Origin of the sequence: Paraburkholderia ginsengisoli NBRC 100965 (assembly GCF_000739735.1) — a bacterium.
Lineage (GTDB): Bacteria > Pseudomonadota > Gammaproteobacteria > Burkholderiales > Burkholderiaceae > Paraburkholderia > Paraburkholderia ginsengisoli.
In genome coordinates, this window is the sequence record NZ_BBJF01000008.1 from 1 (window position 1) to 113,409 (window position 113,409).

Annotated in this window: 110 protein-coding genes and 2 pseudogenes; 64 read left to right on the forward strand and 48 right to left on the reverse strand. The window is 59.2% G+C overall.

The genetic code is table 11. The annotated features are described in order from the left end of the window. Nucleotides 1-167 precede the first annotated feature (167 nt). Together BGI01S_RS15915 and BGI01S_RS15920 are read right to left on the reverse strand one after the other, a co-directional pair. Complete coding sequence (locus BGI01S_RS15915; protein ID WP_042326908.1) at nt 168-1,445, reverse strand: SGNH/GDSL hydrolase family protein; 1,278 nt, start codon at nt 1,443-1,445, stop codon at nt 168-170. 87 nt (nt 1,446-1,532) lie between these two features. After that, the gene (locus BGI01S_RS15920) at nt 1,533-3,155 is read right to left on the reverse strand and encodes an NAD(P)/FAD-dependent oxidoreductase (RefSeq protein WP_042326909.1); all 1,623 of its coding nucleotides are present in this window, start codon (nt 3,153-3,155) and stop codon (nt 1,533-1,535) included. 215 nt (nt 3,156-3,370) lie between these two features. On the opposite strand from BGI01S_RS15920, the gene paaA reads away from it, so the two are divergent. The 8 genes from paaA (at nt 3,371) to BGI01S_RS15960 (ending at nt 9,755) form a co-directional block, all read left to right on the forward strand. Then, complete coding sequence (gene paaA, locus BGI01S_RS15925; protein WP_042326912.1) at nt 3,371-4,369, forward strand: 1,2-phenylacetyl-CoA epoxidase subunit PaaA; 999 nt, start codon at nt 3,371-3,373, stop codon at nt 4,367-4,369. A 148-nt stretch (nt 4,370-4,517) separates the two neighbouring features. Further along, the gene (gene paaB / locus BGI01S_RS15930; RefSeq protein ID WP_007179854.1) at nt 4,518-4,802 is read left to right on the forward strand and encodes a 1,2-phenylacetyl-CoA epoxidase subunit PaaB; all 285 of its coding nucleotides are present in this window, start codon (nt 4,518-4,520) and stop codon (nt 4,800-4,802) included. Between the two features lie 8 nt (nt 4,803-4,810). After that, a complete protein-coding gene (gene paaC, locus BGI01S_RS15935) occupies nt 4,811-5,614 on the forward strand; it encodes a 1,2-phenylacetyl-CoA epoxidase subunit PaaC (protein WP_042326914.1) in 804 nt (267 codons plus the stop codon). A gap of 7 nt (nt 5,615-5,621) precedes the next feature. After that, nucleotides 5,622-6,164, forward strand: a complete 543-nt coding sequence (gene paaD / locus BGI01S_RS15940; protein WP_042326916.1) for a 1,2-phenylacetyl-CoA epoxidase subunit PaaD — start codon at nt 5,622-5,624, stop codon at nt 6,162-6,164. Nucleotide 6,165: 1 nt separating this feature from the next. Then, on the forward strand, nt 6,166-7,254 hold the full coding sequence (gene paaE, locus BGI01S_RS15945; protein ID WP_042326918.1) for a 1,2-phenylacetyl-CoA epoxidase subunit PaaE: 1,089 nt from the start codon (nt 6,166-6,168) through the stop codon (nt 7,252-7,254). 155 nt (nt 7,255-7,409) lie between these two features. Next, nucleotides 7,410-8,222: a DUF1835 domain-containing protein gene (locus tag BGI01S_RS15950; protein ID WP_042326920.1), complete on the forward strand. Its 813-nt coding sequence runs from the start codon at nt 7,410-7,412 to the stop codon at nt 8,220-8,222. 13 nt (nt 8,223-8,235) lie between these two features. Then, nucleotides 8,236-8,847: a TetR/AcrR family transcriptional regulator gene (locus BGI01S_RS15955; RefSeq protein WP_042326921.1), complete on the forward strand. Its 612-nt coding sequence runs from the start codon at nt 8,236-8,238 to the stop codon at nt 8,845-8,847. Nucleotides 8,848-9,086: 239 nt separating this feature from the next. Next, nucleotides 9,087-9,755: a GNAT family N-acetyltransferase gene (locus BGI01S_RS15960; protein WP_042326923.1), complete on the forward strand. Its 669-nt coding sequence runs from the start codon at nt 9,087-9,089 to the stop codon at nt 9,753-9,755. A gap of 101 nt (nt 9,756-9,856) precedes the next feature. Here the strand turns inward: BGI01S_RS15960 and BGI01S_RS15965 are convergent, their stop codons facing one another. After that, nucleotides 9,857-10,354 (reverse strand): Lrp/AsnC family transcriptional regulator, encoded by a 498-nt coding sequence (locus tag BGI01S_RS15965; protein ID WP_042326925.1) that lies wholly within the window; start codon nt 10,352-10,354, stop codon nt 9,857-9,859. 227 nt (nt 10,355-10,581) lie between these two features. On the opposite strand from BGI01S_RS15965, the gene hppD reads away from it, so the two are divergent. Continuing rightward, entirely contained in the window at nt 10,582-11,679 is a 1,098-nt protein-coding gene (gene hppD, locus BGI01S_RS15970) for a 4-hydroxyphenylpyruvate dioxygenase (RefSeq protein WP_042326926.1), read from the forward strand. Between the two features lie 150 nt (nt 11,680-11,829). Here hppD and BGI01S_RS31085 read toward each other — a convergent pair whose 3' ends face one another. Beyond that, on the reverse strand, nt 11,830-12,030 hold the full coding sequence (locus BGI01S_RS31085) for a hypothetical protein (RefSeq protein ID WP_084585387.1): 201 nt from the start codon (nt 12,028-12,030) through the stop codon (nt 11,830-11,832). Nucleotides 12,031-12,399: 369 nt separating this feature from the next. Between BGI01S_RS31085 and BGI01S_RS15975 the strand changes: the two genes are divergently transcribed. Next, entirely contained in the window at nt 12,400-15,999 is a 3,600-nt protein-coding gene (locus BGI01S_RS15975; protein WP_042326929.1) for an indolepyruvate ferredoxin oxidoreductase family protein, read from the forward strand. Between the two features lie 214 nt (nt 16,000-16,213). Here BGI01S_RS15975 and BGI01S_RS15980 read toward each other — a convergent pair whose 3' ends face one another. After that, nucleotides 16,214-18,496: an NADP-dependent malic enzyme gene (locus tag BGI01S_RS15980; RefSeq protein ID WP_042326931.1), complete on the reverse strand. Its 2,283-nt coding sequence runs from the start codon at nt 18,494-18,496 to the stop codon at nt 16,214-16,216. Between the two features lie 335 nt (nt 18,497-18,831). Continuing rightward, entirely contained in the window at nt 18,832-20,064 is a 1,233-nt protein-coding gene (locus BGI01S_RS15985; RefSeq protein ID WP_042326933.1) for an MFS transporter, read from the reverse strand. Nucleotides 20,065-20,461: 397 nt separating this feature from the next. Between BGI01S_RS15985 and BGI01S_RS15990 the strand changes: the two genes are divergently transcribed. Then, nucleotides 20,462-21,148, forward strand: coding sequence for an orotate phosphoribosyltransferase (locus BGI01S_RS15990; RefSeq protein WP_042326936.1), 687 nt, complete (start codon nt 20,462-20,464; stop codon nt 21,146-21,148). 85 nt (nt 21,149-21,233) lie between these two features. Here BGI01S_RS15990 and BGI01S_RS15995 read toward each other — a convergent pair whose 3' ends face one another. Continuing rightward, nucleotides 21,234-21,923: a response regulator transcription factor gene (locus tag BGI01S_RS15995; protein WP_042326937.1), complete on the reverse strand. Its 690-nt coding sequence runs from the start codon at nt 21,921-21,923 to the stop codon at nt 21,234-21,236. A gap of 264 nt (nt 21,924-22,187) precedes the next feature. Between BGI01S_RS15995 and BGI01S_RS16000 the strand changes: the two genes are divergently transcribed. The 6 genes from BGI01S_RS16000 to BGI01S_RS16025 all read left to right on the forward strand — a co-directional run bounded on the left by BGI01S_RS16000 (nt 22,188) and on the right by BGI01S_RS16025 (nt 29,018). Continuing rightward, a complete protein-coding gene (locus BGI01S_RS16000) occupies nt 22,188-22,790 on the forward strand; it encodes a YbhB/YbcL family Raf kinase inhibitor-like protein (protein WP_042326938.1) in 603 nt (200 codons plus the stop codon). Nucleotides 22,791-23,049: 259 nt separating this feature from the next. Continuing rightward, nucleotides 23,050-23,622, forward strand: a complete 573-nt coding sequence (locus tag BGI01S_RS16005; RefSeq protein WP_042326940.1) for a flavodoxin family protein — start codon at nt 23,050-23,052, stop codon at nt 23,620-23,622. A gap of 192 nt (nt 23,623-23,814) precedes the next feature. Further along, nucleotides 23,815-24,762, forward strand: coding sequence for an N-acetyl-gamma-glutamyl-phosphate reductase (gene argC / locus BGI01S_RS16010; RefSeq protein WP_042326943.1), 948 nt, complete (start codon nt 23,815-23,817; stop codon nt 24,760-24,762). 486 nt (nt 24,763-25,248) lie between these two features. Beyond that, entirely contained in the window at nt 25,249-26,670 is a 1,422-nt protein-coding gene (locus tag BGI01S_RS16015) for a DUF2957 domain-containing protein (protein WP_042326944.1), read from the forward strand. Nucleotides 26,671-26,775: 105 nt separating this feature from the next. Continuing rightward, complete coding sequence (locus tag BGI01S_RS16020; protein WP_042326945.1) at nt 26,776-28,020, forward strand: DUF2957 domain-containing protein; 1,245 nt, start codon at nt 26,776-26,778, stop codon at nt 28,018-28,020. Nucleotides 28,021-28,193: 173 nt separating this feature from the next. Next, entirely contained in the window at nt 28,194-29,018 is an 825-nt protein-coding gene (locus tag BGI01S_RS16025) for an OmpW/AlkL family protein (RefSeq protein WP_042327062.1), read from the forward strand. A 299-nt stretch (nt 29,019-29,317) separates the two neighbouring features. On the opposite strand, the gene BGI01S_RS16030 is transcribed toward BGI01S_RS16025, so the two are convergent. Then, a complete protein-coding gene (locus BGI01S_RS16030) occupies nt 29,318-29,953 on the reverse strand; it encodes a LysE family translocator (protein ID WP_042326946.1) in 636 nt (211 codons plus the stop codon). 150 nt (nt 29,954-30,103) lie between these two features. Continuing rightward, nucleotides 30,104-30,973: an NAD(P)-dependent oxidoreductase gene (locus BGI01S_RS16035; RefSeq protein WP_042326947.1), complete on the reverse strand. Its 870-nt coding sequence runs from the start codon at nt 30,971-30,973 to the stop codon at nt 30,104-30,106. 94 nt (nt 30,974-31,067) lie between these two features. Between BGI01S_RS16035 and BGI01S_RS16040 the strand changes: the two genes are divergently transcribed. After that, nucleotides 31,068-31,823: a Mut7-C RNAse domain-containing protein gene (locus BGI01S_RS16040; protein ID WP_042326948.1), complete on the forward strand. Its 756-nt coding sequence runs from the start codon at nt 31,068-31,070 to the stop codon at nt 31,821-31,823. A gap of 189 nt (nt 31,824-32,012) precedes the next feature. Then, the gene (locus BGI01S_RS16045; protein WP_042326949.1) at nt 32,013-32,291 is read left to right on the forward strand and encodes a hypothetical protein; all 279 of its coding nucleotides are present in this window, start codon (nt 32,013-32,015) and stop codon (nt 32,289-32,291) included. 165 nt (nt 32,292-32,456) lie between these two features. Here the strand turns inward: BGI01S_RS16045 and BGI01S_RS16050 are convergent, their stop codons facing one another. Continuing rightward, entirely contained in the window at nt 32,457-32,669 is a 213-nt protein-coding gene (locus tag BGI01S_RS16050) for a hypothetical protein (RefSeq protein ID WP_042326951.1), read from the reverse strand. A 224-nt stretch (nt 32,670-32,893) separates the two neighbouring features. Next, the gene (locus BGI01S_RS16055; RefSeq protein WP_042326954.1) at nt 32,894-33,646 is read right to left on the reverse strand and encodes an IclR family transcriptional regulator domain-containing protein; all 753 of its coding nucleotides are present in this window, start codon (nt 33,644-33,646) and stop codon (nt 32,894-32,896) included. Nucleotides 33,647-33,972: 326 nt separating this feature from the next. Here BGI01S_RS16055 and BGI01S_RS16060 point away from each other — a divergent pair, with 326 nt between their 5' ends. Further along, nucleotides 33,973-34,902 (forward strand): DMT family transporter, encoded by a 930-nt coding sequence (locus BGI01S_RS16060; RefSeq protein WP_042326955.1) that lies wholly within the window; start codon nt 33,973-33,975, stop codon nt 34,900-34,902. 102 nt (nt 34,903-35,004) lie between these two features. Here BGI01S_RS16060 and BGI01S_RS16065 read toward each other — a convergent pair whose 3' ends face one another. The 4 genes from BGI01S_RS16065 to BGI01S_RS16075 all read right to left on the reverse strand — a co-directional run bounded on the left by BGI01S_RS16065 (nt 35,005) and on the right by BGI01S_RS16075 (nt 37,541). Continuing rightward, complete coding sequence (locus BGI01S_RS16065; RefSeq protein WP_042326956.1) at nt 35,005-35,256, reverse strand: hypothetical protein; 252 nt, start codon at nt 35,254-35,256, stop codon at nt 35,005-35,007. Beyond that, nucleotides 35,253-35,708, reverse strand: a complete 456-nt coding sequence (locus BGI01S_RS31090; protein ID WP_232624331.1) for a hypothetical protein — start codon at nt 35,706-35,708, stop codon at nt 35,253-35,255. Before BGI01S_RS31090 ends, BGI01S_RS16065 begins: the two co-directional genes overlap by 4 nt. 326 nt (nt 35,709-36,034) lie before the next feature. Then, nucleotides 36,035-36,721, reverse strand: a complete 687-nt coding sequence (locus tag BGI01S_RS16070; protein ID WP_042326957.1) for a DUF2242 domain-containing protein — start codon at nt 36,719-36,721, stop codon at nt 36,035-36,037. A gap of 184 nt (nt 36,722-36,905) precedes the next feature. Further along, nucleotides 36,906-37,541, reverse strand: coding sequence for a lytic transglycosylase domain-containing protein (locus BGI01S_RS16075; protein WP_042326958.1), 636 nt, complete (start codon nt 37,539-37,541; stop codon nt 36,906-36,908). Between the two features lie 526 nt (nt 37,542-38,067). Here BGI01S_RS16075 and BGI01S_RS16080 point away from each other — a divergent pair. After that, entirely contained in the window at nt 38,068-38,328 is a 261-nt protein-coding gene (locus tag BGI01S_RS16080; protein ID WP_042326959.1) for a DUF6723 family protein, read from the forward strand. 58 nt (nt 38,329-38,386) lie between these two features. Further along, on the forward strand, nt 38,387-38,998 hold the full coding sequence (locus BGI01S_RS16085; RefSeq protein WP_042326960.1) for a hypothetical protein: 612 nt from the start codon (nt 38,387-38,389) through the stop codon (nt 38,996-38,998). A gap of 66 nt (nt 38,999-39,064) precedes the next feature. Here the strand turns inward: BGI01S_RS16085 and BGI01S_RS16090 are convergent, their stop codons facing one another. From BGI01S_RS16090 to BGI01S_RS16105, 4 genes are all read right to left on the reverse strand, one after another. After that, a complete protein-coding gene (locus BGI01S_RS16090) occupies nt 39,065-39,604 on the reverse strand; it encodes an acyl-CoA thioesterase (protein ID WP_042326961.1) in 540 nt (179 codons plus the stop codon). A 149-nt stretch (nt 39,605-39,753) separates the two neighbouring features. After that, entirely contained in the window at nt 39,754-39,954 is a 201-nt protein-coding gene (locus BGI01S_RS16095) for a hypothetical protein (protein WP_042326962.1), read from the reverse strand. A 236-nt stretch (nt 39,955-40,190) separates the two neighbouring features. Further along, nucleotides 40,191-41,084 (reverse strand): DUF72 domain-containing protein, encoded by an 894-nt coding sequence (locus BGI01S_RS16100; RefSeq protein WP_042326963.1) that lies wholly within the window; start codon nt 41,082-41,084, stop codon nt 40,191-40,193. A gap of 63 nt (nt 41,085-41,147) precedes the next feature. Then, nucleotides 41,148-41,768, reverse strand: coding sequence for a rhomboid family intramembrane serine protease (locus tag BGI01S_RS16105; RefSeq protein WP_042326964.1), 621 nt, complete (start codon nt 41,766-41,768; stop codon nt 41,148-41,150). A 44-nt stretch (nt 41,769-41,812) separates the two neighbouring features. Here BGI01S_RS16105 and BGI01S_RS30230 point away from each other — a divergent pair, with 44 nt between their 5' ends. Beyond that, nucleotides 41,813-42,148: a hypothetical protein gene (locus tag BGI01S_RS30230; RefSeq protein WP_157004192.1), complete on the forward strand. Its 336-nt coding sequence runs from the start codon at nt 41,813-41,815 to the stop codon at nt 42,146-42,148. Nucleotides 42,149-42,393: 245 nt separating this feature from the next. On the opposite strand, the gene BGI01S_RS16110 is transcribed toward BGI01S_RS30230, so the two are convergent. The 4 genes from BGI01S_RS16110 to BGI01S_RS16135 form a co-directional block, all read right to left on the reverse strand. Next, nucleotides 42,394-44,418 carry a hypothetical protein gene (locus BGI01S_RS16110; protein ID WP_157004193.1) on the reverse strand — a complete coding sequence of 675 codons (2,025 nt, stop codon included), beginning with the start codon at nt 44,416-44,418 and terminating at the stop codon, nt 42,394-42,396. Between the two features lie 342 nt (nt 44,419-44,760). Continuing rightward, on the reverse strand, nt 44,761-45,723 hold the full coding sequence (locus BGI01S_RS16120) for a TnsA endonuclease N-terminal domain-containing protein (RefSeq protein WP_042326967.1): 963 nt from the start codon (nt 45,721-45,723) through the stop codon (nt 44,761-44,763). Nucleotides 45,724-45,772: 49 nt separating this feature from the next. Further along, entirely contained in the window at nt 45,773-47,086 is a 1,314-nt protein-coding gene (locus BGI01S_RS16125) for a TniQ family protein (RefSeq protein WP_157004194.1), read from the reverse strand. Between the two features lie 1,581 nt (nt 47,087-48,667). After that, complete coding sequence (locus BGI01S_RS16135; protein WP_157004195.1) at nt 48,668-50,002, reverse strand: hypothetical protein; 1,335 nt, start codon at nt 50,000-50,002, stop codon at nt 48,668-48,670. Between the two features lie 866 nt (nt 50,003-50,868). Between BGI01S_RS16135 and BGI01S_RS16140 the strand changes: the two genes are divergently transcribed. The 10 genes from BGI01S_RS16140 (at nt 50,869) to BGI01S_RS29610 (ending at nt 57,914) form a co-directional block, all read left to right on the forward strand. After that, on the forward strand, nt 50,869-51,384 hold the full coding sequence (locus tag BGI01S_RS16140; protein ID WP_157004196.1) for a DUF6471 domain-containing protein: 516 nt from the start codon (nt 50,869-50,871) through the stop codon (nt 51,382-51,384). 335 nt (nt 51,385-51,719) lie between these two features. Next, complete coding sequence (locus tag BGI01S_RS31295; RefSeq protein WP_084585388.1) at nt 51,720-51,986, forward strand: BPSL0761 family protein; 267 nt, start codon at nt 51,720-51,722, stop codon at nt 51,984-51,986. A gap of 16 nt (nt 51,987-52,002) precedes the next feature. Further along, on the forward strand, nt 52,003-52,626 hold the full coding sequence (locus BGI01S_RS16145) for a hypothetical protein (protein WP_157004197.1): 624 nt from the start codon (nt 52,003-52,005) through the stop codon (nt 52,624-52,626). Nucleotides 52,627-52,669: 43 nt separating this feature from the next. Beyond that, entirely contained in the window at nt 52,670-53,047 is a 378-nt protein-coding gene (locus BGI01S_RS31095) for a hypothetical protein (RefSeq protein ID WP_232624330.1), read from the forward strand. 32 nt (nt 53,048-53,079) lie between these two features. Beyond that, nucleotides 53,080-53,505, forward strand: a complete 426-nt coding sequence (locus BGI01S_RS29005; RefSeq protein ID WP_167335656.1) for a putative phosphothreonine lyase domain-containing protein — start codon at nt 53,080-53,082, stop codon at nt 53,503-53,505. A 31-nt stretch (nt 53,506-53,536) separates the two neighbouring features. After that, nucleotides 53,537-53,782 carry a hypothetical protein gene (locus BGI01S_RS16160; RefSeq protein ID WP_042326973.1) on the forward strand — a complete coding sequence of 82 codons (246 nt, stop codon included), beginning with the start codon at nt 53,537-53,539 and terminating at the stop codon, nt 53,780-53,782. A gap of 75 nt (nt 53,783-53,857) precedes the next feature. After that, the gene (locus tag BGI01S_RS16165; RefSeq protein WP_042326974.1) at nt 53,858-54,487 is read left to right on the forward strand and encodes an RNA 2'-phosphotransferase; all 630 of its coding nucleotides are present in this window, start codon (nt 53,858-53,860) and stop codon (nt 54,485-54,487) included. A gap of 219 nt (nt 54,488-54,706) precedes the next feature. Then, on the forward strand, nt 54,707-54,937 hold the full coding sequence (locus BGI01S_RS16170) for a type II toxin-antitoxin system PrlF family antitoxin (protein WP_042326975.1): 231 nt from the start codon (nt 54,707-54,709) through the stop codon (nt 54,935-54,937). 234 nt (nt 54,938-55,171) lie between these two features. After that, the gene (locus BGI01S_RS16175) at nt 55,172-55,909 is read left to right on the forward strand and encodes an SIR2 family NAD-dependent protein deacylase (protein WP_232624385.1); all 738 of its coding nucleotides are present in this window, start codon (nt 55,172-55,174) and stop codon (nt 55,907-55,909) included. Between the two features lie 910 nt (nt 55,910-56,819). Beyond that, on the forward strand, nt 56,820-57,914 hold the full coding sequence (locus tag BGI01S_RS29610; protein WP_232624329.1) for a hypothetical protein: 1,095 nt from the start codon (nt 56,820-56,822) through the stop codon (nt 57,912-57,914). Nucleotides 57,915-57,927: 13 nt separating this feature from the next. Here the strand turns inward: BGI01S_RS29610 and BGI01S_RS16185 are convergent, their stop codons facing one another. The 3 genes from BGI01S_RS16185 to BGI01S_RS16195 are packed head-to-tail and all read right to left on the reverse strand — an operon-like array spanning nt 57,928 to nt 60,094. Next, entirely contained in the window at nt 57,928-58,407 is a 480-nt protein-coding gene (locus BGI01S_RS16185) for a hypothetical protein (protein WP_042326977.1), read from the reverse strand. Then, nucleotides 58,404-59,522, reverse strand: a complete 1,119-nt coding sequence (locus tag BGI01S_RS16190) for an ImmA/IrrE family metallo-endopeptidase (RefSeq protein WP_042326978.1) — start codon at nt 59,520-59,522, stop codon at nt 58,404-58,406. Before BGI01S_RS16190 ends, BGI01S_RS16185 begins: the two co-directional genes overlap by 4 nt. Then, a complete protein-coding gene (locus BGI01S_RS16195) occupies nt 59,519-60,094 on the reverse strand; it encodes a hypothetical protein (RefSeq protein WP_157004198.1) in 576 nt (191 codons plus the stop codon). Before BGI01S_RS16195 ends, BGI01S_RS16190 begins: the two co-directional genes overlap by 4 nt. 669 nt (nt 60,095-60,763) lie before the next feature. On the opposite strand from BGI01S_RS16195, the pseudogene BGI01S_RS31460 reads away from it, so the two are divergent. Further along, nucleotides 60,764-60,940 (forward strand): annotated as a pseudogene (locus tag BGI01S_RS31460) (SOS response-associated peptidase family protein); the annotation flags it as partial. Nucleotides 60,941-61,007: 67 nt separating this feature from the next. Further along, nucleotides 61,008-62,141, forward strand: coding sequence for a PIN domain-containing protein (locus tag BGI01S_RS16200; RefSeq protein ID WP_167335657.1), 1,134 nt, complete (start codon nt 61,008-61,010; stop codon nt 62,139-62,141). A gap of 43 nt (nt 62,142-62,184) precedes the next feature. Here the strand turns inward: BGI01S_RS16200 and BGI01S_RS16205 are convergent, their stop codons facing one another. Beyond that, nucleotides 62,185-63,630 (reverse strand): AbiJ-related protein, encoded by a 1,446-nt coding sequence (locus BGI01S_RS16205; protein WP_042326981.1) that lies wholly within the window; start codon nt 63,628-63,630, stop codon nt 62,185-62,187. A gap of 185 nt (nt 63,631-63,815) precedes the next feature. Between BGI01S_RS16205 and BGI01S_RS16210 the strand changes: the two genes are divergently transcribed. Together BGI01S_RS16210 and BGI01S_RS31110 are read left to right on the forward strand one after the other, a co-directional pair. Further along, the gene (locus BGI01S_RS16210) at nt 63,816-64,094 is read left to right on the forward strand and encodes a hypothetical protein (protein ID WP_052400486.1); all 279 of its coding nucleotides are present in this window, start codon (nt 63,816-63,818) and stop codon (nt 64,092-64,094) included. A gap of 34 nt (nt 64,095-64,128) precedes the next feature. Then, nucleotides 64,129-64,347: a hypothetical protein gene (locus BGI01S_RS31110; protein WP_042326982.1), complete on the forward strand. Its 219-nt coding sequence runs from the start codon at nt 64,129-64,131 to the stop codon at nt 64,345-64,347. A gap of 68 nt (nt 64,348-64,415) precedes the next feature. Here BGI01S_RS31110 and BGI01S_RS16220 read toward each other — a convergent pair whose 3' ends face one another. From BGI01S_RS16220 to BGI01S_RS16240, 5 genes are all read right to left on the reverse strand, one after another. Next, complete coding sequence (locus BGI01S_RS16220) at nt 64,416-65,531, reverse strand: hypothetical protein (RefSeq protein WP_052400487.1); 1,116 nt, start codon at nt 65,529-65,531, stop codon at nt 64,416-64,418. A gap of 125 nt (nt 65,532-65,656) precedes the next feature. Further along, the gene (locus BGI01S_RS16225; protein ID WP_042326983.1) at nt 65,657-67,717 is read right to left on the reverse strand and encodes an AAA family ATPase; all 2,061 of its coding nucleotides are present in this window, start codon (nt 67,715-67,717) and stop codon (nt 65,657-65,659) included. A 1-nt stretch (nt 67,718) separates the two neighbouring features. After that, on the reverse strand, nt 67,719-68,159 hold the full coding sequence (locus BGI01S_RS16230; RefSeq protein WP_042326984.1) for a hypothetical protein: 441 nt from the start codon (nt 68,157-68,159) through the stop codon (nt 67,719-67,721). Beyond that, nucleotides 68,159-69,091: a hypothetical protein gene (locus BGI01S_RS16235; protein ID WP_042326985.1), complete on the reverse strand. Its 933-nt coding sequence runs from the start codon at nt 69,089-69,091 to the stop codon at nt 68,159-68,161. The genes BGI01S_RS16230 and BGI01S_RS16235 overlap by 1 nt, the downstream gene beginning before the upstream one ends. Nucleotides 69,092-69,712: 621 nt before the next feature. Continuing rightward, nucleotides 69,713-70,033 carry a hypothetical protein gene (locus BGI01S_RS16240; protein ID WP_042326986.1) on the reverse strand — a complete coding sequence of 107 codons (321 nt, stop codon included), beginning with the start codon at nt 70,031-70,033 and terminating at the stop codon, nt 69,713-69,715. 361 nt (nt 70,034-70,394) lie between these two features. Between BGI01S_RS16240 and BGI01S_RS16245 the strand changes: the two genes are divergently transcribed. From BGI01S_RS16245 to BGI01S_RS16260, 5 genes are all read left to right on the forward strand, one after another. Beyond that, nucleotides 70,395-71,159, forward strand: coding sequence for a hypothetical protein (locus tag BGI01S_RS16245; protein WP_042326987.1), 765 nt, complete (start codon nt 70,395-70,397; stop codon nt 71,157-71,159). Nucleotides 71,160-71,204: 45 nt separating this feature from the next. After that, complete coding sequence (locus BGI01S_RS16250) at nt 71,205-71,996, forward strand: HNH endonuclease (RefSeq protein WP_232624328.1); 792 nt, start codon at nt 71,205-71,207, stop codon at nt 71,994-71,996. 138 nt (nt 71,997-72,134) lie between these two features. After that, nucleotides 72,135-72,362, forward strand: coding sequence for a hypothetical protein (locus BGI01S_RS30235; RefSeq protein ID WP_157004199.1), 228 nt, complete (start codon nt 72,135-72,137; stop codon nt 72,360-72,362). Nucleotides 72,363-72,925: 563 nt separating this feature from the next. Further along, entirely contained in the window at nt 72,926-73,660 is a 735-nt protein-coding gene (locus BGI01S_RS29620; protein ID WP_084585392.1) for a TnsA endonuclease N-terminal domain-containing protein, read from the forward strand. Further along, nucleotides 73,657-75,801, forward strand: a complete 2,145-nt coding sequence (locus BGI01S_RS16260; RefSeq protein ID WP_157004201.1) for a hypothetical protein — start codon at nt 73,657-73,659, stop codon at nt 75,799-75,801. The genes BGI01S_RS29620 and BGI01S_RS16260 overlap by 4 nt, the downstream gene beginning before the upstream one ends. 104 nt (nt 75,802-75,905) lie before the next feature. Here the strand turns inward: BGI01S_RS16260 and BGI01S_RS31115 are convergent, their stop codons facing one another. From BGI01S_RS31115 to BGI01S_RS16270, 4 genes and pseudogenes are all read right to left on the reverse strand, one after another. Continuing rightward, nucleotides 75,906-76,544 carry a hypothetical protein gene (locus tag BGI01S_RS31115; RefSeq protein WP_042326990.1) on the reverse strand — a complete coding sequence of 213 codons (639 nt, stop codon included), beginning with the start codon at nt 76,542-76,544 and terminating at the stop codon, nt 75,906-75,908. Between the two features lie 288 nt (nt 76,545-76,832). After that, nucleotides 76,833-77,330: pseudogene (locus BGI01S_RS31405) on the reverse strand (TniQ family protein); the annotation flags it as partial. Next, nucleotides 77,323-79,080 (reverse strand): TniQ family protein, encoded by a 1,758-nt coding sequence (locus tag BGI01S_RS30240; protein ID WP_157004202.1) that lies wholly within the window; start codon nt 79,078-79,080, stop codon nt 77,323-77,325. The pseudogene BGI01S_RS31405 and the gene BGI01S_RS30240, both read right to left, overlap by 8 nt. Beyond that, the gene (locus BGI01S_RS16270) at nt 79,077-80,693 is read right to left on the reverse strand and encodes an ATP-binding protein (RefSeq protein ID WP_042326991.1); all 1,617 of its coding nucleotides are present in this window, start codon (nt 80,691-80,693) and stop codon (nt 79,077-79,079) included. Before BGI01S_RS16270 ends, BGI01S_RS30240 begins: the two co-directional genes overlap by 4 nt. A gap of 98 nt (nt 80,694-80,791) precedes the next feature. On the opposite strand from BGI01S_RS16270, the gene BGI01S_RS30245 reads away from it, so the two are divergent. Further along, a complete protein-coding gene (locus tag BGI01S_RS30245) occupies nt 80,792-80,947 on the forward strand; it encodes a hypothetical protein (RefSeq protein WP_157004203.1) in 156 nt (51 codons plus the stop codon). A 256-nt stretch (nt 80,948-81,203) separates the two neighbouring features. After that, nucleotides 81,204-81,998 carry a hypothetical protein gene (locus tag BGI01S_RS16275; protein WP_042326992.1) on the forward strand — a complete coding sequence of 265 codons (795 nt, stop codon included), beginning with the start codon at nt 81,204-81,206 and terminating at the stop codon, nt 81,996-81,998. Here the strand turns inward: BGI01S_RS16275 and BGI01S_RS16280 are convergent. Next, entirely contained in the window at nt 81,988-82,284 is a 297-nt protein-coding gene (locus tag BGI01S_RS16280; protein ID WP_042326993.1) for a hypothetical protein, read from the reverse strand. The genes BGI01S_RS16275 and BGI01S_RS16280 overlap by 11 nt on opposite strands. Before the next feature lie 246 nt (nt 82,285-82,530). Here BGI01S_RS16280 and BGI01S_RS16285 point away from each other — a divergent pair, with 246 nt between their 5' ends. The 4 genes from BGI01S_RS16285 to BGI01S_RS31120 are packed head-to-tail and all read left to right on the forward strand — an operon-like array spanning nt 82,531 to nt 85,685. Further along, on the forward strand, nt 82,531-82,701 hold the full coding sequence (locus tag BGI01S_RS16285) for a hypothetical protein (RefSeq protein ID WP_408638595.1): 171 nt from the start codon (nt 82,531-82,533) through the stop codon (nt 82,699-82,701). Nucleotides 82,702-82,706: 5 nt separating this feature from the next. Continuing rightward, entirely contained in the window at nt 82,707-83,285 is a 579-nt protein-coding gene (locus BGI01S_RS16290) for an ABC-three component system protein (RefSeq protein WP_042326995.1), read from the forward strand. Further along, entirely contained in the window at nt 83,279-83,779 is a 501-nt protein-coding gene (locus tag BGI01S_RS16295) for an ABC-three component system middle component 5 (protein WP_042326996.1), read from the forward strand. The genes BGI01S_RS16290 and BGI01S_RS16295 overlap by 7 nt, the downstream gene beginning before the upstream one ends. After that, the gene (locus BGI01S_RS31120; protein ID WP_042326997.1) at nt 83,766-85,685 is read left to right on the forward strand and encodes an ATPase AAA; all 1,920 of its coding nucleotides are present in this window, start codon (nt 83,766-83,768) and stop codon (nt 85,683-85,685) included. Before BGI01S_RS16295 ends, BGI01S_RS31120 begins: the two co-directional genes overlap by 14 nt. A gap of 132 nt (nt 85,686-85,817) precedes the next feature. Here BGI01S_RS31120 and BGI01S_RS16305 read toward each other — a convergent pair whose 3' ends face one another. After that, a complete protein-coding gene (locus BGI01S_RS16305) occupies nt 85,818-86,294 on the reverse strand; it encodes a surface-adhesin E family protein (RefSeq protein WP_042326998.1) in 477 nt (158 codons plus the stop codon). 250 nt (nt 86,295-86,544) lie between these two features. On the opposite strand from BGI01S_RS16305, the gene BGI01S_RS16310 reads away from it, so the two are divergent. Together BGI01S_RS16310 and BGI01S_RS16315 are read left to right on the forward strand one after the other, a co-directional pair. Continuing rightward, nucleotides 86,545-86,868, forward strand: coding sequence for a hypothetical protein (locus tag BGI01S_RS16310; protein ID WP_042326999.1), 324 nt, complete (start codon nt 86,545-86,547; stop codon nt 86,866-86,868). Nucleotides 86,869-86,971: 103 nt separating this feature from the next. After that, complete coding sequence (locus BGI01S_RS16315; RefSeq protein ID WP_042327000.1) at nt 86,972-87,283, forward strand: hypothetical protein; 312 nt, start codon at nt 86,972-86,974, stop codon at nt 87,281-87,283. Between the two features lie 111 nt (nt 87,284-87,394). On the opposite strand, the gene BGI01S_RS16320 is transcribed toward BGI01S_RS16315, so the two are convergent. Together BGI01S_RS16320 and BGI01S_RS16325 are read right to left on the reverse strand one after the other, a co-directional pair. Next, nucleotides 87,395-88,813, reverse strand: a complete 1,419-nt coding sequence (locus BGI01S_RS16320; protein ID WP_042327001.1) for a UvrD-helicase domain-containing protein — start codon at nt 88,811-88,813, stop codon at nt 87,395-87,397. Further along, nucleotides 88,806-90,473, reverse strand: coding sequence for an ATP-dependent nuclease (locus tag BGI01S_RS16325; protein ID WP_052400489.1), 1,668 nt, complete (start codon nt 90,471-90,473; stop codon nt 88,806-88,808). The genes BGI01S_RS16320 and BGI01S_RS16325 overlap by 8 nt, the downstream gene beginning before the upstream one ends. A gap of 553 nt (nt 90,474-91,026) precedes the next feature. On the opposite strand from BGI01S_RS16325, the gene BGI01S_RS16330 reads away from it, so the two are divergent. Together BGI01S_RS16330 and arsC are read left to right on the forward strand one after the other, a co-directional pair. Continuing rightward, the gene (locus tag BGI01S_RS16330) at nt 91,027-92,121 is read left to right on the forward strand and encodes an ArsO family NAD(P)H-dependent flavin-containing monooxygenase (protein ID WP_042327002.1); all 1,095 of its coding nucleotides are present in this window, start codon (nt 91,027-91,029) and stop codon (nt 92,119-92,121) included. After that, complete coding sequence (gene arsC / locus BGI01S_RS16335; RefSeq protein ID WP_042327003.1) at nt 92,118-92,540, forward strand: arsenate reductase (glutaredoxin); 423 nt, start codon at nt 92,118-92,120, stop codon at nt 92,538-92,540. Before BGI01S_RS16330 ends, arsC begins: the two co-directional genes overlap by 4 nt. Nucleotides 92,541-92,714: 174 nt before the next feature. On the opposite strand, the gene BGI01S_RS31125 is transcribed toward arsC, so the two are convergent. The 4 genes from BGI01S_RS31125 to BGI01S_RS16355 form a co-directional block, all read right to left on the reverse strand. Beyond that, nucleotides 92,715-92,903 carry a DNA-binding protein gene (locus tag BGI01S_RS31125; protein ID WP_232624327.1) on the reverse strand — a complete coding sequence of 63 codons (189 nt, stop codon included), beginning with the start codon at nt 92,901-92,903 and terminating at the stop codon, nt 92,715-92,717. 411 nt (nt 92,904-93,314) lie between these two features. After that, a complete protein-coding gene (moaA, locus tag BGI01S_RS16345) occupies nt 93,315-94,442 on the reverse strand; it encodes a GTP 3',8-cyclase MoaA (protein WP_042327004.1) in 1,128 nt (375 codons plus the stop codon). 75 nt (nt 94,443-94,517) lie between these two features. Beyond that, nucleotides 94,518-96,995, reverse strand: coding sequence for an arsenate reductase (azurin) large subunit (locus tag BGI01S_RS16350; protein WP_042327005.1), 2,478 nt, complete (start codon nt 96,993-96,995; stop codon nt 94,518-94,520). Nucleotides 96,996-97,011: 16 nt separating this feature from the next. Then, a complete protein-coding gene (locus BGI01S_RS16355) occupies nt 97,012-97,536 on the reverse strand; it encodes an arsenate reductase (azurin) small subunit (protein WP_042327006.1) in 525 nt (174 codons plus the stop codon). 176 nt (nt 97,537-97,712) lie between these two features. Here BGI01S_RS16355 and BGI01S_RS16360 point away from each other — a divergent pair, with 176 nt between their 5' ends. From BGI01S_RS16360 to BGI01S_RS16375, 4 genes are read left to right on the forward strand one after another with little or no spacing between them, the layout of a single operon-like run. Continuing rightward, nucleotides 97,713-98,591 (forward strand): substrate-binding domain-containing protein, encoded by an 879-nt coding sequence (locus BGI01S_RS16360; RefSeq protein WP_042327007.1) that lies wholly within the window; start codon nt 97,713-97,715, stop codon nt 98,589-98,591. Between the two features lie 10 nt (nt 98,592-98,601). Then, entirely contained in the window at nt 98,602-100,059 is a 1,458-nt protein-coding gene (locus BGI01S_RS16365; protein WP_042327008.1) for a HAMP domain-containing sensor histidine kinase, read from the forward strand. A 14-nt stretch (nt 100,060-100,073) separates the two neighbouring features. Next, nucleotides 100,074-101,411 carry a sigma-54-dependent transcriptional regulator gene (locus BGI01S_RS16370; RefSeq protein WP_042327009.1) on the forward strand — a complete coding sequence of 446 codons (1,338 nt, stop codon included), beginning with the start codon at nt 100,074-100,076 and terminating at the stop codon, nt 101,409-101,411. Nucleotides 101,412-101,453: 42 nt separating this feature from the next. Further along, complete coding sequence (locus BGI01S_RS16375; protein WP_042327010.1) at nt 101,454-101,762, forward strand: acylphosphatase; 309 nt, start codon at nt 101,454-101,456, stop codon at nt 101,760-101,762. Nucleotides 101,763-101,994: 232 nt separating this feature from the next. Here BGI01S_RS16375 and BGI01S_RS16380 read toward each other — a convergent pair whose 3' ends face one another. Beyond that, nucleotides 101,995-103,278, reverse strand: coding sequence for an arsenic transporter (locus BGI01S_RS16380; RefSeq protein ID WP_042327011.1), 1,284 nt, complete (start codon nt 103,276-103,278; stop codon nt 101,995-101,997). A gap of 157 nt (nt 103,279-103,435) precedes the next feature. Beyond that, nucleotides 103,436-103,951, reverse strand: coding sequence for an arsenate reductase ArsC (locus BGI01S_RS16385; protein WP_042327071.1), 516 nt, complete (start codon nt 103,949-103,951; stop codon nt 103,436-103,438). 252 nt (nt 103,952-104,203) lie between these two features. Here BGI01S_RS16385 and pstS (BGI01S_RS16390) point away from each other — a divergent pair, with 252 nt between their 5' ends. After that, nucleotides 104,204-105,223 carry a phosphate ABC transporter substrate-binding protein PstS gene (pstS, locus tag BGI01S_RS16390; protein WP_042327072.1) on the forward strand — a complete coding sequence of 340 codons (1,020 nt, stop codon included), beginning with the start codon at nt 104,204-104,206 and terminating at the stop codon, nt 105,221-105,223. Between the two features lie 269 nt (nt 105,224-105,492). Here the strand turns inward: pstS (BGI01S_RS16390) and arsB are convergent, their stop codons facing one another. Both arsB and BGI01S_RS16400 read right to left on the reverse strand, forming a co-directional pair. Then, entirely contained in the window at nt 105,493-106,566 is a 1,074-nt protein-coding gene (gene arsB / locus BGI01S_RS16395) for an ACR3 family arsenite efflux transporter (protein ID WP_042327012.1), read from the reverse strand. A gap of 2 nt (nt 106,567-106,568) precedes the next feature. Next, nucleotides 106,569-107,084: an arsenate reductase ArsC gene (locus BGI01S_RS16400; RefSeq protein ID WP_042327073.1), complete on the reverse strand. Its 516-nt coding sequence runs from the start codon at nt 107,082-107,084 to the stop codon at nt 106,569-106,571. A 253-nt stretch (nt 107,085-107,337) separates the two neighbouring features. On the opposite strand from BGI01S_RS16400, the gene pstS (BGI01S_RS16405) reads away from it, so the two are divergent. The 7 genes from pstS (BGI01S_RS16405) (at nt 107,338) to BGI01S_RS16440 (ending at nt 113,389) form a co-directional block, all read left to right on the forward strand. Then, the gene (gene pstS / locus BGI01S_RS16405) at nt 107,338-108,357 is read left to right on the forward strand and encodes a phosphate ABC transporter substrate-binding protein PstS (protein WP_042327074.1); all 1,020 of its coding nucleotides are present in this window, start codon (nt 107,338-107,340) and stop codon (nt 108,355-108,357) included. Between the two features lie 62 nt (nt 108,358-108,419). Beyond that, nucleotides 108,420-109,451 carry a phosphate ABC transporter permease subunit PstC gene (gene pstC / locus BGI01S_RS16410; protein WP_084585395.1) on the forward strand — a complete coding sequence of 344 codons (1,032 nt, stop codon included), beginning with the start codon at nt 108,420-108,422 and terminating at the stop codon, nt 109,449-109,451. Continuing rightward, on the forward strand, nt 109,451-110,308 hold the full coding sequence (pstA, locus tag BGI01S_RS16415; RefSeq protein WP_042327013.1) for a phosphate ABC transporter permease PstA: 858 nt from the start codon (nt 109,451-109,453) through the stop codon (nt 110,306-110,308). The genes pstC and pstA overlap by 1 nt, the downstream gene beginning before the upstream one ends. Then, the gene (gene pstB, locus BGI01S_RS16420; RefSeq protein ID WP_084585396.1) at nt 110,295-111,083 is read left to right on the forward strand and encodes a phosphate ABC transporter ATP-binding protein PstB; all 789 of its coding nucleotides are present in this window, start codon (nt 110,295-110,297) and stop codon (nt 111,081-111,083) included. The genes pstA and pstB overlap by 14 nt, the downstream gene beginning before the upstream one ends. 9 nt (nt 111,084-111,092) lie before the next feature. Next, nucleotides 111,093-111,806 (forward strand): phosphate signaling complex protein PhoU, encoded by a 714-nt coding sequence (gene phoU / locus BGI01S_RS16425; protein WP_042327015.1) that lies wholly within the window; start codon nt 111,093-111,095, stop codon nt 111,804-111,806. 10 nt (nt 111,807-111,816) lie between these two features. Further along, nucleotides 111,817-112,545: a phosphate regulon transcriptional regulator PhoB gene (phoB, locus tag BGI01S_RS16430; RefSeq protein ID WP_042327016.1), complete on the forward strand. Its 729-nt coding sequence runs from the start codon at nt 111,817-111,819 to the stop codon at nt 112,543-112,545. A gap of 502 nt (nt 112,546-113,047) precedes the next feature. Continuing rightward, the gene (locus BGI01S_RS16440; RefSeq protein ID WP_042327018.1) at nt 113,048-113,389 is read left to right on the forward strand and encodes an ArsR/SmtB family transcription factor; all 342 of its coding nucleotides are present in this window, start codon (nt 113,048-113,050) and stop codon (nt 113,387-113,389) included. Nucleotides 113,390-113,409 lie beyond the last annotated feature (20 nt).

Sequence of the window (113,409 nt, forward strand, 5' to 3'; positions counted from 1 at the left end):
GAAGGCTCTTTTTCGTTTCGTCAACAACATTTTTTCGCTTCCGCTTAAAACCTTGTTGGCGTCACAACCGCTGGTTTCCGCCGCGGCCCTCGTTCGCAAACGAGGACGCGAATAATAGGCGAACGGCCGCGCTCCGACAAGGGTTTGACGAAATTTTTTCTGGTGACTTACTTCCGCGCCGAGTTCACAACTGCGTCCACGGGAATCGCCGCCGCCATGGCGGCATAGCCGGCATCGCTGGGATGGATGTGATCACCACTGTCGAAATCGCGTTGCAGACGATCCGGCTGCGCCCGGTCTCGCAGCGCCGCGTCGAAGTCGACGACGCCGTCGAAAGCGTGGCTGGTGCGAATCCACTGGTTGACGGCGAGGCGGATGCTTTCCCGCTCCGCTGGCAGCGACGCCGGCGTCAACGTTGCGCCGAACACCTTCAGGCCAGCGTGCCGCGCGGCGGCGATCACCCGCTGATATCCGGCAATGAGGTCCGCAGCCGTCACCGCGGTATGCGGAGAATCGCAGTCGAGCCCGCTACGCGCCGGCATCGCGGCGAAGTTGATGTCGTTGATGCCAATCAGCAGGATCGCCGTCCTGACGCCCGGACGCCGGAGAATGTCGCGCTCGAAACGGCTCGCCAGTGCATCGCCGTAGCAAGGCGAGTCGCTCAGAAGCCGATTCCCGCTGATCCCGAGATTGACGACCGCGATCGAAGGATCGCCGGTGCCGTCCAGGCGGCGAGCCAACGCATCTGGCCAGCGACGATTCTGATTCAGGCTGGAGCGCATGCCGTCGGTGATCGAATCGCCGATCGCGGCGACCGCTGCCGACGACGCCGCCGCTTCGACCGACAATCCGGTCACCCACATATAGTGCGTAAACCGGCCGCGAAATGCTTCGGCCGAAGCGTCCGCCGCATGATTTCCCGGCGCGGAGACATAGTTCACCTGATTCGATACGCGGTGCCACGCCACCACCCCCTGTTGGGGCCCCATGAATGCGCTGATGGCATACGGCGCGCCCTCGGCGATATCCATAGCGACTGGATCGCTGTCCAACTCCGCGCCGGCCGGAATACTGACGGCGCCGCGTCCGCCGAACATCACACGCTTCGCGTCGCCACCGACAGTAGCCGCGCCGCCCGCCGAACGCGCGATGCGCAGCTCGTCGATGACAAGCGGTGTCTTGCCGTACTCGTTACTAAGATGGATTCGCGCCGACTTTCCCGACAGCGTCGGATACACAATTTGACGGACGGTGCGTCCCGCGACCTCGGGCGCGCGGTACAACGGCGGCAAGTCCGCCCGCTGCGGAATGGGTTGCAACGCGGTCGCCCATGCGGCGACCCAGTGGACTGGCGCCGGGGCGTCGACGGCAAAGACAGTGGAGGACACGGCGAACTGCGCAAGCAGCGCCGCGCCGCATGCGGCAGCCAAGGTGCGAATGGTCATTCGGGTGGTGGGTTCGAGGCCAAACGAGCATTGTGCCCGATCGCCACGGCAATCGCGGGCGGCCGCGAACGCGCGCCGCCCCCCAGCTCAGACCTTCTGGGCGCCGGTCATTTTCAACGCGAGCGCTTCGGCGACTTCTATTCCGTCGATCGCCGCCGAATAAATCCCGCCGGCATACCCCGCGCCCTCGCCCGCCGGATACAACCCCTCGACATTCATACTCTGATAGTCATCCCGTCGACGCACGCGAATCGGCGACGACGTTCGCGTCTCGACGCCCGTCAACACGGCGTCATGCATCGCAAAGCCCGCGATCTTCTTGTCCATCTGTGGCAGCGCTTCGCGAATTGCCTCGATCACGTAGTCGGGCAGCGCGGTGCTGAGATCGGTCGGATGCACGCCCGGTTTGTACGATGGCATTACCGAACCCAGCGACGTGGACGGCCGGCCGGCGATAAAGTCACCGACCAGCTGACCCGGCGCCATATAGTTGCCGCCGCCGAGCTCGAACGCCCGCTCTTCCCATTTGCGCTGGAAGGCAATGCCCGCGAGCGGGCCGCCCGGGTAATCGTCCGGCGTAATGCCGACCACAATCCCGGCATTGGCATTCCGCTCCGCCCGCGAGTACTGGCTCATGCCATTGGTGACAACGCGCCCGGGCTCCGAAGTCGCCGCCACCACCGTGCCGCCCGGGCACATGCAGAAACTGTAGACCGCGCGTCCGTTGCTGCAGTGATGCACCACCTTGTAGTCGGCCGCGCCCAGCTGTTTGTGACCGGCAAACTTGCCAAAACGGCTGCGATCGATCAAACCTTGCGGATGTTCAATCCGGAAGCCGAGCGAAAACGGCTTCGCCTCGATATAGACGCCGCGGTCGTGCAGCATCTCGAAGGTGTCGCGCGCGCTGTGGCCCACCGCCAGCACCACGTGATCGCAGCGCAGCGTGTCGCCGGACGACAGCTTCAAGCCGCGCACCTTGCCGTCGTCGATGTCGATATCGTCGACGCGCGTTTCGAAGCGCACCTCGCCGCCCAGCTCATGGATGGTCGCGCGCATCTTTTCGACCATGCTGACGAGGCGGAACGTCCCGATATGGGGCCGGCTCAGATACAGAATATCTTCCGGTGCGCCGGCCCGGACGAATTCGTCGAGCACCTTGCGACCATAGTGCTTCGGATCCTTGATCTGGCTGTACAGCTTGCCGTCCGAGAACGTGCCCGCACCGCCTTCGCCGAACTGCACGTTCGACTCGGGATTGAGCACCGACTTCCGCCACAGCCCGAAGGTGTCTTTCGTGCGCTCGCGCACAGCCTTGCCGCGCTCAAGGATGATCGGCCGGAAGCCCATCTGCGCGAGGATCAATCCGGCAAAGAGCCCGCACGGGCCCATGCCGATCACGACCGGGCGCGGCGTCGTCAATTGCGCGGGGGCCTTGGCGACAAACCGGTACGTCATATCGGGCGTCACGCCGCAGTGCGGCACGTCGGCGAGCCGCTTCAGCGCGGCCGCTTCATCCGTGACCTCGACATCGACGATATAGGTAAGCTTGATGTCGGCGCGTTTGCGCGCGTCGTGCGCGCGACGAAACACGGTGTACCGGATGAGCCCGTCCTCTGTCACACCGAGCTCCGCGAGGCGTGCACGGACGGCCGCTTCAAGAGCGCTCTCGGGGTGATCGAGCGGGAGTTTGATTTCGCTTAGACGTAACATGAGTACCGGGGATGCGGGAGGACCGCAAATCGCGGCCAATTCGCAATTTTATAGGTTAAGTGTCGGCACGGGGCAGTGGCGCTGACGAAACGCCGCGACCGCCGACCCAAACCGACCCTATCAGCGGCACTGACCATCGTCAAAAAATTTATTAACCGACCGGTCGGTTGGCTTATACTGTGCGAACTCAGACAACTTCCGCAGAGAGCGTCCCCATGTACACGCAATCCCTGGATATTCCCGGCAATGTTGCCCCGCTGGATGCGGGCGCAAATTCGCCCGAGCAGGCGCAATTCGATGCAGTCATGGCCGCCGACGGCAAGGTCGAGCCGCAGGACTGGATGCCCGACGCGTACCGCAAAACACTGGTGCGGCAAATTTCGCAACACGCGCATTCGGAAATCGTCGGCATGCTCCCGGAGGGCAACTGGATCACGCGCGCCCCGAGTCTGAAGCGCAAGGCAATTCTGCTCGCCAAAGTGCAGGATGAAGCCGGTCACGGTCTTTATCTCTACAGTGCGGCTGAAACGCTCGGCGTGTCGCGTGATCAGCTGATCGCCGCACTACATTCGGGCAAGGCCAAATATTCGAGCATCTTCAATTACCCGACGCCCACGTGGGCCGATGTCGGCGTGATTGGCTGGCTGGTCGACGGCGCGGCGATCATGAACCAGATCCCTCTGTGCCGCTGCACGTACGGTCCGTACGCCCGCGCGATGATCCGCATCTGCAAGGAAGAGTCGTTTCACCAGCGCCAGGGTTTCGACGCGCTGATGTCGATGATGTCCGGCACCGACGCGCAACGCGAATTGGTCCAGCAGGCGGTGAATCGCTGGTGGTGGCCGGTGCTGATGATGTTCGGCCCGAGCGACAAGGATTCGATCCACAGCAATCAGTCGTCCAAATGGGGCATCAAGCGCATTTCCAACGACGACCTACGGCAGAAATTCGTCGACGCCACCGTCGACCAAGCCAAGGTGCTGGGCGTCACGCTACCCGACCCGGATCTGAAATGGAACGAGGCGCGCGGCCATTACGACTACGGCGACATCGACTGGGAAGAATTCTGGCGCGTCGTGAACGGCGATGGCCCGTGCAACCGTGAACGCCTGGTCACCCGCGTCAAAGCCCATGACGACGGCGCGTGGGTGCGCGAAGCCGCCCTCGCGCACGCCGAAAAACAGCGCCAGCGCGCGCAACAGCACGCCGCTTGACGAGCGCGGCGCGTCGGGAAGAAACGATAACCATGTTTCAGAAGACCGGGGTTAGCGCCAAAGCGCTAACCCCGATCGACCGCAACGGATTGCATGGGACCGGAGTAAGCGCTCAACGCCAACTCCGGTCGACAAAGGAGATAGAGCAATGAACAAAGAATGGCCGATCTGGGAAGTCTTCGTGCGCAGCAAGCAGGGACTCGACCACAAACACTGCGGCAGCCTGCACGCCGCCGACGCGCCGATGGCGCTGCGCATGGCGCGCGACGTCTACACGCGCCGCCAGGAAGGCGTAAGCATCTGGGTGGTGCCGTCGTCGGCGATCACGGCGTCCGCGCCGGAAGACAAGGCGGAACTGTTCGAACCGGCTGGCGACAAGATCTACCGCCACCCGACGTTCTACACGCTCCCCGACGAAGTCAACCACATGTAAGCGCGGCCATGAACATCACGCCCCAACATCTCCAATACGTGCTGCGCCTCGCGGATACCGCGCTGATTCTCGGTCAGCGTAATACCGAATGGTGCGGTCACGGGCCGATCCTCGAAGAGGACATCGCGCTGTCGAACATGAGTCTCGATCTGATCGGCCAGGCGCGCCTGCTGTACACGCACGCCGCCGCGCTCGAGCAGCAGCTCACCGGCAAGAGCCGCACGGAAGACGACTACGCGTACTTCCGCGCCGAACGCGAATTCGCCAACTACACGCTCGCCGAGTTGCCGCATTACGGCCCGCTGTGCGGCACCGCGCAGGCCGAGAAGGACTATGCGGTCACGATCGTGCGCAACTTCCTTTACTCGACGTTGATGGCGCATCTGTGGACCGCGCTGACGAACTCCACCGACGAGCAACTCGCAGCGATCGCGTCGAAGTCGATCAAGGAAACCAGCTATCACGTGCACCACGCGAGCGAGTGGCTGATCCGTTTCGGCGACGGCACCGACGAATCGCATCGCCGCGCACAAGCCGCGCTGGACTACCTGCTGCCGTACACGCGCGAATTTTTCAGCGCGGACGCGGTGGAAGAAACGATCGCCGCAGCCGGCATCGGCCTGCGGACCTCGGAACTCGAAGCCGCGTGGCTCGACGACGTGCGCGCCACGCTCGACGCAGCCACGCTGACGCTGCCCGAAGCGGTCAAGCACATCACAACCGGCAAGCACGGCGAACACTCGGAGCACATGGGCTTCGTGCTGGCCGAAATGCAGAGCCTCGCGCGCCAGCATCCCGGCGCCACCTGGTAATCCGACGATGACGACCTCGACTGCCGCCACCACGAGCGACGCCGCGCTCCAACGCGCTTGGGCTGTACTTGAAACGGTGCCCGACCCGGAGATTCCGGTCGTGTCGATTCGCGAACTCGGCATTCTGCGCGATGTGCGCCGCGACGCCGACGGCACGCTCGAAGTCGTGATCACGCCGACGTACTCCGGTTGTCCTGCGATGTCGCAGATTGCCGAGGACGTCGCCCACGCGCTCGACGTCGCGGAACTCAAACCGTACCGCGTCGCCACGGTGCTCGCGCCGGCCTGGACCACCGACTGGATGACCGCCGACGCCCGCGAAAAGCTGCGCGCGTACGGCATTGCGCCGCCCACGGGCAACTGCGGGTCGGCCGCACCATCGCAGGAAAAAGTGATGCGCTTCGTGCCGCGGGCGCTGCCGGCGCCGTCCTGTCCGCGTTGCGGCTCGGCGCACACCGAACGTATCGCGCAATTCGGCTCTACTGCCTGCAAGGCCTTGTACCGCTGCCTCGACTGCCGCGAACCCTTCGACTACTTCAAACCATACTGATATGGCCACTCCGCAATTTCATCCGCTGCGTATCCGCGAAGTGCGGCCTGAAACCGCCGACGCGGTCTCGGTCGCCTTCGAAGTCCCGGTCGAGCTGCGCGACCTGTATCGCTTCACGCAAGGCCAGTTCGTCACGCTGAAGACGCATATCGACGGTGAGGAAACGCGCCGCTCGTATTCGATCTGCGTCGGCGTCACCGATTACGATCGCGACGGCGAACTGCGCATCGGCATCAAGCGCGTGCGCGGCGGGCGTTTCTCGAACTTCGCGTTCGACACGCTGCAGCCCGGCCACACGATCGACGTGATGACCCCCGACGGCCGCTTCTTCACCCATCTGAACGCCGATCAGGGTCAGCAGTACCTCGCGTTTTCAGGCGGCTCGGGCATCACGCCGGTGCTGGCGATCATCAAGACGACGCTCGAAATCGAGCCGCGCAGCACCTTCACGCTCGTGTACGGCAACCGCAGCGTCGATCAGATCATGTTCGCGGAAGAGCTCGAAGATCTGAAGAACCGCTTCATGAATCGCTTCGTGCTGTATCACGTGCTGTCGGACGATCTGCAGGACGTGGAGCTGTTCAACGGCGTGCTCGACCAGCAGAAGTGCGCGGCGTTCATCGAGAATCTGCTGCCGGCCGATGCAATCGACGAAGCGTTCATCTGCGGCCCCGGCCCCATGATGGATGCCGCCGAGGCGGCGCTGAAAGCCGCCGGCGTGCCGCCCGCGAAAGTGCACGTGGAGCGTTTCGGCTCGCCGCTGCCGCAAGCGGGCGTGCCGCCGGTCGAGATCACCGAAAACACGCCGGCCGCCGACCTCGAAATTGTGCTCGACGGTAAGCGCCGCAAGCTGCGTCTTCCATATCAAGGCGTGAGCGTACTGGATGTGGGTCTGCGCGCCGGCCTCGCCCTACCGTACGCGTGCAAGGGCGGCGTTTGCTGCACCTGCCGCGCGAAGGTGCTGGAAGGCGAAGTGAAAATGGAAAAGAACTACACGCTCGAAGAACACGAAATCCGCGACGGGTTCGTGCTGACGTGCCAATGCCATCCGGTCAGCGACCGCGTGGTGGTGAGCTACGACGAACGCTGAGCCTGCGCGCCGCCAAAAGCCTCGCGGTGACACCCGCAGCGCTTTCGGCGGCCTCGCGATCCGCTTACACTAGGGGCCGCTCGCGATCGGACATCTGTTCCGGTCGACGAGCGGCCCCTTTGTTATTGCTTTATTGCCTCAACCAGCCACCGCTCATGAGCACGATTCACCTCACCAATGGCGACGTCGCCGCCGAGTCACTGCGCGCCGCGCTCCGCGAAGCGGCCCGCGACGATCTCGTGCACGCACTGCGGGACGATCTGGCAGTCGGCCCACTACGCGGTATCGACGACGCGCCGAACGTGCGTGCCGACTTCTGGGATCGCGTCAGCGCCGACACCCGGCGCGACTTCCTGCGCGAATTTCGCGAGCAGGCCGCGGCGCTGGACAACATCGCGCGCGGCGAAGCGAATCTGGTGGTGTGGCACGGCGAAAGCGCCGCGGATCAACTGATGCTGCGCCGCGTGTGCTATCACCTGCGCAATAGCCCGCAACGCCTGAACGAGGTGCGTCTGTCGATTCGCGACCTCACCGATCCGGGCGCATGGGCGCACACCCGCAAGGATCGCGCGACGTCGGTCGGCATGTTTGCGCCTGCCGTGCTGCAGGCGCGTCTGCCGGACGCCGCGCCGATTTCCGTGCTGCGCATCAGCCGGCTCGCGCTCGAATGGCAGGAGGTGAAGCACGCGAACGGCGAGACGCGGCGCTGGCGCGACAACACGTTCACGAGCGGCAGTTTCGCCGATCTGGACGCGCTGATTCTCGATCGCATCGGCGAAGACTGGCAGCCCGCCGCGCGCGTCGCCGCCCAGCTGATGGCTGCCGAACTCTGGTTTCTGGTGAGCGACAGCGTCGTGCTGTGGCGCCTGCGCGAACTGGCCTCGACACGACGCATCAAGTTGCGCGGCGACGCCAACGCCTGGCGCACGCTTGACGTGTGCGCGGCGTTCGCTCCCTGCCCAAACTAATAAATAGACCACTATGGCCCGCACCCGAGCTCCCGACCACGAAACCCAACGCGAGCAGATTCTCGAACTGGCCGCGGCAAAATTCGCCCAAACCAGCTACCCCAGTACCTCGATGGCCGATCTGGCCGCCGCGAGCGGCACGTCGAAAGCGCGTCTGTACCACTACTACGCGAGCAAGGAGGCAATCCTGTTCGACCTGCTGGATCGCTACACGAAACGGCTGATGCTGATCATTGCCGAGGTGGAAGGTGCCAGCCAGCGGCGCGGACTCACCGAACGGGAAACCTTCGCCGAGCTTATCCGGGCGTTTCTGTCCGAGTATGAAACGTCGCATAGCCGGCACGTCGCGCTGTTGAATGACGTGAAGTATCTGGTCGACACGCAGCGCGAAGTAGTCCTGAACCGCCAGCGCGACGTAGTCGCGGCCTTTGCGCGGCAACTGGCGCGCGCGTATCCGGAGCGCGCCACCCGCGAAAACCAGACCGCGCTCACCATGATGGTGTTCGGCATGATCAATTGGACGTTCACGTGGCTGAAGCCGGACGGCCGCATGGGCTACCGCGAGTTCGCCGAGCAGGTGGTCGCGATGGTGGATCACGGTTTGAGCACGCCTCAGACAAAATGACGCAGGGCAGCAATACCCAAGCCCACACGTGCAAGCGAAGAGAGCGTGCGACACGCTCGCCACGAACGCTCGTTCAGTTTATTTTTTCTTTTTAAATCAATTAATTAAAAATAGGGCGCAAAGCTTTTAGACAGGTTCCTCAGGATCAAATACGGGTTTTCCCTAGTGATGGACCGTGGTTTCCGCTAGAATCCGTTTTGCGGTGCACCAAGCCGCTCGATCAAAAGGAGAACCCGACCATGAACATGATGCCCCCTCGCGCCGCAGAGCCGATCGTCCCGCACGATCACGCGTCGTTGCCAGCCGGTCGCGCACCTGCTCTGGTCCGTGAACTCACCGCTGTCGACCGCGAACGGCTGCTGGCCCACTTTTTGGCACTCGACGAAGACGACCGCCTCTTGCGTTTCGGCCAGATCGTGCCGAACCACGTCATCGAAAACTACGTGCGCGCGATCGACTTTACGCGCGACACCGTTTTCGGCGTGTTCAACAGCAAGCTGGAGCTCACCGGCGTCGGCCACCTCGCCTATCTGCCTGCCGAAGGCGACAAGCGCACCGCTGAATTTGGCGTGTCGGTACTCGAAAGCGTCCGTGGACAAGGTATCGGCTCGAAGCTTTTCGAGCGCGCCGCCATCCGCAGCCGCAACACGCACGTCACGATGCTCTATATGCACTGCCTGTCGCGCAACTCAACGATGATGCACATCGCGAAGAAGGCCGGCATGAAGATCGAATACGCGTATGGCGAAGCAGACGCCTATCTGACGCTTCCGCCGGCAGATCAAACGAGCATCATCGCCGAGATGTTGCAGGAGCAGGCCGCCGTGTTCGACTACGCGCTCAAGCGCCAGGCGCGCCAGGCGTCCAGGCTGTTCGAATCCTTCCTGCCGACGGCCGCCGCAGCCTGAAAGCTGGGGATTCGGCGAAATGACCAAGGGCAGCCTCCCGGCTGCCCTTTTTGTTTGCTTCCACCTTCCGCTCGCGCCACCTCAGCGCGGAAGCTTCGCGCTCACAAGATCGGCAGTGCCGTTGTCTCCTTGAATTTCTCCAGCGAGAAGCTCGTTTTCACGTCGATCACCGAAGGATGGTGCAGCAACTGCTCCTGCACAAAGCGCGAAAAGTGCGCCATGTCTTCCACCTGGACGCGTAGCAGATAATCCATGTCGCCGGTCATCGCGTGGCATCCAACCACCTCCGGCCACGCCTGGACCGCGGCGCGAAACAGATCCGCATGTGTGGCGTCGCCGCGCGGACTGGGCGCCGAACCGCCACGTTTCTCCAGCCGCACGTTCACGTAGGCGAGCAAACCGAGACCGAGGCGCTCCGCATCCAGCAACGCGACATAGCCGCGAATGATGCCGCTCTCTTCCAGCCGACGAATACGTCTCAAGCACGGACTGGGCGAGAGATTGATGCGCTCGGCAATCTCCTGATTCGACAGGCGACCATTCTCCTGAAGGATCGCCAGAATGCGTCTGTCGATTGCGTCGATTTCCACGTTGGCCATTTTCTGCCGTCCTATCGAACAACTGCGCTAGAAAATGGCTCAAGCGTACCGACGTGCGATTTAATTCGCAAGTTTCCGTCTCGGGCCGGACTTTACACTTGCGTCATTCGGTCGCATTCAATCGCCGATCCCGATTCGCGCAATCCGCCAGCGCACGTCAGCAACCATTTTGAATGGCACCAGAGTCAGGCGCGCAAACGCCGACTCCGGTCGACAGGAGACAGACAATGCAGGTTTCAACCTGGGACAACCCGGTCGGTACCGACGGCTTCGAATTCATCGAGTACACCGCCCCGGATCCGAAGGCGCTAGGCAGGCTGTTCGAGCAGATGGGCTTCACGGCGGTCGCGCGGCATCGTCATAAAGACGTGACGCTGTATCGCCAGGGCGACATCAACTTCATCGTCAACGGCGAGCAGGATTCGTTCGCGCAACGCTTCGCGCGGCAGCACGGCCCGTCGATCTGCGCGATCGCGTTCCGCGTGCAGGACGCGGCCAAGGCCTATAAGCAGGCACTGGAAAAAGGCGCATGGGGCTTCGATAACAAGACCGGTCCGATGGAGCTGAACATCCCCGCGATCAAGGGTATCGGCGACTCGCTGATCTACTTCGTCGACCGCTGGCGCGGCAAGAACGGCGCGCAGCCGAACAGCATCGGCAATATCGACATTTACGACGTCGACTTCGAACCCATTGCCGGCGCGAACCCGAATCCGGTCGGCCACGGCCTGACCTATATCGATCACCTGACGCACAACGTGCATCGCGGCCGCATGCAGGAGTGGGCGGAGTTTTACGAGCGCCTGTTCAACTTCCGCGAAGTGCGTTACTTCGATATCGAAGGCAAGGTCACGGGAGTGAAGTCGAAGGCAATGACTTCGCCGTGCGGCAAGATCCGGATTCCGATCAACGAAGAAGGATCGGAAACGGCCGGCCAGATCCAGGAATATCTCGACGCGTATCACGGCGAAGGCATTCAGCACATCGCGCTTGGAAGCAACGACATCTACCGTACGGTGGACGGCTTGCGCGGAGCGAACATTTCGTTGCTCGACACGATCGACACGTATTACGAGCTGGTCGATCGCCGAGTACCGAATCATGGCGAGCCGCTCGACGAACTGAAGAAGCGCAAAATCCTGATCGACGGCGCGCCGGAAGATCTGCTCTTGCAGATCTTCACCGAAACCCAGATTGGCCCGATCTTCTTCGAGATCATTCAGCGCAAGGGCAACCAAGGCTTCGGCGAGGGCAACTTCAAGGCGCTGTTCGAATCGATCGAACTCGATCAGATTCGCCGCGGCGTGGTGCAGGACAAGGCCTGACGATCGCGCGAAAGAGTCGCCAGATAGCCAGGCAAATGAAAAGGGCGAGGATCGCAAGATCCTCGCCCTTTTCATTTGCGTCGTTGCCTCGAGTGAAACTCAGACGAGACAACAGCCGGTTATCAACAGACGTACCGCTTCAACGGCACATCACGAATTCTGATTTTCCTCGTCTGCCTTCGAGGATCGCGTGACGCGGTTCATGGCGATACGTGCGGGCGCAACTTGCGCCGTCCGGCTCACCGCATTCGAGAGCGCCCCTGCGCTACCCGGATTCGAGCGCACGGGTGCGCTCATTGCGAAAAATGCCGCTGAGACCATCAGGAAGGTCTGAATGTTTCTAGTGTTCATGCGTACTCCTTTTCTAACTGCCCTGTTGTCCTGAAGCTCCACCGAATGCGGAGCGTTACGTAGACATTGCTCACAGGTGGGGGTTAGACAGGGATTTGATCTGCGGTTCCGTGAATTTGTAGCTTTTACAGCTTGTTACAGCTCACCTCACGGCACGGCTCGATATAAATACAGAACGCATGGAAGGCGCCGACGCCTCCGCGCGAAACCCGTGGCAGCACGGGTTTTTGGCAAGCTGCGGCGGGTTTCCACCAGTGCTACCATCGCTTAAAAGACGTCAATATGACGGCCCCGGCCCTTCGCATTCACAAGATGCCACGGCCCAAAAAAAGTTTTGGTGATCCCAAACTGAGTGGAGGAGTACACATAATGAATGCCCCGCTAGACGCAGGCCAGCGAGCCTCGCTTGAAGCTGCGTTGTCTTCCGTCACGCTCGACGACAAATACACCCTCGAACGCGGCCGCGCGTATATGAGCGGCATCCAGGCGCTGGTGCGTCTGCCGATGCTGCAACAGGAACGCGACAAGGCTGCCGGGCTCAATACGGCCGGCTTCATCTCCGGCTACCGTGGATCGCCACTCGGCGGACTCGATCAATCCCTGTGGAAGGCGAAACAGCATCTCGCCGCGCATCAGGTCGTGTTCCAGCCCGGCGTCAACGAAGACCTCGCGGCGACCGCCGTCTGGGGTTCGCAGCAAGTCAACCTGTACCCGAGCGCCAAATACGACGGCGTGTTCTCGATGTGGTACGGCAAAGGCCCCGGCGTCGACCGCAGCGGTGACGTCTTCAAGCACGGCAACTCGGCCGGCTCGTCGCGGCATGGCGGCGTACTCGTGCTCGCCGGCGATGACCACGCGGCCAAATCGTCGACACTCGCGCATCAGTCCGAACACATCTTCAAGGCGTGCGGCCTGCCGGTGCTGTTTCCGTCGAACGTGCAGGAATATCTCGACTTCGGTCTGCACGGCTGGGCGATGAGCCGCTACTCCGGCCTCTGGGTTGCGATGAAGTGCGTGACCGACGTGGTCGAGTCGTCCGCTTCGGTGGATATCGATCCGCACCGCACGAAGATCATTCTGCCGGAAGACTTCGCGATGCCCGAGGGCGGCCTGAATATCCGCTGGCCCGATCCGCCGCTGGTGCAGGAAGCGCGTCTGCTCGACTACAAGTGGTACGCCGCGCTCGCCTACGTGCGCGCGAACAAGCTGGATCGCGTCGAAATCGATTCGCCGCATGCGCGCTTCGGCATCATGACCGGCGGCAAGGCCTATCTCGACGTGCGCCAGGCACTGACCGACCTCGGTCTCGATGACGAAACCTGTGCGCGCATCGGCATCCGGCTCTACAAGGTCGGCTGCGTATGGCCGCTCGAGGCGCAAGGCGCGCATAGCTTTGCGAAGGGTCTCGACGAGATCCTGGTGGTCGAAGAGAAACGCCAGATTCTCGAATACGCGATCAAGGAAGAGCTGTATAACTGGCCCGATGCGCAGCGCCCGCGCGTGTTCGGCAAGTTCGACGAGAAAGACGGCGCGGGCGGCGAATGGTCCGTGCCGATGGGCAACTGGCTGCTGCCCGCGCACTACGAGCTATCGCCGGCGATCATCGCGAAGGCGATCGCGACGCGGCTCGACAAGTTCGATCTGCCGTCGGACGTGCGCGCGCGCATCGCGACACGCATCGCCGTGATCGAAGCGAAGGAAAAGGCGCTCGCGCGTCCGCGCGTCGAAGCCGAGCGCAAGCCGTGGTTCTGCTCGGGCTGCCCGCACAACACGTCGACGAATGTGCCGGAAGGTTCGCGCGCGATGGCCGGCATCGGCTGCCACTACATGACCGTGTGGATGGACCGCAGCACCAGCACGTTCAGCCAGATGGGCGGCGAAGGCGTCGCGTGGATCGGCCAGGCGCCGTTCACCAACGACAAGCACGTGTTCGCCAATCTCGGCGACGGCACTTACTTCCACTCGGGCCTGCTGGCGATTCGCGCGGCGATCGCGTCGAAAGCGAACATCACCTACAAGCTGCTGTACAACGACGCGGTCGCGATGACGGGCGGCCAGCCGGTCGACGGCGTGCTCACCGTGCCGCAGATCACGCATCAGCTCGCCGCCGAAGGCGCGACGAAAATCGTGATCGTCACTGACGAGCCGGAGAAGTACTCGGGCAACGTCGGCCTCGCGCCGGGCATCGACATCCACCATCGCGACAAGCTCGACGAAGTGCAGCGTCAGCTGCGCGAATTGCCTGGCACCACGATCCTGATCTACGACCAGACCTGCGCGACCGAGAAGCGTCGTCGCAGGAAACGCGGCACGTATCCGGACCCGGCGCGGCGCGTCGTGATCAACGAAGCGGTGTGCGAAGGCTGCGGCGATTGCTCGGTGAAGTCGAACTGTCTGTCGGTCGAGCCGCTCGACACCGAGTACGGCACCAAGCGCCAGATCAACCAGTCAACCTGCAACAAGGACTTCTCGTGCGTGAACGGCTTCTGCCCGAGCTTCGTCTCCGTTGAAGGCGGTCAGTTGCGCAAGCCAAAGGCTGCTTCGGGCGTCGCCGGCGACGCGATGCCGCCAGTGCCGGAACCGGAACTGCCGTCGATCGACCGTCCTTACGGCGTGCTGGTCACGGGCGTCGGCGGCACGGGCGTGGTGACGATCGGCGCGCTGCTCGGCATGGCCGCGCATCTGGAGAACAAGGGCGTCACCGTGCTCGACGTCACCGGCCTCGCGCAAAAAGGCGGCGCCGTGATGAGCCACGTGCAGATCGCGACGAACCCGGCCGACATCCACGCGACGCGTATCGCAATGGGCGAAGCGAGCCTCGTGATCGGCTGCGATGCGATCGTCACCGCGAGCGACGAATGCGTGTCGCGGATGCAGGCGGGCCACACGCGCGTGGTGCTGAACAGCGCGCACACGCCGACCGCCGAACTCATCAAGAATCCGAACTGGCGTTTCCCGGGCAGCAGCACGGAAGCCGACGTGCGGGCCGGCGCGGGCGACGACGGTGTCGATACGGTCGACGCGAATCACTTCGCGGTCGCGTTGCTCGGCGATGCGATCTACACGAACCCGTTCGTGCTCGGCTACGCGTGGCAGCGCGGCTGGGTGCCGCTGACGTATCAATCGCTGATGCGTGCGATCGAGTTGAACAACGTGCAGATCGAGAAGAATCGCGCGGCCTTCGAATGGGGCCGCCGCGCCGCGCATGATCTCGCCGCGCTGCGCAAGCTCGTGCAAGCGCAGGGACGCGGCGCCGCTGCGGAAACGGCGAGCAGCAAGATCATCGCGCTGCATACGCCGAAGGCGCTCGACACGCTGATCGACAAGCGCGCCGACTACCTCGCCGCCTGGCAAAACCGCGCGTATGCCGAGCGTTATCGCGCGCTGGTGTCGGAAGTGCGGAACGCGGAAGCCGCGCTCGATTCGATCGACAGCCAGTTGCCGCTGACCGAAGCGGTCGCGAAGAATCTGCACAAGCTGATGGCGTACAAGGATGAGTACGAAGTCGCGCGTCTGTACAGCGATCCGGCGTTCATCGAAAAGCTGAAGGCAAGTTTCGAGGGCGACTGGAAGCTGCACATTCACCTTGCGCCGCCGACGTTTTCGAAGAAGGATGCTCAGGGTCATCTGGTGAAAAAGAAGTACGGCCCGTGGGTTTTCAGCGCGATGCATGTGCTCGCCAAATTCAAGTTCCTGCGCGGCACCGCGCTCGACGTGTTCGGCAAGACGGAGGAGCGTCGTACCGAACGCGCGTTGATCGGCGAATACGAGGCGCTGGTGCGTGAACTGATCGGCGGACTGAGCACGCAGAACCGCGAGTTGGCGATTGAGCTGGCGAATCTGCCGGACGGCATCCGCGGTTATGGCCACGTGAAGGAAAACAACCTGAAGGGCGTGCGGATCAAGTGGAACGAGTTGTTGACGCGCTGGCGCTCGCCCGAGGCGGGCAAGACGCAACACGCGGCGTGAGCGTTCCAGCGTGAGCCTGATGGCTTGACCGGTTCATCGGTTCATCAGCGCTCGGGGCATAAGTGACAAAGGCGGCGGTCCTCGCGGACTGCCGCCTTTTTTGCGTGCTATAAAAAATGCCACGAAATCACTTCCGTGGCATTTCTCTCTTCGGCCGGCGGCGTCGCATGCATTGCGTGCAAGCGACGCCGCTCGCATCATCAAGCCATTCGCATTACTTCGCGTTCACCGGCTTGCGTGCGTTGGCCGACGCGACCGCCGTCATGTTGATGATCCGGCGCACGGTCGCAGCCGGCGTCAGAACGTGCACCGGCTTTTCCGCGCCGAGCAGGAACGGACCCACCGTCACGCCTTCGCCGCCGACCATCTTCAGCAGGTTGTACGCGATGTTTGCCGCTTCGACGTTCGGCATGATCAGCAGGTTCGCTTCGCCGCTCAGCGTCGTGCCGGGGAACGCGGCCTTGCGGACCACTTCAGACAACGCCGCGTCGCCGTGCATCTCGCCGTCGATCTCGAGCGTCGGTGCTCGTTCGGCAATCAGCTTGCGAGCCGCGGCCATACGTTGCGACGACGACGACGGCGCACTGCCGAAGTTCGAGTTCGACAGCAACGCGACCTTCGGCGTGATACCGAACTTCTCGATTTCACCTGCGGCCAGCATCGTCATGTCGGCGAGCTGTTCGGCGGTCGGCGTTTCGTTCACGTACGTGTCGCAGATGAACAGATTGCGGCCCGGCAGCATCAGCAGATTCATCGCGGCGAAGTTCTGCACGTTGTCCGCCTTGCCCAGCACCTGCTCGATAAACTTCAGGTGCGTGTGGTACTGGCCGATCATCCCGCAGATCATGCCGTCGGCTTCGCCGAGGCGCACGAGGATCGCGCCGATCAGCGTGTTGAACTTGCGCATCGCGGCCTTCGCGACGTCCGGCGTCACGCCTTCGCGCGCGCCGAGTTCGTGATACGCCTGCCAGCATTTCTGATAGCGCGGATCGTCTTCCGGATCGACGATCTCGACGTCTTCGCCGCACTTCAACTTCGAGCCCATCTTCTTCAGACGCATCTCGATCACCGACGGACGACCCACCAGAATCGGCTTGGCGATCTTTTCCAGCAGCACGAATTGCGCGGCGCGCAGCACGCGCTCGTCTTCACCTTCGGCGAACACGATGCGCGCCGGCTCCGACTTCGCCGCCGCGAACACCGGACGCATCACCATGCCCGTGCGATAGACGGTCGTGCCGAGTTCTTCGCGGTACGCGTCCATATCTTTGATCGGACGGGTCGCGACGCCCGAATCCATCGCCGCTTGCGCGACGGCCGGCGCGATCTTGATGATCAGGCGCGGATCGAACGGCTTCGGAATCAGGTATTCCGGGCCGAATTCGAGCGAGTGGCCTTCGTACGCCTTCGCGACTTCATCGCCCTGATCGGTTTCTTCGGCGAGTTCGGCAATCGCGCGCACGCACGCGAGCTTCATTTCTTCCGTGATCGTGGTCGCGCCGACATCGAGCGCGCCGCGGAAGATGAACGGGAAGCACAGCACGTTGTTGACCTGGTTCGGATAGTCCGAACGGCCGGTCGCGATGATGCAGTCCGGGCGAACCTTCTTCGCGTCTTCCGGGCGGATTTCCGGCTCCGGATTCGCGAGCGCGAGAATCAGCGGCTGGGTGCCCATTTCGGCGACCATCTCCGGCTTCAGCACGCCTGCGCTCGAGCAGCCGAGGAACACGTCGGCGCCGCGGATCGCGTCGGCGAGCGTGCGCGCTTCGGTGTTCGCCGCGTAACGTTCCTTCGACGGATCGAGGTTGCCGCGACCTTCGTAGATCACGCCCTTGGAGTCGGTGACGAGAATGTTCTTCTTCGACAGACCCAGGTTCACCAGCAGATCCAGACACGCGATAGCCGCCGCGCCCGCGCCCGAACACACCAGCTTCACTTCGTCGAGCTTCTTGCCGACCACTTTCAGGCCGTTCAGGATTGCCGCCGATGCGATGATCGCGGTGCCGTGCTGATCGTCGTGGAAGACCGGAATCTTCATGCGCTCGCGCAGCTTCTTCTCGATGTAGAAGCACTCGGGCGCCTTGATGTCTTCGAGGTTGATGCCGCCGAGCGTCGGCTCGAGCATCGCGATCGCTTCGACCAGCTTGTCCGGATCGGATTCGTTCAGTTCGATGTCGAACACGTCGATGCCCGCGAACTTCTTGAACAGACAACCCTTGCCTTCCATCACCGGCTTCGCGGCGAGCGGGCCGATGTTGCCGAGGCCGAGCACGGCCGTGCCGTTCGTGATCACGCCGACGAGGTTGCCGCGCGACGTGTACTTCTGCGCGTCGAGCGGTTCGTCGTAGATCGCCATGCAGGCTGCGGCGACACCCGGCGAATACGCGAGCGACAGATCGAGCTGGTTCGACAGGGGCTTGGTGGGCGTAACCGAAATCTTGCCGGGTTTCGGATTCTGGTGGTATGCGAGAGCGCTTTGCTTAAGTTGTTCGTCCATTTTTTGGCCTGCGAGACGTAAGAAATTGGGCCGGGCACACCGCACCGCCGGTATCGCCTGCATGTGTCGGATCGAGCACCGACCGAGGCGGTTTTGCGCATGCGCCGGGTAGGCGTGGCGTTGAACCGCGACGACGAACAGGACATTCCATGGACAGCGCGGAGTGCTTCGCGGGCCGGTTAGTGTACACCCCGCATGCGTCGATGCACTGAGTGGTTAACAGGACTCGCCATCGGCGAAACACACGCCGGCAATGCTGCGACGCCGCATCGCGCGGCCGTCGTGCCGAGCGTGATGCGCCGGTTTGCGCGTAGGCCTGCGCAGGCCGTTCCCGCTTATTCGAGCTCGGCGCCGCGCCGCTCGGGAATCAGAAAAAGCGTCGCGAAGATGTCGAGCAGATAGATCGACGCGAGCAGCGCGAGCGCCGCGCCGAACGAGTAGCGTGCGGCCAATGCGCCCACCACAACGGGCCCGAAACCGCCGACCGCGCGCCCGACGTTGAACAGCACGTTCTGCGCGGTGGCGCGCGCATCGGTCGGATAGAGTTCGGAAATCAGCGCGCCGTAGCCGCCGATCATGCCGTTGACGAACACGCCCATCGCCGCGCCGCCGATCAGCAGCGCCATCGGCGTGCTCAGGTGCGCGTAGATGAACACCATCACCACGGCGCCCGCCTGGTAGAACAGAAAAGTCGGCTTGCGGCCGAAGCGATCCGCCGCGATGCCGAACAGCCAGATGCCGCTCGCCATGCCGAGAATCGTCACCGCCGTCCACACGCCGGACTTGGTCAGCGAATAGCCGAAGGTCTGCGACAGATAGGTCGGCAGCCAGATCATCAGGCCGTAGTAGCCGAAGTTCTGCACCGAGCAGAGAATCGCGACGCCGATGCTCGCGCGCGTGGTGCGGCCGTCGGCGATCAGCAGTTTGAACGGCAGCTTGCGCATGCCGCGCGCCACGCGCTCGTTGAACAACGCGGGCTCCTCGACCCGGCGGCGCACGAAGAACGACACGACCGCGGGCAACAGTCCGAGCGCGAACATGCCGCGCCAGCCGATCACCGGCAACAGCAGCGGTGTCAGCAACGCGGCCGCCAGCACACCGAGCTGCCAGCCGAGCCCGACATACGACGACGCGCGCGCCCGCTGCGACGCCGGCCATGCTTCCGCGACCAGCGCCATGCCGATGCCGAACTCGCCGCCCAGTCCAATGCCCGCGATAGTCCGATAGATCAGCAGGTCCGTATAGCCCTGCGCCAGCGCGCACAAGCCGGTGAAGATAGCGAAGATCAGGATCGTCCACGTCAGCATTCGCACGCGGCCCAAGTAGTCGCTCAGCACGCCGAAGATCAGACCGCCCGCGACCGCGCCGATCAGTGTCCACGTGACGAGCGACCCGGCCTGGGTCGAGGTGAGATGCAGATCGGCGGCGATCACCGGCAGCATGAAGCCGAGGATCAGCAGATCGAAGCCGTCCATTGCATAGCCGAGCACCGAGGCGAGCAGTGCGCGGCCCGCATAGCCATTTTTCTCGGGCGCACGGGTGTCGGTGGCGGAGGAGGCGGCAGTCATTGAAAGCATTCCGTAGGTCAGATGGACGCAACACGAAGCGGCGCCCGAGAAATTCGCGTGAGTGTAAAGGCGCCCCCGGTCGCTCACAAGCGAGTCCAAAATGCAGCGGCCGCGCGGCGGGACAGAACCGGCGGCCGGCTTCCTGCGCGGCCGGCGACACCTGCCAGGCGCGGCCGTCATGACCATGCTTCGCGCCGCCACCGCACGACGCCCCCCTCGGAAGAGACCATTTCGGGTAAAATGTCGGCCTACGCGCGCAGCAAAAACCGGCCTTTGTCCACTAAACGGCGCCACTGACCGGCAGCGTATTCCGCCCAGCATGGCGCGGCATACCTCGCTTGCTGCGCCACCGGGCCCTGCGCCCGCTTCTCCTCGCTCACACCCAAGGATCCCGCCCATGACAGGCTTCGATCGCCAGACGATCTCCGACACGACCGCAAAAATGCTGCTGGAAGTTCAGGCAGTGCACTTCAACGCGGAGAAACCGTACATTTTCACGTCCGGCTGGGCGAGCCCGGTTTATATCGACTGCCGCAAGCTGATTTCGTATCCGCGCGTGCGGCGTGGCCTGATGGAAATGGCCGAAGCCACCATCTTGCGCGACGTCGGCTACGAGCAGATCGACGCGGTGGCCGGTGGCGAAACCGCCGGCATCCCGTTCGCGGCATGGCTGTCCGACCGCCTGATGGTGCCGATGCAATACGTGCGCAAGAAGCCGAAGGGTTTCGGCCGTAACGCGCAGATCGAAGGCCTGCTGACCGAAGGTCAGCGCGTGCTGCTGGTCGAAGACCTGACCACCGACAGCCGCAGCAAGATCAACTTCATCAACGCGCTGCGCACCGCCGGCGCGACGGTGAATCATTGCTTCGTGCTGTTCCACTACAACATCTTCAAGGAAAGCGTGTCGGTGCTGAAAGACATCGACGTCGATCTGCACGCGCTGGCCACGTGGTGGGACGTGTTGCGTGTCGCCAAAGAAAACAAGTACTTCGACACGAAGACGCTCGACGAAGTGGAAAAATTCCTGCACGCACCGGCTGAATGGTCGGCAGCGCATGGCGGTGCAAACGCAACGCCGCAGTAAGCGCAGCTGCTTTACTCAGTTCGAATAGAAAAAGCCGCCTGTCTCACGACAGGCGGCTTTTTTGTTCTGTACCTCACGCGCGGCGTTAGGACGCGTCGCCCAAATCGTCCGGCGCATGCGACGACAGGTTCAGCAAGCCGTTGCTCTGCGCGTACTGGAACAATTCGGAATCTCGATCGATGCCGAGCTTGCGCATTGCCGTGTTCTTCTGCGTGCTGATCGTCTTGATGCTGCGGTTGAGTTGCTCCGAGATTTCCTTGATCGTCATGCCCGAGACGAACAGACGCACGACTTCCAGTTCGCGTTTGGACAGCATGACTTCGTCGGTCTTGCCGCCGGAATTCATGCGCAGCGCATCGAGCGATGCCTTCACCGACGGACTCATGTATTCGAGGTTGCGGCTGACGTGCTGCACCGCGAGCCCAATGTGGCTCAGATCGTCCGATTTATTGACGACCGACGTCACGCCCAGTTCGCTCAGCCGCTTGAGCAATGCGGTGTTCTCGAGCATGGTGAGCACGACGATGGGAAGGTTCGGGAAATTGCGGCGCAAATAGCCGATCAACTGCAGGCCGTCGCCATATTGGCCGCCCGGCATTGCCAGATCCGTGACGAGCACGTCGCAAGCGGCGGTTTGCAGCATCTTGACCAGCTCGGTTGACTGCCGCGCGCGTCCGACGATCTCCAGCCCGGGAAACTTGAGCAGCGCGTGTTCCGCGCCGAACAGAATGACCGGGTGATCGTCGGCGACCACAACCCTGAGTGGATCTTGCATCGCCCTCCTCTCGATTGATAAACCACTCTCCACAACTTCTACCATGTCTTTCTATGCTGGCTACTCACACGAAGGGAAACGCGGGCCGGGATCGCGCCGGTAATTCCTCCGACTATAGCCGATTTCCTATCCGCAAATCCTGAAGCACGGCAACAATGATGTATCGCAGAGCTAATGTTAGACTTGATTCGACCTTGGGGCACAGTTAAGGACAATAACCATCGCGAGAACAACCGTCTCGCGCCCTGACAGGAGAACCGGCACATGCGCTCGCGTTGCCTGGTTGTTTCGCTGGCTTCACCGCTTCACCGTACGCCGTTCTTCACCTGCGCGATGCTAGGTCTTGCACTATCCGTAGCGCATAGTCCGCGCGCGCTCGCCGAAGGAACTTTCACGTTGACGAGCGGCAGTTTCCGCAGCGGCGGCAAGGTCGAAGCCGCCCAGGTTTTCAATGAGGCCCACTGCAAAGGCGGCAACCGTTCACCGCAATTGACGTGGCGCGATGCACCGGCCGGCACGCGCAGTTTCGCGATCACCATGTTCGACCAGGATGCACCCGGGCGCGGCTGGTGGCATTGGGCCGTCGCCGGTATTCCGGCGAAGGTCGACAGTTTGCCCGAAAACGCGAGCGCCTCCGGTTTCCTCACGAAGCTCGGCGCGGTCGAAGCGCGCAACGACTTCGATACCGACGGCTACGGCGGCCCGTGTCCGCCGCCGGGCAAACCGCATCGTTACGTCATCACCGTTTATGCATTGAGCACGGCCGACCTGCGCCTCGCACAAGGGCGTCCCGCGCTGATGTTCGATCACGAGATTGGCACCGCGTCGCTCGGCAGTGCGCGGATGGCGGTCAGCTACGGACGGTAGCTTCGTCCAACGAGTTCGATTCGATCCCTCCAATCGAAACGCATCGACCTGGCGTTGTGCCTGGCGCACGGCTTGCATTGACTTCCCGCCCGCGCGGAATCTCTGTCATCCGCGCATGCCGAGTTACGAGCCGGCGGTGCGCGCGCCGGCTGCTGCAGCGAGCGCCGCTGCCTATGCGCACGATCCGCACCGCTTGCACTAACCGCACCATTGCCATGCCTGATCGCCCCATCCTGTTTCACTTTTGCCGGAGAGTGTCATGTCGAAAATCGTCATCGTTTATCACAGCGGTTACGGCCACACGAAGAAGGTCGCCGAAGCCGTGTTCACAGGCATCGTCGAAACCGGCGCGCAGGCGCGGCTCCTGCCCGTCGGCGAAATCGACGAGGCGGCCTGGTCCGAGCTGGCCGCGGCCGACGCCATCATCTTCGGCGCGCCGACTTACATGGGCGGCCCCTCGGCCGACTTCAAGAAGTTCGCCGACGCAAGCTCGAAACCCTGGTTCGGCCAGACGTGGAAAGACAAGATCGCGGCCGGCTTCACCAACTCAGCGACCATGAACGGCGACAAGTTCTCGACGATCCAGTACTTCGTCACGCTCGCGATGCAACACGGCATGATCTGGGCAGGCACCGGCATGATGCCGTCGAACACCAAGGCGGCGACCCGCAACGATCTGAACTACGTGGGCGGCTCGACCGGACTGCTTACGCAATCGCCGGCCGATGCGTCGCCGGAGGAAGCGCCGCCGCACGGCGACCTTGAGACGGCGCGCCTGTTCGGCGCCCGCGTCGCCGGCGTCACCACACGCTGGATCGCCGCGCGCGGCTGAACGCGCTGGGTTCTCTGTAGCGAACCGGGCCGCATCGGCCGGCATCTACCGCGCAACGGGTCACGACGATGTCACTTTCAGCGCGCATCGTCGTTTTTTCACCCTGTTTTGCACGCCCGCCGCGATGAGGTCTTAAAATAGCGTTCCGGCGCGGCGTCGCGCCCCCGTTTCCAGCAAGCGAGTGAGATCGAGATGAGCACGAAAGTTTTTGTCGACGGACAGGAAGGCACGACCGGCCTGAAGATTTTTGAATACCTGTCGCAACGCGCCGACGTGGAGATCCTGCGTATCGAAGAAGCGAAGCGCAAAGACCTCGAAGAGCGCCGCCGTCTCATCAATGCGTCGGACGTCACGTTCCTGTGCCTGCCGGATGTCGCGTCGCGCGAATCCGCCTCGCTGGTCGCCAACGACCGCACCGTGCTGATCGACGCGAGCACCGCGTTCCGCACTTCCGCCGACTGGGCGTACGGCCTGCCCGAGCTGGCTCGCCCGCAGCGCGAGCGTCTGCGCACGGCCAAACGCATCGCCGTGCCGGGCTGCCACGCATCGGCCTTCGTGCTGGCCATGCGTCCGCTCGTCGAAGCCGGCGTGGTGGCGCCCGAGTTCGCCGCGCACGCTTATTCGATCACCGGCTACAGCGGCGGCGGCAAAAAGATGATTGCCGACTATGAAGCCGCCGGCAACGACAAGCTCAAGAGCCCGCGTCCGTACGCGCTCGGCCTCACGCACAAGCATCTGCCGGAAATGGCGGCCCACACCGGTCTGAAGTCGGCGCCGATCTTCACGCCGATCGTCGGCGACTTCTACAAGGGCCTTGCGGTCACTACGTTCTTCTCGCCGAACCAGTTGGCGAAGAAGGCCACGCCGCAAGACGTACAGGCACTGTTCGCCGAGTACTACGCGGGCGAAGCGTTCGTGCGCGTCGCGCCGTTCGATGCCGACGCGAATCTGGACAGCGGCTTCTTCGACGTGCAGGCGAACAACGACACCAACCGCGTCGACCTGTTCGTGTTCGGCAACGAAGAGCGCTTCGTGACCGTCGCGCGCCTGGACAACCTGGGCAAGGGCGCATCGGGCGCGGCGATCCAGTGTATGAATCTCGCGATCGGCGCAAATGAAGAAAGCGGCTTGAAACGCTAAACGATGGCAGTACCGACGGCAATGCGCCGTCAATCCACCGAAAAGCCGGTCTGCAAAGACCGGCTTTTCTGTTTTAAAAGCCCGCCAATTTAATTGCGCGCTCAAATTCGATCGGTATTAATCCGCATTACTTGAAAAAGAAAAATCCTAGCGCAATTGATCACCGGTAATTCATTCCTGAAATCAGTCGACGCCGCATAGTTTTCCGCCTAGGGAAACTCCTGATTTTTTCGCGAACGGTCGTTCGAAGATGATAGAGCCTTTTTGCCGTCAGCCTTACCCATCAAGGGTGTGCGGCGAAGCAACGGCGGCGTGCTCACATGCAAATTTCCTTTTCTGTTTAAAAGGGCCGCAAGCGTCCGCGTAGCGCGTGCGCGGCGAAATTCACGTTGTTTGAATCAGCCTTTTTAGACGGCTCATTCAATTGACAGGGATTAAACGCGCAGCGAAATTACTTCGCACAATTACATGAAAGGAGACAGCGGCATGTCGCACGCCTTTATTCGGGGCCTCGCATTGGCCCTTGCCACGGCGCCATTCCTGATCGCTTGCGGCGGCGGCAAGGCCGACAATCCAGGACCGATCGACAGCCCGCAATGCTCCGGCGCGAGTTGCGGCGTGCAGGGTCCGCCGCCCACGGGCCCCAGCGCGGCTGCGTTATGCCCGGCAACCGCCGACATCGTCAAGACAACCTATCTCGGCGGCGCCGGCAGCGGCGAAGTCGTGCAGGTGAACATCGACGCGACGGCGATGACCTACACGCTGAAGTGGCTCGAGTCGCCGATTCCGTTGCGCACCACCCAGGTCACGCCGACGCGTGCCGGCACGCAGATCACCGGCGCGGTGATCCACCCGCCCACCGGCATGCTGCCGACCGCCGAGCAAACGCGCTGCGCGTTCATCCTCGGCGCGGGCACCGGCATCGCACCGGGCGACGGCCAGCCCTACACCACGCCGGACTTCGTCAACAATCCCAATCCGCCGATGATCCTCGTCGGCCTCGGCGTGGCCGGCGGCGGCATTCCAGGCGCAACGGTCGAGTTCGACGGACTGACGATTCCGCTCGCCGGGTCGGGCATCGGCGCGGTGCCGAACCGTCACTTCGACTTCTATCCGTTCCTCGGTTTCGCCAGCACGACGACCGACCTCACCAAACTGGCCGGCACCTACAACGGCTTGCTTTATCACCTCGCGCCGTCGACCAACTACGCAACGATCGCCACCAACACCGTCGAGACCTTCGACGCCAGCGGCACCTGCACGAGCAGCAACACCGCCAACGCGAACTACACGCCGAACGCCGGCGGCTGCCTGACGACCGGCAATCCGTTGACGCTGAACGCCAACGGCTATTTCGACAGCCAGCAGGCGCCGCAGATCGTGCCGCAGCTCAGTCTTCCGATCCTCGGCAAGACCGGCAAATCCGCGACTTCGCACATGATCCTCGGCCAGGTCAACGGCGCAACCGTGCCGCTGGTCGTACGCACGGGTTCCGTCAATCTCGGCACCGGCTTGCTGCATCTCGACGCCAAGGTCGACGACGAATCCGGCATCGCGATGCTCGCCGCGGCCACACCGCTCGCTTCCGGCGGTTTCGACGGCGGCTACGTCGGCGCGGACTCGAACTTCCGCAACACCGCGACCTTGATCCAGGGTGGAGTCGGCACGTTCATCAACCCGTCCACCTCGGCGGCGGAAAGCGGCTTCGGTCTGGCCTACGGCCTGCAAAGCCCCGGACTGGTCGGCGTGCAGGACACCAACGGCAAAACCGGTTTCGCGATTGCCTCGGGCGGCCTCTATGCGATCGCCATCCAGGGCACGGAGAACGGCGGCATCGCGCCGACCTCGGCCAACGCGGATACGCCGAGCGCGCCGTACTTCGGCATCGGCGCGCAGATCAGCAAGTAACGCGCGACAACCCGGCCGGTCGCGATATGAGGCAGACATACGCATAAGCAAAAGGTGGCCGGGCTGGGAGCCGGCCACCTACAACGAGAAAATTCTGGAGGCGGTATGAATTGGAGAATCCTTTCGGTGCTCGCTTTTGCAGCGCCGTTGCTGGGGGCGTGCGGCGGCGGAGGCGGCGGCGACGGACCGGTGACGGAAATCCGTCTGTGTCCGTCGTCGCTCGACTACGGCACGGTGTTCACGGGCGGCGGCGGTGACGGCGAACTGGTCAAGCTGCAGCTGGACACGACCAAGATGACGTGGCAGGTCAATTACATCGAGTCGCCAATTCCCGCGACCACCGGCACCGTCGTTCCGACGCGCGCCGGCCAGACCGCCAGCGGCACGCTGACCCAGGAAACCCTGCTGCCGACCAACAAGCTCAACCAGTGCGCGTTCCGTCTGAACGGCGCGAGCCTCGACCCGAATCGCCCGGCGCGGATTTTCGTCGGCGAAGGCGTGGCGGGCGGCACGATTCCCGGCGCGGAGATTTCGTTCGGCGGGATTCTCGGCGTCGGCGCGGTGCCGGACACCACGTTCCCGTATTACCCGTTCATCGGCTTCTCATCGATTGAAACGAATCTCGCGAGCGTCGCGGGCACCTACAACCAGCTCGGCTATCACCAGGTGCCGTCGCAGAACTTCGCGCCGGTCCCAGTCGATTCGAAGATCACGATCAACGCGGACGGCTCGTGGACGGAGTGCGACAACACCGGCATCAACGCCGGCAAGTGCCAGCAACCGGGCGGCAACTTCGCGCCGGCGGCCGACGGCAGCGGCGCGTTCCAGACCAACAACTTCCTCGGCCAGGCCAAACCGACGCTCGCGACCACGCCGAAAGCCCGCGGTTACATGATTGTCGGCAAGCTGCGCAATCAGTTGGTGCCTATTCTCGTACGCGCCGGCGCCGCCAATTCGTCGGTGACCGTGCCGCAAAACGGCGAGATCGGACCCTACGCCGACGACGAATCGGGCATCTCGATCCTGTCGCCGCAAAACTCGGTCGCGGTGAACTCGCAGAACGGCGAGTACATCGGCGTGGATAGCCAGTTCGACTACCGCACCACCGCGCTCGAAGGCACCGAGGCCACGCTGCTGGATCCGTTCAACGCGTCGCAGGCATCGCTCGCGACCGCGCTGAATCTGGACTTCACGCAAGCCGTGCCGGGCGTCGTGACGACCACGCGAGTGGGCGCATCGCCCGGCAATACGCCGACCGGAAAGATGATCTTCACGGGCGGCGTGTTCGGTTACCTCGATATGACCAACGCGGCCTCGCCGTACTTCACGATCGGCGCCTTCGTCCAGTGACGGGCGCGGCACGCGCCGCCCGTGCAACGAAGTGTTCGCGTCCCGGCTGCCGTGCATCGATCGACGCGGCGCGGCAGCCGGTGCCCCTGATTATCCAGCGCACTGGCCGGGCCGACGGCCCGCCGCCGCTCGTCGCGTGCGATGAGCCGCACGAGCGCCTGAGGAGGAACAACATGAAAAAAATCTGTCTCGCGGTACTGGCCACGCTGCTGTCAGCCAGTGCGTACGCCCAGCATGCGGGCGATAACGTCGCCGTACTCGGCTGGTTCCACGTGATGCCGCAGGATTCGAGCACGCCGCTTACCACCCACGTCGCGCCGACGCCGATCAACACACCGCTGCGTCTGCCGAGTTCGTTCACGTCGCCCGGCACGAGTTTGTCGACCAATAGCGCCAATACCGTCGGTCTCGTGTTCAGCCATTACCTGACCGACCACATCGCGGTGACGACGGTGGCGGGCGTGCCACCGGTCTTCAAGATCTACGGACACGGCGTGATCAAGCCGCCGGGACCGGCAGGCGCGCTCGGTCAGCAGGATCTGGGCGATCCGCAAGCCAATCCCATCGTGAAGAGCGTGCGCCAGTGGAGTCCGGCGCTGCTGTTCCAGTACTACTTCAACGCGCCGACGGCGAAGTTCAGGCCGTTTGTCGGCGTCGGCGTGTCGTACAACTGGTTCTCCGATATCCAGCTCAGCGATAACTTCGTCAAGTCGACGCAGAACAATCTCGGCGCGGTGCTGGCCGCCGGCGCGGGCAAACCGGGGCAGACGCAGGTGTCGGCGAAGGCGTCGTCATCATTGGCGCCGGTGTTCAACGCGGGTCTCGCGTACAACATCACCGATCACTGGGGGCTCGTGGCCTCGGTCACGTATATCCCGCTGAAGACGACGTCGTCGGTCATCATCAAGGCGGCGGACGGCACGGCCCTAGGGGTGTCGAAGGCGGATCTGAAGGCAGATCCAATCATTTCCTTCCTGGCGGTCTCGTACAAGTTCTAGGTTCGACGCCCCTACGACAAAGGCCGGCTGACCCCACGCGACGGGACCAGCCGGCCTTTGTTTTTTCTACGCGACGCCCGGCACAAACCGGCGGCGGCAAATTCTGGGCAAAAAAAAGCCCGCCTATGTGGGCGGGCTGAATCCATATCAGAGGAGACATGGAGGAGACAAGACGAACTATAGCAAATGGTTTGGTGCGTCGCAACATGCAAATTAGGGTTGACCCTCAATGTCGTTTTTATACAACACCTGCACGCGACACCTGTCTCCGCGGTGAGCGTATGGCTCCCCGCGCTCCGCTAATGGCGCACCAGCGCCATCATGGCGCCGAAGCCGATGAATACCCCGCCCGTCAGCCGATTGAACATGCGCGCGACGCTGCGGCTCTTCAGTCTCGCGCCGATGCGCGTGCCGAAACCCGCGTAGACCAGATACCAGCTCACCTCGATCGCGGCGAAAGTGGCGACGAGCACGCCGAACTGCGCCAGCTTGGGCTGGGTGGCGTCGATGAATTGCGGCAGCAGTGCGGCCGCGAACAGAATCGCCTTCGGATTGCTGCCGGCCACCAGAAAGCCGTTGCGAAACAACGCGAAACGCGAGCGCACGGGCCTCGCGGCGAGTTCGTCGACGGTGTCGGCGGCGGCTTCGTCAGCCGGGGCGCGCCATGACTTGATGCCGAGATAAACGAGATAAGCCGCGCCGATCATGCGCAGCGCGTTAAACATGGCCGGCCACGCCGCGAGAAATACGCCGAGACCCGCCGCCGACACCGCCAGCATCAGGACGAGCGCCGACAGGCAGCCGGCCATCGTCGCACTGGAGCGGCGCAGGCCGTGCTGCGCGCCGTGCGTCATCACGAGCAGCATATTCGGACCGGGAATCGCGGACACAACGAAGACGGTGGCGACGAACAGCCACCAGGTATGCAGAGTCATTGAGCGTGAAACGAATTGGAATCGGGCGGCTATTATGCCCGTCCGTTCACCTCTGCGGCATGGCGTGGCATGGCATGGCGTGACGTCTGGTGGCGCGGGGCGGCGTAATGCAAGCGGGCGGTCTGAATTCGCGCCGCCCGCTTTCACCGCTTAACGCCCGGCCCGCCTTGCCGCCACCTGGCCCAGCACCGCCAAGTCCTTCTCGCCGTCGCCATGCGCCACGGCTTCGATCAGACTGTCGCGCACCACACTGGCGATCGGCATCGGCGTCGTCACCGCATCGGCGGCGGCCAGCGCAAGGCGCAGATCCTTCAGTCCGAGACGCGCCTTGAACAACGCCGGCTCGAAGCGCTGCTCCGCGATCATCTTGCCGTAGCCCGAATAAACCGGGCCAGGGAAAATACCGCTCGTGATGACGTCGAGAAAATCCTGCATCGCGAGGCCATGCCCCGTGACCATCGCCGCGGCTTCGCCGAGCGTCTCGATCGCCGAGCCCAGCATGAAATTCGCCGCCAGCTTCATCACGTTCGCCTGCTGCGGCAGCGAGCCGATGCGCCAGGTCTTCTGGCCGATCGCGTCGAACACCGGCTGAACCCGGTCGATCGCCTCGGCCGGGCCGCCGGCGACGATCGTCAGCTTGCCCGCCGCCGCTACGTCGGGCCGCCCCAACACCGGCGCCGCGACGTAGTTGAGTCCGCGCGACGCGTGCGCAGTCGCCAGTTCCTCGGCCAGCGCCACCGAGATCGTCGCCATGTTCACGTGGATCAGGCCGCGCGGGGCGTGCTCCAGCAGCGACGCGGTGATGACCTCGCGCAAGGCGCTGTCGTCGGCCAGCATCGAGAACACCGCGTCGCCCGCAAATGCTTCGGCCGGCGTCGCGACGACCCGCGCGCCGAGATCGGCGAGAGGCTGCGCCCGTTCCGGCGAGCGGTTCCACACGCGCACCTGATGCCCGGCTTTCAACATGTTTGCAACCATCGCGGCGCCCATCTCGCCGAGACCGATAAAACCGATGTCCATCTGTCGCTCCGTCTTCTAAAGAACTCGCAGTAAAACACACCCATGCGACACGTGCAGGGCAGCGCGCAACAAAACACGGTGCGATACTGCTGCGATGGTCACCGCGACATTCCGCTTCTACGAGGAGTTGAACGATTTTCTCGCCCGGCCGCTGCGTCGGCGCGCGTTCGGTTACGCCTGCGCGTCCAACGCGACCGCGAAGCACATGATCGAAGCGCTCGGCGTGCCGCATACCGAGGTCGAACTGATTCTGGTGAACGGCGAGTCGGTCGGTTTCGATCATCAACTGGCGGACGGCGATCGCGTCGCCGTGTATCCGAAGTTTGAAGCACTCGACATCCAGCCGCTGCTGCGCGTGCGCGAACGGCCGCTGCGCGTGGTGCGTTTCATCGCCGACGCGCATCTCGGCGGGCTAGCGCCGCTGCTGCGGCTGGCTGGCTTCGATACGCTCTACGACAACCACTATCCCGACGCCGATATCGAAGCGCTCTCCGTCGCGCAACAGCGCATCGTGCTGACCCGCGATCGCGAGCTATTGAAACGCCGCAGCATCACGCATGGCTGCTACGTGCGCACGCTCAGGCCGCGCGAGCAATTGCGCGAAGTGTTCGAGCGACTCGATCTGGCCGGCAGCGCGCGCCCGTTCCGGCTCTGTCTGATGTGCAATGCGCCGCTGCGGCGGATCGCCAAGGACGAAGTCGGCGCCCGCGCGCCCGATGGTGTACTTGAGCGGCATAACCTGTTTGTCACCTGCGACGTATGCCGGCGCGTGTTCTGGGAAGGTACACACTGGCAGCGGATGCGCGCGCTGATGGATAGCGTGGCGGTTACGTCACCGCCGCCGGATTGAGGTCGGTCAGGTCGAGTTCGGCATTGCGTGCCGCTCGCGCTGCGGCGCCGACTTCGCGCGCGGACAACGCGCGTCGGGCTCAGCGCCTGCCGCGAGCCAGCCCGATGGCCGCTCCCTTCTCCGCCGTTTCCGCGACGCCCGGCGCGGTGCGTACAATGCGGGATTACTTATCTGGCAGAGGCCTTCCGTATGGCGATGAAAAAAACCGACCTTGAAAAGAACAAGGCGCTCAAGCTGAACAACGCAATGAAGCAGTCCACCGCCGATCGCTTCGGCAAAGGCGCAACAGCCGAGCCGAAGCTCGATCGCCGCGAGCAGCGCAAGCTCGATCAGGCGCAGGGCCTCGTTGCGTTCGCGTGCAAGCTGAACGCCGATCTGGTCACCGAGTTGAAAACGCGCGCCGCGACGCATCCCGAGGGCATGTCCGGCTTGCTGAACGAAGTGATCAAGCGTGGTCTCGCGGACTGATCCGATCCCCGCAACAACCGCCGTCCATGCAAAAAGCAAAAAGGCCAGAGCACAAGCTCTGGCCTTTTTGCTGGCAACGCCTTTTTCCGCACCCGCGCCGCGTTGACTGCCTGACGGCGCATGGCGGCGAAGCGGGACCGCTCGCCCGACGAAGCGGGCGTCAGCTTAGTTTTGCGTGCCCTTGTCGTTCGTGCCGGCGGCCGAAGCTGCTGCCGCAACCGGAGCGCGCTTGCCGTGCGTCTTCAGTTGCTTGGAGTGGTGCTTCTTCGGCGCGCTAGCTGCTGCGGCCGGCGCTGCTGCGTCCGATGCCTGTGCGAAAGCTTGAACGGAGACCAGCGCGATCGATGCGGCTGCGAGCGAGACGATAACTTTTTTCATGTGTTGTTCCCCAAACCTAAACGACTGAGTCATGTGAATGAAATAAGCTGCACGGTAAAGCAGGCAAGGCTTGAGCGCCCATCCCGCTCCCCGCGGGAGAGTATTACCCAGCGTAGGCGGTTTGTCATGCGCAAAACTCGATATGTATTTTCCGGGAGACAGCTTGCTTTCGTGGGGCTTTCGATCATTCAGTACCCCGTACCAGGGACATTACCTACGCGGTATCAAACGAGGTTGCGCAGCAGGCTGGCGGTTTCCTGCAAAGTCGGCAAAACCCGCTGCAGCGCGGCGTTCGCGGACTCGTCGCCGATCGCCATGCTGACGCTGATCGCGGCCACCACCAAACCATGCCGGTCGCGCAACGGAACAGCGACACCGCGCACGCCGAGTTCGAGTTGCTGATCGGTGACCACGTAGCCATTGCGGCGGATTTCGCCGAGCACTTCGCGCAACCGTTCGATCGTCGAATAGGTGAACGGCGTGAACACCTTGATCGGATAGGACGCCAGCCACTGGTCGATGCTCTCCGGCGCCTGGAACGCCAGCAACACCAGCCCTGCCGACGACAACGGCGCCGGCGCGCGCGACCCGAGCACGAAGCCGACCGCCATCGCCCGATTCACGCCGTTGCGCGCCACGTACACCACGTCGTGTTCGTCGAGGATCGCGACCAGCGCGGTTTCCTGCAAGGTGGCGGTGATGCGCTGAAGAAACGGCTGCACCGTGCGCGGCAGGCGCGCCGAATCCAGGTACGACTGGCCGAGCCGCAGCACACGCGGCGCTAGCCAGAACAGCTTGCCGTCGGTATCCACGTAGCCGAGCTCACGCAACGTCAGCAGATAACGGCGCGCCGCGGTACGCGAGAGGCCGGCGCGCGCGGCGACCATCGTCGGCGCCATGCGCGCGTGCTCCTCGTCGAATGCTTCGATGATCGCCAACGCCTTCGCGGCGCCAGCGATCCAGTCTTTGTCGTCCATGGCGGGTTGGTTGAGAGTCGGCGGGTTGGATGCGGTGCGCGCGAAGTGGCGGGGTCAGAGATCTCATCGCCTTTGCGCGATTATCGCGCGAGTCAGTCGATGTGCGCGTGTCGCCGCAGGCAAGCGGCGCGTCGGCGAATCGATCGTGTACGTGCCTCACGGCAATCGCGCAGAGCAGTGCTCCGATGCCGGCCCCCTGCCCGCGTATCATGTGCGATTCCAAACCGGCAGCGCGAGCGCGACTGGCGGCCATGCGTACCGTAAAGCGCGCTGCGCCGTCCGTTCGGAATCGGCTCGCAAGAACCCACCAACTCGAATAACCGCCTTTGAATCCCGACACCCGCCAACACCTGCGCGCCAATCTGCTGATGCTGATCGCCGCAATGATCTGGGGCTCCGCGTTCGTCGCGCAACGCCTGAGTCTCGATGCGATCGGACCGTTTCTGTTCACCGGCCTGCGCTTCCTGCTCGGCGCGCTCGTCGTGCTGACGATGATCGTCTGCGTCCGACGCTCCGCGCTCGCTGAACTGTTGAATCGCAAACCCGGCGGCGCACGTGAGCTGCTCGGCGCGGGCGCGTTGCTGGGCGTGGTGCTGGCTGCCTCGATCTCGCTACAGCAGATCGGCCTGCAGTACACGAAGGTCGCCAACGCCGGGTTCATCAGTTCTCTCTACGTGGTGATCGTGCCGCTGCTCGGCGTGCTGTTTCGGCACCGAACCGGAATCGCGACGTGGCTCGGCGCGTCGCTGGCGGCCGTCGGCATGTATTTCCTCAGCGTCGACGAACACTTTTCGATGCTTTACGGCGACTGGTATCAGCTGGCTGGCGCACTGGTGATTTCCGTGCAGATGATCCTCGTCGGCCGCTTCGCGCTGCGCCACGACACGCTGATGCTGGCGCTCGTGCAATTCGTGACGTGCGGCTTTGCGTGCCTGGTCGTCGGCCTCGTCATCGAGCCCGTCAGTTTCGCGGTGATCGCGCGCGCCGCGCCGACGATCGCCTACGGCGGAGCGCTGTCGGTGGGCGTCGCCTATACGATCCAGGTAGTCGCGCAACGATACGCGGCGCCGTCTCACGCGGCGGTGATCTTCAGCATGGAAGGGGTATTCGCCGCGCTCGCGGGTTGGCTCGTGCTCGGCGAAACGCTGCCGACGCGCGCGGTGTTCGGATGCGTGCTGATGTTGGCGGGTTTGATCGTGTGTCAGGTGATGCCGGGATGGCGACGCGGACGCGATCGCGTGCGTCAGGCATCGTGACGGCGTAGCGGGCCGTCGCGGTCGAAACGGAAACGCCCAGGCGCGTGGTCGAGGCGCGCGCTTCGCTTCACCGCGCGCCGTTCGGCCGGGATGCCCCGAACGCTAGGCTGCGCGCGGATACGCAAACACGTGCGGCGTGTCGGCGGTGGGCGGAAATACGCACCAGCAGCCGTCGTCGTGACGGAAGAAGAACAGGCTTCGCAGGCTGCCTTCGAGGCACGTTTCGACGCGCACATAACGCCTGCCGCCCACGCGGGTGCGGCTGAATTCCGTGACGTGAACCGGAGCGGACGGCGCCGGCGCGAGCCACTTATCGACAAGAAAACGCAGCGACTGCTCGCTCGCGGCCCTCATGATCCACTCCTGACCGGCTTGTCCTGATGCGCGTCGCGCGCGGACTCGGGACTGTCGTCGCTGTCGGCGGCGTCCGCTTCACTTTCGGCGGATGCGAGGGCGATCGCCCGGTTGGTGGCTGCCGCCCGCAGCGTGCTGCAATGGGTGGCATGTCGAATATCCGCGAGAAGACGGACGAGCTGTCGTGCTGATCTGCGTTTCATACACCCCCCGCACTGCACCAATAACCTCAGAAAACACTTTAACTCTATGCCTGGATGGGCGTTGCCGAAATGATTTTGGCTAATTAGCAACAGTTGCGCTTGCAAAAAGAGAGACGCAATCTTTGTACCGTCCAGCTTCAATGTACGCGTCCGCGGGGTGGCGGTCTGTACGCTGGCGAGCGCAGCGGGCGGTGGAAAATGCCGCGCGGCGGCCTGTGGATAAGCATCTTCGGCAGCCAGGTTATCCACAAATAGCTCTGAATAACTTCGGGATAGCGCATGGGACAGCCTGTGCGCGGAATCTTGATAAAGCTGACCGACGGAAAAGCCGTGTCAGAGTTATCCCCACTTGGTAGTTTTTCTACAATCGAGTTCCGTACGGTTATCGATTTCGCATGACGTTGATGCGACGGAACATTTGGCGGTTATCCACAGAACGGGTCGATCCTTGTTAACTACTACTACGTATGTATACGTCTGAAGTAAAAGACATAGGATAAGTACCGCTGCGCGATGAGATCGAAGGCTGATCCGCTCTTGATCAGCCTCCCTCACCCCGTTTACGTCAAGACGCGTCACGGCAATGCGCCGACTCCGCTTGCCGGTTGCACCGCCGCCGCTTGACCCACGGCCGCCGGCGGCTCGGGGACGAGGGTCGGCGTCGTCACTTCGACCGGAATCGGCAACAGACGCGTTTCGATGTGGCTGTTCGCAACCGGCTGCGTACGCACGACGGTTTGCAGATAGTGATCGACGAGACCGAAGAAGCGGTCGTAGAACTTGCCCGACGGAATCGTTTCGCTCGAGATCTTGACCATCGCGTCGCTGTTCGAGCGGATCGGCAGCGACAGCGAACCCAGCACGCTGAGCCCGACGCTCGCCGACGTATCGCTTTTCTTCAGCGCGAAGCCGTTCTGCACGGCGTTGACGTAAACGATGCTCGTGTCGCTCGCCTCTTCTCCCGGCGTGCAGACCACATGAAACTCGACGACCACGTGGGTATCGCCTGTCGGCTGGAAATTCTTGGTGCCGTCGACGGTATCGGAACGTGTCATCGTCGTCAGATAGCCTTGGCTCAACAACGCGCGGCGCGCGGCTTCGCAACTATCGGTGGTGCTCGAATTGAAATTGCGCGCGTACGGGCTCGCGCCGGTCTCGAATAGTTCCTGCTGGAATTTCGGTTGCGGCGCGCTGCTGCACGCGGCGAGGGTCAACAGCCCGAACAGGGCCGCGGTCGTGGTTCTGGAAAACGAGGTCAACATGGTCGATCGCAATGAAACGCTGTATGAGCGCGAATGGGAAAGCATTGTAGAGCGGGTCGCCAGGTGTGCGTAAAAAGCATGCAGCGTACGCCGCACGCGGGCTCATCCAGCACGACGAGAGGCGAGCGTTGACCGCCGCGCTAGTTAGCGCGGCAGGCAAAAAAGATAAAGAAGGAAATTCGCCTTAGCGGGATGCGGCAGGCGATCCACCGGCGGCCGCGCCGCCTGTTCCAGAGGCGCTCATCGCCGGCACCGTAAAGGCGTTCGCCCAATAGCCGGGCGCCGCGCACCGGTCGGCTTCGCAGGTGTCGGCGTGTGCGTCCGAAGACCGGCCGGCGTCTTGCGGCACGACGATCCCGGCAAAGTCTTCGGCGCGCGAGCTCACCTTTTGCGCGTAGGCTTTCGAGCCGCCGTAATTTTTGAGCGCGGCGTTCAGATCGCCGTTGGCCGAGCGCATGTAACCGTAGAGAATCGCCGAGCCCACTTCGATGTTCGCGGTCGGCTCGGTGAGGTCCTTTACGTTCCTCAGCAGTCCACGATGAGCCTGCGGCACGACCTGCATCAGCCCGGTTGCGCCGTTGGCGCCCTTGGCCTTTTCCTTGAAGCGGGATTCGATCGAAATGATGGCCAGCAGAAGCGCCGGCGGGAGGGAGTATTTCGAAGCGGCCGATTGCACCGCATCGGATATCTTTTCAGCTTTGTCCTTGGCGAGACCGAACTTGCGTGTCAGATACGAGGACATGCGGTCGGTGTTGTCGTCGGCCGTTGCGGTTTGCATCAGGCCGAGCGAAAGCACGATCAGGCAAAGTAACCGACTCATAACAAGGACGGGAAGAACTGGGATCCGCGCATTATAGCGCTGCCCCAAAACGAGGCCCCCGCTGGCCGGAACTTTCTGTTTCAAATCAAGGCCGAGCGGGTCTTCCGCATCTTTTACCTTGTGTGCTTCGCGTTGGGATCGTAGTCGTTGTTCAACGGCGATGAGAAGGTGGCGAGAGGTTGATCCGCACCGCCCAGATGGACCTCGCGTGTTGTTTTATCACCTATATCGAAGTACTTCCGATCGGACGTTTCACGCGCAAACCGGGTTGCGTGGCACGCCGCCGGCCGACTTGCCGAACAGTTTTTTTGTTTTGCCACCTTATTCAGTTAGTTGCGATTTTCGATTGAGGAATATCGAACTGGACGGATGCACCGGTCGAAAGTTAGCTGCCGTTCGGCTACCGGTTAGATTTCCCCTGGATTTGAGACAATGAACTCCGCCCGCGAATGTCGTTGCGGGACAACCGGGTGTAGCCTTGACGTTTCGTGTTGGGCCGCCCATTGATCAAGAGATGTTTTCAGGTATGAGCAAGACCGCGTTTATTCCCAGCGTCCCCGGGACGTCGGAGGATGATTTCGAAGTATCGGCAATGTCGAAGATGGCCGGCTACCGGCGCTTCTACGGCGTGTTGAAAGTGGTGCGGACCACCGACGGCCGCGTGCTGTTTCCGTTCGACGGCGCCCCGGAACTCGGCCCATATCCGACCAGGCTGGAGGCGGTCGCAGCGGCGCAGGTGTACGGCGAGCACATCGTGACCAGCGACCTCGAACGCCCGGAGTTGTGACGGGAGCGTGCGGCGATCCGTTGGCCGGCCACATCGCGTGATCATTTCGGAGCAACGAATGGCAAGTCTGCGCAGAAGGGGCTCATGGGCCGCGGTCATGTGGAAGGCGGCCGCGCTGGCGGCTGTGCTGACGACCGCATCCAGTCAAACCGTTTTCGCGCAAAACGCCGACGCCCTTCCCGATGCCGGGCGTGCCGCGCTAGCGAAAGCCGACGTGGTTCACGCGCAGGTCCATGTTGCGGCTATCGATGCGGCCGCCAATAGCGTGACGCTGCGTGGTCCGCACGGCAATCTTGCCGACGTGGACGTGGATCCCGCCGTGGCCGACGTCAGCCGACTGCGGGTCGGCGACAAGCTGAACGTGGCGTATAAGCAGGCGCTCCTGCTTCAGATCGACAGGCTCGCGACGCGAGGTGTGCGTGAGCGCATCGAGAGGACGGTGGCGATTCCGGCATCGGAGGGATTTACGTCGTCTGCGCATCGGGTGCGGATCGTCGCGACGGTGACGAAGATCGATCGCAAGAACCGCCTCGTGACGCTGCGTGGACCACGGCACCGGCAGGTATTGCAGGCCACGCAGGATATCCCGCTCGACAAGTTGAAAGTCGGCGATAGTGTGCGCGCGGAATTTGTGTCGGCAGTGGCGGTAGAGTTGGTCAGGGATCGATGATCGAGCCAGGCGCTTCGCACGTCCGAACGCCGCGTGACTACCGTCGCATGACTACCGTCGTGTCGACTACGCTGAAGAGGCTGGCTGCAACGCCATGCCGCCCTCCGCCTCGCTCCAGTTCACGACCCACTCCGGCAATGCCGGCGACGTCTGCGTGATGCCCGACAGTTCCAGCATTTCGGCGGTCGCCACGGTGCCGCCCTGTCGTTTCAGAAAACGCGCTCTCACGACGGCCAGTCCGATTTGCGCATCGCCGCGCACGAAGCCCTGCTCGATGAAGATGTGCTTTTCGTCCCAGCCGATCACGCGGGTGTGAACGTCATAGCGGTCGCCCAGTTCAAGCGAGCGATGAAAGCGCATCGTTTCCAGCGTCACGACCGGATACCAGCCGCGTGCTCTCAATTGCCGCCACAGGCCGCTGCGCATCATCAGATCGACGCGCGCCAGATCGAGGATCGTGAAATAGCGGCCGTTGTTCATGTGGAGCAATACGTCGAGGTCGTTTATCCAGACGCGAAACGGCGTGACACAGTTGTCGAGCACCTGAAGCCGGCTGCGGCCTCGACTGGTGAACAACAGAAGTATTAGACGTAGCAGAAGACTCATGCGAAAACCCGGTGAGCGGTGATTTGCCGTGGATGGCTGGGAAGTGCATGGTAGCGGTGATGGTGCGAAGCGGTGCGTCGGCGACGGGGGAAATCTGTAGAGCGTCGTCTCGAATGAGGATGCGATGTGAGAGGAAGGCCAGTACCCGTCTAATGGATAGCGTGGTCAACCTGGATATCGAGGAGCGGTGTCGTCGTCACCGCGACGGCTATGTGCTCCGACTTGGGCAACACGCCGGCAAATGCCGCGACACCCATTCCGCAGATCGCCGCAAGACAGACAGCAGCCACGGCAATGACCGAACTACGGCGCAGTGGTTTGAATATAACCCGACCCGGAAAGACGCTCATGTCAGCCACCTCCTTGTTCACGCAGCGTTCAAATGCAACAAGCGTGCCGACAGAGAGGGGCGGTTCCAGGCGCCTTCCTGGCGAAGCGCCTGCGCGTTAATGCAAGGCCTCAGACGTCGAAGCCACGGCTCGATGTCGGGAGAGTACAAACACTTCGGGTCCTGTTTGCGGATAAATCCCGACGCTTGCAGTCGTCGGACTGTGCCGGGGCCTCACGCCTCAGCTAACCGCTGAACTCACGTTCGCAGGATTTCGATAAGGGTGCGTGCGTTTCGCTGCCCCTGGTCTTCACGGCAATTATTAAAAATGACGTGCGTCCTGACTGCCCGGTTGGAGATATCGCGGATTGGCGTGGACAATTGCCGAAGTTCGTCGTCGCTGTAATCGTAGTCAAAGCGACCCGCAGCGGTTGCGGCCCCGGTCGCGCTCCACGTAGCCGCGTTGCGCCCATGCAGCCGAACAAACGCGAGGTCGGGATTGGTCACTTCCCACACGGTGTGCGCACGGTTGGTGACTTCTTCGGGAGCATCCACAATGACGTGGACGAGCTTGTATCGCTTGAGCAATTCCAATGTGCCGAAGACGTGTTCGGCATTCAGCCACGAATTGTTTCGGAACTCGACCGCGACCGTGTATCCGTGCATTCGCTCTGCGCATTCTTCGACGTGGGCGCGTCCTTCATCGCCGCAGATCAGCCACGGGGCAAACTGAAAAAGAACCGCGCCAAGTTTGCCGACTTGCCGTAATGGTTCGAGCGCTTCGCGATAACGCCGCCAAAGTTCATCGAGAATCTCAGCCGGAATATCACGGTAGTACAGGTTCTTTTCCCCCGCGTGCGGAATGGCCATCGCGATGTCCTTGGGCAGCGCCTCTCGCAACGTCTGATGGCCCGTCAGCAATCGAAACGCCTTGATATCGAACGTGAAGTCGGCTGGCGTGCGTTCCGCCCACAACGCCGAGTTCGACGCCGAGGGCATTCCGTAGTAGCTCGAATCGACCTCAACGAGTGAGAACTGCGACGCATAGAACCGCAACCGTGCCTCGGCACTTCTACAGTCAGGCGGATAAAACCGCTTGCACGCGATGAGCGTTTTATCGGTCCAGCCGGCGGACCCGCAGAGTATGTTCACGACGCCTCCCGATTGAAGCGCGGTGCTCGCCTGACCATGGCGGTTTATCCGGTCATGGCCGCGTCATACCGCGCGTGACCGGCTGGCTGAGCCCATACGCGCCGCAAGAACACCGCCTATCAGCCCGCCGATATGACTTTGCCACGATAAGCCGGGATAGATCGGCAGCACGCCGAACAGCATGCTGCCACCGAAGGTGCCCACGACGAGGAATGCCACGAGTATGGGGACGAATTTGCGCGTGTAGTAGCCTCGGGCGACCAGATAGCCGGCGTAACCGAATACGAGCCCGCTCGCTCCAATGTGTATCGAGTTGGACGCCCCGAACAGCCATGCGCAAAGGCCTGCGCCGAGCATCCCGCCGACGGTCGCCTCCCAGAAGTTCGATACGCGCGGCCACAGGCACAGCCAGCCCAGAACGAGCAGTCCGCCTGTGTTGGCTGCGATGTGCCCGAGGCTCGCATGCAGCCAGGGGGAAAAAAGGATGCCTTGCAAGCCGCCGAGCGAACGTGGCACGACGCCGTGCCGGTTCAGATTCAGGAAGGGCATGACGGCCGACAGCAAGAAGACCGCCCACATCGAACCGACGAACAGTCCAAGCAGCGCGACGCGCGCCTTGAGCCGTGCGGTCAGTGTGTCCCCGTCGGCGATTGCGCCACCAAACCGTATCGTCGATTGCGGCATTACGCATTCCTCCGGACATTGGACGGCGCGCCGCGGGCCAATGCGTGGCTGAACCCGCACGCCTCAAACCTGGCTTCGATTTTTCATGCGGAGTTGCCGGCAAGGGGGTGACCGGCAGACTGCCCGGTTCCCGCTATCAACAACCCTCAAACCCACACATCCGAGATATTCGCGCAAAGAAAAGGGCGCTGGAATCATTCCCGCGCCCTCGTCGTTTATTTTTGGCTTATGCGCCGCCTGGCAGGGCGTTGGCGGAATTACGATCCCGCCAACAAAAGTATTTCAAGGGCGGCGTAAACAAAACTTTTCAATGGCAATCCGGATTAGAAGTCGTTACACATCGCACCCGAAGACCTTCTGACCGAAAAATCCTCGAATAATCATGGTTCTACGCTGCGCGTAATCGCTTCTTTTGTCGAGACGAGCAGCCGAAAGTGCATAGTGAATGAATTTTTCGTGCATCTGGATTAGAAGCGGTTACGCCCGCCTGGCAAGCGTTTCCGGGAGAACATGAACATCGCGTTCGCGCCGCGCAGTCTCTCATCGGCGAGTGCAAACATCGAACGACCATCGGCTCGGTCAGTGTTGGACCTCGCCACCATGGTCGCCCCGCGGCCTGATGCCGTTACTGCTCCTCTGGCTCCGGCTTCCGGTTTTCTCGAGCAACCTTTCTAGCTTGCAACCATGCTGCATACTCCGCGTTCGGGGGCTTGGTCCCGATAGACGGCTCGGGAGGAACAGGAGCTACGGGACGCTGTGCGAGCCCGAACGCGGCCGCCTCTCGTTCTTCCCATCGGCGATTGTTCTGGATTATTGCGGTCGCTTTAGCGTTGGCGGTGGAGGTGCCCGCGATGTCGTGAATGTCCCCGTTAGCATCGCGGTGACGCACCGCATCGGCGACGCCGTTGTGCTGGTCGACGGTCAGCTTATCGCTGGCTTTGCGCTTCGTCACCTCGCCTTCGAGCTTGAGCATTGCGTCCGCCTGTTTGGTCAGAGATAGCTCCTGCCAAGTGTGGTTCTGAACCCGGCGCAGGTCTTCATCAATAACCCTTAGCGATTCCACCACCTCGCCTTCACGCTTCCAAAGAATGTAAAGAGGGTCCGCGGTGAAGCGCTTCACAAAGACTTCCAACGACCGGCCATGTTTAGTCTGCTCTTCGGCGAAGGCCTTCAGGCTGTCCGATGAAAAGCGGACGCCGCAAAAATGCACTTGACCATTCCGAACCGTGTACGGCTCCCACGCGATAAATCTGGCGAGGAGTTCCCTTTCCGACCACTGCTTTCGCGCATCCCCTCTGCGCTGAAGCTGTTGAGATGCGAAAAGCTTCATCGGCGAGCTCATCTCGCCCTCAATGAAGTCTTTGTGGCTCCGCAGCTGCGGCCGGTGAGCGGTCAGGTTGTACGCCGCCACCGCTTCGTAAGCAGAATAAATGAAACGTCCGAGAGACGTTCCGCGAGTCAACAGACGTTTCCGACGCTCCTCTCTGCTAAGCGGGTCATTTTTACGCGTATGTGCAGCCTCCAAGTCCAACAACGCGTTCTGCATGCACCCGTTGAGGCTCTCGACGCACCCTTTCGATTGTCCGCTCGCAGGAGGAGAAATTGCGAGGTGGAGTCTCATTTGCGCACACACAACAACTGCGTTTTGCCCAGACGGGCCAGCGCCGTTGTCGAAGAAGACCCCATCGATATTTCCATGCACCAACCCTTCTGGTGACCTGAGTCCGAGACGCTGAGCGAGCTTAGACTTGTCCATAAAGCAGGACGCGATACACCTGCGGTATGCAATTGCATCTTCACCAGTGAGGACTATTTCAATTCCTACGACTGCGCGCGAGTTACGCGCGACTGCGAACAGGACTCTTACGCGGATTTTCTTCCACCTCCCCTTAACCTTCACCCGTATGCCGACTTTCGGTGTCCAAGCGTCGACGTCGACCGTTTCAATTTTTCCTTGCGTGTAGTCGGTCGCCGTACCGGACAGAATCGCGAAATTGGCGTTATGAACTACGGGGCCGTTCCGCTCCTCTAACAAATTGTATTTGGGAATCAACTCCTCATTTGAAATTCTGCAGAATGTGTCGTAGGTTGGACGGAGCTCCTCCCTGACATCCGCGTAGTGCTCCTCGCACAAGCGCCGAAATGTCTTGGCTAATGACCATTTCTCCTTGACCCAATAGCGTCGCAGCAGGACGAGGAATTTTGATTCCTTTTCATGCTCGCTAACTGGAAGGCGTTTGAGCCGTCTGGGCCTGCCGGTTGCCTCACTCCTGAGCCTGTCCTGCCTTTCGGCATAAGTCAGTGCTCCAGGCTTATTGACAAGATTGGGCCGCTTGCCCGTCACGCCCTTCCCGGCGTGTTGGGCGAGCATGGAATTCTCATGGCCACCAAAATGGCAATGTTGATGGAACAACTTTCTTATCTGAGCGGCATAGCCTCGATGCTCTCCGATGGCGGCAATGACAAACTTTGTTGCTTCAAGGTTTGCGCTACGGTCAGTAACAACCTGGTCATTAAAAACATAGTCCTCTGGATTGCCTTGACCACCAGCGTCAATCATGCAGAACGCCTCAAGAATCCGGCGACGTCGTGCAAATCCGTTACGCGCGTTCTGGAACTTTGGCGGAAGCAGGTCCAGCGGCAGTTTCATGTACCCAGGAACCCCATCCGCCTCTAAACGCTTGATGTCTTTGAGCGGCGAATCGGGCGCGTCTGCTGACCAGACTCTCCAGTCCCCAGGGCCCCGAGGCGAGCCCTTGGAAACGAGCTTCAGGACATAGAGTTGTCTGTCGACTGGATTCCAGCATATGGCTCGGTATCGTGCGTCACCGTCCCGCAACCGGGCAAACATATCAAAGCGGCATAAACCTTTGGGCCAGTCTTCCCGTGGCATCAGTAGCCGCTGGAGCGCCGCCGCATCGGCTATCTGAGGTTTCAGATGGGACAGCGGTACGACCTCATCGCGTTGGTCAGCTCGTGTAGACATGATTGATTACGATTCCGGTATTGCGTGGCGACCGGTTCGAATGAGCTCGAGGCGGTTCGCAGGTCGCAAGTCATAACGATGGTCGATGGCGAGAAATCCGTATGCCACCGAGGCGCTGAATCTGACATAAGCGTCGTCGAGACTGATGCCGATGTTGCGTGCGACGCGTAGTAGCACGGCATCCAGGCTGCCACGATTGCTGCACCGGATAACGACCTTCGCGAAGCTCTCGGCAACGCTATAAAGTGACGGGAGGTGGTGATGGACGGCGAAGCCCATGAGAAGCTGGAGGTTGCCAAACTCGACCATCGAGACCTCATCACCAATAATCAGCTCCCACGTCCAGCCTCGCTCCTCCATTGCCTTACGCTCACGTTCCTCGCGTCTCAGGTCTTTCTCATCAGGGATGTACCCCCGAGCCTTGACGGAGATTGCGTGATATTTCAGCTTCAGCTCACGCGGGCAAAAGTACGTCACGATTACGTCGATAGTCATCAGCTTCGAGCGCTGCATACGCTTGCCAGTCAACTCAGCTCGCCAGAACGCCTTCTCGTCTACGATGCCGTACTGCTCGCGGAAGTCGAGGATACCGGGATGGAAGGCGAGCTTTGTCAATACGCGCAGCTCGGCCGTCGACAGCGCCTGATGCAGCCGCTCAAGCTTGAACCCCGGCATCACGGCTCGTGTACTCATCGAGGGGGTACGAGCTTTGAGCAGCGGCGTGTATTCGTCGCCATGAGGCCAGCCGAATGCGTCACGCTTCGGAAGCTTGCTTAAGGACGGCGCGGGATACGGAGGCTTCAAGTCGAAGATACGAAACCCAGTCTTCACTTTCGGAGCGACGGTGGGCTCAACGTCTTCGTCGTACTCAAAGTTTGGGTCATGCCATTCCGATGCAGCTGTGCCGAGCGCTGATTTCAGCTTGGACTTTCTATTCCCATAGCTGGTGTACACGGTTTCGAGCTTCATGTCGGTTCTCCTGGTCAGCTACGCTTTCAGTGGTTTCAACTGTTACGAGTCACCGCTTCTTGCCTCGAGGCTTGGCGATTGTAGTGATGCCCGTCGCCGCAATACGTTCACGCCAAGCAGCAGTGTTCTCGACGTGTTGTTGCAACGTCTCGTAAGCGCGGATAAGCCTTTTCAGCATCGCTGCTTGGTGGAACAAATTGGGACGGCGGAAGGTGCTCATGAGGGAGAAGGTGGTAATACGGTGTGGGTACTGGGTCGCTCGAAGATGCAGGCTTCGCTGTTCGATATGTGCTATGAGTTCCTCCACAATCCGAGCGTCACTAGCATCTTTCGTCCGATTCGACGTAGTTGCGACGTCCACTCCCGCAGCGAGCAGCCGCTCAACGGTCAGATACCGTTGTGCTGCATTACCGAAGCGCCTCCTCAATTGACTATGGTTCAATTCCGGACGCGAGACTCGTAGCTCCGTGTACCTCGCTATGTCTTCGGCGATGCGGTCAGCGGAGCGTTCAAGAACAAATGCCGGGGCAATTACTTGCTGGACATTGTTCGCCTTGGCAGCTTTTGCTTCAGCATCGCTGGGCGCGTTCGACCGCTCCTCCATTTTTTTCCACGACCCAGCAAGTGCAATTAGCATTGCAATCGCCGGAATCGGGTGACGAAGAGTTGTATCCCCTCTGATGACCTCTCCGAAGGCAAATTGAGAGAAGTCGAGAAATCCCGTTCGGCGAAGTGGCGAGCTAAACGGGGAGTCCGACAAATATTCTCTTGAAATCGCGTGCCGAAGAATTCCGCCCTCAAGCAGACCGATTTCGCTGGCAGCGTTGCTTGTTTCTTTGGCGACGCGCTGAAAGTCGAGCGTCGGCATGTAGCTGGGGTCGAGCAGTAGTGAGGTAACTCGCGCGAGTTCGATTTCGACCTCTGATTGCTCTGCAGTTAGTTGAAGGGCCTCAGGCACCGGCTTGAGGCCGCAGCCACAATGGTGCCCCGCATGCAACGTGCGGTCACGAAACCTGGAATAGTTAAGACATGTCTCGCAGGGAATGTGAAGCGGCATCTGGTGCTTCCCGCAAAAGAGGATGCCCGGTAACAGGTGGTCCCTGCGCCAAAATGGCCGACCGCAGCTACCAATGTCTTCTTTCAGACATTTGATGCAGCGAAGCAGGCGGTGCTTTGCCCAACCTGAAGCCTGGCCAGCCATTCCAACCTTTGATGCGAGTCCACCCCTAGGCCCTTCGATGAAATGTGAGACGATGCTCTCCGTGTCCTCTGGACGAATGAATCGGGATGCGAGGGGAATCAACGTGTTGTGTTTGATTACCTCTTCAATTGTTCCGACGCTTCGTCCAAGCAGGTCTATCACTCGTCCCATCCGGCTCGGTAGCATCCACACTTTGCTGCGTGAGAAGTTGTGATTCGCGACGACCCTGAGCCGTCGAAGATACAGTGGAAACAACTCGCTCCTGGCGATGGACAGACCGAAAGCCGGACGATGTAATTCTCGGTTTTGCATGAAATCTGAAGTCGGTATTGCAAATGACGGCCTGTACCGTCGTGATGCGCAATCGCGCCGTACGTGCCACGGTGGCGATGTCGAGCGGCTTGGCGATTCGCGCGAGTTCTTCCATTGCGCGCTTCACTCGACGGTGAACGAACACCTCTTTGCGACCAGGTAGTTGGGCGGTGTTCCCGACAGCTGTCGAGTCCGCAGTCGCGCGCTCAAAGAGAAACTCATCCATGCCGTATGCAAGCCGGAATTGGTACGCAGACGGAAGCGGTTCGCGACCGCCGGTATGAGCGCGCCGGTCGACAGTGCTCTCTGAGATGGCGCGAACTACGAAGGCTGGCAGTTCCCGACGGACCCGTCTCCCCAAGGGGCGACAGGGAGGAGCCTGGTTGGCGCGAAGCCAGACTCCGTCGTGTCGACGCAGCCACATCCATACCGAAGGCATGGACTTGCGCAGTTGGGTTCGCGTCATCTCAGGATGAAGGCTCATGTGCGCGACCCACCGCGTTCGCATGTTGTCACGCCGCGAGCAGTCCACCAATGACGTCGTAGACTCGGCCGAATGTCGCGGGGGGCGTCGGGCAATCTCGTCTATGTCGCATGCCGTCTGATACAGAAGCACGAGGATTGGCGCAGGTGCCGCGCGGTCAGTTCTCCACGCAGCTCGGAAGCATCGGTCGAGCGCCCCGCGGTCGCTCACGAGATGCGACAGCCTTTCGTCTTCGAAGCCCGCGGAGAATAGCTTTTGGAGGTCGGTGTGAAGCTGCTCCATCCGAAGCCTGCCGCTCTCGGTGACATACCCCTTTTCATGCAACATGCCGAAGGTTTTGGGCCAGATTGGCTCGTTCGGCACAACTTCGCTCACAGCGCACGAGAGCTGAGCGTATCGAAGTGAATTGGCGGCGCACGCGAAGTCGCCTGTTTTCCACATGAGCATCTCGAGAGCACTGCATTCCTGGTCGCAGACCAGACTGCAGGCATGCCAAGGGCAGCGGGTTACATAAGGAATGCAGTGAGCACAGAGGGACACGCGCCGGGACCGACCGACTGCCAATTCAAGCGTGCATTCTGGACAACGCAATCCGAAGCGGTTTCCGGACTCGACGCCTGGCGCAAGCCTGGGAAACATCGTCCGCGATGCGACGCCAAGAGCAATATTGCGGGTCGCGGATTCTGCCATCTCACGCGACATCCCACAGGCACCATAGGCGAGTAACGTGTGCTTGGCGAGTACCGCCATAGCGTCACCATAGACGTTCTCGGTGATTGCGCAAAAGCGCTGAGCGCGACATGGGAGGGTGCTGTACAAGAGCAGCCCGCGTCGGTTGCCAACGCGACTAACCTCTTTCGCCTCCCTAGACCCGGTCGTTTGCGCGACCATCGCAGCTATGCTGGTGGCACTCTCACGAGGTACCGCAGGGAACAGCATCAAGCGCGTCACGTTTTGCCCCCCAGAAGTGCGAGCGCTGTTGAGACGGTTTCCCCATCAAACACCAGTGCGTTCATCTGGTTATCTTGCAGAGGGAACGAGTCCGCGTGGTCAGACCTGAAGCCGAAATTGCGGGCTGGCACCTGGCCACTTGCGAGAAAACGCAACGACGTAAGCATCCCGACATCAAGTTCTAGGGCAACGCGCGCATAAGCTTCAAGCAGATTCACGCTGAGTTCGGCTTCGGGTGCAATTTCACCAATGGTGTACGCATACGCGGCAAGCCTCGTTGCAGGCTCGACCAGTCCCAAGGTATGTCGCCAGAGTTCTGCTGGAAACCAGTCGGGCATGGGGTGGAGGAATCTGTAGGCGAAGTAGTTCTCCCAGAGATGGTCCGCCAAGAAAAACCACTGGTCCTCGTCGAGTCGAAGGGCCGGGATAGAAACCGAGAACCGTCGCAGCGGTTGCGCTGTGTTTCCGTGAACCTGCAATGCAGTCGTTGCTGCTGTCGTCGCGAAGCAAACAACTGGAATACCAGAAAACTCTGTGAATCGGGCGAGCGTCCCAAGCAGCACTCCTCCGGCATCCCCTTTCACGGCCTTGCGTGTCAGATTCGGAACGAGGAGTGCGCCAAGGTTATGCTGTATTGCCAAGCTACTCATGGCGTTTGCGACGTCGTCCGGGTCGCGGCGAAACGGGCCTGTCCGATATGTGGAGGACCCGTCATTCACTGCGGTATCCATTTTCTTCAGAAACGTATCGACGAAGGTTCGAGGCGAACCGGTACTGGGAAATGGGACGGTTAAGGACTTGACGATGCTTATGTCGAACTGGCCGCCGGCGCTGGAGCCGACGTAAAAACGATGGGCGCTAGTTCCGATGCAGCGCTCCATTGCGCGTACCACCGCCTCCTCACCGTGCCCTGCGGGTATCGATACCCAGACACCTTGTCCGCCTGCTGTCGGAACAGCGACCACGGGAGAATTTTGCCGCCGTCCATGTACGTCTTCTGAGTCCGCGATGAAGCTGGACGCATCGTAAAGCGTGGTCTGGAACGAAGGGGCAGCCGGATTCCGCTCAAGTCGGCTATGAGTGATGTTCGTGATGACCTCATAGAGCAGACGGACTTGAGCGTCCGTCGGGAAGTTAGGAAACCCGTCCGATTCCATCAACCCAGACTTTGCGCGCGCAGGGTCGAACGTCAATTGTTTTAACGCGTCGAAGCGGCTTCGCCAGACGGGCGTGTAGTCGAGAGCCGGATTGTGTCGCCGACCATCAAGCGGGGCTGCATCGAGAACCTCGTCGACGACGCCGTGAATGGTCGCCATCACGATGCGCTCCACGGGACGACGCCCTGAGTGAATCGGATGGACAGCGGAGATGTGCCCAGACCAGACCGGCTGAAAGTCGCAGCCAGAAGCGAAGCATTAGCAGCCTGGTTGCCCGCACGTTCGTTACAAGACTTGCCGGAAGAGGCAGATGGGCTGGATGGCGTCGGCCGCGCGCCGACTACACCATCGTCGAAAGATGCGTTCATGCGATTCCCACACAAAGGACAGGGGCGAGTTTTCTCCCCCCGTGGGCCTGCAAAAGTGAGCAGGCAGGGGTTGACAACACGAACCCAATGTGAGAGATTACGCGCGCACGAAGTTGCGGCAGGACTCTCTTGGGTCCGCCGGAAGCGGGGCAAAGAGACTCGAACCTCTTTGCCCCGTTTTTATTTGTAACCTTGAATCAGCGCTACAACCTCCGAATCCTGAAATGGTGGCGCCTCATTTCCTTTCCTCCGAAAGATAGCTGGCGCCAGCGGCGCCTTGCCTGGGGACCGTCAGTTGACAAATCGGCTATTAAACGGTAAATTAGCCGCACATTGTACAGTCAGAGACGTCGCACAGCAACTTTTGTGCGCGGTTACGCACGCCTGTAGCGTTTAGGCGCCAAATCTGCCTTCCGCGGCTGTCTTGTTTTTCTTCCCCTCGTTCGTACCAGCGCCCGTTGTTGACGATGCCAAACACTTTCTTGGCCGTCCTCTCAGTTCGCTCGCTCATTTTCTCGTTCTTCTTGAAGAGCCGGCGCACAGTACAATCGTTCGAAGTCACCTTTCTTTTTCCGCCACGCGCCGGTTTGATATAGCTCAATGCGACGCGACGTTTGGTGACTTTTACTTCAGTTTAGTTTAGTCCGGCATCGCACGATTGCAAGGAGCCTTGTGAGCCACGTCGACACCTGTTGGGCGGATATGGCCGCGCGAGTAGTGCGCGTCATTCTGGCGCGAAAGGGGATGGGATATGCCGAACTCGCAACGGCGCTACGTGCCGTGGATGTCAATGAGAGCGAGCGGTCACTGGCGCTTCGCGTGACGCGTGGTCGAGTGAAGCTGTCCATGTTGCTACAGATTCTGCATGTCACGCACTCCGTGATACCCCAACTTTGGCTAGATGCTTTTTCCCGCTCCGATAGCTGGCAGGCCCGTGCCACAGCGGTTCTCGAAGCTGAACTATCTCGACATCCCACCGTGTCGGTCGATGACCTAGCGCAGCGCATGGTGCAACTCGGCGCCAGTCTGAGCGAGAAGACGCTGGCCTCGCACATTGACCAAGGCAACATCTCCCTGCCCGAGTTCCTCCAGAGCATTCTCGCGCTCGGCAGCTCGAGCCTCGACCTCTACATTGATTACCGCGACCTGATTGCGGTCGGCCGCTCCGCCGCTACTGAACGCTCGTAGGAGCGTCGCATAACCATTTTCTTGCCATCCCGATTTTCTTTCCTAAAATAAAAACGGACGCATTTGAATCTCTTTTTTTGCCCCCCCCGGTCACCCTTCGACCGCGTCGGTTCGCGTGGGGCGGTTTGGCTAAGTTGAGGTCTCAGAGGTTGCCGCGCTCGGTCGTATGTGTATCAGTCGGGGTGGAGTCGACTGTCGGGTACATGCACTCGGAGGCGGTCATTGTCGACGTCAGCACGCGGCCGGCTTGTCGGCTTCGACTTCGACCGCTGTAACGAGTCCGCAGTCAGTACATTTTGTAAGCACCCATCCGGTATGTTCGTGGAGGGAAAGACATGACAACGCCAGCCGAACGCACGAAAGCTGTGGTCGATGTGCGGAATTTTCTTCAAGTGCTTAGCAATGCAGAAGAGGTCACAATTCGCGGTCTGGTGCAATCGGTCGCGATTGGTCTGCTGAGGCACTACCCACTGGATGTCGAGTTGGACGCGTCAGCGTCCGCGTTGCCTGGAGTCTGGGCGCATCCGACTGTCGGGTGCTCGGGAGAACTTACAGCGTGCACCCGCGTGGTTCCCCTGTATCCCAAATGCACTGACGAATAACCCGAGCGAGGGTGCCATGCCGCGCCGTCGAAGCAACTCAACACCTGAACCTCCGTCCCACGATGCCCGCGCGATGGAGCTTTTGCGGAGCGCCGCGATTGCGGTGACTCTGTTTGACCCGGTCGCGGCTCGAGCACTTTTTGAGATTCCAGATGCCGAACTCGGGCGCCGCTTCAAACGTGCGCTTGTGCGAGTTGCTGGGCTAGCCACAGTGTTAGACATAGACCAACGTTCGATTCTCGAAGAAAGCACTCAACGGCGGGAGGACCTCCGTGCAAATCAGCCGGGTGCGACGCCGCGACGCCTCGTTGCCAACGCAAAACTACTGCACAAGTCTCATTTCTGCGCAGCCATAGGCTTCACCCCTCAGAAAGTCGATAAAGAAGTCGCCGCTCATCGCATCTTCAGTGTCGACATCGACGATGAACGTTATTTCCCGGCATTCTTCCTTGTTGAGCAGATTCGCCGAAAGGACCTAGCAAAGGTTGTGCAAACGCTCCATGCCATGGCCGGCTGGAGCAAGTGGAACTTCTTCACTACACCCAGGAGCGAGTTAGCTGACCTGACACCGTTGCAGGCACTCTTCTACGGCGATAGGAAACGGGTGTTGCGCGTCGCCGCGGAATCCATTGAGCGCTGAGGTGACCGACGTCAACGTCGAGCTAGTTAGATGCTTGAGTGACATGAAGGCAATCTGGGAATTCGCTCTCGAGAATCCAATGCTGCTGGCTGTAACGGCATGCGGATTCGTCCTCACATGGATTGCGCTGCGCATCAAGAATAGATACATAAATGAAGGACTCTTGTTCAAACGGCAGCCAGCTCAGAAGGAGAACCACTGCGCCTTGAAAGAAGAGGAGATGAGTCTGGACAACCATATCGACCTTGAGATTGCGCTTCGTAAGTTCTATGAGCTGGGCTTAGAGGACGGGGACTTGGGATATGCCTACTGGCATGAAGTCGCGCAGTTGCTGAAACAAGCGGCGGGCATGCAATCGCGAATACGTGAGCTCAGCAAGGAACTGGAACAATGTCGCGCGAGGCTCAGCAAAACGGATTGATACGAAAGATGCGCGAGACTGAGGAGGCTCCCATGAAGGAAGAAATTGGCGTGGAAGAACGATTGTTCAGGAAATCGGACAAGCCTTCTAAAGACTTGAGTTGCAACTGGCACTACAAGAAAGCTCCGAGCCACCACGATATTGTCTCTACCGATGCGACAGGTAAATGGTGCATCTTTGTGAGCACCACCGACGTGGACGAGGAGTGGAGCAAAATCAGCCACGCAATCGAGAACGACCAGCTGATGTGTGCCAAGGTGTCCACCGCTCTGCGCAGCATGGGTCACGATGGGCACGTCATCTGTGTCTACACGCGCGACTGGGCCGATAGGCGCGACATCATGCGTGCCCGCGAAGTGCTGCGGTCGCTGGGCTTCGTGAAGGAGCTCGGCTACAAGCGTGACACTGATACACGGAACAGGATTTACGGCTCTGGGGAGTGGTACCTACGTGCGTAGCCAGCCGCAGCAACCTATTCGGAGAGCCACAATGTCGACGAGCGCGAAAATTCCACCGCCACCTGACGCCGACGATTTCATGTCCACCGCCGAAGCCGCGATGCTCCTATTCGTTTCCCGTCCACATGTAGTGAAGCTGCTCAAGCAAGACAAACTCAAGCTTCACCACAAAGCTGGGAACACCCGATTCCTGACGAAGGCGTCAGTGCTGGCCTATCAGGCGCACCAGCGTGCTGCGGAAAAAGTCTACCAAGCTTCAACAGGTGACAACGAATGAGCGGAACCAGTTGGCTAAGGATTCAAAGCTTGGCTTCGCTGCAAGTTCGGGACATTCCGGCGGAAGTATATCTACATGAACACGAATGCCGATTCACGCGTTGCGGCCGGCCACGCCGCGGTTAGCAGACTTCTCTCAAAGATTTTGCGCCATGAGCCCGAGATGGTCGGCATACGCCTCGACCGTCAGGGCTGGGTGTCTGTCGATGAACTGATACGCGCAATAGAACGTACTGCGCGCAATGCGAACGCATCGAAGCGACTGAGGACATTGCCGACAGTGACCAGAGAACTCATCCTCGCGGTCGTGGCCACAAACGAGAAGCAGCGGTTTTCGTTATCTCAGGATGGCCTGCGGATACGAGCGGCACAGGGTCACTCGATAGGCGTGGACCTCGGATATGCCGATATGGAGCCGCCGGCTGTTCTTTATCATGGCACCGCGTGGAGCAACTGGGAGAGTATCGCGGCCGACGGATTGACGCCTCGGACCCGGCACGCTGTCCATCTGAGCACGGACGTCAACACAGCGACGCGCGTAGGAGCTCGCCACGGCCAACCACTGGTATTGGTGGTGGACGCAGCGCAGATGCACGCTGACGGGTACTCTTTCGCGCGGTCGGATAACGGAGTTTGGCTTACTCCTGCTGTGCCGACGGCATACCTGTCAAAGTGGACGTCCGACGAACGGGGGCCAAGCTCATGAAGGCGCGTTGTCGCCAGTTCGTGCTGAAGTGCGCGTTTTGGGACGACCAGCAACATCAAACCACGTCGAAGCTGTACGCCAACCGGCGCCGATGCATTCAAATCATCGCGAGCGCGACCTGTCTGAATATCGCCTGAGAATGCACTAGCGCGTGTCAGAGTAGCACTCACGGAGACTGCTTCTGCCGGTGGGCTACCCGAACATCCAAGGGGAAGTTAGATGGCTGAATCGCGCCTTACAACCAGAGGCAGTACCACGGTGCCTGCCGAGGTCAGGAAAGCGTTAGGCATGAAGCCGGGCACGCGGCGGGTGTGGCACGTCATGCCCGATGGCAACGTCCTGGTACGAGCAAAATCGAAGTCGGTTCTGGAGTTGGCGGGAGCCGTGGAATCCCCGGTCGAAGGGGTGACCATCGAGGACATGAAACCGTGGCGACGACACCGCGCGTAATCAGCGAGGCCAAATTTCGTCGACGGTTTCGACGATGAGGACGATTGCAAGGCAAGCTGCCGCACACGTCGCTTCCGCGGCGCGTTAGATTGATGCATCTGCGTTTCAGCCCATCGGTAGTCGTCGCATTGTAATGGGAGCATAGAAGTGCTTGATTCGCACGACGAAAAGCGGGAGAAAGCTGTCGCCTGGCTGCGAGAAGCAGATGGTCTACTCATCACAGCTGGCGCCGGTATGGGCGTCGACTCGGGCCTTCCTGATTTCCGCGGTCAGGAAGGTTTCTGGCGAGCGTACCCCGCGCTTCAGCATCAAGGCTTCTCGTTCGAGGACATGGCGAACCCCGTTCGGTTTGCGGAGCAACCGAAGCTTGCGTGGGGCTTTTACGGACACCGCCTAAAGTTGTACCGCGGGACTGTTCCACACGAAGGCTTTGCGATATTGCGCAAATGGGCGGGCCGAATGAGTCATGGGGCGTTCGTGTTCACGAGCAACGTCGATGGACAGTTCCAAAAGGCCGGATTTCAGGAACACCGTGTGCACGAATGCCATGGGTCGATTCACGCACTCCAATGTCTGGAGACCTGTACGGACGATACGTGGTCGGCCATAGATTTCCATCCGCTCGTCAATGAAACAACCTCCGAGTTGGAGAGCCCGATGCCCTGTTGCCCTCGTTGTGGTGCTCTCGCGCGTCCGAATATCCTAATGTTTGGCGACTGGGGTTGGGTCGGCCTTCCCTATGAGAAACAGCTGCAGCGACTCGCAGCCTGGATTTCTTCCGTGTCGACGCTTGTTGTTGTGGAAGTGGGCGCCGGGATTGCGTTACCGACGGTACGACGGTTCAGCGAACGGTTCTCGGCGCAGAGGCTCATTCGAATCAACCTTCGGGAGTCGCACACGAAACCGTCGCATGGAGTCGGTTTAGAGGGCGCCGCCGCGGCGACGCTCAGAATGCTTGACGCCCAGTTGTGAGGTTTCGTAAATCACAGTCAAATGCATAGTGCGGGTACACCTCGCCAGCCAAGTGTTCCCGGTGCGCTGAGCGAAATCGCGCGTTGGTCCACGACATGCGAGGCGTGTCGGATGGTCACACCGGCTCGGCAGTTGCCACAGCTATAGAGAACGAGATGACAGAGCGACGCGTGCCTGATGATTTTCCTAGAGAGCCGAACCCAGGCTCTGTAACCGGGGTTCAACCCAAACTTCTCGTTCGCGAAGTCGACGGGCGCTATCAAAGCGGTCCCACGAAGGAGGAACTGTGGGCACGCTATGACGCGTGCGAGGACCTTGCTAGCCAGCTAGCCGCGTACGCATCGCGAAAGATTGCGAGCTCGGGCCTGTCGTCAGACGTGGCGTTGACCCGGGCGGAGAAGGGCGTGAGATTGAAGGTCGACGCTGGCGAGTGGGAAATCTCTCGACGTGAGGTCGCTTGGGTCCTGAAGCGCACGCGGCAACTTCTATTCGCTGCGAGCGATGGCTAGCGAGCACACTCGCTAAGAAATCCGACGCAACCTTCCACCTCAGAGGACCTAGCCCTGCTTTAGGCGATTTTCTGTTTGGCGAGCTTTCGGCAACCGACCGCCTGCAATAAATATTCGGTACCGCTGCCATGATGGAAAGAGACTCGTGGTGGGTGCGCAACGCGAGCATATCCCTCAGCTTTTCGAGCAAAGCCGGTGTCTCGATACTCCGCATTAATAGTACACAGAAACCCGAGCGAATTGCGCTTCGAGACTGTCGTATCATTTCACGGAGACAAGCGTGGCTCTGGCGTGTCTGACATTTTACGCAGTATATTAGCGCGGCCTTAAGACAGTCGACAGTTTCCGAGTGATTGAAAAACCGCCATCTTTTGTGTGGGATTTGAACCGGGGAAAGCTAAATGGACTGCAATATCGTTTCCGTTGGAAAGCGTCGTGACGGACGCAACCGTTACTGGTGCCTTGCACATCACGCAAATGCGACCGCGAAGTATGGCGTTGCGGCCGACAGGTGCGTGGGTGCCGACGATATTGAGCCAAGCCCCGACGAGAAGCTTGACCTTGTCCTCGGAGATTTTGATGGAGGTGTCGCCCTTTGGGGCTCTGTACCGGCCGTGTACGACACAACAAAGCAGCCGATGGACCGAGGCATCCACGTTCATGCCCGTCGCGCGCAGCAGGACGCAAAAGATATAGACCGAACGTACCGAAAGTTACGTCTTCCTTTAGCGCTGGACTTGTTATCGGATGGCTGGCTGGAAGTGGATGAAATAGATTCCATCAACTATATGGTTTCAAGCGTCTTTGGCTTCGAAACTATCGTCGTCAATTGCGCCTTGTGCGGCTTCCCGCATTTGGACCGCGATTGGTTTGCGGTGCATCCACACCGTAAGCATCAGTGCCATGGATGCGGCCGCCACTTTTCGGATTCCACTGCAGGTATCGGGAACCCTTTGGCGCGACTTCGTGAGCTGCTACCAATGGCTCGTCGCAGCAGCCTGATTGCTCCCCGGACCCTTTCGATTTCCCAGAAGGACTATCCGGGAGGAGTGCAGATTTGGGGCTCAAATCCCGCAATTTTGTGGACGCCGACCCAGCCAGAGGAGACTGGGATACACGTTCACGCCTTCGCGGCACTCAACGACCACCTTCCGGAGGTCGACGATACTTATGCGCAAGTCACCATCGACGGAATAACACTGGACGCAACGCAAGTTCGCACACTAATGGCACAGTCCGCGATGCCCCACCTGACAGGCCGAATTGTGTGTTTATCATGCCCAGCTTGCAGGTCCGCCCACTTTGACGTTGGCGAGCTCGCTTTCACTCCGCACACCGACCATCTTTGTCATACATGTGGCCAAGGCTTCCGTTCGAAGTCCCGAGCGAAAAATGTTATTAGCAATCCCTTCCTGGCGACGAAAGAGGCACTCGCTAGAACTGCGGCAAATCCTGTCAGAAATGACGTGCTAGGTCTTCGACCCGAGACGCTATGAGCGCTCAGAATACTTACAACTCGCTCAGTGTGATTTCGGGGAGAAATCCACCTCGGACTTTCATGAGTTTGTACGCTGCGAAGGCTTCCTCTTTCGAAATATGAGACAGGCGTGTCGCCATGCGGAGCAGTCCGATAGAGCCAGTTAGCCGAATTTCTTGACGGTGCCGTGATATGGCTTTTCTAGCAGCACCATCGTCGCACGCGACCTCACACTGTAGCTTGAGGGCGGCGAGAAAACACTCGGTTTCTCCGGCGCCCAAGCCCCAAGTTGCGAGTGCAGTCTCATATTCATGTGCGTCGATGCTATCTGCATCAACCCACTCCACTTCCCCGCGACTAACTGCGGCTTCAATCTCCCGGGAGACAGTCTTGGATTCCTTCCGGACGGCCTCGCTAATGCAAAAACAGACATCCGGTATTCGAAAAACTTTGGCGAGAACACCGCCATTCGCGAGGTTGATGAGTGTAGACGCGTCGAGAATAACAATCACGCGTCAATGCCGGAGTTGGACACAACAAGCGTAGAGACCGGCACGTTGAGCGTGTCGGCCGCCCTCCCTAGCGATATTCTTCCTTCCCGAATTTGAGCAACGGCAGCTTGAATTATTGCAGGAGAAGTTTCGACTTTTAGATTCGGTCGTGGCGGCACATTGACCAAGGCAGCATATTTCTCTGGGTTACCATGGTCGTCTACAATTTTTTGATAGAGCGCACGTGCACCTCTATCCGGAAGTAACTCCAGAGATTCGAAGCGCCGTGCTGCAACCTCAAAACTAACGTTGAAAAAGTGGGCAACCCACGCGATTTCCAACGCACCAAGAGGCGCATGTGCTATTTGCAGTTCCGTCCGAACGTCGCGAAGCGCACTAAGTACACCAAATCGTGGTAAAAGCAGAGCAGCGGCAAACGCATCCGCGAACCGTTCTTCGTCGCGGTCTACCTGGTTGAAATCTCCCACTGCTTTGTCCACGCTCGCATAACCATTCGCACGCTTGTCGTGGTGGCCAACAATATGTCCCAGTTCATGGGCTATGGTGAACAGAGCCCGCGGCTGAAAGCGCCTCGCAGCTAATACGATAAACGCGTGACCATTGACGATAGCTGAGACTCCCTCGATGCTTGGGTCGCGGGAATAAAGCAACACCACTCCCAGCCTGTTCAAAATGACAGGCAAGTCCGGCAACGGCTCCAATTCGTCGATGTATGCAAAGGACCGGCGGAACAGCTGCGCAAAAGCCTCAGCGTTCTGAAGCGTAGCTGACAGACCTGAAAAAACGTCCAACCAGTTCAGGTCCGCATCCAAATCTTCGGCGATAGGCAGAACGTCTCGAATCTGCGCCGAAACAATATCCGCCTGCGATGACACATCCGGGGAACGCTGTGCGAGCGTCTGTCTGAACAAAAGTTGAACTGGCTCGAGGCCTCGTCGGTCAAGCAAGCTCGAAACCGGTAGATTGAGTGCATTTGCGATTAGGCGAACTTCCTTAAGAGACGCCTTAGAGCCGCGAGCAACTTCCTCGAATCTTTCGCGAGACAGTCCCGACTTGGCAGCAGCTTTCTCGACAGATAATCGCCGGCTCACCAAGTAGTCGGTGATGTCAATCACGACACTGCCTCACGTTTGATTTCCTTCAGCGCCTCAATCAACCGCTCGGTTTGAACATCAGTGAGCTTCCGATTCCGCCCGACTATGTGCTGCACTCTGTCGCCTTTTCGGTCGAAAATCTCAGATAGAATTTCGACAGAGCGTTGCCGGCCGAGGGTCACTTCCGCCGGAGTCTGTAGCACTACCGCGTTTTTACCGATGACGTAGTTCTTGATTCGACGGTCGAATCCAGAGTGGGTGTCACGGGGGTGCTGAACGCCACTCGGCAAGGCAATAATATTGCCCTCTTTCTGCTCACCGACGAATCTCAACGCATTCTGGGGAAGGCGCCGCAACGCCTCCAATTGGTCCTCGAGCTTTTCATCAATCTCCATTCCCCCAATCACATACTGCTGATGCCGCAAGCCTCGGCTTCCGCTGATGACGAATATGTGGTCGCCCGGTGTGACCATACGCCTTAAATCTGGTCGACAGGTGCCCATGGTCGGCTTTGCCGCTGTCAGAATCGGGTCAACAAGAGGCAAACCTGCGCCTGGGTCCGAACCCGGGGAGACGAAGATATAGCTGGACATGACAGCCCCTCAGAGTGATACCTGTTATTTTATACAGTATTTCCCGTTGGACCAATATGCGGACCCGCGAACTCGCGAGACGCAAAAAATGCTCCGGTTTGCCCTCTTCAACTGGGTCGGCTCAAGTTCAAATCGTACCACTGGAATCGAAGAACGTAGTTTTTTGGATGGTTACGACTGACAGCGGTAAGGCCGCCAAGGAGATGCGATAGGTCGACAAGCCGCTGGGCAACTAGGTGGCGGACCTTGACCTCGCACTGCAACGGCCCATACATGGCAAGAAGTGACGCTCACAGCGTTTCCTGTCGGAATCGTTCCTGGATTGACGGCCGGACAATTACCTTCACGCTGCCCGTCTCGTCCTAGATGGTCACATACATCACGCCCTGTGCGGTCCCTAGTCGCTGACGAACGGTCACCAAGTCCACAGCTGCGCGCGAGCCAGCCGCTGTGGTAAGACATGAGCGGCGCGGCCGGCACGAGACGCTGCTCGAGCAGCACCGGCCGCAGTTGCGAAAGCGGATGCTGACCGAGTGTGAGGCTCATCGAGTTGTAGTCGGCGACGATGTCTTCGCCCTCCGACGGCGCGCCAAGCACACCCAACGCCGCGAACGGCTGGCGAGTCGACGGCAGCGTGCGGGACCGGCACTTCTGCCGCGGATGTGACGGGTCACCGACGAGCCGCCGCCAGAGATTGAAGCGGCCGGCCATGACCGCTGCATCATTCCAATCAAGCCCGAGAACATCGAAACGTGGCTGAATCCGCAAGCATCAAGCCTAGACGCGATGTATGCCATCCTCGATGACAGGGACCGGCCGTATTACGAGCACAAGCTCGCGGCGTGACGCCATAGCGATTCCATCCGGCTGCTGTCATAAACTGTCGGTCTTTCTGTATTCTCTTACGCTAAAAATGCAACCCGACGACATTCGAGCCAACATCCTTGATGGAACAATTCGAGCCATTTCCGTAGACACTTGTATTTTTGACGCCGCAAATTTGCGTCTCGAACATGGGCAATTGAAGCAGCTCGAGAGCCTGGCGGCATCGGGGTTCCGATTGGTGTTTTCCGAAATGACCTTGAAGGAGATTCGCGGGCATCTGGCAAAAAAGACTGAAGAGGCGCGTTCGTCGCTACAGAAGGGACTTGCAGACTCAGTTAATCACTGGGCCCTTCCGGAGGAGAAGAGGAAACAGTTGCTAAGGGATGTTGTGGGCGACGCAGACTTCAACGCCGCATCAAAGGCCAGGCTTTCGGCGTTTCTCGAGCGGTGTAAGGCAGAAATTGCTGGCGCCCAAGAGCATCTTGAGGTCGACAAGCTAATCGCATTGTATTTCGACCAGAAAGCACCTTTCGAATCTACTAAAGACAAGAAAAGCGAGTTTCCAGACGCGATTACCCTTCTCTCGCTTGGGTCGTGGGCCACGAAGCAAAAGACGTCAGTCCTTTTTGTCACGAGGGACAAGGGATGTATTTCGTATTGCGAGACGGCGGAGCGCCTCGCGGCTATAGACGACCTCGGAGCTGCCCTGACGCTTGTCCAAGAACGAAATGAGCATACCCGGAAGCTGACCGACACCGTTGCCCAACGAATTCAGGAAGGCGCGTATCCGGACTTCCTCGAGCAGCTTACCAGCACCATCGCGAACAACGTCCACGACCTCAACATAATTCCGGAAGCTAGCTCGTCGTTCTATTTCGATGCTGAGATGGAAGACGAGCACGTCGTCGACGCAGAGTTTGAATCGAAAGACGGGCGCCCAGTCCTGAACCCAGTTGGCTATGTCAACGATGTGCTGACCGTTCAAGGCATCGTCACCGTCAATCTTGGACTGGTTGGCGCATTTTCGTTTTCTATGAGAGACGGTATCGATAGAGACATGGTGCGCATCGGGCACGGACGTGCTGAGCGCGAGGTTACGGTAAGCATCGAGGTGCTGTACACCTTCGAGGATTTCGAGGACGGTGAGCCCGAACTCGTCGAAATCGAAATCGTGCCTACGAGATTTGAGGTCGACTTCGGAGAAGTGAACCCGGATTACTGATTCTGACCTGACATCAACCTCAAGTCCGCGTTCGCGCCGGCGCCTATCGAACCCCGTGCCGCGCGAGCAATCGTTCGAAAAACTCAGCTACGCGGCGCTCTGCTTCTGGACCGACCTTCGGATTTCCGGCAAGGTCCACGTCACGGAATTCATATCCGCCGAAGCGATACACCTCGTAACCCATCAGCCGAAGCCGCCGGTCTTCCATCGCCATCTCGGCATAGAGTTGTGCGTTAGCGATGTAGCGCTCGGGAGCGCTTTGGTCTTTCACTGCGTAGTGATGGCGCCCATCTATCTCAATAACAATGCGGACGCCTTGCTCAAGCATGAGAAGGAAGTCCATGCGCTGCCGCGCCAAGAATTTCTCATCGCCTCGCTCACGGCGCGTGTACGGGTCGTAGTGCAGGTAGACCTGCGGAATTAGAGCCGGGAGTCGCTCATTGAGTAGTTTGCTGAAGCGTTTGTAGTAGCCGTGAAAAATCGCGTATTCGCCGGGCGAGTCGGCGCCGATGACGGAATCGCGCAAACGCGTGTACAAAATCTTCGAGCCTTCGGTTTCGTCTACACCATGAATGTCAGCGTACCAATCGCGAAGGTCGCTCCATAAAAGCATCCCCGAGCTGGGAAGCGGCTGGTCGTAGACGAGCACCTTGTCCGCGTGCTTCGTGATTTCGACGTCATTGTTTAAGGCGTCGCGAAAGACCAATTCCGGTTTCTGTCCGGTCGACGCAAAAATCAGATTCTTCATCGTTCCGGCCACGCCCGCCAGAGCGCGAACGACACTGTAAATAGGATACTTGGACTCGACAGAAGTCTGTTTCAGTGTGAAGCCGTCTCGCTTCAACGCGTCGCTGATTGCGGCGGCCAACTCGGCCTGTTCAGCATCGCGCCGGGTCATCGGATGGACAAGTTTTTCAAGTAAAGCGAAGAAGCGAAACTGAGAGCACGTCAACGCGCCGCATTCAATGAGCATCTCCTCACTGGTCCAATCAGGGTTGCGGAGGTAGTGCTGGTCTATCTGAGCATCTAGGCTGGAGTTATCCAGCCACACCGACCCACCGTCGCGTAACGCCGCAGCGCCAAAAACCTCCTCTAGGCTTTCCAGGACCGGAGAGTCACCGAACAGCGAATCAAACCGATTCAGAACTTTGAGGACGTCGCCGCGAACAAGCTTGCTTACGCGGTGCTGACTATGCTCCGTCAGCTCGACGAGCGCTTCCATCAAGCTCTCATCCGGATATTTGTGAAGCACCTTCCGCGCAAGCTCGACGAGCGCGTCTTCGCTCAAGTCAGCGATTCTCATGCTGACATAGGACCTTTTGCTACCGTGCGCCTCTGCTTCGTCGCCTGGTCCAACGGACGGCTGAATGCCCAGCTGCATGCACACGCGTGGAAGGTTGTACGATTTGACTTCGTGCAGAACAGCTGGAATCAGTGTCCTTATCGTCTCGAAGGAAACTGCCGGGAGCTTGATGCTCGAACCGACCATGAAAAATGCCTCCTTGTTTTGCACTTGCTCATCGCCCCACTCGAGGCCTTCGAGAAAGCATGCCTTGTTTCTGCAAAAAAAGCAGCCGCTAAGGCAGCGAAAGCGGTGGTCATTATGTTGGCAGCTGGAGTTGCGTTTCTCACCGAGCTGAGCGTCGACTGGCGCCCACCTGATGGAACGATTGAATGGAAATCATCGTTGAGACGTACAAACCCTACGGCGAACCTTCGTCGGCAGGCTTGCGCGTGAGGCCGCTTCCCGGGCAAGGGTTCGACACAAACCTCAAAGTCGAGTGCAGTCGTTCCATGCGCCAACAATATCCAGCGGGCTCGCTGTTCCGGCTCGTCGTTAAGATGATAGAACGCGAGGGCACAAAATTTTTGTACGCCTATCATGCGGCGCCGTTCGAGCACGTAAGCCGTGAAGAAGCGGAACAATTCATTTCGACGATGTTTGACGGCTGACAAGTCGAAGCACCCGCAGAGGAGCACAAACACTATGCAGCAGGCTACCTATAAAGGTTACGTGATATGGGGCCACGCCATTGAGCAGCAGGAAGAAGTTCTCGCTCCCGAGCGGTACGCCGCGAGCGGGACGATTACGCGGGACCGCAAGTTCGTAGAGGCCTCCGGAGTTCTCGGCGTCTTTGACGCGGAGGAAGAAGCGCAGAGCGTCGGATTATCGTGGGCGCGCGCGTGGGTCGACTCGCACGGATAGCGCGAGGCCATCCGCACGTGGCAATAGTCACCGTGTTGGGGGCGCACGTCATAACCGTCGGCAGATGCTCACGGGGGTAGTACAGCGGTGAGCGAACGATAAATTCCTTCCGCCATTTTTCTCACGTCACCAAGCGAAGCGTTCATCAAGATATTCGTGGTCGAATAAAACGGCAAGAAGGTCTCAACGGGCATGGACCTCACTTCACCATCCACCAATTTGTGCTCAATCGCCGCGCCAAACCAATTGTCGGGCAATGGGTGGAGCGCATCCGGGTTGCGAATCAGGACCGTCCCCTGCCGCCAAGTTTCAATGGGCCCCTTTTTATCGCCCACCTCGTAGACGAATGGCCGGGGAGCGGCCGCGTTGGGGTCGTGCCGGTAGCAGGAGCCCCATCGAAGCATCCGAACACCCCTCGCCATGTACGCGCCTTGGTGACCCATGCGGTTGAACTTGGGGATGGTTCCCGTGTTGCAGAACAACACAGCCGATATGTGCTCGGCGTCCTCCTGCCGGAAGAAGCCAGATGGTATGCGCTTGTCGCCTTGCCGATGCTCTTCCACGTTGTGGCCTTCGATGACGAGATTTCCATCTTCGTCATGCCACCAGGTCTGTCCCATACCGTAAAGGTACCGAAGCAACGGTACATCGGAAGTCGCAAGCGCTCCGGCCGCGTGAAAATCCTGAATCGCTAGAATAAGTGGCTTGTCCGCGACCTGAGGTAGCTCCCAGTATTTCTTCTTGAGCTTTGTGAATAGCGGGCTTCCCAACCTGATGGGAATCGTGTGTTCCAGGTTCTCCATCGCGTCCTGAAGCGTCCTAGGGTCTGGGACTGCCTCGTAGGGTTGGATGACGCCGTTTCCCTGAGGATTTGCTGTCACTGCCTCGACAGCCGCGGTCAGGCCATCCTTGGTGATTAGAAAATCAGGACGGTCAAAGCTTCTATCCAACTCGTGGCCAGCGTCCTTCAGCATCACCGAGAGGAAGAACTCGAAGGTACGGGCATCCAAGCCGAACGTCTGAAACTGCTCGACGAAATTGCCGTCTGGGTCGGAGAACTCCGCTTGTAGTTGCTTGATAAGTTGACGTGCCGGAGCGTAGCCTAGTGCATCCCGCAATGACAGGAACTGCGGATGGAGTTCGCTATCAGGCTTGCCCAAGTCGGCGAACAAGTCGATAGGCATCTCATTTGGCTCCCACTATCAAGCTTCGGCCCCAGGCCGGCAGGCAAGTTTTCATCATCGTTCCTCGGCGCCTCACTGAGTAAATCCGCCGCGCCGGACGTCGCCGGCGCCGCCACTCGATATGGCTACATTGCACCGTCGTGTCGCATCGGGCCAATGAACTTCTCTGGCAACTCGATAAGGTGAAAGTGGCTGCCTTCAGTCACGCGGTCGAAAACTGCGACGCTTTCATCAAATGACGCGGCAAGTATGCTCTGCAGCTGCTTTAGTCCGCTCATAAGGTTCACAAGTGCCTTCTGGCTCGTCTCGCTCATCGAATGCTGGCCCGGCTCATCGAACATCAACACGCTTGGGTGATTGCCTGCGTAGTCCCGTGTAGACGACGTCTGATACACCGCGAGCAGGAATGCCCAGATAAGCCTGACAAAGTCACTCGCAGATGATTCGGATTTGACGTTGCGCTTCAAAACTTCGCGCAGCGTGATGTCACCCAATGCCGGAAGCAAAGTCCCTGCATTGATTTGGACCTCCGGGATGTCGGCGCTCGTGTAGTTAAACGCCGATGCGTTTGCGCGAAAGTTCTTTTCGAAAACTGAAATCTTGACGCGGTCTCGCTTGCTGTACAGGTCGCTTGGAAACTTCTTCTGTTCCTCCTCGGCGCCGACAAGCTTGTCTATAAGACCTTCCGCACGCTCAAGGAAGGTCGATAGACGGGACTCCGCACTCTGCAGCGAACGAATATCTTGCTCCAGATTTATCTGCTTCCTGACGTCGGCTTCGAGTGTTGCGTCCGACTGCGAGATGTTTTTCCTAAGATTTACGACGTAGGCTCGCTGCTGCGCTATCTCGCTCTCCAACGCTGCGATGTGGCCCGCGGATTGTTCGCCCATATTCTCCAAACCGGCAATCTGCCCTTTGAGCATGCGCAGCTGCGCTTCGAGGTAATCGATGTTGTGCTGCAAATCCATCGGTGTCACCCCGTCCGTGTGAGGCAGCAGAGTGTTCTCGATGTTGGCACCGCAAGTTGGGCACTTGCCTTCGGCAGATTGAAGCTGGAGGCTGGCTCCCAGGTCGTGCAGCTTCCGGGTTGTCTTGTTCTTGCGAAGGTCGGACTCCGCCTGTTGGAGGAGCTGCCGAAACTCGACCAAGGTGTTCTGTCGCAGGCGGCCTTCACTCGACAGCGTCTCATAGCGCGCCATGAGCATGTCCAACTTGGCGGTCTGCTCATTCAACAGGTCGATGACATCCGGGGTCGCCGAGGCCGGGCCTATTTTTCGGCGGCGCTCGATTGCGTGCCACTGCTCCGTCTTACTCGACACAGCTTGCGATACAGCAACGTTCTCCGACTCGATTCTCACCCAAAGGGTCGCGTGGCTTGGCTCAAACGACCTGTGGAGAGTCTTGGGGATACCCTGAGCGGTTACGCCCACCATGCGCAGAGCAGCCTGCAGCTCAGAGAGATTGTCCGTCCATCGGGCCTGCAGTTGATTGATGAGCTGCTCGTTGAGCGCTCGCTCCGCCTCGAGCTTGAAGTTGTCGAGGCCAAGTAGGTACTGAACAACTCGGGTTGGCGCACCCAGGATTTGATAGAACGGGATGTTCGCGATGTAGTCGGTCCAGCCGCGCTTCTGTTCGATGAACAGCGCTGCGGCGACGACTTGGGGATACAGCCGGGTGAGGCCGCCCACCGAGGATTGCACGCGAGGCAACTGCATGCCGAGAAAGGTCTCGAGGTAGCGCAGAAACCCGCGCTCGTACTGCGCGGCACCCGGGTCGTGCAGGAAGAGCGGCGTGGGCTCGCCAACAGCATCATCGGGCTTCGTGACCAGAGCGCCGTCAAATGCTTCGATGAGTCTCGTCTGTTTGCTTTCGTTCCGGATAGGGCGCCGGAACGTAACGACCTTCCCTGAGTCGTTTTCGACCTCCACCAGGACTGCGGACTGGCTGATGACTCGCGTCTTGCCGTCGAACTGGAAGCTGTCGCGCACGGCCGATGTCAAGGCGCGCTCACCTTTTACGCCAACCAGTTCTTCAAACCCGAGACCGTACATCAAGGTGTTCACCAAGGTACTTTTCCCTGATGAGTTACGACCTTTGATGATGTTTAGGCCTGGCTTGAACGGTGTACGAAAGCCGAAGGACTCACCATCGCTGATGATTCGAATTTCAATTCCACGGATGAGCATACTAGACCCACTTCTCCACGATACTGTCGACCATTTTTTCGGTAATAGACGTCTTGAGGCCGCGCAGGAAGGCGGCGTCATCGTCGTAAAGCTGTTCGTCCAAAGCTCGCTGGCAGAATGAGCTGCCCTTGTCCGTCAGCACCACCGTCTTGGCGGTCGCGTCGATGAGCCCATCTGCCGCGGCCAAAGTCATCGCCGTCTGTACGGTCGGGTCGAGGCCCCAAGCCGGAAAATCGATTTCCTGGCTCTTGGCGGCACGAATGAGCTTTTCCCGTCGTGCGTCGTCTTTCAAGACCCAGTTGAACAACTGCAGCCTGACGAGGCTGGACTTGCGCCCGCGCGACGCGAGCAACAGGACGAGCAGAAGCTGCGTAATCTTGAAGAGCGGTCGATGGTCAGGAAGTACGGATGAGGGGCGAACGTTGAACTCGAGGAATGCCATTATTGGGCCGGCTCCGAGAAGTCAAGCTGGCATACAGCAAGCCAGCGCGCTACGACGAGGTCTGCAAGAGTGCGCGCGTCGCTCAAACTGACAACACCTCCGAGCTCTTTCTCAAGCCGGTTGCCGAGTTCGGCTTTGACCGCTTCCACCAGTTCGTTCGGCTCACCCGTCCAGAAATACTTGAGCTCTTGCATCTCGTCAGCGTAGAGGCCGATGATGCGAATGACTTGTGCGAAGGCTTGGGGCGACGTCCGTTCTATGGTCGCGAGGTGGTGGTCACAACGAAGGAACTTGCCTTGGACAATCCTGTTGAAATCCAACAGCTCGGCTTCAAACGTCGGGCTGGCCTGCCGCGATTTGAGGCGCATGCGATTCTTTCGGGCGATGAGCTTGTCGTACTCCTCGGGAGCTTCCGGCAAGGCAATCGACTTCTCTACCGCCGGGCCAAGCTGCAGCGCAGTCCCCGCGTTACGCCTGCATTGCTCGAACTCGCTGGAGTAGTAGTCGGCGTCCAGAAGCGAGATGTTGAAGTCTTCGGTGAGGATGGTGAGCTCCCACTTCCGGGCATCCTGTTCCTTCTTCCGCGCGTGCTTGTGGAGCTCGTTGTCGTTTATCGTTGGCGTCACAAACAGCCAGTTGCGAATCCTCGTGGAGCCGATGCGGTCAGCTATCTGTTGCGCATAGGATTTGAGCTTGCCAACGTCGCGCGTAATCTTGTCGCGGATGTTGTCGTAGAGCTCTTCCTGCGTGTAGTGCCGTTCTGGACAGTAGCATTGGAAAGCGAGACCGTCCTTCGTCCAACCTTCGATTCCAAAGTCGCCAGGCGAAGCTGGCATGTGCTGATATGACGGTCCGTATTTCAATTTGAACGCCGACTGGCACAAGCGCTCCCAGCTCGTGCCATCGAAAGTCCCGAAATCGGTTTGTATCACGAAGCCCCCAATCTACATGTATTGTCCAGATACGACTGTTCTCGTGCGGTCTATGTGACCGTGGAACCGGGCTTATTAAGACGTTCTACGAAAATCCCGATTCTGTTCACTCGTCGCACACTGGCGCAGGCAGGTCTGACCTTTTGAGCGATTATGTGTGCGCTTAAACGAAAAATCTACCTGTTAGTGCAGTTTGCTTCGGTAGTATTCGCGCGCCCGCAACAATGGCAACCGTGCCGCATGCTCACTGCAGGCACTCCGCACGAGATTCAACGCACAAGGGTCAGGTGGTTGCGCTGCCCGATTCTGGCGGCGATGTGCTCACTGCTGTAGCGGCGGACCAGATAGATGGAGCTGACTTGCGACTTTGGACGTATTGGTCATATTCCAGAATGCGGTCCCGTGGCGTTTTCAATGAGTTTTCCCCATGCTGATGCACTTGCGCAGGCGGGAGCCCCAAACGCTCTCGGACCGTGGCCGCGAGCTTCCACGCTTGCTCGCCCAGACGCGCGGCCGAGAATTATGTCATCGCACGTGCCGAAGGGTCACCGAATTCGGAACTGTTCCGGATGTGGTGCACGGTTTCCTTGTATGCATTGGGAAACTCTCGAAGCTGCGCTGCTACGTCTGTGGGCAACCACTTCCACTGGATGTCTTTTGAATACGAGAAAGGGGAAGTTCGACCGGGCCCAGCGGGTCGTAGTTGCCGCGGCGGCCGGCCTCCTGTTGCACCTCGTCGTCGGTGTAAATCATCTGTACGCAGCTGCGCACGCAGGTTTCGAGGTCTTCAACTGCTAACAAAGCAGCCAGGTACGATTCCCGGTCGCGCTCACGCTTGTCTTTGCCTCTCGCGCACAGACCGTTGATTATCGCGCCCATCGCTGAGCCAATGACCGCCGATGACGTCGCGATTTTCAACCAGTCGTAGTTATCGAGTGCCATAGCGTCCTATGCGGCTAACGTTTCGTGGCCTGATATACCCTCAAAACCATGAAGTGCAAGGCGGTGCGTGCGGACGAAAATATCGTCGGCATCGCCTCGGCGCCTGTCCACGCATGTTGTCGACGGTATTGTATCTGTGTGATATTTGACTGTCGGGCAGGCCGAAACACGGTCGACACGAGACCACAGCATATTCGACCTGGCTGCCATTCCGCCTCGACCTCTACGTTTCAGTCCCCGTCCTGTAACGGATATTTTGCGTACTCGACAGGTTCATCGCGGTCATCTACCGGATGCGAGCGCTGAAATGGATTGCGCATAGCTGCACAGCCTTAGAACAAATATACGGACCAACACTAAAATGAATTCCAAGCTTTTCGAGAAATACGAATCGGCAATCCGGGGCTATCAAGGCGACCCGTTGTCGCCATCTCTGCGCATGTTTCGGAGCGGCGAACTGGAGGTGTACTACGCGCCGTTCGAATGGGTGAACCCAGCAGCAAAGGTGGTCTTCGTCGGCATCACGCCAGGGAAAGTGCAGGCCAACAATGCGTTGGTCGAAGCGCAGCGCGCTCTGGTCGCGGGCCTGCCCATGCCCGATGTGCTGCGCCGTGCCAAGCATGTGGGCGCATTCTCGGGACGAATGCGCCCGAAGCTCATTGCACTCATGGACCACATCGGCCTGCATCGTTGGCTGGGCCTGAGCTCGACCGAAGAACTCTTTGGCGACGCATCGGACCTGCTGCAGACATCGTCGCTATTTCAGTATCCAGTTTTCTGCAACGGAGAGAACTACTCCGGCACCACCCCTAGACCCCTGAAAGACCCGCTGTTGCGCATGCAAATGAAAGAACATTTCGGTGAGATGGCGAGGTCAATGCCTGATGCGGTGTTCCTGCCGCTAGGAAGCGCCGCATCCGAAGGTGTCACGTGGCTTACCGAGCGGGGCTTTATGCAGAAGGAACGTGTTCTCCATGGGATTCCCCATCCAAGCCCGGCGAATGCTGAGCGGGTCGCATACTTTCTGGGCGAGAAAGCACGCGACAAGCTGTCTGTGAAAACAAGCGCGACTAATCTCGATGCGGCGCGCGAGCATTTGCTGAAAGCGGTAGGAGCGCTGGCCTGATAGCGGTGCTGCAAAGCGATGGTGCGGCGCGGCGGGTGCAGTGGAATGACTCAACCAACTTTGTATTCAGAGAATCTGGACATGGCTCGGTACCTGGTTCCATCATCGGCGTATGGACTCGCACTCGAATTGGCGCGCACGGTTGTTGCTGGCAGCCAGCAGCTACCGCGGGCCGAACGAGCGTTGCGTGACGCCTACCCTCAAATGTCGCCCCGGGCCGCAAAGGGCTACATCGGAAGTTACGTCGCAATGCGCCGCGGCGCGAAACGCTTCGCAACGACTATCGCAGCTAACGCCTGGAAGCTCTATCTCGAGGACATCGCGAGAGATGGGGCGGTGCCGCTTTCCATCGCGCTGGACACGTTCTTGGCCCATATCGTCTATCTCCAAAGCAAAACCAAAGGCCCGGAAGCTGCATTGCACCAAGTGCACGAGGAGTTCGTTCAAGTGCTAAAAGGGATGGCTGTCCACGAAGTGGTCGCCATGAATCTGGACGCCGCCGTCCAGAAATCCTTGAAGTCTTCTGCGGACGAACGCAGGGAGCGTCTCGCCAGTGCTAACAGGCAGCCAGACCAAGTCGTCGTACTGACCCGCGCATTCAGGCGGAATCCGGACGTTATCGCGGAAGTCTTGCTACGAGCCGATGGGACGTGCGAAGAATGCGGGCAATTGGCACCGTTTCAGCGCCCGGATGGGAGACCGTATCTTGAGGTGCACCATCGCAGACGTCTGGCAGATGGCGGCGACGATACCGTCGAGAACGCGGTGGCGTTGTGCCCAAACTGTCATCGCGAGCGCCACTACGGAATCAACTACGCCAGCGACGCCACGAAGTGAGTGCGAGGCTGGCTTTTTTTTCGTCCGAACGCCAAAGTGAAATGGGCGGGCCAAGGCTGCGCGGTCGCAACATGATTTCGCCTCTCGCGCGCCAAGCTGATACCATGAGTTCAAAACAACTATAAAAGAGAAGCACTCATGAATTTAGCTCATATATTCTGCCGCGAAGCTCGGGCGACGCGAACGATTGCCCGTTTGTACAAGGCAAAGGCGGAACAGGAAATCTCACAATGCACCTTCCGCGCGGCCAACATCCAGCGCTGGGCAAAATATCTCGAAAAACTCGCCGAAAAAGCCAACAAGCGCAAGCAAACAAGCGATGCCGTCCTTTGGAAGCTCCACGCTAGTGTCTTTCTAGCGACGTAGCAGCTACGCACCGGAGCGTGCGTTCGGACTGCGGGGAAAACGAAACGGGCGGGCCAAGGCCGAAGCCCTGGTCCGCCCGTTTGGCGAATTCATTCGCTGACACTTTTTCGGGAATTTCCCCTTCGAAAGCGGGCGATTTAGTGTCTTCGGATTAGAAGTGTTTGCGTCGCAAAATCAAGCGTTTGCAGCCATGTAACAACATCTTTGCCAGAAATTTCGCAGTTGTGTAACGACTTCTAATCCGAATTGCCATTCTGGGGCGCAAAAAAACATGCTGAAAATTCGTTGAAATACATCTCGAAAAATTCGATGATATTACATTGTTTTTATTGAAAATTGCATTTCCTCATCCGCCAAATATTCCAAGCATGTGAGATGCAAACTGCGAAGTTGCAGAGCTGCAACCAAACGCACTTAAAAAGCAAAAATATGTTGCAATTATTTTGGCAGAAGCCTTACCCTACAACGGATTCAAAAATTTAAAACAAGAATTTCAGAGTATGGGGTAGAACATAAGAACATCAGACCATCTTTCGCCGTTCCAGGCGCTGACTTGCCCTGAATTGCCAGCAGCCGATTCGCGTGAGATTCCCAACGGGCGTGGCTACAAAAGTTTCCTTAAGCCCACTGCAGGGAGGAAGGGACTAGCCAACGCAGCGTGGAGCCCGAAAACCCTGAGGGACCATTCGTATCTGTCTTTCGGCGAACGCGGCATTCACTATTGGCTGCAATTCCAGCCGAACGTCATCGATATTCGTGAGCAATATCCTTGTTTTGACCCAGAGGAGCTCGCGGCGTATCGCGACAGCGGAAGACGCATACCGCGCAACAAAGTGATGACGCTGGACTTCCTGCTGACGCTCGCGCCGACCGATGACAAGCCGCTGCGGCATGTTGCGATTTCAGTCAAGGAGCAGCGCGAACTTGAGGACGGAGAAAGCGTTTGGGAACGGTTCGCACGCGAGCGGCGTTTCTGCGGCGAGCATGGATGGGCCTACACCATCTATACAGAAAAAGAAGTCTCACGTGAGGTAGCCCGACGTGCGCGCCGCGTCGCCCATTGGGCATCTGACTCTGACCTAGCAACGGACGCACAAGACGCCAATCGGATTGCAAAGCTTATGCCACGGGGAACAACCTGTGTAGAGCTAGACACGTTAATGGACGACGCGGCACGTGAGCTTAAGTGCACTCGGGACAATGCTTATCGTTTTCTCTCCGTAGCAGCAATGCTTGGCTTCGTGAAATTCGACTTCTCGCATGAGGTTCGCGGTAGCTCAAAGGTAACCTTCAAATGACGACGAAACTATTCAAAGGTGCTCTACTACGAAAGCGACTACCCCGAGGCAAATTCGAATTCCTTCGCGTGGCTGCCGCGTTCGAAGACACAGATGAGATATTTCTCCTGGAAGTGTCAGGGGCCACTACGTCCACTACGCGTCTCCCGGTCCCTCGTTCTTATGCCCGCATTGTTAGCTCACTGTCCGACTCGTTCGAAATTGTAAAGGACGAATTTCTATTGCCTGAGATGTTATGGCTCGACTCAGAGCTTGATGATGGTGTCAAAAACGTCCGCAACAGCCGGTACAACAAGATTGAACCCCTGGTAACGACGCTTGAACGCCAGCTTTTCGACAAGCATGCTCGGACGGGGCTGTTGAAGGCGCGGGCAGATGAAGTTGGCGTCAGCGAAGTGACGCTGCGAAGGCTGCTGGTGACCTATTGGACGTTCGGCTGCAACCGCAATGCCATGATTGAGCTGCGCAGCCGCGCTGGCGCCCCCGGAGTGGAACGAGCGAGCAGCAAAGTACCGGCAGGCCGCCCCAACGCGTCGGTAATCCTCTATGGCAAGGCCGGAAACCCGAACCGCACAACCACGGCAACCGATAAGGTCAGGTTCAGGCGTGCCATGGAAAAGTACTACATCGCCGAAGACGCGAATTACGCCGGCACATACGCTCGGATGGTTGAGGAAATGTATTCTGGCAAAGACGCGCCTGAAGCCGGCACCTTTTACTATTACGCCAAGAAAATCGGGTCCGAGGCAGCTTTCCTGAAAGCGAAGGCCGGAGAGCAGGAGTGGCGGGAAACCTATGGCGACAGACAGGGGCGCGCGCGTGACCTCTCCGACGGTCCGTGTGACATCTATGACATTGACGGCACTCCGTTTCCTCAGGAGCTTGTCGCCTCATGGGCGCCTGCTCGCGCCATCCGCAAACCCACACTTATGCTCTGCGTCGACCGGCATAGCCTTGCTATCACGGGATTTTTTGACAGCATGCAGCCCGAAAACTGGGACGCATACCGGATGTGTCTATTTAACGCGATGACGTCCAAGCACGACATGCTGGTGGACCTTGGTTTTGAACCAGATGAGTGGGACCTCGTTCAAACGCCTGCTGGCGTTTTCTTTGACCGGGGTCCCGCCATCACAGAGAAGGCGCAGGTCTCATTGTGCAACGAACTGAAGGTAGAACCAATCTGGGCGCCGCCAGGCCACCCTGAAGGTAAGCCGACCGTCGAGGGCATGTTCGGCAAGCTGCAAAACCGGATGGCCGGCAATCCCGGCGGCAGCAAGACTTCCAAGCGCCGAAAGGACAAGGAGCGTGCGCGGAACGCCATTAACAATGCGCAATGGTCTCCCCGCGAGTTCCGGCATGCTGTACTCAAGGAAATCATCAGGCATAACCGGTTTACGCGCGTACCGCATCTGCTGACGAAGGAAATGCGCGACGATGGCGTTGAACCCACACCTGAGGCAATCTTCAAATGGGGACAAGCTCAGTTGCGAGGCGACCGTGCACAGAAGCGTTCGGACGAAGAAGTTTACTTTGCGTTACTTCCACGGCATCACGTGGCGGTCTGGGACAACGGTGTGCGCTACAAGGGACATGCATATAGCTCTACTGGCTTGCGAGAGTATCGCCTCCAGCATATCTCAGTTGTCGGCAAGTCCAAGACGTGCAGCACATATGTCTACGTCGACCCCTTGATGCCCTCTCGGCTTTACTGGCGTAATCCTTCCGGACGGATGGAAACGCTGTTGCCGGACGAGCATTCATTGGCGCTTCTTGCGAACAACACGTGGCTTGATATGGAGCTCCAGCGACTCATCGAACTGACGAAGGCGAAAGAGTCACGTCAGACGGAACGCACATGGTCCCGCAAAAACAATCTGACGCGCACGCAGGAAAAGGCAATCGCCCCTGCTCTGCCCGAACCAAAAAAGAGGAAGGTGGTCACGAACGGGAGTGCAGAAGCGCGCAACCTTGAACAGCGCCTTCGCGAGAATGAACTCCGAGAACACCTGAGTTCCGTCGCGGGAAAGGTTACCTCTGACTCGTCTCAAGCGCTTCCGCCGACGCCAATTCGGAAACCTGGGCCGACCGGTGAGGTTCCGAAACGCAAAAGTATTCTAGACAGAATGTTCGATGACTAAATCTGTGGTGCGAACAATGGGGGCGGCCGACCCAGTGCTACGACAATAGCTGGCGCCGCCACGCGAATTTATGACGCACACACGTCGGAGGTCGGCGCTCGTTGTCAGTCGTCACCAAAAAGCCTCAAGTACATCTCTTGTAGTTCAGCAGCCGGCACATCAACGACCTTCCGTACCGACTTTAGCAGTGCCGCTCGGGTCATCTTATTTTTGCCGTCACGTAACAGCCAGACCGCGCGTCGCCGAATGTACTGCTCACTTGTTTCTGCTAGTTCGTTGATGGTGGCCTCGGTTTGAGGATACTGCTCCAGCTTTGTGACAATGGTCCGAGCCCCGTCGATACATGCAAACAGGAACGATTTCGTGAGGCGCGTCGGCCTGTCGGGCGACGCTAGCACTGCCGAATGCCGCCGACGGATTTCGGCGGCGACCTGCTTATCGCGCTCGTTTCGCGCTTGCACGTAGCGCGTGGGATTACTCCGGCGAACCGTTAGCGTCTTTCTCCTGCGTTGGCCGTGATAGTCGTTGCCCACCTTACCTTCGCGCCGACCTCTTTCCAGAGCACGACGAAAATCATTTTCCGATGGAAACAGCAGATTCATCAGAATCAAGTTCACGGCAAGATTGGGTGAGCATCGCCCCTGCATTAGCGGCTTCGACAACACTTTCATAGCCTCTTCGACGCCCGCCCAGCGAGCTTCGAGCAGACCGACTCCATCAACGCCTTCGATGAGATGCATCATTGCTGAGCGCCGGAGGACTGTTCCCTTTATTAGGCCAAGCTCAAGCGCTCGCTCCTGATACGTTGCTCCGACATGGTCGGCATCATGAAGAGACAGCGGATTGTCAAACAAGGCGCGAATGGAATTGTGACTTCTGGCCAGAAGCAATTCGCTTCCTCCCCGATACGACGTTAGCGCCAGTCGTCTCGGCTCCCTGCCGCATTGACATTGCGCCGACGGAAGACCAGGAGTCGCACGCTTACTCGACGAAAAGGCGCACAGACCACACCCAACCACGAGTGGGCATCCATGAAGAGGGCAATGAGTGCAGAACAGGAATTGATGCTCCCGATGCCAGTACGAGAAACCATGCGTGGCCGCGTCGTCTGTAGCACACTCCGTACACCACGACATCCTGGACGGCTTGATTCCCTCCCACGTGCAGGCCCGCATCAGGCTGGAGAATCCGCTATCGGCTCGCCCTCTGACTATCTGCGAAGCCAGTTTCGTTCGAAGGTCTCTCGGGAGGAATGGGGCAACCACTGGATAAACTGTGTGGTGATTGAGGAGACCGTCTGGCTCACCTAAAGCACCAAGGCTAGATTGACAAAGGCGTTCAAGGTTGCCCGGAATGACCCAAGGAGGTTCTGGGCAACATCTGAGTCCCATGGCCAACGAGCAAACCATTTTGACAGACGTCTGATTGACCAGGGCAACGCGTGCAACATAACTCATCATCGTCTCGCCAGGCAGAATTGCTGGAAAGTTGTTGACTTTTGAAGATTGGAAACTAGCCACTTTAGGCATCGACGTTCTCCCTAGCAGCCGCAACGCAAATCGAGCGTCGATTCTTTGTTCTGCGCAATCCAGCCTTCTTCAACCATCGTTCCGAACTTCCGATGTTCAAGTCGGGTGATAAGTTTTTGACCCACTCGATACGTCGTCGCACGAACGCCTCGTCATCCTCTGCGGGCACAAGTAGGCCTAACTCTTTGCGAATCTTTACAGCATAATCGTTCAGTTTAAGAGTCTTCGCGACGCGTTTCCGACTTGCACGGTATGGCCTCCGCTCATCAATTTGCGTGGCTGAGTCGTACGCGCGCCGCAGCAGTTCGATTTCCGATGCGGCCGCTTCGACCGTGAGTGAGGACCGTCCAGTTCTGGACGCCGACACGGCCGACCTCGTTAAAGTGGCAAGGTAAACGCGCAGCCACTCCTTGTCGTGTTTGAGGAGCCAACAATAGTCGTTCCGATATGTCCCACGAAACTCGGCTGCCGTAATAACCCGCCCGTCGGTCGTCCGGGCAGCTTCAGCCGTACTCCTACGCAGCTTCAGTTCGGCAACGTAAGCACGCTCGCGGCGACGTTCAATCAATCCTGGCGCGGTCCGCATCAGGCGGTACACGCGCAGCGGTGTCACTCCGTGGTGCGCAGCAACGCTTGCAACTGGCGTCGCTGCCTCAAGGTCTCGGAGAATTGCGGCGATTCCATCGTCCGGCTGTCTCACATTGAATCTGTCGGCCAACCCGGCACGCCTGAGCAGAAGCGTCGCTGTTGTCGTCGCTACCCCAAGCTTGCGAGCTACCGCTGTCACTGAACTGCATCCTTCGACGGCAGATTTACGTAGGTCTTCGTGTCGCCACACACCTGATGGCTCCGTTTTCTCGCTAGTCGGCACGTCACTCGAATGGGCCTCTGTAAAAAGGTTCAGCAGAATCAGGTAAGCCGGATGTATCGACCTGCGAGTATCCGAAAGTCGTTGAAATGCACGCCTCAGCATCTCCTTGTCCGCGACGAGCCGTGAAAGCGCCTGGTCCTCAAATCCATCAGCAAAGTGCGCACGTGATTCGTCGACAAGTTGCTTAACCCGTAGTGAACCCTCTTTTGTCATATAACCCATTGCCTCGAGCCGATGACGGCACGTCATCAACGTGGCCCCACATCCTTCGAGGAGCCTTTGAGTTTCACGCGCGAACTGCTGCGCATTTCGGCGCGTTGTAGCCGACTGTGACTCCTTCCAACGGAAGGAAGCCAGGTCGCGCTCCACGCCATCACTTAGTACGGAAATGAAGTCACCATGAAAGGGACAGCGCGTCACAAACGGCGCGACGTTGTAGCGTCGCCCCACATCGAATCCAAGCGATATCCGGTCCTCGCGTTGGCATTGAAGACAATAGCGCCCGACATCTGGACGTGCCGCAAGACTCAATGGCTCACGTGTCGGACAAAGCGGCCCGCGCCCTCCAGAAAATATGCGCTCGGCCAGGTCCCGTCCGGCCGTGTCCGTCATCGTTGCGGCGAAATACGGATAAAACGTGTGCAGAGTCAGCAGTTCCGTATCAGAGTAGAAATGCTGGCCGACGCTGTCCGCGAACACACGAAGCCGATATGGAAGGAGACCGGAGACATTTCGCCAGGGGGCCCCCAATACAGAGCGTCTGTTCGCTCGTCGGTGAAAACTGTCCGAGTGGATGTAAACACGGTCCAGCCAACTCGCTAACGTCTCCTCCTGCACCGGCGCGGGTAGAGATGAAGGAGGGGTATTTTTCCCCATCATAGATTCTCCAGGTCCGCACCAATCCAGCCAGCAACCTTCCCCGCCTTATGCGGGTCCTTTGATTTTGCCAGGCTGCTAGCAATAGGATTGAGTGGCTTGCGAGATTTGCTTGTGCGGGGCTTTTTCGGCGCATTCGCGGTCGACACTGCCGGGGCTTTTCTCAGAGAGTCCGGCATCTTCTCGCGTTTGGTTCCAAGCTGAGCGGCTCGTTCCTGTGCCTTCGTTTCCTCGTCCTCGCGTTTCTTCTGCTCGGTAAGCGCATCGTTGGTCGCCACCACTTGCAGCCGACGAGGGGGAAGGAGATGTTCGAAGCGGCGATATTCTTCTTCGGAAATCCTTACCTTCGCTGCGTTTCGGCGAAGGACGCTAATTGAGTCTTGGTAGCTCAGCAGTGCCTTGTCAGCACACTTGTCGACAAACGCAGTGTCCAGTTCGCCTTTGATGTAGTTGTCCGCCCCGGCTTCATTGCCCGCCATTTGCTCAAACAGCTCCGGGACGAGAGCGTTAAAAAAGTGCAATAGACCCTGCGTGTGGTGATGCAACGCGAACGGAAGAAACTCGGGCATTTCCAAATTCTGGTGACTTACCCGATAAGCCCACATCATCTCGCAAAGGTCGACGAAGTCTTCGTCATACGGCAACGCACGCAATTCGGTCTCGCCCTGCGCTTTCAGCTTTCTTCCTTCCTGCATGTGGGAGACGAGAAGGCTGTCGACCTTGTTTGTTCCCACAGCAAGAACGGGGATGCCCGTACACTGCATAAACGTCGAGAACAATTGGAGCGTGGCTTCGGTGCGCTCATCCAACGCCTTCAGACGCTGCAGGTCGTCGATGACGAGCAAGCCAAGAAAATTAGTCGTCGCTGCGCGGTACAACTGAGACATGTAAACCCACAACGGTGACTGTTCGCGCCGCGACACGCGCGCATAGTCCGTCCCGAGTGCCACATCGAATTGCTCAAGGACCATTCGAACCATCGCCTTCAAGTCCGTGGCGGCTTCGCACTGAATCGAAATCATGGGCAGTTGGACGGTTCGGCACCTCTTGCCGGCAATCTGTGTATGGACAAGCGGTTCTATTCCGACGTACGAGGAGATACGCTTGACGAGCGTCGTCTTCCCCGACCCAGTCGGACCGTGCAGCAAACGTCCCATTGCAGCGCCACCTGACGGGCTCATCGCGGTCAAAAGCTTTACTGCCTTTCCTGAGCGCCACTCCTCCTCTGTAGCCGTTGCGCAACGATAAATGTGTGCCATTACCTTAGGATTGCTCGGGCTTCGATGTAGATAGCCACGCCGCACCAGCGCCATCGTCGACTGGAGCTCCCTGCGATGTATGGAAAGTGGGACGAAGACGTCATCAACATCGTGAATCGCTTCGACGCGATGTTCAAGGCTTCGAGAAAAGAACTCGTCCCTGCGCTGGACAGTGACTGCACGCAAGGCCCTGAAGGCCGCGTCGTCGTCGGGCAATGGGTTCAACGCCTCAACGAACTCGTTCCCCGCCATTCGCCCCACTTCTGGTCGGTAGGTGGCTGCCTTCCATTTCAACGCCTCCACGTCTCGCGGGAGTTCAAAATCCACGCATTTTTTCGGTTCGATACCGACCGTCATACCGACCTCCAACTGATGCGGCAGCCCGCCTCCGCAGACGACGCGTCACTAGGAATGGTCGTCGCGCCTGCGCACGACGAGACTCGACCTGCTCCATCGTGGAGCCCAAGCTGGAGATGTTTTCCCATCAGTTCGTTACCGCCAACGCGCAGGTTTCCCTGCCTGGCGGCATTCCTTTTTTAGATTCAAGTTTTATGGAGAACTGTGGCTGGGGACAATTGCAGATTGCTCTGCGCATCCTCGCGATTCAGTGAGCAGCCGACTCACTTGACGGGTGGGTCCCGCCGGCAACCACGAAGTCAATAACTTCAGATTAAACCTTATCATAAATCGGCTTAGTTTAACAAGTTAAACTAAGCAAGCACCCTTATAATTCTTCACTGAACTATTAAGAACCAATTCTTTTTAGATAACCGCGAATATTATTCTCCTCACCACTTTGTATCCGCCGTGCGGACGTCAAAGGCGGCTCAAGCGAACAACTTCGCTGCCGATAAACAGATTCGTACAATGAATCTGAGCGACGAGCATATGCCCGCGAAACTTGAACATGATTTAGCGTATTACTTCGACAAGCAAGGCGTTCGCCAAGAAATCCGCGCTGAAGACCTATCCGACGTAACTACGCGTGCCTTGGCGGCGGAGCAGAATCTGACAGACAAGTCCGGGCAAACCGAGCTAAGTCCCAGAGTGCGCAATGGCGCAGTTCCGCATTTCGTCGCGACCGGTGTTCGAGGAACCAGGAATATCTTTGAGGGGGAGACAGACGATACCCATAATGCGCGAGTCCGGGCGTTGCTTCAGCGGCTGAAAGGTGCCCGCAAGTGGCAACTTGCACTCGGGGAATCCGTTGCCAAATCGACAGGTGGGTTTGACTGGAAATTGCACGACGCTATCGAGCTAACGGCCTACGAGTGGGGCAACGAGGTTTATCGCATCGTGACCAAAGATGCGATTATCCGGCACGACCTGTTTGGCCAAGCCCTGAGGCTCGACATGTCGGCTAATGAACCATGGGTTGCCATTGAAGTCATTCACACTCACTTCCCGGAGGAAGAGGCGTTCGGTGCAATGCTAGACCTGAGTGAACGAGTGCCGTTCTACGTGCTATTCGATTTCACTGCTTTGCGAGACAAATTTCTGCGTGTCTTGCCCGAGTCGAACGCAATCATCTATCGCGAGTGGACCTATCTCATTCATGATGGTCAGGTCTGGAAAGGCACGAAAAAGCAGGATATCAGGACCTCCGCCGCGTTGAAGGTTCACGTTCTGGATATGTTTCGACGTTGGGACGTCAAGTTCTGACCGAGGCAAGCTCGTCTTGCATGATGCTAAGGCCCCGATGCCACGGGTTGTGATGCTGCCACGGCTCCTCAGCCGTTTCGCCCCAGAGGGTAGCTATGTCAAGCAGTTCGACCTCCTGGTCACCCCAGTTCGCCATACAGTGTGCAATAGCGCTCGCATCGGCCTGGAGGTCGAGCGCGTTTGCCCTGCACCGCAGCTTCCCCTCGTAATCCTGCGCCGTGTCGGCTGCGATTCCCCACTGCTTGGCCAATTCAACCTTCTTTCGATAAATGTCGCCGAGCTTCATTGGATTCCCCGTGATAAAACTCGTGTAGCAATCGTCACGGGCTCCCGCGAAACATATTGGTCGCCGCCCGAGCAGGGAACTGATGCCGTACGCATGAATCGATTTCTGGAGGAATTGTGCAAATTCGGGATAACCGGCGAAAAAGGATGCTATCGCACGGACTAATTGCCGCGCCCGGCTTCCGGTCTTACAATCGCGCAACGCTGAATAAGAACGCATTCGAATTCCGGGGGACTCATGGATTGGTTGAAGTACGTCGTCGCAGCTATCGCGACCATTGCGGCCGGCTGGACGGTCAAGGTAGCCATTTCGAACCGGTCGTCGCGTTCGCGACGTACAACCATCGTTTCGCAAAAGAACAATCGTGCGGGCGGCGATATCGTCGGCGGTGATATGCACAAGAATAACCGCGAGTAGCGTTCGTGTTCGCGAGCCAAAGTCATAACGACGTCGGCGGCGACCTGGTCGGCCGCGACAAGGTCGATAACAGCAAAACGACTGTCATCCAGCTCGTCACGAATGGCGCGGCCGGTCAGGAACTAGCGGCACTTTATGAAAAGCTTAAGGCCGACGGCGTCGGCGACCCGTCGCACGGCCAGATTTCGGAGAAGCTTGAGCATTACATGTCCACGACGACGGACGGTGATGTTCGCGGCCTCGAAGCAAAGCTGCGCGACAGCGGAAGGGAAGAACAACTTCGCGCTGCAACGGACCTGAAGGAACGTGCGTTCAAGTCCATCATGAAGTATCAGACCTCGCGTACGGCGCAGCGGGTCTACACCATTGTTCTGTCTGAGCTGCATGCGGCGTTCACACTTACTGTCACGCCCGTTATCCAGCAGGGCGCCGACCGCGTCGCGGTCGACCAGTGTATTAGCGCCATCCTGCAGGCGACAAAGAACATGCTTGGCGAAAACGTCCTTGAGTTCGACGTCATGGACCTGCTCGCGCTCCTGTACTACCTAGGTGGCAACTGCCACATTCGGTGGGACAAATGCTGATTTATCACCCTGCGTACGACGCCTATCACTGCGCCTTCCGTATGTTTGTGATTGCGGAACACGTGCGTGACGCTGAGCTAGATAAAGCTCGTCTGCTGGATTTCTACCTGCTCTTCCCGGGGATGGTAAGCAAGATTAGGCTTCCCGATACGCTCAAAGCGCTTCGCGCGCAGGCAAAAGCGGCCGCCAATATATACCGCGACCCGGTGAGTGGAATTTCCACTTTCCGTGAAATGAGGCACATCCAGGAAGCGGCTCTCAAGTCGGTCGCGGCATCAGGCCTGATTGACATGGAGCGCTTCGGAAGTGGCTTTGTTACGCGTACCCAGATGCCGGTCCCACCGGCCCTCAAGAACAGGCTCGACGAGTTCGTTTCGGCGAACGGGCCAGTGGTCGAAGGTGTACTCAATGGCCTGTCCGGGATTCCGTTGCTCGGTCACGACGGACTGAAGCATCGCTCGGAACTTATGGAATATCGGTATGACTTTGCTTGAGCCCACCCTTCAGGTCAACCGGCTTGTCGTCTTCCAGGGCGGCCACATCGCATTCGATTGCGCCTTCCATGCGGGCGTGAACGTGATTCGCGGGCGCAACAGCTCGGGCAAGACCACCGTTATGGACTTGCTGGCGTTTTCGCTCGGTGCAGAGAATATCCGCTGGAAGCCTGAAGCGCTCCGTTGCACGGCGACCTATGTTGAGGTGCTACTGAATGGCGCGGTCGCTTGCCTGCGACGCGAAATCGATATCGCGCTTCAACGTCCCATGTCCATTTTCTGGGGTACGTTGGACGAGTCATTGAAAGCCGGCCCGCAGTTGTGGGAGCTGTACCCGTTCAAACGCAGCGCGCACCGAATCAGCTTCTCGCAAGCGCTCTTCGACGCGCTGAATATGCCGCAGGCACAAGGCGAAGGAGCCTCAAATCTGACTATGCACCAGTTGCTCCGCGTTCTTTACGCTGACCAACCGTCGGTGCACAGCCCGATTTTCCGACTGGACAATTTTGACAGCCCGTTGACCCGCGAGATGGTCGGTGGCTACCTCGGCGGCGTATACGACGACCTTCTTTATGCTGCTCAATTGCGCCTTCGTGAACTGGACGTGCAAATCGGCAAACAGGAGACCGAGCTTCGAAGCATTTTCAATGTGCTTGGCCGCTCCGAGCAGTCGACCAATCTCGAGTTCCTGGACACGAAGATTGTCGAACTCGAGGCTGCGCGCAACGCCCTGACCGCGTCGTTGGCAAGACTCAAGGAAGAGCGGACCCTCCCGCGCAAGGAGGCGAACAAGGCACGGGCGTCCGCCGACGACCTGCGGCAAAAGCTGAACGTTGCCCGACAGCAGGAGTCTGCGTCGAAAGACAAGCTTGCGGCGCTCGACCTTGATATCGCCGATTCGCGCCTATTCGTAAAAGAATTGGAGTCGCGCCTGCGCAGCCTGGACGAATCCAAGGAGACACGCTCCTATTTCGGCAACATGCAGTTCCGGTTCTGCCCCAGTTGCCTGAGCGAGCTTCCCGAAGCGCGTGCCGACACCGCCCATTGTCACCTGTGCACCACTCCGCTTGGCGATGGGCGCGGCGATACCCAGTTGCTGCGCATGCGCAACGAGCTAAGCATCCAGCTCAAAGAGTCAACCTCCCTCATTGAAAATCGGGTGGAGGAAGCCGAGGCGTTGCGCGTAGACATCCCGCTACTTTCCCAACGGGTACGGGCTCTGGAGCGCGACTACGCGACAGTGGCCAAGTCGTGGTCCAGCGACGTAGAAGTCGCGGTAGAGGAAGCGGCACGCAAGCTTGGCGCGCTGGATGCGGAAATTCGGCAATCGTACGAGCAACAGAAGCTGGCTAGCGTCATTACGGACCTGCAAAAGCGCAGGGACAGCCTGACGGCCGAAAGCAAACGGTTGGAAGAAAGTATCGTGCGCCTCGAACAGAAGCAGGCGCAGCGCAAGGTCGAAGTTGCGAGCGCGATTGACGCGGCAATGGTCCGGCTATTAAAGCTCGACCTCCCGCTGCAACCGGAATTTGTGAAGGCAGAAACAGCGAACTTCGACTTTGTTCATAACGCCGTCTACGTCAACAACTCGCGCAACTTCTCGGAAAGCTCGGCGGTGGTTCTTCGGCACATTTTCCACCTCGCCTTGCTAACGGCGAGCGTGCAAAAACCGTTCATGCGAGTACCGCGATTCATGATGCTTGACGGCATCGACGACGGCGGTATGGAAAAGGAGCGCAGCCACCGTCTGCAGGAGATTATTGTCGAGGAGTGCGCGACCTATGAGGTCGACTATCAGGTGATTTTCGCGACGTCGGACATCAATGCTGCGCTGGAAGAATCAAACCTGGTCGTGGGCCGCTTCTTCACGCCGGAAGCACGTTCACTTGATGTTCGCGACGCTTGACTGGCTGACGAACGCTGTAAGAAAGGCGATGCCGATGAAGCGGCCGCCCCCCGCATGGCACCAACGTACCATCTGGCAACCTTTGGTTGGGGCGGATATCCGCAGCGCGCTGGCGTCAGCCTCGGACGCGCTTCAATACGACAGTCCCTGCTTTGCATTCTTTGCCCGCTCGTGAAAGAACTCGGCAACGGCCGTGACCGGCATCCACGCCCCCTTGTCCGTCCCGCAGGCGAACTGCGACAGTGCGTCTTCTTTAGAGTCCGGCTCGATTTCGCGGTTTTGCACGATAACGGGGACGTCGGTCGCCTGTTCGGACGCGTCGTATTGCGTACTCTGCACGACCTTGAAAGTGTGCTGCCTGCAATCTACGACGTACGCGTCTTTTGTATAGACCGGTGTGCCGGGTTCGATATGCGCAGGCGCCTGAGCGGACCAGAACTTGACGGTGTCGCCATTCTTAACCAGTTCTTGTTTGTCGGCAAACAGGTAACCGAACTTTCTTGGCGTGTAGGTTGACCAGTCGGACGCCAAGGCGTCCGCTGCCTGCGCGAGAAGCGCTACACCGACTGCCGCCAGTGCTATCCGCTTGACTTGAGACGTAATGCGCATTGCAGGATGCCTCTGTAAATCTGCATTAACGGCAGCCAAACGCGGACATTTAGGGTCGCAGTACGAGGATTTCTTCCATGCACCGACGTTACAACGCTACGCGCTATAAACATATGCCAAGGCATTCGTCGAAAGACATAGATGCGACAACACTTCAGGTTGCTCGCCATGTGCCGATAATTCTCTATGGGTGGAAGCTCCGAGGTCGGGCGACACCACCAGTTTACAATTCGAAATCCAATGAGGAAACATGAGCGCATTGAATCGTAGCGCCACAGGGGCGGCCCTGGCACTTTGCCAGGATGCCTACGGCAACATGATGGGCGGACAGGAAGCCCGTGCATTTGCATATCTCAAGCTCGCGATTTCGGTCTTGACTGCCGCGAATGAGAGTGCAGATTCACGAGGTGACATTAGGGCCGAGAAGGCGTTAAAAGACGCGATTGACTCTGCCTTAGACGCCGTCGATACACTGGAGCCGCCCTTCGACCCGTCGCTCATGGACGCCGCGACTGCCAAGTGGGAAAAACTCGGTATCAGTCCGGCGGGTGTGCTTCCGACAGTCACCCTGTAATTGGAAACATCTATAACGAATTCATGCTGACACGCTTCAGGTGCCCCCGTCTCAGCCCATACCCGGACGGGGACACCTGAACACCAGCACCCAAGGAACAGCAATGTCAGAAATCACATCAGGCAACGACAACAGCGAAAGCATGTATCAAAGCGCATTCGCGCAGTACGAGACGCTTTTGAAGAGCGCGTTTGAAAAGGGTAACTTCCGGGCCGTAATGCAAGCGAGCTACACCGTAGCGGAGAAGTACTTCGAGGCCGCTAAAGCCGCAACGGATGAAAATCCCGAAATCGACGAGCAATCGTTGATGGCAACCGCCTCGCGCTATGTGGCAGAGGAATTCATGCCATCATTGCAAACAGACCTTGACGCCGTCGAGTCGCTTTCGTCGATTCTTGCGAGGGCGAAGGTATAAAGGTGAACCGTGCGCCGCATGTTTCGGCGCACTTCTTCATTATTGTTTCGCGAACTGCGTTGGGCACTAGCACAAGGGGTTCGTGAAACTAACGTTCACCGGGATTCGTCGTTACCCGACTGTGAATGACTGATGTGGCGAGAGCACTCGCACGGACCGGGTCGCCCGAGTTAGCGCAACATACCATTCGAGCTTAGTCCGGCACGCGTCGGGCGTTATAACGACGTGGTCAAACTCCAGTCCCTTCACTAGCAGCGTGCTTCCGACGGAACGGTTTCGCACGATTCGGCCGCGTTCGCGCCGCGTGTTGGCAACTTGCCATGTCGCATCTTCAAGTGAGAGACTGGGATTCTCTACGCAAAGGCGTAAAGAGGCCTTAATCCCGTAAACGAGTTCCGGCCGGGTGACCGTAACACCCGCTTCGTGTTCGATGCACTGCAACGCATCGACTACGTGACGGAAGGATGCATCTCGCGCAACCGCGCAAAGCGCAATTTCCGCAGGAGAGGCGGGAATGCGCTGGCGCCCCGGATTTGCCAACAGACTTTCGACTCGTTTCCTTTTCGGTGCAGCTTCGGCTCCAGCGAATGCCGAGCTTGCAAAACCAAGGACGGCCGCCACACGCTCGATACCCCCGGTGTTTCGCACGGAGTCGTAGAAGTCCCGCTCGCATCTTCCCGATACCGGTTCGACAGTTGTGCCGCCAATTGTCTTCGCCAGCTTGGCGCGACGCACCGCGTCGAAGCTGGAATCGAGCACCGCCATCGTCTGTCCGGGCTGTTGTGAACGAACGAAACAGAACTTGCCCAAATCAGTGACCGGCTGTCCAACCTCGCACTGCACCCACTCGACGGATTGCGGCACATTGGTCAAGTCAATCTTGCCTGCCTGAATTCCGGGTCGCGCTGAGAGCAGCCAGGCACCCAGTTCGCCATTGTCCACGGCATTCCAGCGATGCGGAGTTGCGAGCTGTCCAGCTAGGGGAAATTCAGGAAGTGTGCGCGTGTGCCAGTCGACGACGCGGTCAGTTCGGGTGAAGCCGAATATAGCCTGCAAAGGGTCGCCAAACACGTAGCAGCGCATCATCCGACTTAGTGCGCATATCAGTCGATGCTGAGACTCCGCGCAGTCCTGATACTCATCAACCAGCACGCCATCGTAAGACGCAGCGAGGACGCTCTGGACCGCGCCGCTCTCGACGAGGTCAGCGGCAGCCTGCTGAACTGTCGACCAATCGTTTTCCTTTGCCGTCCATTGAGTTGATAGATGCGAATTCTCGGGAAATGCGCGCGCCCAGCGGTGAGACCACGCTGATATCGTTTCGACTTGAGCCTTCATGTCAGGCACTGAGTACTTCTTCAGTCGCTTCCGGATTGCGTCAACGCCCGCGACCGTATGCGTAAGTACGAGCCAGCGCCCCGGAAGGGTGCCGGCTACAAGCGCAATCTGTTCGGTCTTTCCCGTACCGGCAGGAGCCTCAATGGCTCCCTTTCGCGTTGCCAGCATTTGCCCGACGGCGACCTCAATCATTGGCCGTCAACCAGTTAGTGAGCAATCGCAGATGACCATCGAGGCTGCCCTCGCCCAGCAGGTCAGCCGTGGACAGAACCTTCGAACCAATTTCAAAACAAAGGTCGAAGTGGTTCTTAATCCACTTCGACCTGTTCGCCTGGCCTCCAATCGCCTGCACTGCAGTCGGGTTCGAAAGATATGGTGCAACTTCATCGAGGCTGTTGAACGTGGCTTGCGCCAACCGCGAGAGCTCCTGTAACAACCGGGGAAGGGTGATACTTTCGGCAATCAATGCAAGCAGGTCGCCCAACAGAGCGACGGGCAGCCCGCAGAACAGCTCCTCTTCAGTGCAGCGCGACTGGCCCCATGAGAAATGACGAACGCCGCACGTCACCAGTTCCTCGAACGTTTTCTTGTCCATCGGCCGGTCACTGTCGGTAAGCACCGCCGTGCGATAGCCCAGTCTGGCGAAATGCAGTGCGACGGCGAAGACCGTTGGGTCACCGCCACCATCTACGAGAGCAACGCCGCTTGCCTGAAAATTTCTATCCGTTCCTTCGGCAAAGCCTTTCAGCAGGCCGATTTCCGTTTGACCCTCACAAACGAGCACCGTCTTTCCGAGCAAAGCCTCTCCCTTGTCGCGAACGTACCGCTTCGCTTCAAGGACCGGCGTTGCGGTCGTCGCTGCCGGCGAAATTTTTACGGTGCCGTCATGCCCATTACGTCGGCAGACAAAAACTTCGTCATAGCGCACCTCGCGCAGAACCGCCGTCGAATGAGTCGTAACAAACGCTTGTCCGCTGCTGGCGACGCGCTGACGCAAATGGCTGACAAGAAGTGAAATGCGATGAGGCTCCAAGCCGTACTCGAGTTCGTCGACGAGCAGGAACTGTCTCCCGGCAGATTCAGCGCTCTGCAGTGCGGCCACCGCCAGACGAGACGAACCCGTTCCCATGCAACGCATCGGCACATTTCCATCATGCAAGGCCACACCACTTGCATTCATCGAGAAGCTGGTGTGGTCGAGATTTGCGACCAGTCCGCTCCGCACACTAACGCCAAGCTTGGCGATATCGGGTGCGATGGCGTTCACTACATCGGAGAACGCCGTGGCACTATCGGCCGCAAAGTTATCGCGTGCTGACCGTAGCAGCCCGTTGAGCGTCGCCGGTAGCTGTTCGGGGTGTGAACCGACCCGTTGAAGGGACGAGCCCCGTCCCCAAGAAAGATGGCGGTCGGCATACACGCCGAGCCTTGCCGGAGCCATTGCCTTGCGGTCCGCAAAGCTCAGACGCCGGGACTTGTCCACGATACCGTTGCGCGAAACGTAGATTGACCACGACGGCTCGAGCGTACTGTCGACGTCAAGCTGCAGGATTAGTACTGGCTTGACTCCGACATGTTCCGCCGGTTCAGGAGTCCACTGTCCGGTGGCCGCATTCCATCCCGACAGCAACAGGCCGTACCGGTCGTCGCGCAGGAACTCGGCGGGAAGCCCAGACAAGACTGCACTTATCGAAATCGCCTTCGAGGTGTCAGTTTCGTAGAAGTCGAGGTCATCGAAGGTCGCATTCTGGCGCTCGGCAAACAGAAGTTCCAATGCATCAAGGATGGTCGTCTTCGCGCTGTCCCCTGGGCCAATCAAACAGTTGATGCCCCGCGCGGGTCGCCAGCCCAAGCTTTCGATGCCTCTAAAATGACTTATCCACAAGCACTCAATATGCACTGGCAATATCCCCGGATGGTCAATAGACGGACGAGCGCCCGATTGTCTTTCGGTTTGAATACTGCCACATCGCGGGAACTATGGGACGAGAATAGGCGCCCGTCGTGAGGGCTATTGGCGCCTCCACGCCCAAGGTCCAACGAGGGATTTGTTCGCACAATGTCCTTGTCGTATCCGGAGCCCCGGCGCTGTCGCAGCGCCGGGGCGAGTTCATTGGCCCAGTCTGGCAGATGCCTCGAATCCATCGGCTGTTTCACGCGCCGCATGTGCTATCTGGGGCAACAACTTCGTGAGTTCCTGCTGAGCAATGCGTTGCTCGGCGCGTGACATGGTGTCCATGTCGGCATGAAGCTCGGATGCACGTTCTATGAGCAGCTGCAAACGTGCAGCAGACGGCCCGAGGCCGTGCGTAATCTTGGACAGGTCAGATATCACTGCTCACCTCGCGTGTCGCATTGACCGCAACATATCCGGTATTATCGAAGTATCACCTGGTCGACCTTCCATGTCTAATACCACCGTTCCCGAACCCAACCAGATAGAAGTGGCGATTGTCGGGGGCGGTCAATCCGCTCTGGCCGTTTCCTATTTCTTGCGCCGCGCCGGTATCCGGTACACCGTGCTTGACGACCAGCCGGAGCCTGGCGGTGCTTGGCAGCATGCATGGGATTCGCTTCGCCTCTTTTCTCCCTCCCAGTGGAGTTCATTGCCGGGCTGGCTGATGCCGGGTACCTCAGAGCAATATCCGTCGCGCGACCATGTCATTCGCTATCTCACTGAATACGAGAAGCGCTATGAGATTCCGGTTCAACGCCCGGTGGAAGTGGCGTCCGTATCGCGACGTGACACGGGACTGCTCATATCGACGGACAAGGGTGAATGGCTGGCAAAAGCGGTTGTCAGTGCGACGGGCACATGGGGCGGCCCCTACATTCCGGACTATCCAGGACAGGGCAGCTTCGAGGGCGAACAGTTGCACTCGGCGCATTACCGCAATCCGGATACGTTCCACGGAAAGGATGTGCTGGTTGTAGGCGGAGGCAATTCCGGGGCACAGATACTCGCCGAACTGTCGCAGGTCTGTCACACAACCTGGGTTACGTTGGAAACGCCAACCTTTCTGCCTGACGAGGTCGACGGACGTGTTCTCTTCGAGCGTGCGACCGAACGATGGAAAGCGCGTGCGGAGGGACGACCGGACCCTGCGCCAAGTGGAGGCCTGGGCGACGTGGTGATGGTACAACCCGTACGGGAAGCGCGCGAACGAGGAGTGCTGCATTCTGTGCGCCCGTTCTCGCATTTCACGGTGGATGGTGTCGTGTGGAAAGACGGTTCGCACGCGCACGTCGACGCCGTTATCTGGTGTACCGGCTTCCGTCCCGCACTCGAGCATCTACGGCCGCTGCACATTCTCAACGACGCAGGCCGCGTAGATGTCGTTGATGGTCGGGCGTTCCAGGAACCGAGACTTTGGCTGGTCGGGTACGGTGAATGGTGCGGCTTCGCTTCCGCGACGCTCATTGGCGTGATGCGTTCAGCGAAATCGGCGACAACTCAGATTGACCAATATCTAACTTCACTTGAGGATTCGAAACCATGAGCGTCACGATTTACCACAACCCGGAATGCGGCACCTCGCGGAATACATTGGCCATGATTCGCAACGCGGGCGTCGAACCAACCGTCATTGAATACCTGCAGACGCCACCGACCCGCGAACGGCTCGTGGAGCTTATCGGCAAGTCGGGTCTCAGCGTACGCGACGCGTTGCGGCAAAAGGGTACCCCCTACGCCGCGCTTGGCCTTGACGACCCGCTGCTTAGCGACGATGACCTCCTCGACGCCATGCTGGAACATCCGATTCTCATCAACCGTCCGTTCGTGGAGACACCGCATGGCGTACGCTTGTGCCGACCGTCAGAAGTGCTTCTCGATATCATGCCTGAGGCCCGGAGTGTGCCGTTCACGAAAGAGGACGGTGAGGTTGTTGTTGATGCGCAGGGACGCCGCGTCAAATAGCCGAACCGCCTCGACGGCGGCACGACACGATGTTCCATACCTGCGTGCCGGACGGGAAACGGTGGCGTCATCGATGCGATATCAGCCTCCGATAAACGACATCTTCCAGCACCGGTGAAGCAGGAAAGTCGGCACCATTCATTTGCTGAGACACGGTCTCGTCAATCGAGTCTGTTAGTCCTTCGCTTGTGCCTTGCGCACACGCGCTTCGGCGGACGCTCGTGCACGCGCGCGCCCCAGGTCGATAGCCTTGCGAACGTCCATTTCAATCGCGCCACGGTCATGTTCCGGGGCGGCGAGTTGGGTCAACTCTCCATCGCGGAGGATAAGCCATAGCGCGGTTGCCACGATGCCGATGCTCACTGAAGGGTCTCCCGCCTCAAGTCGCTGCAGCGTGGGAACTGTGACTCCCATGCGCTTGGCCCAGGTTCTCAGGGATTCTTTGCGGCGCAAACGTGCAACGGCTAAGTCGGACCCTAATTTTTCGATGGCTCTAAGGGTGGCGGGAGGGAGTTGCTGAAGAGCACGAGAGGTCTTTGGCATGCAAATAGATTGCATCAATTGTGGCATTTTCGTCTACATCTATTTTCACATCGGAGAACTTCCATGCATGGTCTGTCGTCTGCTCGTAGACCGCGACGCCGTCGGGAAAAGTCTGTGTATGAAGTGACTGGATTAGCCCAGTACGCTCTCAAGTTCGCGTAGACGACGGCACGACACGATGCTCCATGTCTGGCGTACCTGATGGAACGCGGAAGGGGCCTAGACGCGACGTCAGCCGCCGATGAACGACATTTCGACTTTGGACTGGTCGTGAGCGGCGCTATTTTCTCCGCGCTGTTCTGAATAGCGGTCGACACGCCGCATCCACAGTTCAGCTACCAATCGGCGTAATGTCTCATCAGTGCACTCGTCTCGTACGGGCGACCGAATGTCGAGGCCGTGTGTGGCAAAGAGGCACGTATAGAGCCGACCGTCCGCAGACAACCGTAGCCGCGTGCAATCCCCGCAGAAAGGTTGAGTGACGCTCGAGATGACGCCAATCTCTCCTTGGCCGTCGGCATAGTGGAATCGCATCGAAGTGTCCGATGACTTGTCACGACCGGTCGGAACCAGTGGGAATACCGAGTCAATGCAACGGACAACCTCCGACGAAGGCACTACGGATTCCACATTCCACCCATTGCTCGTGCCGACGTCCATATACTCAATAAAGCGGACCTGCACGCCGCTCCCACGAAAGCGTCCGGCCACGGGCAGAATCTGTGCGTCGTTCACGCCGCGCTTGACCACCATGTTGACCTTGACTGGAGCGAAGCCGACTCGCAGCGCGGCGTCGATTCCTTCGAGCACGAGCGCGGCGGGAAAACCTACGCCGTTCATACGCTGAAACACAGTCTCATCTATCGAGTCGAGGCTGACGGTGATACGCTTCATTCCCGCGTTCCTCAGCGACTGTGCCTTGCGACTCAGCAGCGAGCCGTTTGTCGTCAGCGTCAGGTCGATATCTGCGCCGCAAGGCGTTCGCAGTCGAGCCAGCCGTTCGACAAGATATTCAAGGTCCTTTCTCAGCAATGGCTCTCCCCCCGTGAGTCGAATTTTTTCAACACCGAGGCCAACGAACACCCGCGCAACGCGCTCAACTTCCTCGAAGCTGAGCAACTCACGCCGGGGCAGAAATGCGTAGTCCTTGCCGAACACCTCCTTCGGCATGCAGTAGACACAACGGAAGTTGCAGCGGTCCGTAACCGAAATGCGCAGGTCTCGCAACGGGCGATGGCGCGTGTCACGAAGCGGTAACTCAATTGCCGCGCAGTCTGACGCAAGCAAATTGCGCCCAGGCGGGTCAGCAGCGCTGACTTCCACGAGCGGGATGACTCGTCCCAGTGTGAATGCCTTCATCGCAGCTCCACTCCCACGTGCGGATAGCCGCCGGCTCAGAAAGAGTACGGCCGGCGATGCGCCGGCCGTCGTCACCTATGTATAACGGCGACTCTTGAAGCTGACCGTTTGCTTGTAATCCTCCATTGACCCGACGCGACGGATGTTCGCCCACGTACCCTTGTAGTACGGAATGATGTTGCGGTCCGTCCATGTCGTCGTGACGTTGTCCTGGATGCCGTTGATGTGACCGAACACCATGAAAGTCTGGTCATGCTTCTGTTCGGCTGCTGGATATGCCATTGCGTACGTGGACCCAAAGTCGTTGAAGACCTCGACGATATCGCCAGCGCCAATTCCGAGCCCCTGCGCATCGTCCGGGTTAAGTTCGATATAGGCCATCGGGTCACGAGCGCGGACGAATTCGTTGTACTGGTCGTGGTACACCGTTTGCCAGACTTCGTTCGTGCGGCCGTTGTTAATCCAGAAGCGGTATTTGCCCTTCTGGTCAGCAACCGTCTTTGGCAGACCCGGCCACGGCGAAGGCTTGAACTGGGCCTTGCCGTCCGGCGTATCGAACTTGCCGTCCATGTACATCATCTCGGTACCGACCAGCTTGCCGCCCTCCCACGCCTTGGCAGGCAGTTGCACCCCGTTGTTGGCCATCACGCGCAGCCGTTCGTAGGTGACCAGATTTCCGGTATCGCCGCCTTGGCTATCTATCTTTTCCACTCCCGGTTGCCCGGCACGACGGAATCCATCGTTGAACGCGTCCTCTTCGGTCTTCCAGTCGAAACCGTCGAACCGCGCGGCCATCTTCGTGTTGCCATCTTTCTGATACATGGCTCGCAGCGTGTTGGCGACGCGTGCGGCAATGAGACAGTCTGGCAGCGCGCTTCCGGGCGGGTCCATGAACCGTTCGGACAGGCGCATGCGGCGCTCACCGTTCATCGACGTCAGGTTCATCTCGCCGGGATGAGTCGCAGGCAACATGAGGTGCGCGGCCTCTTCGAGCTTGGTCGGGTAAATATTGATATTCGCGACGAACAGGCCGCCCTTCGTCGTCGCATCGTAGATGATGTCGACCATTTGTTCCGAGGTCGCCCCACGGGCGCGCTGCATCGCATCCTTCACAATTTGCGAGCGACGCAAGACCACTTCCCGTAGTTGCTGTGCGTTGTTGCTAGTCTGGAAGTTGTTGCACGCCCACCAGGTCATCATCCGCCCCTTGCCGTTGATGAGCTCCTGGTCGATGTATATCTTCTTGTCGCCCGGATAGGGTGGGCGCGTATAGCCCTCCTGGTGCCCACCCATGCGTACGCAACCGGTACCCCGCCGTCCGACATTGTGAGTGGCCAGAGCAACGTCCAGTAGCGACGACTGAATCAGATAGTTGTCGTTGCCCCAGATGATGCCCTTTTCGTAAGTATGCATCGTTCTCGGAAGCTGGCCCGGCCCCTTCGGCTTATACGACCATTCCGCTGCGGTCTGAATTTTCTCAACCGGTACGCCCGTGATTTTGCTGCACTCGTCGAGTGACAGCTTGTTGGCCTGGACAGCTGCGTCAAACCCATTCGTATGGGTGGCAATGAAGTCTTTGTCAATCCATCCCTGCTGGACCACGTAGGTAAAAATCCCGTTGAACAACGCGATGTCCGTGCCCGGCTGGATATCCAGATGCAGCACGTTGTCCTTTCCGGCTACCTGCTCGGCGACCGCGACGGTAGGCGTACGTCGCGGGTCCACGAACACGACTTTGGTCTTCGGGAACGCCTCGCCAGGGAAGCGCTGCCTTTTCTTGTCGAGCGTCCCGCCCTGCAGGTTCGGCACCCAGTGATTCAGAAAGTAGTTCGTCTGCGTTTCGTACGAATTTGCACCGATAGACCAGATGACATCAGCCAGTTCGGCGTCCTCGTATGAATTGTTCAGTTCGCCAACACCCATCTCGCGAGTCGCGTGGCACTCCGAGTTGTACGCCGGCCGGTTATGGATTCGCACCATCGGCGTTTGCAGCGCAGTAAACATCAGCTTGCCGGAACCCCACGTATTTTCGAAGCCACCGCCTGCACCACCGTGGTCGAAGGCAGAAAAGACAATACCGCTTGGACCGTCCTTGTCGAGTACCTTCTTCATCAGGCCGGCGTAAAGCGCCATCGCCTGGTCCCAGGTCGTATCCACCCACTGGTCGCTTAGATAGATGCGCGGTTGTCTCAGCCGCTCCTGGGTGATTCCGTCCGCCGCGTACATGTACATCGCCATCTTGCCGCCGCGTGTCGAACTCAAGCCACTGTTCACGACGCAGTTCTTGTCCGGAACAATCATGATGGTGTGGCGCGAGCCATCGCGGTCGGTGACCACGTTTTCCATGGCAGGCGTCATGATGAGCGAGAGTGGCGGCACCTGTTTGCGAAAATCAACACCGAGCGCATTCTGGTTGGGAGCGCGCCCACCTTCCTGGTCTTCCGGCCATTTGTACACGTGATATCCGCATCCGACGATGCAGAAATGGCAGGTCATGTTGGTTCGCTGGGCCGTGACCGGCGGTAGCGCAATGCGGTCCTTATCGGTAGGCATTTTCAGCTCCTCGAACTCAGAGAACGTTGGCCTGGCGGCCGTATATCAAACCTTCCACGCCGACTGCTGACACGGTGCCTGACTTCTCGTCATACTGAAGCCGCACCCGAGGCAGATTTTCGGTGGCCTGCCCAACAATCATCTGGCCGGCCTTTTCTGCGTCGAACATACTGAAGTGGCAGGGACACTTGAAGACCTTCGTCGTCGGCTCGTAGACAACGGGGCAGCCCATGTGCGTACACATGGTGCTATAGGCGACGATGTCCCCATCGGGGCCGACGCCACCCGGAACGCGGCTCCCAAGCTTGAGAGCTGTGCAGGGTGATGCAGCATCCGGATAGGTGAACGTAACAGGGGCGTTGACCGTCATGCGTCCCACCTGTCCTACGGCCTTTTTCGGGTAAGGGAGCTTCGTCTTGCTGGTATCCACGGGGTTTGCGGCCGAGGCCACGGTGGGAACCAGAGCAGAAGCGGCGGTTGCGGCAATTGAGCCGCCGCCCAACTTCAGGAATGTACGACGCCGGATTTTGAGTTCTGACATGGTCTTCTCCTCGCTTGAATCTTGCTCGTGTAGTCGTTAGCATCGGTTCAACGGCAAGACGTATGCCAAGCGGTTCGACGTCCGCCGGAAGGCTTGCGCACCGTAGGTGTGAATTCAGCAGACCTGATGGACGCCATTACCATCCGGTAACGGTTCGTGACGGGGAGTGAGCCGTTATGTCACCAATTCGTAACATCCGGCGGCGGCAGGTTCTACGCTTCGCGCTAGGCCTTCCCCTGCTCTCGTCCTTCAAGCTTGCGACTGCCGGCGAAAGCCCGACGGTTGCGTTCGGCACGACTGCCGTATTCCTCGATAACGAAATCAGCCTGCTCGACCGTTGGAGCCGCGAGCTCGGGGAGGTATGCAACTCTGATGTGAGGTTTGTGCAGCGCAATAGCTATCGTGAGATTGATGACCTGCTTGCTGAGAATCGGCTCGATGTGGCGTGGGTATGCGGGTTTCCATACGTCACCAACTCACAAACGATGCGGTTGATGGCGATACCAGACTATCAGGGTAAGCCGCTTTATCGTTCATATCTGATTGTCCCCAGAAACGATACGCAGACCACCCACATCACGCAGCTTCGAAACCGCGTGTTCGCATTCAGCGACCCGCAATCAAATTCCGGCTTCCTGGTCCCGACCACGGAGCTGATACGTGCAGGTATCCGGCCGACCAGCTTCTTCAAGAAGTCCTTCTTCACGTATGCGCACCGAAAAGTCGTTGACGCAGTGACGACCGGACTTGCGGATGCGGGCGAGATTGATGGATACGTCTACGACACTATCGAGAAGCAGTACCCGGAACGTACCCGCGACGTCCGGGTGGCGTGGCGTTCCCCCCAGTATGGCTTTCCACCGATTGTGGCGCGCCGCTCGCTCGACGATGAATCGTTTCTTCGTATCCAGCGCGCACTGCTTGGGATGAAAGACAGGCCTGCAGCTCGGGATGTGCTGCAGCGATTGAACCTTGATGGCTTCGTGCCGGACGACGACAAGCTGTTTGACGGCATACGCAGCCTGGTTGCCATTCTGAACTCCGGGCCGGTTTAGGGCCGCGCAGATGCTGTCCCATCTCAGCTACCGCTACAAGATTCCGCTCGCGCTGAGCGCAGCCATCCTGCTGACGGAAATACTCGTGACCTTCGCGCTTGTAAGCGTAGCGGTGTCGGATGCCAGAAATGACCTTGAAAGCAGCGCTCAGAATCTGTGCCGCGTTCTTGCATTGTCGGTTCGCGACCCAATGGTCAAGGACGACCTGTGGCGCGCCTTCGAAGTGATTCGGACGCCGGTGGCGGTCAGGGAGCCCTCGAATCCGCTGAAGGAAATCGTTCTGTTCGACTCGAAGGCTCGGGTGTACGCCTCGACCTCTCCCCGAAAGGAACCTGTCCAGCGGCCGGTCGCCCAGCTTCCTCCCCAGTTCGGTACGGTCATCTCCCATCTGGGCGGCTCCGGTGACCCGTTCTTTTTCGACTTTCCGGGATTACTCGCGAGCCGCGACGTCACCGCCGGCATGCCGGTGAATTCGGATGACGGAAGCCGCCTCGGTTATGTGGTGCTGGTCTATGACGCCAATACCTTTTACGACCGTGTACGGTCAACGTTGCTCAAGCTAGCCGTGGCGACGGTGCCGGCCTTGCTACTGCTCATACCGTTGGGCTGGGTCTGGGGCGACCGGATGGCGAAACCGCTCCTACGCCTCGCAGCCGCCATGGGCCGCATTGGGAAGGAGCACCCTGAAAAAGTCGGCGCGGGTATCACAGCCCAAGGGAACGACGAGATAGGTCAACTGGAACAGCAGTTCCAGGCCATGCTCGCCGAACTGGCGCAGAAACAGGCATTGGAGCGCGAAGTGGTTGTCTCCGAGAGACTCGCGGCGGTAGGCCAGGTGGCGGCCGGCATCGCGCATGAAATCAACAACCCGCTGGGCGGCATGCTGAACGCCATAGATACACTCAACACACATGGTGAACCCGACGCTCAAACCAGAAAGACGTTGGGCTTGCTCGAACGCGGTCTCGCACAAATCCGCGCCACGGTCGGCGCGTTACTGTTTGAGGCTCGCCTCGATTCGCCGGCAATGAGCCTGTCGGACTGGCAGGATTTGAAGCTGTTGATTGCGCCGCAGATACAGGCAAAGCAGGCAGCGTTTCATTGGGAAATTGAACTGGACGAGGCGATTGGACTGCCCGCGCATCTGGTGCGCCAGCTCGTTCTAAATCTGCTGCTCAACGCAGTGAAGGCCGTAGAGGTTGGCGGACGCGTTGACTGCCTGGTCGCAGTCAACGGACTTGGACTACAAATCACGGTATCGAACACGGGTCAACACATATCCGGCGTGGCCATGGAGCATCTATTCGAGCCGTTCGGGTCGGTTGCGATAGCCGAGGGCCGGCGCTCGTACAGCCTTGGCCTGTGGGTAAGCTATCAAATCGCGACGCAACTTGGTGGCACAATTTCAGTCGATAGTGCACCGGGGCGAACGTGTTTTGCAGTGCTGTTACCGGTTACTTCTCCATGAAACAGGAGAGCATCATGTCGACCACGCTTATCTGTGTCGTCGAGGACGACCCCATCATGGGTGAGTCATTGGCTGACCGCTTCCGTCTGGAAGGTTTCGACGTGGACTGGCATACCGATGGCGAAACCGCCCTGGATGCCTTGCGGAACCGACCGTATCAGGCCGTCATCAGCGACATCCGGCTACCCGACATATCTGGCGAAGAACTGTTTTCACGTTCAATGGCCACGCACATATCCGTGCCGCCATTTGTGTTCATCACGGCCTACGCGTCGGTCGACACGGCGGTGTCTCTCCTGAAGAGCGGCGCCGCCGACTACATCACAAAGCCGTTCGACATTGGCGCACTCGTCGACAAGGTCAGACTTCTCACAGGAACGGGAATTCCTGACCAGGCCATGCCGGCACAGAGCGAGCTGGGTGTGTCGGAGGCGATGCGGCGTCTTGCGGACCTGGTACCGAGAGTTGCAGGTCGGGCCAAATCGATTCTGATTACCGGCGAATCGGGTGTCGGCAAGGAAGTGCTTGCGCGGTTCATACATCGGCATGCACCCGGTGAGACGTTTCCGTTTGTCGCAGTTAACTGTGGCGCCGTCCCGGAGACGCTTCTCGAGTCCGAATTTTTCGGACACGAGAGAGGAGCCTTCACTGGTGCGGAGCGACAAAAGAAGGGGTACTTCGAGCAGGCCGAGGGTGGCACGCTCTTTCTCGATGAGATAGGCGACTTGCCTCTGTCGATGCAGGTGAAGTTGCTGCGGGCGCTGCAGGAGCGACGCGTCACGAGAGTCGGCGGTGAGAGAGGATTCGAAACCACCTTTTGGCTGGTCTGCGCGACAAATCGGGACCTCGCGGAACTGGTCCGGGTCGGGAAGTTTCGGGAGGACCTCTTCTATCGCATCAACATCCTCCAGCTACGCATGCCTGCACTTCGCGACAGGCCCGACGATGTTTTATGGCTTGCGCACCGCTTCGTGCGCGAAATCGCCACCCGGCTTGGCGAACCGACGAAGCTGTTCCACCCGTCGGCCGAAGCGCGACTCGCGACCTACGGCTGGCCCGGGAACGTGCGAGAGCTGCAGAACCGCCTCGAGCGCGCGTGCATCGTGTGCTCCCGCAACATGCTTTTCTCCTCCGATATTTTCGAGGAGGACGGGTCCCAGGCTGCGGCAGCGCTGGATATGGACACTCCACTCGACGGCTACATGACTGCATGCGAAAACGCATTCATTCGTGCGGCTCTGTTGCAGCACCAAGGCCACATTTCCGAGACCGCCCACGCCCTTGGCATTTCCAGGAAGAGCCTGTGGGAGAAAATGCGAAAACATGCGATTGCAGCCGAACCGCTTCATTGAACCGCCCTCGAGGGTGCATCAACCTGCAACTGGAGTACGCCCATGGAATCTCACGATAAGGACGAGCCGCTTGAGACCCGACTGGTTCAGGTCCGTGGCCAGGTGCAAGGCGTGGGCTATCGGGAGGCCTGCGTACGTCGCGCGAGAGAACTGGGCGTCACCGGTTGGGTCCGCAACCGCATGGATGGTTCGGTAGAGGCGATGTTGCAGGGCTCGCCGGAGCAACTGGCGGAGATGTGCGCCTGGCTCAGCGAGGGCATGTCCGCAGCGCTTGTCGACGCGATTGAGGTAACCGAGGTGCCCCCACCGTTTGCCCGCTTTGACAGCTTTGAGCGCATGCCCACCCTGTGAGGGCACGCAAAGTGTCGAGTTTGGAACTTTTCCGTCTTCCTGTATTTCCAGTGCACTGTGGCTGTCCCCGTCAGCGTAGCCGGCCGAGCACGCCAGGAACATATGTCAGGCGCGTTCGTCAGGCGGATAAAATTCATCCCCACTCGGAGACGCGTCCTGGAATCCCAAGTCCTGCCCCCGGGGCAAATACATTGAAGGCCTCGCTTGCCGGCTACCTTAGTCCCGATTCGCATCAAAACTGCAGTCGCACCGCCAGGGCCGCCAAGGTGACAACCAAGATGGGCAGCGTTAAGACGATACCTGTCTTGAAGTAGTAGCCCCATGTGATTGTGACGTTCTTGCGAGCCAGCACATGCAGCCACAGCAGCGTCGCAAGGGACCCGATTGGCGTTATCTTCGGGCCGAGGTCGCTGCCAATCACGTTGGCGAACACCATGGCTTCCTTAGCGATTCCGGTGGCATTGCTTGCATCGATAGACAACGCACCCACCAATACCGTCGGCATGTTGTTCATGACCGACGATAAAAATGCTGTGAGAAGTCCTGTTCCGAGCGCTGCTGCCCACACGCCATGCGCTGCGAGGTAACTAAGAATTTGTGCAACGTAGCCCGTGAGCCCCTGATTTCTCAAGCCGTACACGACGAGGTACATACCTAGGGAGAAGATGACGACTTGCCACGGGGCTTCCTTCAGTACCTTTCTGGTAGAAATAATGTCACCCCTTCCTGCGACGCCCAGTAGGACGGCCGCACCGACAGCGGCGACAGCGCTGATAGGCACTCCAACGTGCTCAAGACCAAAAAACCCCACTAGCAGCAACGCCAAAACCCACCAGCCTGCTCTGAAGGTCGAGGCGTCTCGAATCGCTTCTCGAGGTTGCTTGAGCTCAGCCACGTTGTACGCTGCCGGAATATCGCGGCGAAAATAGAACAAAAGCATCGCAAGTGTCACGGCAACGGCGACGATGTCGACCGGCACCATTACGCTTGCGTACTCGCCGAAGCCGACTTTAAAAAAGTCTGCTGAGACGATGTTGACCAGGTTCGAAACGACTAGCGGCAAACTTGCCATATCTGCGATGAACCCCGCAGCCATGACGAACGCGAGAGTCGCGGCTGGACTGAATCCAAGTGCGAGCAGCATGGCCATGACGATGGGCGTCAGGATAAGTGCCGCGCCGTCATTTGCGAACAACGCCGCAACAGCTGCGCCAAGCAAAACTAGAAACGCGAACAACTTGCGGCCGCTGCCGTTCCCCCACCGTGCAACGTGCAAGGCGGCCCACTCAAAGAATCCCGCCTCATCAAGCAGCAAGCTGATGATAATCACGGCGATAAATGTCAGCGTCGCGTTCCAGACAATGTGCCAGACCACCGGAATATCTGAGATATGAATGACTCCGGCCAGGAGCGCAACAACTGCCCCAACGGCCGCACTCCAACCGATGCCCAGGCCCTTCGGCTGCCAAATGACAAAGGTGATGGTCGCGAAAAATATCGGTATAGCGGTGAACATTGACAACTTCCTTATAACCACGAATGTTCAGTCGGAGAGCCGGCAGCATCGATGCGGGTGCCTCTCATGCGAGGCACCAAACGACAATAGGCCGGAAGGGCCGATGCCGGCCGGTTCGAGCTGGGTGGCTTTCGCGAACGATTGAGCCCTGCGTTTGTTACTCGCCTTTGTCGCGCAGCGACGTGCCGATGTTCTGCATTTCCTTCTGGACTGCGATGCGGTCCAGCTTTTCGAAGGGCAGACTCGCGAAGAGTTCGATGCGCTTTCTCATTTGCGCAAAGGCCCGCAGGAATGCCTTGCGCTTTTCTTCGTCAGAACCTTCAACCGTCGACGGGTCAGCCACGCCCCAGTGTGCTTTCGCAGGGTGACCGGGCCATATCGGGCAAACCTCGCCCGCCGCGTTGTCACACACCGTGAAAATGAAGTCGATTTCGGGCGCGCCGTCTTTCGCAAATTCGTCCCAGCTCTTGCTGCGCAGACCTTCGGTCGAAATGCCTTGTGAGCGCAGGAGTTCGAGCGCGAAAGGATTCGGACTCGTGCCCGGGTGGCTGCCAGCGCTGTAGCCAACGAAACGGTCGCCGGCGAGGTCGTTGAGCGCGGCCTCCGCTAGGATGGAGCGCGCAGAATTGTGAGTACAAAGGAAGAGTACGTTGTATTTGCGATGTTCGGTCACGAGGTTCTCCAGTCCGATGCCGGACGATGGTACGTTATACATCAACATCTCCAATATAATGGAAATGACATGTCCCGACAAGTGCTACGGGGCGGATGATGCACCGGGAAGGGCTCGGCTCACGAGCCGTCACAGAAATTTCACGTAGCCTCGACCTTGTCACCCGAATGTCACGAACTATACTTAGCATCCCGACAGTCGTAACGTATCTAGTTTTATGGAAATAATACTTACTTACTGAGGATGGTCACAATGAGCAAGCAGTTAGTGCAATGTCTGGCCAGTGCTGTCGTGGCTGCAGCATTTGCGTCGACTGCCTTTGCGGCGGACATCACAGGCGCCGGCTCTACGTTCGTCTATCCCGTCCTTTGGAAATGGGCTGCGGACTACAATCACGAGTCCGGAAACAAGGTCAATTACGAGTCAATTGGTTCCGGCGCAGGTATCGCGAAGATTAAGGACGCGACAGTAGATTTCGGCGCGACCGATATGCCGATGTCCAGTAAAGACCTGAAAAAGGCGGCGCTGGGGCAGTTCCCTACGGTCATCGGCGGGGTCGTGCCGGTTGTAAATATCGAAGGTGTTATGCCGGGCAATATTCGCTTCACCGGGCCGCTTCTTGCCGACATCTATCTGGGGAAAATCAAGACTTGGAGTGACCCAGCCATCACCAAAATCAATCCCGGTTTAAAGCTGCCTGATGCGAACATCACGGTGGTGCATCGCTCGGATGGTTCGGGTACGACGTTCAACTGGGTCAACTACCTCTCTAAGGTCAGTCCGGAATGGAAGAGCAAGGTTGGTGAAGGCTTGGCTGTTGCCTGGCCGGTGGGCATAGGTGGAAACGGCAATGAAGGTGTCGCCACTTATGTGAACCACGTCAAGAATTCCATCGGCTTTGTCGAGTATGCGTATGTCCTGCAAAACAAAATGACCTACGGCTCCATTCAGAACAAGGCCGGCAACTTCATTGAACCGAGCGCAAAATCATTCCAGGCGGCGGCTGCGACGGCTGATTGGACGAAGGCGGAAGACTTTGACCTCGTCATGACCGACGCAACCGGGCCGGAGGCATATCCGGTAACCGCCGCGACGTTCGTCGTCTTGTACAAGCAGCCAAAGAACGGTACGCAGTCGAAGGCGACCGTCGACTTCTTCAAGTGGGCACTGGAAAAGGGGCAACTGCAGGCGCAATCGCTTGGCTACGTTCCGTTGCCGGATGCGCTCGTCAAGCAAATCGAGTTCTATTGGTCAACCAACTTCAAGTTCTGATATCTCGGGTAATCCTTGGCAACGCGGAACGCCAATTCGTGATGCATGTCGCAGGAACGGTGATTCCAAGCACTGCTGAAAAGGTTCGGTCTGGTTCGCGTCAACATGACCGTTCCGTTCATCATCGCCGTGGCGCCCTTATAGCGACCCATCGCGTTGCCGCCGATAATGCCGGTCGGCCGTCACCTTGCCCTAAGCAGGTGCGTTCCGGCGAAACACAACAATGACGGCGAAAGCTCGCACCCGGGAGCGACGGCGCCCATTCGCGGTCACGATGTCCGCTGATACCAGCGGCGGGAAGAGTTGACTACCTTGACGACGGCGAGCATCAACGGCACTTCGATGAGCACACCAACGACGGTCGCCAGCGCCGCACCCGACTTCAGACCGAACAGGCTGATTGCCGTTGCGACAGCCAGTTCGAAAAAGTTGGATGCTCCAATCAGACACGACGGTGCCGCGACATCGTGCGCAACCCCCAGTTGACGATTCGCGAGGTAAGCCAACGAGGCGTTGATAACGACCTGAATCAGAATGGGCACCGCCAACAGCAGAATGACCAGCGGCTGCGCGATGATTTGCTCCCCTTGGAAGGCGAACAGAAGCACCAGCGTCAACAGCAGTGCTGAGATGGAGAACGGACCAATTGTCGCCAGCGCACGCTGGAAATGCTGCTCGCCCTTGCGCAAGAGAATCCTGCGAAGAACCTGAGCGATGATGACCGGGATAACGATGTAGAGCACCACCGACGTGAGCAGCGTATCCCACGGCACCGTGATGTTCGAGATACCGAGCAATAGCCCGACAAGGGGCGCGAACGCGAAAACCATAATCAGGTCATTCAACGCGACCTGAGACAGCGTGAAATACGGGTCACCTTTTGTGAGCTGGCTCCAGACGAAGACCATCGCCGTGCACGGCGCTGCAGCCAACAGAATCAGGCCGGCGACGTAACTGTCCAGTTGGTCCGCAGGCAGTAGTGACGCAAACGCATGCCGCACAAAGACCCACGCCAGGAAGGCCATGGTGAACGGCTTTACGGCCCAGTTGATGACAAGCGTCACGCCGATGCCCTTTACCTGACTGCGCACCTTCCCGAGCGAGGCAAAGTCGATGCGCAACAGCATCGGAATAATCATCACCCAGATGAGAACACCGACCGGGAGGTTGACGTGGGCGACCTCGAGCGTTGATATCGCGTGGACCGCGCTCGGTAGCAACTTGCCGAGAAAGATGCCAGCCAGAATGCACAGCGCGACCCAGACCGATAGATATCGTTCAAAGAAGCCGATGCCTCCGGGCTCGCGGCGGGCAACCTTCGCGGTGGTTTGACTGCCTGCCATGATTACTCTCCTTTTTCGCGCAACGAGGTGCCGATTTTCTGCATTTCGTGCTGCACCGCAAGGCAGTCGAGTTTCTCTAAAGGCAGACTGGTGAAGAGTTCGATGCGCTTGCGCATCTGCACGTACGCCTGCAGGAAAGCCCTGCGCTTTTCGTCGTCGGTGCCCTGAACCATCGACGGGTCCGCCACGCCCCAGTGTGCCACTGCCGGATGGCCCGGCCATATCGGACAAACCTCTCCGGCTGCGTCGTCGCAGACCGTGAAGATGAAGTCGATTTGCGGTGCGCCATCGTCAGCGAATTCGTCCCAGCTCTTGCTACGCAGCCCGTCAGTCGAGATGTTTTGCGAACGCAGCAGGTCAAGCGCGAACGGATTGGGTGCCGTACCAGGGTAACTGCCCGCGCTATAGCCAACGAAACGGTCGCCGGCGAGGTCATTAAGCGCAGCCTCCGCGAGGATGGAGCGAGCAGAATTGTGGGTACACAGGAAGAGTACCTTGTATTTGCCATGCTCGGTCACGAAGTTCTCCAGTCCGATGCCAGACGATTGCACGTTATATATCAACATCTCCAATCTAATGGAAATGACATGTCCCGACAAGTTCTTCGGGGCGGATGAGGCACCCAGGACAGCCTTGGCTCACGAGCCGTCACAGAAAATTCACGTCGGCTCGACCTTGTCACCCGAATGTCACGAACTATACTTAGCATCCCGACAGTCGTAACGTATCTAGTTTTATGGAACTGATGCTTACTTACTGAGGATGGCCAAAATGAATACGCAGTTTATGCAACGTCTGGCGGGTGTTGTCGTGGCTGCAACCTTTGCGGTCGCCGCCCACGCAGTGGAAATCACCGGGGCAGGCTCTACCTTCGTCTACCCCATTCTTTCGAAGTGGTCTTCCGACTACAACCAGAATACGGGCACCAAGGTCAATTACCAGTCTATCGGTTCCGGCGGCGGCATCGCACAAATCAAGGCGGCGACGGTAGATTTCGGCGCGACTGACATGCCGATGTCCGTCGAGGACTTGAAGGCGAAGGAAATGGGGCAATTCCCGTCGGTTATCGGCGGAGTCGTGCCCGTCGTCAATATCGAAGGTGTCGCACCCGGCAAGATTCGCTTCACCGGTCCACTTCTCGCAGACATTTATCTTGGCAAGGTCAAGAAGTGGAGTGACCCGGCCATCGCCAAAGTCAACCCAGGCCTGAAGTTGCCGGATACAAATATCACAGTGGTGCATCGTTCAGACGGCTCCGGGACCACGTTCAACTGGGTGAACTACCTCTCGAAGGTGAGTCCCGAATGGAAGAGCAAGGTAGGCGAAGGTACGTCTGTCGCGTGGCCGACCGGAGTGGGGGGTAAGGGGAACGAAGGCGTCGCCGCATACGTAAACCGCTTGAAGAACTCCATCGGATACGTCGAGTACGCGTACGTCCTACAAAACAAGATGACGTACGGCTCCATACAAAACAAAGCCGGCAATTTCGTGGAACCGAATGCCAAGTCGTTCCAGGCCGCAGCGGCGACCGCCGACTGGACGAAGGCGCAGGACTTTGACCTTGTGATGACCGACGCAGCCGGCCCGGATGCCTACCCGGTGACTGCCACCACGTTCATCGTCATGTACAAGCAGCCCAAGAACGCCGCGCAATCCAAGGCGACCATCGACTTTTTCAAGTGGGCACTGGAGAAGGGTCAACAGCAGGCGCAGTCGCTTGACTATGTTCCCCTACCCGAACCCCTCGTCAAGCAGATTGAGTCGTACTGGTCGACCAACTTCAAGTTCTGACGCTCCCGCAATCCACGGTGGCGCCGGCCGACGGCTTCGCGCCACCGGTAGAGGAAAAGCAGATGCCTACCACTGCTGAAGAACTGGCGAAAGGGCTAAACGGTGAACGCCGCAAAGGCACTGTGCTCGGAACCGAGTTGACGTTTCGTACGCGAAAACGCTGGCTGCCCGACGCAGCAGCGGACCGCATGTTCTGGTTAGCGGCCCTATCTGCTGCAGTATTTGTGCTGGTCCTTCTTTCGGGCACCGCCCTATCAATGCTATGGGGCGGCCGTCTCGCATTTCAGACCTTCGGCTGGCGTTTCCTTATCAGCAGCGATTGGGATGCCGTTGCACACAAGTTCGGTGCGCTCATTCCGATTTACGGCACGTTGGTCAGTTCCCTTATCGCGTTGCTTATCGCAGTTCCAATCAGCTTCGGCATCGCGATGTTCCTCACCGAAATTGCACCGCGCTGGATGAAGGGTCCTGTCGGCACGGCCATCGAATTGCTCGCGGCGATTCCGAGCATCATCTACGGCATGTGGGGTTTGTTTGTTTTTGCACCCGTTCTCGCCGACCATGTTGAGCCATGGCTCATCGACACCCTGGGTAATGCATGGCTGATTGGCCCTCTGTTTTCCGGTGCGCCCATAGGGCTAGGGATGCTGCCCGCCGGCCTCATCCTCGGCATCATGATTATTCCGTTCATCACGGCCGTGATGCGTGACGTATTCTCGGCAACGCCACAGATGCTCAAGGAGTCGGCTTTTGCACTCGGCGCAACGCGGTGGGAGGTGATTCGCAAGGTCGTGTTGCCATACACCCGGTCCGCCGTCATCGGCGCCATTTTTCTCGGACTGGGGCGGGCCCTCGGCGAAACGATGGCGGTGACATTCGTACTGGGCAACGCCCATGACCTGAGCGTTTCCTTGCTCAATCCGAGTAACTCGATTGCGGCAACGCTCGCCAACGAGTTCACGGAAGCTGACTCGCCCATCTATCTGTCATCACTCATTGCCCTCGGCTTTGTCCTGTTCGTCGTCACGTTCATCGTGCTCGCGTTCGCGAAGCTGCTGCTGTTGCGACTCAATCGCATGGAAGGAGCAAAGTAATGAACGGATTCGACATGGGGAAGTTCAGGCGTCGGCGCATCACAAACAATATCGTGTTCGTGCTGTCGGTCTTGTCGACACTTTTTGGTCTCTTCTGGTTGTTCTGGATTCTCGCGACGACCGTTATAAACGGGTTTGCTGCGCTGGGTCCAAGCCTCTTCACCCGGATGACACCTCCCCCGGGGCAGCAAGGTGGTCTGTTGAACGCACTGTATGGCAGCTTCCTGATGATAGGTATCGCGGCCGTCATCGGCGTGCCACTGGGTCTGATGGCAGGCACGTATCTGGCCGAGTATGCCCGTAGCACACGGCTTGGCGCGGTGGTTCGTTTCGTCAATGACATCCTGCTGAGCGCGCCGTCGATTGTCATCGGGTTGTTCACCTACCAACTCCTCGTTCGGCCGCTGGGACACTTTTCTGGCTGGGCAGGGGCAGTCGCTTTGGCCATCATCATGTTGCCGGTCGTTATCCGCACTACCGACGAGATGCTTCAGCTCATCCCGGACAGCATGCGGGAAGCCGCATTGTCGTTAGGCATTCCGCGCTGGAAAATCAATTCGCGCATTCTGCTGAAGGCGGCTAGCGCGGGCATCGTGACGGGCGCCTTGCTCGCGGTCGCGCGTATCAGCGGGGAAACGGCACCGCTGTTGTTCACGGCACTGAACAACCAGTATTGGTCGACCACCCCGAACGGGCCGCTCGCCAACATTCCGGTCGTCATCTTCCAGTTTGCGATGAGTCCGTACGAGGCGTGGCACACCCTGGCGTGGGCCGGAGCGTTCCTGATGACCGTGTTCGTGCTGGCACTTGCCATCCTGTCCCGCACCTTCTTCAATCGCGCTCATGCCTCCCGTTAAGATGCCATCCGCCCGGACTACCGAAGCGCGCATCAGTGTGCGCGGACTCAACTTCCACTACGGCCGGCGCCAGGCGCTGTACGACGTCAACGTCGACTTCCCGGACCGCGAGGTGACTGCCATCATTGGCGCGTCGGGCTGCGGCAAGTCGACACTGTTACGCGTGCTGAACCGGATGTATTCAGTTTATCCGGACCAGACCGCCACCGGGATTGTCGAACTCGACGGGAGGAATATTCTGGAACCGCGCTTCAGATTGAACGAGTTGCGGCTGAAAGTGGGCATGGTGTTTCAGAAACCGACGCCTTTCACGATGTCGAATTACAAGAACGTCGCGCTGGCCATCACACATCACGAGGCCCTGACGCGTAGCGAACTCGACGAGCGTGTTGAGTTCGCGCTGCGTCAGGCCGCTCTTTGGGACGAGGTCAAGGACAAGCTCGACCAGAGCGCGCTCGCGCTGTCTGGCGGACAACAGCAGCGCCTGTGTATTGCCCGCGCGCTTGCCATCGACCCTGAGGTGTTGTTGCTGGACGAGCCGACCTCTGCACTGGACCCGATAGCCACCGGGAAAATTGAGGACCTGCTGCATACGCTCCGCAAGCATTACACCGTGGTTATCGTGACGCACAACATGCAGCAGGCAGCCCGCGTCTCTGAGCACACGGCATTCATGCATCTGGGCAAGCTCGTGGAGTTCGGGACCACCGCGCATATCTTCTCAAAACCGACGCAGAAGGCCACCGAGGACTACCTCACTGGCCGCTTCGGCTGAGGAGCGAACATGCCGGACAAACATCTCTCAAGCCAGTTTGACGCTGACCTCAATCTGCTCTCCACCAAACTGCTCGCAATGGGCGGACTTGTGGAGTTGCAGATTGCACAGGCGATGCATGCGCTGGACACGTTCGATATGGCAATTGTGGACCAAATCCTTGAGGACGAACACCGGCTCAATGCGATGGAAATCGACATTGACGAGGAAGTTAGCAACATCATCGCGCGTCGGCAGCCGGCTGCCCGTGACCTGCGACTGCTGATGTCCGTTTCCAAGACTGTTACTAATCTTGAACGCGCCGGCGACGAGGCAAGAAAAATTGCGAAGCGCACGCGCCGCATCGACAAGGACAGCGCAGCGCGGACCATCAATATCGCTGAAATCAAGCTCTCCGGCGAGATGGCTTCGCATATGCTCCGTCGGGCACTGGATGCATTTGCGCGGCTGGATACTGTCGCAGCGACGCAGATTGTCCAGGACGACCACGCCATCGATGAGGAGTTTCGCGCCTTCGTGCGAAAGCTTGTGAGCTACATGATGGAAGACCCGAGGAGCATCTCGGTTGGCCTCGACTATCTGTTTGTTGCAAAGGCTATCGAGCGTATCGGTGACCACGCGACCAATATCGCCGAATTCATCGTCTATGTCGTCGAAGGTACTGATGTTCGTCACGTGTCCCGTAAGCATCATATGCGGGACGCGCCCGGTAGCAAGGAATAAAGGAGACGCGATGCCCCCGAGTGTTCTGATTGTTGAAGATGAGCCCGCAATAGCCGAACTACTGGCCATCAACATTAAACACGCGGGATATCACCCGCTGCAGGCGCGGGATGTCAATGCCGCGAATGCACTGGTGGCAGAGGTGCTGCCCGACCTCATTGTCCTCGACTGGATGCTGCCGGGAACGTCTGGTCTGGTCTTTCTCCGTAGGCTGCGGGCAGATGCCCGGACACGGGAACTTCCCGTCATCATGTTAACGGCGCGCACTCAGGAAGAGGACTCGGTGGATGGTCTTGAAGCCGGAGCTGACGACTACATGGCCAAGCCCTTCTCCCCGAAGGAACTGGTGGCTCGCATCAAGGCGGTTCTGCGCCGGCGCGCTCCCCAGCGCACCAATGATGCCGTAACCGTCAATGGGCTGACGCTGGACCCGTCAACACACCGCGTCTATGTCAAGGAGAACGGCGTCCAGCTACCCGTACATCTCGGCCCGACCGAGTTCAAGCTTCTGCATTTTTTCCTGACGCACCCGGAGCGTGTTCACAGTCGGACCCTGGTTCTCGACCAGGTCTGGGGTGACCATGTTTTCATCGAGGAGCGCACAGTCGACGTGCATATCAAACGGCTCCGTTCCGCGCTGAAACCAGTCGGCTATGAGGCCATTATTGAAACCGTACGTGGCAGCGGCTACAGGCTTACTCGATTGCCGCTGACAAATCGTATGGAGAAGGCGGCGTAGCCAGCGCAGTTATCGCGCGGCATTGCATCGGCGCTGTTTCGCAACTGTGGCATTCCGGATAGAACAGGCGACAGAACGTGAAGGCTGTTAGACACCACGAGGACTCACGGGGCGAGCACCAGGCGGGCAACGCTATCCCGAAAGACAGGCCGGTTCTGAGTTCGCGAGAAAAGCATTACGTCGTCTGGGGGATTCTCCGGCTCACCCTCGGTATTCTGCAGATGACGTTCGCCGCAGCCGCCATCCTCCACCTGATTTTTGTTGGCCTAACGCCAGCGACTCTCAGTTACGCTGCTGTCGCGACGATTGCAACGTTGCTGAGCCGGCTACTGTTTCGCGGTCGAAGGGGACCTCGTCGGTAACTACCACCTTATCGGCAAGCCACTGGGTGAACGCGGCAGCACCGCCTTCGTGGGAACAGCAACCCACAAAACTGACCTGTCTCGCCGCTGACATCTCAATAGCGTTAGAATCATCGACTTACCTAGACCACGTGTGCATCATGAAGGAAAAAGACGCCATCAAAGCCTTGTCCGCGTTGGCCCAGCCCACACGCCTCGGCATTTTTCGACTGCTCGTGACGGCCGGCCCGGACGGATTGAGCGTGGGCGTTATCCAGGAGCAACTGGAACTGGCGAGTGCAACGCTGTCCTTTCACCTGAAAGAGCTGACGCACGCCGGTCTGGTGACCTCACGCCAGGAAGGCCGCTTCGTCTACTACGCACCAGAAATTGAGCACATGAACGACCTGGTCGGATTCCTCACCGAGAACTGTTGCCAGGGAGTGGATTCGGCTGCCTGCACGCCGAAGAAGAAGGTGAAGTGCAAACCTGTTCCCGCGTAACCGGACTCCGAAGCGATAAC

What these genes read in the sequence shown, in the direction of transcription:
- BGI01S_RS15915 (WP_042326908.1), bottom strand. Translation starts at nt 1,445, where the DNA reads ATGACCATTCGCACCTTGGCTGCCGCATGCGGCGCGGCGCTGCTTGCG.
- BGI01S_RS15920 (WP_042326909.1), bottom strand. Translation starts at nt 3,155, where the DNA reads ATGTTACGTCTAAGCGAAATCAAACTCCCGCTCGATCACCCCGAGAGC.
- paaA (WP_042326912.1), top strand. Translation starts at nt 3,371, where the DNA reads ATGTACACGCAATCCCTGGATATTCCCGGCAATGTTGCCCCGCTGGAT.
- paaB (WP_007179854.1), top strand. Translation starts at nt 4,518, where the DNA reads ATGAACAAAGAATGGCCGATCTGGGAAGTCTTCGTGCGCAGCAAGCAG.
- paaC (WP_042326914.1), top strand. Translation starts at nt 4,811, where the DNA reads ATGAACATCACGCCCCAACATCTCCAATACGTGCTGCGCCTCGCGGAT.
- paaD (WP_042326916.1), top strand. Translation starts at nt 5,622, where the DNA reads ATGACGACCTCGACTGCCGCCACCACGAGCGACGCCGCGCTCCAACGC.
- paaE (WP_042326918.1), top strand. Translation starts at nt 6,166, where the DNA reads ATGGCCACTCCGCAATTTCATCCGCTGCGTATCCGCGAAGTGCGGCCT.
- BGI01S_RS15950 (WP_042326920.1), top strand. Translation starts at nt 7,410, where the DNA reads ATGAGCACGATTCACCTCACCAATGGCGACGTCGCCGCCGAGTCACTG.
- BGI01S_RS15955 (WP_042326921.1), top strand. Translation starts at nt 8,236, where the DNA reads ATGGCCCGCACCCGAGCTCCCGACCACGAAACCCAACGCGAGCAGATT.
- BGI01S_RS15960 (WP_042326923.1), top strand. Translation starts at nt 9,087, where the DNA reads ATGAACATGATGCCCCCTCGCGCCGCAGAGCCGATCGTCCCGCACGAT.
- BGI01S_RS15965 (WP_042326925.1), bottom strand. Translation starts at nt 10,354, where the DNA reads ATGGCCAACGTGGAAATCGACGCAATCGACAGACGCATTCTGGCGATC.
- hppD (WP_042326926.1), top strand. Translation starts at nt 10,582, where the DNA reads ATGCAGGTTTCAACCTGGGACAACCCGGTCGGTACCGACGGCTTCGAA.
- BGI01S_RS31085 (WP_084585387.1), bottom strand. Translation starts at nt 12,030, where the DNA reads ATGAACACTAGAAACATTCAGACCTTCCTGATGGTCTCAGCGGCATTT.
- BGI01S_RS15975 (WP_042326929.1), top strand. Translation starts at nt 12,400, where the DNA reads ATGAATGCCCCGCTAGACGCAGGCCAGCGAGCCTCGCTTGAAGCTGCG.
- BGI01S_RS15980 (WP_042326931.1), bottom strand. Translation starts at nt 18,496, where the DNA reads ATGGACGAACAACTTAAGCAAAGCGCTCTCGCATACCACCAGAATCCG.
- BGI01S_RS15985 (WP_042326933.1), bottom strand. Translation starts at nt 20,064, where the DNA reads ATGACTGCCGCCTCCTCCGCCACCGACACCCGTGCGCCCGAGAAAAAT.
- BGI01S_RS15990 (WP_042326936.1), top strand. Translation starts at nt 20,462, where the DNA reads ATGACAGGCTTCGATCGCCAGACGATCTCCGACACGACCGCAAAAATG.
- BGI01S_RS15995 (WP_042326937.1), bottom strand. Translation starts at nt 21,923, where the DNA reads ATGCAAGATCCACTCAGGGTTGTGGTCGCCGACGATCACCCGGTCATT.
- BGI01S_RS16000 (WP_042326938.1), top strand. Translation starts at nt 22,188, where the DNA reads ATGCGCTCGCGTTGCCTGGTTGTTTCGCTGGCTTCACCGCTTCACCGT.
- BGI01S_RS16005 (WP_042326940.1), top strand. Translation starts at nt 23,050, where the DNA reads ATGTCGAAAATCGTCATCGTTTATCACAGCGGTTACGGCCACACGAAG.
- argC (WP_042326943.1), top strand. Translation starts at nt 23,815, where the DNA reads ATGAGCACGAAAGTTTTTGTCGACGGACAGGAAGGCACGACCGGCCTG.
- BGI01S_RS16015 (WP_042326944.1), top strand. Translation starts at nt 25,249, where the DNA reads ATGTCGCACGCCTTTATTCGGGGCCTCGCATTGGCCCTTGCCACGGCG.
- BGI01S_RS16020 (WP_042326945.1), top strand. Translation starts at nt 26,776, where the DNA reads ATGAATTGGAGAATCCTTTCGGTGCTCGCTTTTGCAGCGCCGTTGCTG.
- BGI01S_RS16025 (WP_042327062.1), top strand. Translation starts at nt 28,194, where the DNA reads ATGAAAAAAATCTGTCTCGCGGTACTGGCCACGCTGCTGTCAGCCAGT.
- BGI01S_RS16030 (WP_042326946.1), bottom strand. Translation starts at nt 29,953, where the DNA reads ATGACTCTGCATACCTGGTGGCTGTTCGTCGCCACCGTCTTCGTTGTG.
- BGI01S_RS16035 (WP_042326947.1), bottom strand. Translation starts at nt 30,973, where the DNA reads ATGGACATCGGTTTTATCGGTCTCGGCGAGATGGGCGCCGCGATGGTT.
- BGI01S_RS16040 (WP_042326948.1), top strand. Translation starts at nt 31,068, where the DNA reads ATGGTCACCGCGACATTCCGCTTCTACGAGGAGTTGAACGATTTTCTC.
- BGI01S_RS16045 (WP_042326949.1), top strand. Translation starts at nt 32,013, where the DNA reads ATGGCGATGAAAAAAACCGACCTTGAAAAGAACAAGGCGCTCAAGCTG.
- BGI01S_RS16050 (WP_042326951.1), bottom strand. Translation starts at nt 32,669, where the DNA reads ATGAAAAAAGTTATCGTCTCGCTCGCAGCCGCATCGATCGCGCTGGTC.
- BGI01S_RS16055 (WP_042326954.1), bottom strand. Translation starts at nt 33,646, where the DNA reads ATGGACGACAAAGACTGGATCGCTGGCGCCGCGAAGGCGTTGGCGATC.
- BGI01S_RS16065 (WP_042326956.1), bottom strand. Translation starts at nt 35,256, where the DNA reads ATGAGGGCCGCGAGCGAGCAGTCGCTGCGTTTTCTTGTCGATAAGTGG.
- BGI01S_RS16070 (WP_042326957.1), bottom strand. Translation starts at nt 36,721, where the DNA reads ATGTTGACCTCGTTTTCCAGAACCACGACCGCGGCCCTGTTCGGGCTG.
- BGI01S_RS16075 (WP_042326958.1), bottom strand. Translation starts at nt 37,541, where the DNA reads ATGAGTCGGTTACTTTGCCTGATCGTGCTTTCGCTCGGCCTGATGCAA.
- BGI01S_RS16080 (WP_042326959.1), top strand. Translation starts at nt 38,068, where the DNA reads ATGAGCAAGACCGCGTTTATTCCCAGCGTCCCCGGGACGTCGGAGGAT.
- BGI01S_RS16085 (WP_042326960.1), top strand. Translation starts at nt 38,387, where the DNA reads ATGGCAAGTCTGCGCAGAAGGGGCTCATGGGCCGCGGTCATGTGGAAG.
- BGI01S_RS16090 (WP_042326961.1), bottom strand. Translation starts at nt 39,604, where the DNA reads ATGAGTCTTCTGCTACGTCTAATACTTCTGTTGTTCACCAGTCGAGGC.
- BGI01S_RS16095 (WP_042326962.1), bottom strand. Translation starts at nt 39,954, where the DNA reads ATGAGCGTCTTTCCGGGTCGGGTTATATTCAAACCACTGCGCCGTAGT.
- BGI01S_RS16105 (WP_042326964.1), bottom strand. Translation starts at nt 41,768, where the DNA reads ATGCCGCAATCGACGATACGGTTTGGTGGCGCAATCGCCGACGGGGAC.
- BGI01S_RS16110 (WP_157004193.1), bottom strand. Translation starts at nt 44,418, where the DNA reads ATGAAACTGCCGCTGGACCTGCTTCCGCCAAAGTTCCAGAACGCGCGT.
- BGI01S_RS16120 (WP_042326967.1), bottom strand. Translation starts at nt 45,723, where the DNA reads ATGAAGCTCGAAACCGTGTACACCAGCTATGGGAATAGAAAGTCCAAG.
- BGI01S_RS31295 (WP_084585388.1), top strand. Translation starts at nt 51,720, where the DNA reads ATGACAACGCCAGCCGAACGCACGAAAGCTGTGGTCGATGTGCGGAAT.
- BGI01S_RS16145 (WP_157004197.1), top strand. Translation starts at nt 52,003, where the DNA reads ATGCCGCGCCGTCGAAGCAACTCAACACCTGAACCTCCGTCCCACGAT.
- BGI01S_RS31095 (WP_232624330.1), top strand. Translation starts at nt 52,670, where the DNA reads ATGAAGGCAATCTGGGAATTCGCTCTCGAGAATCCAATGCTGCTGGCT.
- BGI01S_RS29005 (WP_167335656.1), top strand. Translation starts at nt 53,080, where the DNA reads ATGAAGGAAGAAATTGGCGTGGAAGAACGATTGTTCAGGAAATCGGAC.
- BGI01S_RS16160 (WP_042326973.1), top strand. Translation starts at nt 53,537, where the DNA reads ATGTCGACGAGCGCGAAAATTCCACCGCCACCTGACGCCGACGATTTC.
- BGI01S_RS16165 (WP_042326974.1), top strand. Translation starts at nt 53,858, where the DNA reads ATGAACACGAATGCCGATTCACGCGTTGCGGCCGGCCACGCCGCGGTT.
- BGI01S_RS16170 (WP_042326975.1), top strand. Translation starts at nt 54,707, where the DNA reads ATGGCTGAATCGCGCCTTACAACCAGAGGCAGTACCACGGTGCCTGCC.
- BGI01S_RS16175 (WP_232624385.1), top strand. Translation starts at nt 55,172, where the DNA reads ATGGGCGTCGACTCGGGCCTTCCTGATTTCCGCGGTCAGGAAGGTTTC.
- BGI01S_RS29610 (WP_232624329.1), top strand. Translation starts at nt 56,820, where the DNA reads ATGGACTGCAATATCGTTTCCGTTGGAAAGCGTCGTGACGGACGCAAC.
- BGI01S_RS16195 (WP_157004198.1), bottom strand. Translation starts at nt 60,094, where the DNA reads ATGTCCAGCTATATCTTCGTCTCCCCGGGTTCGGACCCAGGCGCAGGT.
- BGI01S_RS16200 (WP_167335657.1), top strand. Translation starts at nt 61,008, where the DNA reads ATGCAACCCGACGACATTCGAGCCAACATCCTTGATGGAACAATTCGA.
- BGI01S_RS16205 (WP_042326981.1), bottom strand. Translation starts at nt 63,630, where the DNA reads ATGGTCGGTTCGAGCATCAAGCTCCCGGCAGTTTCCTTCGAGACGATA.
- BGI01S_RS16210 (WP_052400486.1), top strand. Translation starts at nt 63,816, where the DNA reads ATGGAAATCATCGTTGAGACGTACAAACCCTACGGCGAACCTTCGTCG.
- BGI01S_RS31110 (WP_042326982.1), top strand. Translation starts at nt 64,129, where the DNA reads ATGCAGCAGGCTACCTATAAAGGTTACGTGATATGGGGCCACGCCATT.
- BGI01S_RS16220 (WP_052400487.1), bottom strand. Translation starts at nt 65,531, where the DNA reads ATGCCTATCGACTTGTTCGCCGACTTGGGCAAGCCTGATAGCGAACTC.
- BGI01S_RS16225 (WP_042326983.1), bottom strand. Translation starts at nt 67,717, where the DNA reads ATGCTCATCCGTGGAATTGAAATTCGAATCATCAGCGATGGTGAGTCC.
- BGI01S_RS16230 (WP_042326984.1), bottom strand. Translation starts at nt 68,159, where the DNA reads ATGGCATTCCTCGAGTTCAACGTTCGCCCCTCATCCGTACTTCCTGAC.
- BGI01S_RS16240 (WP_042326986.1), bottom strand. Translation starts at nt 70,033, where the DNA reads ATGGCACTCGATAACTACGACTGGTTGAAAATCGCGACGTCATCGGCG.
- BGI01S_RS16245 (WP_042326987.1), top strand. Translation starts at nt 70,395, where the DNA reads ATGAATTCCAAGCTTTTCGAGAAATACGAATCGGCAATCCGGGGCTAT.
- BGI01S_RS16250 (WP_232624328.1), top strand. Translation starts at nt 71,205, where the DNA reads ATGACTCAACCAACTTTGTATTCAGAGAATCTGGACATGGCTCGGTAC.
- BGI01S_RS30235 (WP_157004199.1), top strand. Translation starts at nt 72,135, where the DNA reads ATGAATTTAGCTCATATATTCTGCCGCGAAGCTCGGGCGACGCGAACG.
- BGI01S_RS16260 (WP_157004201.1), top strand. Translation starts at nt 73,657, where the DNA reads ATGACGACGAAACTATTCAAAGGTGCTCTACTACGAAAGCGACTACCC.
- BGI01S_RS31115 (WP_042326990.1), bottom strand. Translation starts at nt 76,544, where the DNA reads ATGATGCATCTCATCGAAGGCGTTGATGGAGTCGGTCTGCTCGAAGCT.
- BGI01S_RS30240 (WP_157004202.1), bottom strand. Translation starts at nt 79,080, where the DNA reads ATGATGGGGAAAAATACCCCTCCTTCATCTCTACCCGCGCCGGTGCAG.
- BGI01S_RS16270 (WP_042326991.1), bottom strand. Translation starts at nt 80,693, where the DNA reads ATGACGGTCGGTATCGAACCGAAAAAATGCGTGGATTTTGAACTCCCG.
- BGI01S_RS16275 (WP_042326992.1), top strand. Translation starts at nt 81,204, where the DNA reads ATGAATCTGAGCGACGAGCATATGCCCGCGAAACTTGAACATGATTTA.
- BGI01S_RS16280 (WP_042326993.1), bottom strand. Translation starts at nt 82,284, where the DNA reads ATGAAGCTCGGCGACATTTATCGAAAGAAGGTTGAATTGGCCAAGCAG.
- BGI01S_RS16295 (WP_042326996.1), top strand. Translation starts at nt 83,279, where the DNA reads ATGCTGATTTATCACCCTGCGTACGACGCCTATCACTGCGCCTTCCGT.
- BGI01S_RS31120 (WP_042326997.1), top strand. Translation starts at nt 83,766, where the DNA reads ATGACTTTGCTTGAGCCCACCCTTCAGGTCAACCGGCTTGTCGTCTTC.
- BGI01S_RS16305 (WP_042326998.1), bottom strand. Translation starts at nt 86,294, where the DNA reads ATGCGCATTACGTCTCAAGTCAAGCGGATAGCACTGGCGGCAGTCGGT.
- BGI01S_RS16310 (WP_042326999.1), top strand. Translation starts at nt 86,545, where the DNA reads ATGAGCGCATTGAATCGTAGCGCCACAGGGGCGGCCCTGGCACTTTGC.
- BGI01S_RS16315 (WP_042327000.1), top strand. Translation starts at nt 86,972, where the DNA reads ATGTCAGAAATCACATCAGGCAACGACAACAGCGAAAGCATGTATCAA.
- BGI01S_RS16320 (WP_042327001.1), bottom strand. Translation starts at nt 88,813, where the DNA reads ATGATTGAGGTCGCCGTCGGGCAAATGCTGGCAACGCGAAAGGGAGCC.
- BGI01S_RS16330 (WP_042327002.1), top strand. Translation starts at nt 91,027, where the DNA reads ATGTCTAATACCACCGTTCCCGAACCCAACCAGATAGAAGTGGCGATT.
- arsC (WP_042327003.1), top strand. Translation starts at nt 92,118, where the DNA reads ATGAGCGTCACGATTTACCACAACCCGGAATGCGGCACCTCGCGGAAT.
- moaA (WP_042327004.1), bottom strand. Translation starts at nt 94,442, where the DNA reads ATGAAGGCATTCACACTGGGACGAGTCATCCCGCTCGTGGAAGTCAGC.
- BGI01S_RS16350 (WP_042327005.1), bottom strand. Translation starts at nt 96,995, where the DNA reads ATGCCTACCGATAAGGACCGCATTGCGCTACCGCCGGTCACGGCCCAG.
- BGI01S_RS16355 (WP_042327006.1), bottom strand. Translation starts at nt 97,536, where the DNA reads ATGTCAGAACTCAAAATCCGGCGTCGTACATTCCTGAAGTTGGGCGGC.
- BGI01S_RS16360 (WP_042327007.1), top strand. Translation starts at nt 97,713, where the DNA reads ATGTCACCAATTCGTAACATCCGGCGGCGGCAGGTTCTACGCTTCGCG.
- BGI01S_RS16365 (WP_042327008.1), top strand. Translation starts at nt 98,602, where the DNA reads ATGCTGTCCCATCTCAGCTACCGCTACAAGATTCCGCTCGCGCTGAGC.
- BGI01S_RS16370 (WP_042327009.1), top strand. Translation starts at nt 100,074, where the DNA reads ATGTCGACCACGCTTATCTGTGTCGTCGAGGACGACCCCATCATGGGT.
- BGI01S_RS16375 (WP_042327010.1), top strand. Translation starts at nt 101,454, where the DNA reads ATGGAATCTCACGATAAGGACGAGCCGCTTGAGACCCGACTGGTTCAG.
- BGI01S_RS16380 (WP_042327011.1), bottom strand. Translation starts at nt 103,278, where the DNA reads ATGTTCACCGCTATACCGATATTTTTCGCGACCATCACCTTTGTCATT.
- pstS (WP_042327072.1), top strand. Translation starts at nt 104,204, where the DNA reads ATGAGCAAGCAGTTAGTGCAATGTCTGGCCAGTGCTGTCGTGGCTGCA.
- arsB (WP_042327012.1), bottom strand. Translation starts at nt 106,566, where the DNA reads ATGGCAGGCAGTCAAACCACCGCGAAGGTTGCCCGCCGCGAGCCCGGA.
- pstS (WP_042327074.1), top strand. Translation starts at nt 107,338, where the DNA reads ATGAATACGCAGTTTATGCAACGTCTGGCGGGTGTTGTCGTGGCTGCA.
- pstC (WP_084585395.1), top strand. Translation starts at nt 108,420, where the DNA reads ATGCCTACCACTGCTGAAGAACTGGCGAAAGGGCTAAACGGTGAACGC.
- pstA (WP_042327013.1), top strand. Translation starts at nt 109,451, where the DNA reads ATGAACGGATTCGACATGGGGAAGTTCAGGCGTCGGCGCATCACAAAC.
- pstB (WP_084585396.1), top strand. Translation starts at nt 110,295, where the DNA reads ATGCCTCCCGTTAAGATGCCATCCGCCCGGACTACCGAAGCGCGCATC.
- phoU (WP_042327015.1), top strand. Translation starts at nt 111,093, where the DNA reads ATGCCGGACAAACATCTCTCAAGCCAGTTTGACGCTGACCTCAATCTG.
- phoB (WP_042327016.1), top strand. Translation starts at nt 111,817, where the DNA reads ATGCCCCCGAGTGTTCTGATTGTTGAAGATGAGCCCGCAATAGCCGAA.
- BGI01S_RS16440 (WP_042327018.1), top strand. Translation starts at nt 113,048, where the DNA reads ATGAAGGAAAAAGACGCCATCAAAGCCTTGTCCGCGTTGGCCCAGCCC.